Raw genomic sequence first — 100,844 nt, forward strand, 5'->3', positions numbered from 1 at the left:
AGTACTCGGCTACGAACCGAGCGGTCGGAGGTTCGAATCCTCCCGGATGCACCATATTCTCCGAGATAACAGCGATGCTGTTGTTTCAAGGTCTGCGAGTTAATCGCAAGCACCAGGGAGGATAACGTTGCTTCAGCAACGGCCCGCAGGGCGAGGCGTAAGCCGAGTAATCCTCCCGGATGCACCATCTCTTCTTCTCATTCCTTTCAATGTTTAGTTCTTAATCACTCTCGTAGTTATCACTTTGCAATCAGCGACAAAAACCACCATTTACGATAAAGTAATGCTTTGTTAATCGGTTAGCGAGAGCACGATGTACGCACAGTATGACGGTTTGATCTTCGATATGGATGGCACCATCCTTGACACCGAGCCAACGCACCGTAAAGCCTGGGATGACGTTCTTGGTCGTTACGGAATGCGCTTTGACCTTCAGGCGATGATTGCCCTCAACGGATCCCCAACCTGGCGTATTGCTCAAGCGGTGATTGAACTCAATCAGGCCGATCTCGATCCGCACCTGCTCGCACGCGAAAAAACCGACGCGGTCAAAGCGATGCTTTTAGACACCGTGCGTCCATTGCCTTTAATTGATGTCGTTAAAGAGTGGCATGGCCGCCGTCCTATGGCTGTCGGCACGGGCAGTGAAAGCGCCGTTGCGGAAGCATTGCTCAACCATCTGGGGCTGCGACACTATTTTTCTGCCGTCGTGGCCGCCGATCATGTTAAAAATCACAAACCCGCACCGGACACCTTCCTGCTTTGTGCAGAATTAATGGGGGTGCCCGCCGCGAAATGCGTGGTGTTTGAAGATGCCGATTTTGGCATTCAGGCCGCGCGCGACGCCGGAATGGATGCAGTGGACGTTCGCTTACTGTGAGTGACGCGCTGTCACTGTCCTCTTTATTCGCCAGCAGTTTTTTAAGCGCTACACTCTTACCGGGGAATTCGGAAGTCGTGCTGGTGGCGATGCTCTTGTCCGGCGTGAGTCAGCCGTGGTTGCTGGTGTTAATAGCAACAATGGGTAATAGCCTTGGAGGGCTGACTAACGTTATTCTTGGGCGTTTCTTTCCGCTTCGTGAGAAATCGCGCTGGCAGGAAAAGGCAGTGGGCTGGCTAAAACGCTATGGCGCTGCCACGCTGTTATTAAGTTGGATGCCTGTAATAGGTGATTTGCTGTGCCTGCTGGCGGGATGGATGCGCATCTCCTGGGGGCCGGTGCTCTTTTTTTTGTGCCTTGGAAAGGCGTTGCGCTATGTTCTTGTAGCATGGCTAACACTACAGGGTATGACGTGGTGGCACTAATTGGTGGAATATAAGCGCGACCTTCAATCGTCAACCATTACAATTATGCTGAGTAACATTACTTTGACAGGCGGGAGGTCAATTTGATCCCGGACGTATCACAGGCGCTGGCCTGGCTGGAAAACCACCCTGAGGCTCTGAAGGGTATTCAGCGCGGTCTTGAGCGCGAAACGCTGCGCGTTAACGCGGATGGTAGCTTAGCGACAACGGGCCACCCTCAGGCGTTAGGCTCGGCGCTGACACATAAATGGATCACAACTGATTTCGCTGAAGCGCTGCTGGAGTTTATTACTCCGGTAGACGGTGATGTTGATCATATGCTGGCACTTCTGCGCGATGTTCATCGCTACACCGCCCGTAATTTGGGCGATGAGCGTATGTGGCCGCTCAGTATGCCTTGCTACATTGAGCAGGGTCAGGAGATTGAGCTTGCGCAGTACGGCACCTCAAATATTGGTCGTCTGAAAACGCTTTATCGTGAAGGTCTGAAAAACCGCTATGGCGCGCTGATGCAGACGATTTCCGGCGTTCACTATAACTTCTCTCTGCCGATGGCCTTCTGGCAGGCGAAGTGCGGTGAAAGCGACAAAGAGGCGATTTCAGCGGGCTATTTAAAGCTGATCCGCAACTACTATCGTTTTGGCTGGGTCATTCCTTACCTGTTTGGCGCATCGCCCGCCATCTGCTCCTCGTTCCTGCAAGGGAAGCCGACCACGCTGCCGTTCGAGGAGACCGAGTGCGGGATGTACTATTTACCGTACGCGACCTCGCTGCGCCTGAGCGATCTTGGCTATACCAATAAGTCGCAAAGCAATCTCGGAATTACGTTTAACGATTTGCACGAGTATGTGGCAGGATTGAAGCGGGCGATCAAAACGCCGTCGGAAGAGTACGAGGCAATCGGCCTTGAAAAAGACGGCAAGCGTCTGCAAATCAACACCAACGTGTTGCAGATTGAGAATGAACTCTACGCGCCAATTCGTCCTAAGCGCGTGACGCGCAGCGGCGAAACCCCGTCGGATGCGTTGCAGCGCGGGGGCATCGAGTACATCGAAGTGCGCTCGCTGGATATCAACCCGTTCTCACCGATTGGCGTCGACGAGCAGCAGGTTCGCTTCCTGGATCTGTTTATGGTCTGGTGCGTGCTGGCGGATGCGCCGGAAATGAGTTCAGACGAGCTGCTCTGCACCCGCACCAACTGGAATCGCGTGATTCTGGAAGGGCGCAAGCCTGGCCTGACGCTGGGCATCGGTTGCGAAACGGCACAGTTCCCGCTGCCAAAAGTGGGTAAAGATCTGTTCCGTGACCTGAAGCGCGTGGCGCAAACGCTGGACAGCCTGTACGGCGGTGACGCGTATCAAAACGTCTGTGACCAGTTGGTTGAATGTTTTGATAACCCGGAACTGACGTTCTCTGCCCGTATTCTGCGTTCTATGATCGATCAGGGTATTGGCGGTACTGGTCGTTCGCTCTCGGCGCAGTATCGCGAGATGCTGATGCAGGAGCCGTTAGAGATTCTGAGCGAAGCTGATTTTATTGCTGAACGCGATGCATCGCTGGTGCGTCAGAAAGAGATTGAAGCGGCAGATACGGAGTCGTTTGACGCGTTTCTGGCGAAGAACGCCTGACAGAAAAGAAAAAGGCCACATCGCTGTGGCCAAAATATACATCTCTGAATTCAGGGATGATGATAACAAATGCGCGTCTTTCATATACTCAGACGCGCATTCTGTAGAAGAGTTCAGTTTATTTTAAAAAAAATCACTATCGGAGGTGACGTATGCCGTTATTAGATAGCTTTACTGTCGACCATACCCGTATGGAAGCACCTGCTGTACGCGTGGCGAAGACCATGCACACCCCGCACGGCGACACGATCACCGTATTCGACCTGCGTTTCTGCGTGCCCAATAAAGAAGTCATGCCGGAAAAAGGCATTCACACGCTGGAGCACCTGTTCGCTGGTTTTATGCGCGATCACCTGAACGGCAACGGCGTTGAGATTATCGATATCTCCCCGATGGGCTGCCGTACCGGTTTCTACATGAGCCTGATTGGCGTGCCTGACGAGCAGCGCGTTGCCAATGCCTGGAAAGCGGCCATGGAAGACGTGCTGAAGGTGAAAGAGCAGAACCAGATCCCTGAGCTGAACGTCTATCAGTGCGGTACGTACCAGATGCACTCTCTGGAAGAAGCACAGGAAATCGCGCGCCACATCATCGAACGTGACGTTCGCGTGAACAGTAACGAAGAGCTGGCCCTGCCAAAAGAAAAATTGCAGGAACTGCACATCTAGTGCGCTTTTCCCTCTCCTTCAGGGAGAGGGTTATTCAGCCCCATGACCACAACCTCAACTTTCTCCTTCACCCATCGCCCCCTTGTGCCGTTTGCCCATGACTATGCGCATGGCGACAGCGAGCCGTTGCATCAGCACGACTGCGCGCAGCTGCTGCACAGCCTGAGCGGGGTAGTGCGGGTGGATACGGCCTCTGGCTGCTGGGTTGTCCCGCCGGGCCGTGGGGTCTGGCTGCCCGCAGGCACGCCGCATTCGCTGCGCATCACGGGCAACGTGGCGGCGCGCACGCTGTTTATCGATCCCCTGGCGCGTGCAGATCTGCCTGCATCCTGTCAGATCGTTCAGATCTCGCCGCTGCTGCGCGAACTGATCCTCACGTCGCTGACGCTCCCAGAACCCTATCTGCCCGGCAGCCGCGATGAGCGGGTGTATGAGCTGATCCTCGACGAAATTCGCGTGATGCCGGTGCTGCCGTTTCATCTTCCAGAGCCGGAAAGCGAGCCGTTACGCCTTCTTTGCCTGCAAATCCGTAAGGCGGCCGGAGAGCGCTGGAGCAACACGCAGGCCGCGAGCATGACCGGCATGAGCGAGCGCACGCTGAACCGCCATTTTCAGCAGCAGACCGGTTTAAGCTATAGCGACTGGGTGAGAAGGGCGCGATTGCTGGAAGCGCTGCAAAGGCTGGCGCAGGGCCAGCCCGTACTGCGCGTGGCGCTGGATCTGGGCTACGGGAGCCACAGCGCGTTCACGGCGATGTTCCGCCGGGTGATGGGGATATCACCCAGCGAGTATTTCAAAAACGACTAACCGACCGCATTCAACAGCGCCTGAAGAGAGGCGCGCGCCACGTCGCTGTCGATGCCGACACCCCAGCGGCTGCTGCCGTCCTGGAACAGGCAGCGGATATAGGCCACCGAGCGGCTGTCGCTGCGCTCGCCCAGCGTATGCTCGTGATAATCCTTAATCACAAACGGCGTGGCGATCCAGCGGCCCAGGCCGTTGGCGGCGGCAGAGAGCAGGCCGTTGCCCTGACCCTCAAGCTGGCGGGTTCCGCCGTCGGTCGCCACCGTCGCGATAAGGCGTAACTGCCCGTCTTGCTGGCTGTCGCTGCTGTAGGATTGCAGGGCATAGCGCGGCGCAGGTATCAGGCCGTAGCGGCTGCGAAACAGCTGCCACAGCGCGTTTTGCGTCATCTCTTTGCCGTGGCTGTCCGTTTCCTGCTGGACGTGCTGGCTGAAATCCTGCTGCAACGCGCGCGGCAGCTTCAGGCCGTGATTCTGCTCGATAAGCCATGCGCTGCCGCTCTTACCCGACTGGCTGTTGACGCGGATCACCGCCTCATAGGTACAGCCGATATCCTGCGGATCGACGGGCAGATAGGGCATTTCCCAGCGCTCGTCCGGCCTGCGGGCATCGAAGCCTTTTTTGATTGCATCCTGATGCGAGCCGGAAAACGCGGTGTAGGCGAGCCTGCCCGCCCACGGGTGACGCGGGTGTACCGGAAGCTGGTTGCAGCTTTCCACGGTCTCCACCACGCGGTTCATGTCGCTGAAATCCAGATTGGGGCTGACGCCCTGGCTGTAAAGGTTCATCGCCAGCGTCACCAGGCAGACGTTACCCGTGCGCTCCCCGTTGCCAAACAGGCAACCTTCCACCCGGTCAGCGCCCGCCATCACCGCCAGCTCCGCGCTGGCCACGCCCGTCCCGCGATCGTTATGCGGATGGACGCTGATACAGACATCCTGGCGGCGGTTGAAGTGTCGGCAGAAATACTCAATCTGATCGGCATACACGTTCGGGGTGCTGACTTCGACGGTGGCCGGCAGGTTAATCACCATCGGGCGTTCTGCGCAGGGCTGCCAGATCTCCGCCACCGCTTCACAAATCTCCAGCGCAAAGTCCGGCTCGGTGAAGCAGAAGGTTTCCGGGGAGTATTCGTACTGCCAGCGGGTGTCGGGGTTTTCTTCGCAGAGCGTGCGGATAAGGCGCGTGGAGCGGGTGGCCAGCTCCACGATTTCCGCTTTCTCCATGCCAAACACCAGGCGGCGGAACAGCGGGGCGGTGGCGTTATAGAGGTGAACGGTGGCCTGTTTTGCCCCTTTCAGCGACGCAAAGGTGCGCAGGATCAGATCTTCCCGCGCCTGGGTTAACACCTGAATGGTGACGTCGTCCGGGATGCGCTCTTCTTCAATCAGCTGGCGGACGAAGTTGAAGTCCGTTTGCGAGGCTGACGGGAAGGCGACCTCAATCTCTTTGAATCCGCAGTCGAGCAGCAACTGCCAGAATTGCAGCTTGCGGGCGCCGTCCATCGGCTCGGCCAGCGCCTGGTTGCCGTCGCGCAGATCGGTGGAGAGCCAGCGTGGCGCATGGGTAATGCGTTGCTCCGGCCAGCGGCGGTCGGGCAGGGAGAGGGCGGGATAAGGTTGGTATTTGTCGGCGGGTGTGTTCAGCATGATGCGCTCCTGTTGTCTTTTCACTATCGTGACGGGATTTCAGGAGCGCTGCTTTACTGGAACGGACAATTGCTGTCGCGTTTTGGACACGGTGCGGGTTTTGCCGGGTGGCGGCTGCGCCTTACCCGGCCTACTGTGGGGCGCTAAAATTAATGCGCGCCACCACCGCCGCTGCCGGCACCAAACGGCGGTTTGGCAAACCACACCAGACCAAGCAGGACGAGGAAGATCCCCGCGGATATCCAGAAAATCTCGTTCGCCGAGATAATCAGACCCTGATTGGTGATCTGCTGGGCAATCCACCCCGACGCCTGCTGCTCGGTCATCCCCATTCCCTGTAGCTCGCTGTACATCTGCTGAGCGTTAGGATTGAACGGGTTCACCGCTTCGGTCAGCTGCGCGTGGTGCATCGACTCACGGTTAGTCCACAGAGTGGTGGTGATCGACGTGCCGATAGAGCCCGCCAGCGTTCGCGTAAAGTTCGACAGGCTCGATGCCGCCGCCATTCGCTCAGGCGGCAGGCCGGAGAGCGTGATGGTGGTCAGCGGCATAAAGAAGCAGGCCACGGCGAAGCCCTGAATAAACTGCGGCCACGCGGAGGCGCCAAAGTCCATTCCCGGCTCGAACGTATACGCACGCCAGTAGAAGCAGACGGCGTACATAATAAAGCTGAACGTCACCAGGCGACGCATGTCAAGCTTGTGGGCGAAGCGGCCGATAATCGGCGACAGCAGAACGGGGATCAGCCCGACCGGCGCAGAGGCAAGACCCGCCCAGGTTGCGGTATAGCCGTAGACCTCCTGCAATAGCTGCGGCAGCAGAACGATCGCGCCGAAGTAGAGCATATAGGCGAGGCTGATACACAGGCAGCCGATGGTAAAGTTTCGCGACTTGAACAGCGACAGATCCACTATCGGGTTATCGTCGGTCAGCTCCCAGACAATCAGGAAGCTCAGCGACACCACCGCGACAATCGTCAGGATGATAATCTCCCGGGAGTTGAACCAGTCCAGCTCTTTACCCTGATCGAGCATCACCTGCAAACTGCCGATGCCGATAACCAGCAGCGCCAGACCAATGGCGTCGATACGCCGCTGTTCCGTTCGCGTTTCCCGACCGCGCAGCGACTGAAGCGTCATCATTACCACGATGGCGCCAATCGGTACGTTGATAAAGAAGATCCAGCCCCAGTGGTAGTTATCGCTGATATACCCGCCGAGGATCGGCCCGCAAATCGGGGCGACGATCACCGTCATTGACCACAGCGCCAGCGCGATAGAACGCTTCGCGGGCGGGTAGTTGTTTAACAGTAAACTCTGCGACAGCGGGATCAGCGGCCCGGCCACAATCCCCTGAATGACGCGGAAGAAGATCAGCATCGTCAGGCTGGTGGACATGCCGCACGCCCAGGAGGCGATCACAAAGGCGATGGTTGACCACAGGAACAGCTTCACTTCACCGACGCGTTTGGCGAGCCAGCCGGTGATCGGGATCGAGATGGCGTTTGCCACCCCGAACGAGGTAATGACCCACGTCCCCTGGCTCAGCGACGAGCCCAGGTTCCCGGCGATAGTGGGGATAGCCACGTTCGCGATGGTGGAGTCCAGCACCTGCATGAATGTCGCCAGCGACAGCGCGATGGTCATAATGACCAGCTGCGCGCCCTCCAGCGGTTTTTGCGGCTTTTGCGGTTGCATAACGCTCACCTCGGATTAACCGGCGTTCGCTTTCACGATGTCATCGATCAGCTTATTGACCGGATCGAGGCTGATTTCACGGGCGTTACTTTCGTAGGCCGGCGTGTTACGCACCTGGCTTGCCAGGATCTGCCCGTCGCGGTTGGCGGTATCAACGGTCACCAGCGTGGACAAGCCGATACGCAGCGGATGGTCGGCCAGCTGTTTGGCATCAAGCTCGATACGCACGGGTAAACGCTGAACCACTTTGATCCAGTTCCCGGTGGCGTTCTGCGCAGGCAGCAGGGAGAACGCGCTACCTGTCCCCATATCCAGACCGACCACTTTACCGGTGTATTTGATGTCGTCGCCGTAGATGTCGCTGACCACGGTCGCGGTCTGGCCGATACGCATGTGCGCAAGCTGCGTCTCTTTGAAGTTAGCGTCCACCCACAGGTTGTTTGCCGGAACAACGGCCATCAGCGGGGTGGTGGTGCCAATTTGCGCGCCAGGCTGTACCGAGCGGCGGGAGACATAGCCGGTCATCGGGCTGACGATTTTCGTACGCTCCAGCGCAAGCCAGGCGTTACGCACTTCAGTCGCCGCCTGTTTAACCGCTGGCTGGTTTTCAAGGCTAGTGCCCAGCACCATCGCCTGGTTCGCGTTGTACTGCTGGATGGCAACATCAAGCTGCGCCTGTGCGCTGGCAACGGCGTCGCGGGCGTGTTGCAGCTCTTCACGGCCAATCAGGTTGGCGGTGCCGAGAGGAACGCGGCGATTGAGGTCGCTCTGCGCCTGCGCCAGTGCGGTTTTCTGCACGTCGATGCTGGCCTGAAGCTGTTTGCTGTTGATCATCAGCTGGCGCGTCTGACGGACGCTGGAGGCCAGCTGAGTCTGCGCTTTTTCAAACGCCTGCTGTGCGTCGGTCGGATCGAGCGTGACCAGCACGTCGCCTTTTTGCACAAAGTCGGTATTGTCAGCCCAGACTTTCGTCACGCTGCCCGACACCTGCGCCATAATTTGTACCTGGTTCCCTGCCACGTATGCATCGTCTGTCTCTTCGACGTGACGCAATACTAAAAACCAGTAGATGCCATATGCCACGGCAATAATGATAAAGAGCAAGGTCAGGATTAGAAGGGCGCCCTTGCGTTTGCCTTTCTTATTGACCGGTTGCTGCGGGGTAGTGTTCTCCGCATTTGCGCTCATTGTTATTCTCCACGATCTTCTTATTTTCACATCGGCTGAGCCGACCAGTTGTCAGAAAGGCCAGCAGTGTCACGTGCTGGCCTGTCAATTTCTTATGAATCTGGATTGTCGAGCGTGTCGTCGCGTTAGCGCAGCGCCTCAAGGACGGCGCCGTCTTCATCCATCTGATCCAGACGGGTAAGCAGCTTGCGGGTGATCTGCTCTAGCTGATCGCGCTCGGAGGTGCTGAGAGCGGACCAAAGCTTGTGAAGACAGTTGTGCTGAGGTGGAAGCACCTCGCGCAGGAATTCGTGACCTTTATCGGTCAGTTGCAGATGCAGACAACGACGGTCGTTGTCGCTTTCACGGCGCTCGATCCAGCCGCGCTTTTCCAGCTCATCAGCAATACGGGTTGCGTTAGTACGGGAAGAACCCAGCGCACAGCTCAGTTCAGACGGCTGAATGCTATGATTTTCCTGAGACTCCAGCGTGATCAACGCCATAAACAATGTCTCGTTAATCCCTTGCGCTTTCAGCATCTTGTTACGGTTATCCAGCAGTTTGCCTTGCATGTGCATGCACAGGCGAGTCAGCAGAATTTCCTGATACGGGAAGTCTTCGTGACGACTGGCGCGGAACTTAAGCATCTGTTCGATGGGCGTAAACGAACTATCCATTTGGGCATAACCTCATTAATTACAGCCGATATAGTAACGATGGTGACAAATAATGTAAATGAATTATTTGTGCGGTTATATCCGCAAGGCACATGTCACCATCATAGAGCGCCGGGTAAATCCGTGACCCGGTGAGCACAGAAAGGGAGGGGCATACGCCCTCAGGAGATGGGGGGTGAGGAACGTAATCAACCAACAGGGATGAATTTTTCATGCTGCTTTTTAATATGTTACCCACATTAAAATTTCTGGGATAAATGTTTACACTAACCTTAACAGACATAGGGGCGCCTTAACACCCTAAGAAGCCCCAGTGCCATGTAAAGCTTAAGAAATGGCTTCCTGGCGGTGATATCCGCGCCACCACACCAGCAGATTCAGTGCTGCAACAATTGCCCCGATGCTGCACACGCCTGCCCAGCCAGCGTGTTGCCATGCGGCCGCTGAAACCAGTGAACCGGCCGCGCCGCCGATGAAATAGCTGGTCATATAGCCTGCCGTCAGACGGTTACGCGCGTCCGGCTTAACCCGATAAATTACGGTCTGGTTGGTGATGTGCACGCCCTGCACGGTGAGGTCGAGCACCAGAATGCCGACAATCAGCGCCAGCACCGAGGCGTGTCCGAACCAGATAGCCACCCATGAGAGCAGCAGTAAAATCAGCCCGGTCGTGGTGGTGAGGTGGGATTTCCCGCTATCCGCCAGGCCGCCAGCAGGACGTGCCCCCAGCGCGCCCGCGGCGCCCGCCAGACCAAACAGGCCAATCACCCCTTCGGAATAGTTAAACGGCGGCGAGGCCAGCAGAAACGCCATCGACGTCCAGAGAATGCTGAAGTTCGCAAAGGTGAAACAGCCCAGCAGCGCGCGGGTTCGCAGCAGTTTATCCTGCGTGAACAGGCTAAACACCGAGCCGAGAAGCTGCGGGTAGTTGAGGTGGTTTTCCTGCTTCACCTTCGGCAGACCGCGCCACAGCGCCAGCGCCATGATCACCATCAGCACGCTGGCGACCCAGTAAACGGTGCGCCAGCCGCCGAGGCTTGCCAGCAGTCCGGCCACGGTTCGCGCCAGTAAAATCCCCAGCAGCAGGCCGCTCATGATGGTGCCCACCACCTTGCCGCGCTTGTCCGGCGAGGCGAGCGTTGCCGCCAGCGGTACCAGAATTTGCGCCACCACCGAGAACAGGCCCGTTAAGGCGGTGCCGAGGATCATCATGGCCAGCGACTGGCTGCTCGCGGTGATCAGCATCCCGCCCGCGGCCAGCAGGGTCATGGAGACAATCAGCATCCGGCGTTCAAACATATCCCCAAGCGGGACCAAAAACAGCAGGCCAGCGGCGTAGCCCAGCTGCGCGGCGGTCACGATAAACCCGGCGGAGCTGGCGGAAAGGTTAAAGGCGCGCGCGATGGTGTCGAGCAGAGGCTGCGCATAATAGTTGCTGGCGACGGCAAGGCCGGTTGCCACGGACATTAACAGGATCAGTGCCGGGCTAAGCCCGTGAGTTGGTTTGGTCATTGGTCAGGAATCATTAGTTGAGTGATTATTTTTCCGGAAACCAATAATAACCAATGATTGTGTACGGTGTGGGATTGTGGTGTGTGGGTTTGTGCGGTTTGGGTTGGGTGCGGTCTGATGCCCTCACCCTGGCCCTCTCCCACGGGGAGAGGGAACACTGATACCCTCCCCTAGGGGGGAGGGAAAAGAGGTTACTTCTGCGCGTCCAGCGCTTCTTTCACCCAGCCATCGAACTGCTGCTGGTGGGCTTTGATCCAGCCGTCAACGTGGCCTTTGATATCCGCTTCAGACGATTTGCCTTCGTGCATCATGGCGTTCTGGGCGTTGATGTCCGCCAGCGGCAGCTTCATTACCGAGAACAGCTTCGCCGCCGCCGGGTTTTTCTCAGCCCAGGCCTTGTTGGCGACGATATGCATGGTGTTCACCGGGAAACCGTAGTTCATGCCGTTCGGCAGTTTGGTGTCGATGTCCTTCTGCTCGCCCGGAAGTGAGGAGAACGGCACCTGCAACCACACCACGTCTTTACCCGGCTTCAGCACATCGCTTACCCAGTACGGTGTCCAGGTGTAATAGATGACCGGTTTGCCCTCTTTAAAGCGCGCAATGGTATCTGCCATCATCGCCGAGTAGTTGCCGTGGCTCACGTCGACGGTCTTCGCCAGATCGAAGGCTTTGTTCTGGTGGTTAATCACCGCTTCACAGCCCCAGCCCGGCGAGCAGCCCATCATGTCGGCTTTGCCGTCACCGTTGGTGTCGAACAGTTTGGCGATCTTCGGATCCTTCAGCTGCTCAATATTGGTGATGTGATACTGCTCGGCGGTTTTTTTGTCGATCAGATAACCCTGCGCCGCGCCGGTCACGAAGGTGCCCTGGCGGTAAAATTTCTTGTCGCCGCCCGCTGCGGCATACATATCGTCGTGCAGCGGCTGCCAGTTCACGGCGGTAAAGGTGGCATCGCCGGAGGCAATCGAGGTGTAGCCCACGTTGTAATCGACTTCACTCGGGGTATTCACCGTGTAGCCCAGTTTTTCCAGCGCGCGGCTGACGATCAGGGTCTGGAAAGTCTCTTCCGAAATGGTGCTCTGAACCGGTTGAACGGTAATGCCTTTGCCCGGCAGGTCGGCAGCAAACGTGCTGGTGGAGACAAGGGTGGCAAACGCTGTGGCAAAAAGTACCTTATGTCGCATCGTTGTTCCTTATTTTGATTTCGTGAAAGGGCGGGTGACTAACCCGACCGGGCCGGTGGTATACCAGCGACGGTTGCCGCGACTGCGTGAATCGCGACCGACAGCCTGCGTCAGGCGGTCAAGAATAATGGCGAGGATCACAATCCCGACGCCGCCCACGGTGGCAAGGCCCATATCCAGACGGCCAATGCCGCGCAGCACCATCTGACCGAGACCACCGACGGCAATCATCGAGGCGATAACCACCATCGACAGCGCCAGCATCAGGGTTTGGTTTACGCCCGCCATAATGGTTGGCATCGCCAGCGGGAGCTGCACTTTAAACAGCATCTGGCGCGGGCTGGCCCCAAAGGAGCGCGACGCCTCGATAAGATCGGCCGGCACCTGGTTGATACCCAGAATGGTCAGACGCACAATCGGCGGCAGGGCGAAGATAATGGTCACCACCACGCCAGGCACGTTACCGATACCAAACAGCATCACGATCGGCACCAGATAGACGAACGCCGGAGTGGTCTGCATCGCATCCAGCAGCGGACGGATGATTTTCGCCGCCCGTGGGCTGCGCGCCAGCCAGATCCCCAGCGGCAGGCCAATCACCACGCAGAAGAGCAGGGCGGTCAGCACCAGCGCCAGGGTGATCATCGCCTGCGACCAGGCGCCAATCGCGCCGATGGCAATCAGCGACACCAGCGTGGCAATCCCCATGCCCGCGCTGCCGAACTGCCAGGCGATCAGGGCAAATACCAGAATGGCAACCGGTGCAGGCATGCCCAGCAGCAATTGCTGGAAGCCGTTCAGGATGTAATCCACCGGAACGCGGATCCCCTGGAACACCGGACGGAAGTGCGTCACCACCCAGTCAATCCCCTCGGTGACCCAGCTGTCGAGCGGGATCAGGGTTTTGTGGAACGGATCCATGATGTTGAAATGTTCCGGCGCAGGCGCGGGTGCGCTGTTGAGCCAGTCCGCCGAGCCGCCCGTATCAGGTGCGGGTGTTGAACCCCACGCGTCGGCAGATTGCGCCGCGCTGTCTGCGGCTTCGGTGGTTCCCCACGGGTTAGATTGATCAGCCATTGTGTGCCCCCTCGCGATCTAAAGCCTTGAGCAGCATCCCTTTGGAGATGATGCCGACGTACTGTTGTTCTTCGCCGACGACCGGCACGGCGCATGGCGCCTGTCCTACGTGGGAGAGCAACTCGCTGAGCGGCGTTTCGGCGTCCACCGCAAGCGGGGACGCGATAAGCGCCGCATCGATACCCTGGTTTTCGCTCAGGGCGGTTTTCAGGGAGTCGATGGAGACAACGCCGACGAATTTATTGCCGCGTTCAATGAGATAACCGTATTCACGGTCTTCATCCTGCAACAGCTTGAGCGCAGAACGCGGGCCGAAACCGGGCGTTTTACGGATCAGGCCGTTCGGAGAACGACGGGCAATATCTTTGGCGCTGAATACCTGGCTGATATCCACGCCGCGGAAGAAGGTGCGCACGTAATCATTGGCCGGATTATTGAGAATTTCGTCCGGCGTGCCGACCTGTACCACTTCACCGTTTTGCATAATGGCAATCCGATCGCCAATACGCATCGCTTCATCAAGATCGTGGGAAATAAAGACGATAGTACGCTGATGTTTAGCCTGAAGTTTTACCAGCTCATCCTGCATCTCGGTACGAATTAATGGGTCGAGCGCCGAGAAGGCTTCATCCATTAATAAAATATCGGGATTGATTGCTAATGCGCGGGCTAATCCCACGCGTTGACGCATCCCGCCAGAAAGTTCATCGGGATAGCTGTGGGCGTAATTTTCAAGACCCACCTGACGCAGCGCATCCAGCGCTTTTTCCAGACGTTCTTGTGCCGGCATTCCGGCTAATTCCATACCAAACGCGGTATTATCTAATACCGTCATATGCGGCATTAACGCGAATGACTGAAACACCATCGCAATCTTTTTTCTGCGCACCTCGCGAAGCTCAGCGTCGGATATTTTGGCAATATCAACGCCGTCAATCAGCACCTGCCCGCGGGTGGGTTCAATCAGGCGATTGAGAAGGCGAACCATAGTGGATTTACCCGAACCGGATAATCCCATGATGACAAAAATCTCGCCTTCTTCAATGGCCAGACTGGCGTCTTTGACGCCAAGCGAAAGCCCGGTTTTTTCCAGAATTTGCTCTTTCGTAAGTCCTTTTTCAATATATTTGAATGCGCGCTGTGGATGCTCGCCAAATACTTTATAAAGATTTTTCACTTCTAATTTAATTGCCATGCAATAGAGAGTGTCCTGTTATTTGTTTATGTCGATATGATTACCATGGTAAATAGTTAACTGGCATTACCCTAACATACTCAGATTCTGAGACAACCCTCAATTCCCTTATGGCATGAATTTTGCCGAAGCTCAATGCGCTGAATTTCCCATGAGTAAAGGGCTGAGAGCGATCTGAATTAGTGTGAATTTTTTGCTACTGCATCGGGGAATTTCGCCTGAATGGAAATAATTCAGGCGAATATCAGAGGAAAGTAGAGTGTAGTTGCCCTGGAAATATTAGGGGGAAATAAAGGGGATTTATATTAAATTAATGAACGTTAATTTCCCCTCCTGAAACTGGCACGGGCGGCTCCCTCTCCTTTGGGAGAGGGGTGGGGTGAGGGGAAACAGACGGCGCCGAACGATCCCCTCTCCCCTCCGGGGAGAGGGTTAGGGTGAGGGGTAAAAATCCATTAAAAATCCCAGTCCTCATCCTCGGTTTCCACCGCTTTGCCCATCACATAAGACGAGCCGGACCCGGAGAAGAAGTCGTGGTTTTCATCGGCATTCGGCGAAAGCGCGGCCAGGATCGCCGGGTTGACCTCCGCCATCTCCGGCGGGAACAGCGCCTCGTAGCCGAGGTTCATCAGCGCTTTGTTGGCGTTGTAGCTGAGGAACGCTTTCACATCCTCTTCCCAGCCGCTTCCGGCGTACAACTCCTCGGTGTAACGCAGCTCGTTGTCGTACAAATCCATCAGCAGATCCAGCGCGAAGTTTTTTAGCTCCTCGCGTTTAGCCTCGCTGACTTTTTCCAGCCCTTTCTGGTACTTATAGCCAATATAGTAGCCGTGTACCGCTTCATCGCGGATGATCAGGCGGATTAAATCGGCGGTGTTGGTGAGCTTGCCGCGACTCGACCAGTACATCGGCAGCCAGAAGCCGGAATAGAAGAGGAATGATTCCAGAAACACGCTGGCGATTTTCTTTTTCAGCGGCTCGTCGGCCCGGTAATAGGACAGCACCAGATCCGCCTTGCGCTGGAGCGATTCGCTCTCTTCACTCCAGGCGTAGGCCGCGTCCACGTCTTTGGTCTGACACAGCGTCGAGAAAATCGAGCTGTAGGAGCGGGCGTGGACCGCTTCCATAAAGCTGATGTTCGACATCACCGCCTCTTCGTGCGGCGTCAGCGAATCCGCCATTAACGCCGGGGCGCCGACGGTATTCTGAATGGTGTCCAGCAGCGTCAGGCCGGTAAAGACGCGGATGGTCAGCTGCTGCTCCGCGTGGCTTAAGGTCTGCCAGGCGGGGATATCGTTCGACAGCGGCACTTTTTCCGGCAGCCAGAAGTTGCTGGTCAGGCGGTTCCACACCTCCAGGTCTTTATCGTCCTCGATTTTGTTCCAGTTAACGGCGCTCACGCGTGACAGTTTCATCCTTTCTCCTTACAGCGCGCAGGACACGCAGCCTTCGATTTCGGTGCCTTCCAGCGCAAGCTGGCGCAGGCGAATGTAGTACAGCGTTTTGATGCCTTTCTTCCAGGCGTAGATCTGCGCCTTGTTGATGTCGCGCGTGGTGGCGGTGTCCGGGAAGAACAGCGTCAGCGACAGCCCCTGATCCACATGCTTCGTCGCCTCGGCGTAGGTATCGATGATCTTCTCCGGGCCGATTTCGTAGGCATCCTGATACAGCGCCAGATTGTCGTTGGTCATAAACGGGGCAGGGTAGTAAACGCGCCCGGTTTTGCCCTCTTTGCGGATCTCGATTTTCGACACGATGGGATGAATGCTCGACGTGGCGTGGTTGATGTAGGAGATCGAACCGGTCGGCGGCACCGCCTGCAAATTCTGGTTGTAGATGCCGTGGCGCATCACGTCGTCGCGCAGCTGCCGCCACATCTCGCGGGTGGGCAGCGTAATACCGGCACGGTCAAACAGTTCACGCACGCGCGCCGTTTTCGGCTGCCAGTCGCCTTCCAGATACTGGCTGAAATACTCGCCGCTGGCGTAGCGCGACTGCTCAAAGCCCGCAAAACGCTGGCTGCGCTCCCGCGCCAGCATCATCGAGGTGTGCAGGGCGTGCCAGGTAATGGTGTAGAAATAGAGGTTGGTGAAGTCCAGCCCCTCCGGGCTGCCGTAGGCAATGCCCTCACGCGCCAGATAGCCGTGCAGGTTCATCTGCCCAAGCCCGATGGCGTGCGAGGCGGCGTTGCCCGCGGCGACGGACGGCACGCTGCGGATGTGGCTCATGTCCGACACCGCCGTCAGGCCGCGAATGGCGGTCTCCACCGTGCGCCCGAAGTCCGGTGAGTCCATGGTATGGGCGATGTTTAGCGAGCCGAGGTTGCAGGAGATATCCTTGCCGACGTCCGCGTAGTCCAGGTTTTCGTCATAGGTGGAGGCAGCGTTAACCTGCAAAATCTCCGAGCACAGGTTGCTCATGTTGATGCGCCCGGCAATCGGGTTCGCGCGGTTTACCGTGTCCTCGTACATGATGTACGGGTAGCCGGACTCAAACTGGATCTCGGCAAGCGTCTGGAAAAAGTCGCGGGCGCTAATGTATTTTTTGCGAATACGTTCGTCGGCCTCCAGCGCCTCGTAATGTTCGCTGATGGCGATATCGCCGAAGGCTTTGCCGTAGATCCGCTCCACGTCGTAGGGCGAGAAAAGCGCCATCTGCGCGTTCTCTTTGGCGAGCCTGAAGGTCACGTCAGGGATAACGACCCCCAGCGACAGGGTTTTGATGCGGATTTTTTCGTCGGCGTTTTCCCGTTTGGTATCGAGGAAACGCAGAATGTCCGGGTGATGGGCGTGCAGATAGACCGCTCCGGCCCCCTGACGCGCCCCCAGCTGGTTGGCATAGGAAAACGCATCTTCCAGCATCTTCATGACCGGGATCACGCCCGAAGACTGGTTCTCAATCCGCTTGATGGGCGCGCCCGCTTCACGCAGGTTCGAGAGCAAAAACGCTACGCCGCCGCCGCGCTTTGAGAGCTGCAACGCGGAGTTCACCGCCCGGCCAATCGACTCCATGTTGTCTTCGATACGCAGCAGAAAACAAGATACAAGCTCGCCGCGCTGGGCTTTACCGCAGTTGAGGAAGGTGGGCGTGGCGGGCTGGAAGCGACCGGAGAGGATCTCGTCGGTCAGCCGTTCAGCCAGCGCGTTGTCGCCCTGCGCGAGGGTCAGCGCCACCATCACCGTGCGATCTTCAAAGCTTTCCAGATAGCGTTTGCCGTCGAAGGTTTTCAGGGTGTAGCTGGTGTAAAACTTCCATGCGCCGAGGAAGGTCTTGAAACGAAAACCGCTGGCGTGGGCGCGCTCGAACAGCGTCACCACGAAGGGGCGATCGTAGCGGTTCAGCACCTGCGCTTCGTAATAGCCTTCGCTCACCAGATAATCCAGACGCGCGTCCTGGGTGGCAAAGGTCACGCTGTTAGGGCGAACGTGGGCGTTAAAAAAGGCGTCTACCGCCTCGCTGTCTTTATCAAACTGAATATGCCCGTCGCGATCGTACAAATTGAGCATCGCGTTTAACGCGTGGTAGTCGGGCGCGGCCTGCACTACCCGTTCTGCGGTTGTCGTTGCCAAAATTCGTTCACTCCTTTACGCACGTTCTCGACGTCCTGCTGTGTCCCCATCAGCTCAAAGCGATAGAGGTACGGCACGCCGCATTTTTGAGAAATAACATCCCCGGCGCGGCCAAAGGCGTCGCCGAAATTGCGATTGCCTGCGGCGATCACGCCGCGAATAAGCTGCCGGTTCTGCGGATCGTTCAGAAAGCGGATAACCTGGCGGGGCACCGCGCCCGCCGTTCCGCCGCCGCCATAGCTCGGCACCACCAGAATGTATGGTTCGTCTACCTGAATGCGCTCCCGCTCGTTAAGCGGAATGCGGATCGCAGGCAGCCCGACGCGCTCGATAAAGCGGAGCGTGTTTTCCGAGCTGCTGGAGAAGTAGACAAGGCCACTCATGCACTGGCGGCCAGCGCGGCAATGCGGTTGATCATGTCCGGACGAAAGCCAGACCAGCTCGTTTCCCCGGCGATAACCACCGGAAGCTGACGGAAGCCCTGCTCGCGCAGGGTATCGGCGGCGTCCGGGACGAGGTCGATGTTGACCATCTCAAACGCGACGCCGCGGCTCTCCATGGCGCGTTTGGTGGCGTGGCACTGAACACAATCGTTACGAGTGTAAATAATAATGCTCATGATTCGTATTTCCATTTAGAATGAGAAGACGGCGCGAAGTTACGCGTCAGGTTGTGTGTCTCTTGCTAAAGGGAATACTAGATGTAGTTGAGATTAGTTTCAACCATACAAGATATGGGAAATTCAGATTAATGTCGCCACGATGATGAACACACCGGGGCAGTGCAGGCCGTGCGGGCTTTTCAGGCTTTCGGCCAATAAAAACCCCGATGCCGGGGAGGCGATCGGGGTTCAGGCGACGAATGCAGGGATTACTTACGTAAGCTCAGCAGGGCGCCAACGAAAATGCCGACGGCCGCTACCGTTCCCAGCGTGCAGAGCGGTCTTTCACGCACGAAGGTCGTTGCGCAGCTTGCCATATCGCAGGCAGCCTGGGTGGTGCGCGAGCGGCCGTTCATTCTGGCACGGGTTTCACGCAGCAGAGACTGAGCCTTACGTTTGGCGGCATCCGCGTCGTCCTTTGCATCAGAGCCCCAGGATTTCAGCACTTCTTCCAGCGTATCGGCTAATTGGCTGACATCGTTACGGATATCCTGAGCGTCGTCATTAATATCGTTTCGGTTCGGTCTGTTAAACATACGATCCTCCATAATTTTGCGTTCCCGTTAAGTTTAGCCCAGGATTTTATTATCTGAAGCCAGTCACGTCTTATCAGGCGGTTTATGGAATATTCTGAAAGCACTGCTAATGCTGAATACTGTAAGGTTGCCGGGCAGGAAAAGATAACGAGGATTAAATATGTATTTACGACCCGATGAGGTGGCACGCGTTCTTGAGAAAGCGGGATTTACCATGGATGCTGTGACCACAAAAGCCTATGGATATCGCCGCGGCGAGAATTATGTTTACGTCAACCGTGAAGCGAGAATGGGGCGCACTGCTCTCATTATTCACCCGACGCTGAAAGACAGAAGCCAGTCATTTGCTGAGCCTGCCTCGGATATTAAAACCTGCGATCATTACCAGCAATTCCCCCTCTATTTAGGCGGTGAATCGCATCAACATTATGGTATTCCGCACGGTTTTAGCTCCCGCATGGCGCTTGAGCGTTTTCTGACTGGATTGTTTGGCGATCAGCAGTAAACGGGCGACTGGCAGTGCGCCAGTCGCGATACTTCAGGCTTTTGCCTGACTGTACTGGCTGACCTTAAACAGGCGGCGACAGTAGTCGAGGAAATAGCCGTACACCGCTCCCATCAGCATCGACACCACGATATTTGAACTTACCGCAGCGGCAATTTGATGCCAGTCCGCGCCGACGGTCAGCAGGATCGCCACATACACCGGAGACTGAAACGTGACGTACGCCAGCACGTCTGCCAGGTTTTTCATCCAGCCTGTCGGGCTCATACGGCGTGCGTAGCGCATCACCGCATCGCGGTACATTCCGTACGGCCATGCAATAAGGATGTTGACCGGGATCGCCACCAGACGAGAAGAAAGCGATTGCTCAAAGGACATTCCGGAGAGGAATATTTCGATCAGCATGTTCACCACGGAACAGTAGACAACCATCGCGAACGTATCCGCTACCGCGTGGCGCAGGCGAGACTGCGGTGAGAACATGTCTGGGCTCCTTGAGAAAATCATAAAAGTGGCGCATTACCCTCGGCGTTTAGTGCTTTAGGTTGTGATATTTAACGCGTATAGCGTATATCTCTGCTTTGAAACTCTCAATTAGCGATAAATTTTTATTTTTTGGCACTTTGTCCACAAAATTCTCTAAATTTGGCGAATTGTTAACCGCATCGCTATTTTCTCTCTCTCTCGTGATAAATCTATTCAAAATCAGTATGTTAACTAAGATTTCATTTATGTGAATAATGGCTCATGGCGCCATTTAGCACGGCATTCTTTCGGGTGGATAAAAAAACACCGTTTTGTGATGATTATTCTTAAATGTCGAAATTGGTAGTGAAAAGCTCTGTCGCGAAAATTTCATTTCCATTCTGTTTTAATGCATAAATATGCATTTATATTTCCGCGTCGAGATAACCTTTAAATCCCTGAATCTTTATCGCTGACAATATCCGTAAGAGAAATACATCACACGCATCCATGAAAACCGAACGGATATTAGAAATAGATATTTTAAAATGTTTACAATAATGCTTTTAAGTTTCCGTAGGTGGATATTGCGGGGGAAATGAATTACTCTACGGTTTGAATTTTCGTTTTTCACAAAAAGGTTTTCAATTATTATGTCTTTGTCGTTACAAAATCTTAATAATATCCGTACACTTCGCGCAATGGCTCGTGAATTCTCTCTTGATGTTCTGGAAGAAATGCTGGAAAAAGTCAAAATTGTTACTGAGGAAAAACGTAACGAAATGGCAGAATTCGAGCAGCAACGCGCAGAGCAGCAGGATAAAATTAACGCGCTGCTGGAGCTGATGAAAGCGGATGGTATTTCCCCGGCCGATCTGCTGGGTTCAGAAGCGGTAATCGCAGGCCAGCCGGCCAAAAAACGTAAAACGCGTGAAGCAAAATATCGCTTCACCGACGTTAACGGCGAAGTAAAAACCTGGACCGGCCAGGGCCGTACGCCGAAGCCAATTGCCAACGCGCTGGCTAACGGTAAATCTCTGGAAGATTTTCTGATCTAATCGGAGTGCCGGGCAAACCTTCGCCCGGCAATTCTTATTAACAGACGCCGAAATCGCCGTCCTCTTTATAAGCAGATAGCTCGGATGCGTTCAGCGTATATTTCTCGCCCTGCTCATTGCTGGCCTGTACTGCCACAATGCTGTCACCGTTCACTTCGATCACTTTCAGTTTTGGGCCGCCCTGACGCGGTTGCACATATTCACCGACAGAAAACATAGTACCTCCTCATTGATAGCTCTTCTCACCTTAGCCCACGTTCGGTTCAGGTGACAACGACTTTCCCGCCTTCTACCCCGCAGTAGGGATCGCTTAAGCCAGTGTAAAAAGGGTAAAGGCAGGTAAAAGCGCGGGAGCGCCGTGGCAAGCCGTCATAAACCCGCTACGCTTAAAGGTAGTCTTATTTGTTTTCAATTGGTTAGCCTGCATGGAGGATTTATGGGTTTTTGGCGTATTGTTTTCACTATTATTCTGCCGCCGCTGGGCGTGCTGCTCGGCAAGGGCTTTGGCTGGGCGTTCATCCTCAATATTATTCTGACGCTGCTGGGCTATATTCCCGGTCTTATCCACGCCTTTTGGGTGCAATCCAAAAACTAAGCCCGCCAGAGTAAATCACTGTAGATCCCGGTCAGCACGCCCTGTGGGGCAAACTGCTGTTTGATCCAGCGCGTGACCTGGCCGGTCGCCGCATGTTGTGTCGCCAGCAACATGCGGGAATCCTGCCGCGGATTATTGATCCGCCGCGTCACCAGCAAACCTTCTTCTACCGCCTCCCGCGCCATGTATTCCGGTAAAAAGCCTATCCCGTCGCCGAGGATCTGACACTGGCACTTGGTGTTAAAGTCCGGCACCCGTATCGCCTCCTGCCCGTGTAGCAGCCAGCCGACCTTCTTGTTGATGGTGTGCGCGGTGTCTTCCACCATGATGTTCGGGTACAGCCGCAGCTGGCTTTCGGCAATCGGCTCCGGGGCAAAGGCCAGCGGATGCGCCGGGGCAATTGCAAACACCCAGCGGATCGCGCCAATTTCGGTGTAATCAATGCCGCCGCCGTCGAGCAGCGTATCCGGCGCGCCGATGGCGATATTGGCCTGATTGTTAATAATCGAATCCCACACGCCGTTATACACCTCGGTGGTGACGGTGATCTGGCAGGTGGGAAACTGTTTTTTCAGCACCTGCAACAGCCGGGCGGTATGGCGCGGGGTATAGAGAAGCTGGTTGATGCAGATGCGCACCCGCGCCTCAATGCCCTGGGAAATCGTATCGATCCCGCGCTTGATGGCGTGAAAGTCGTTCAGCAGATCGGTAGCCTTACGGTAAAAGTAAAAGCCGGATTCGGTCAGCTCGATACTGCGGGTGTTACGCACAAACAGCACCACGTCCAGCCCGGTCTCCATGCGCTTGATGGTGTAGCTAATGGCCGACGTCGTCACGCCAAGCTCGGCGGCGGCTTTGCTGAAGCTGTTAAAACGCGCCGCCGTGGTGAAGGCCAGAAGGTTCTCTTCGGTAAAGATGGAATTCATATTACGGCTCCTGGTTATCATCAGTTTTGAACATATTTTAACAGCACCGTTACATCCCATTTGAAGCCGATCACAGTTCTGAATGTTTGCTGGAAGCCGCGCGGTGCAAGGCTTCGTCAGAGATAAGTATTTTGCAATTTAATCGGCTAAAACGCGCTGAAACATAAGAAAAAGGTTGCACGGACGCACGTTTTGGCTGAACTGTTGAATCTAACTCAACAATGAATTGACTGTCGATGAATCATTTTTAAGCGGATTCTTTTATGACCAGGCTGTTGCTATTCTCGGGTCATCAGAAATGAAAACATCGGGAGTATGAATATGTCAGGACATGAACTCGTTAGTGAATTTCTGCGGGCGGCAGAAGAAGGAAATATCGATGCGCTGAAAGCCTGCCTCGATAACGGCGTGGATATCAACGCCACCAACCGCCAGAAAAGAACCGCCGTTATTATTGCCAGCCTGAATAAACACTATCCCTGCGTTGAGTTTTTAATTTCCGCCGGCGCGGATATTGATAAGCAGGATCAGACCTGTTTTAACCCCTTCCTGATTAGCTGCCTGACCAACGATGTCACCCTGCTGCGTATTGTCCTCCCGGCGAACCCGGATTTGGACAGACTGACGCGCTTCGGCGGTGTGGGAATTACTCCCGCCAGTGAAAAAGGGCACGTGGAGATTGTGCGCGAGCTGCTGGCAAAAACCGATATTAACGTTAACCACACCAATTTTGTCGGCTGGACGCCGCTGCTGGAAGCCATCGTATTAAACGACGGCGGCGCAAAACAGCAGGAGATTGTGAAGCTGCTGCTGGAAAACGGCGCGAACCCGCATATGACCGATAAATACGGTAAAACCCCGCTCGAACTGGCGCGGGAAAAAGGTTTCCACGCCATTGCCGACCTGCTGCTGGCGGCTGGCGCGTAACGCTTAGGCCAGCCTGACCGGGCTGGTCGCGACTCAAACAAAAGTTTTTCCCGCCGTGCATTTTGCACGGTGGCGGCCCCCTTTTATCCGCAAACAGGTGAAAATAATGCCCACCAGAATCGTTATAAAAAAGAATACCTATTTTGATTCGGTCTCGTTGATGTCGGTTTCCACCAAAGCCAATAAACTGCCGGGCGTTGAGCAGGCCTTCGTGGCGATGGCGACCGAGATGAATAAAGGCGTCTTAAAAAACCTCGGGCTGTTAACGCCGGAATTAGCAGAAGCCAAAAACGGCGATCTGATGATCGTCATTAAAGGCGAGGCGGCGAACGACGACACCCTGGCGGCGATTGAGGCGCTGTTCACCCGCAAAGAGAGTTCAGGCTCCCACGAAGCGCGCTACGCCACGGTTGCCAGCGCCAAAACCCATCGCCCGGACGCTAATCTGGCGGTGATTTCCGTCAACGGCACCTTCGCCGCCCGCGAGGCGCGTCAGGCGCTGGAAAACGATCTCAACGTGATGCTGTTTTCCGATAACGTTTCCCTCGACGACGAGCTGGCGCTAAAACAGCTGGCGCATGAGAAGGGGCTTTTAATGATGGGGCCGGACTGCGGCACCGCCATGATTAACGGCGCGGGGCTGTGCTTCGCCAACGCGGTGCGCCGCGGGTCGATTGGCATCGTTGGCGCGTCCGGTACCGGCAGCCAGGAGCTGAGCGTGCGCATCCACGAGTTCGGCGGCGGCGTGTCGCAGCTGATTGGCACCGGCGGGCGCGATCTGAGCGAAAAAATCGGCGGCCTGATGATGCTCGACGCCATCGAGATGCTGGAGACCGACGACGCGACGCAGGTCATCGCGCTGATCTCCAAGCCGCCAGCGCCTGCGGTAGCCGAGAAGGTGCTGGCCCGCGCCCGCGCCTGTCGTAAACCCGTTGTCGTCTGCTTCCTCGGGCGCAACGAACCGCCTGCCGACGAGTCGGGGTTAGAGTTCGCGCGCGGCACCAAAGAGGCGGCGCTCAAGGCCGTGCTGCTCTCCGGCAACAAAAAAGAGTCCCTCGATCTGCACCCGCTCAACTGGCCGCTGGTTGAAGAGGTACGCGCCCGCCTGACGCCGCAGCAGAAGTACATTCGCGGCCTGTTCTGCGGCGGCACGCTGTGCGACGAAGCGATGTTCGCCGCGCTGGAAAAATTCGACGACGTCTACAGCAACATCCAGCCGGATCCGGCTAAGCGTCTTAAGGACATCGGCGTCAGCCAGGCCCACACCTTCCTCGATTTTGGCGATGACGATTTCACAAACGGCAAACCGCACCCGATGATCGACCCGACCAACCGCATCAGCCGTCTGCTCCAGGAGGCGTGCGACCCGGAAGTGGGGGTGATTGTGATGGACTTTGTGCTCGGCTTCGGCGCGCACGAGGATCCGGTGGGAGTGATGCTCGACGCCATCAACGAGGCGCAGGCGATTGCGAAAGCCGATAACCGCCCGCTGGAAATTCTCGGCTACGTGCTCGGCACCGATCAGGATCCGCAGTCGCTGGCGCAGCAGTGCCGGCTGTTGACCGACGCGGGCGTCATCTGGGCCAGCAGCAGCACCAACACCGGACTGCTGGCGCGTGAATTTGTCTGCAAAGGGGAGAGCGCATAATGACCACCTTATTTAACCAGCCGCTGAACGTGATTAACGTCGGCATCGCGATGTTCAGCGACGATCTCAAAAAGCAGCACGTCCCCGTCACCCAGCTCGACTGGACCCCGCCGGGGCAGGGCAATATGCAGGTCGTTGAGGCGCTTGACCAGCTGGCCGAAAAACCGCTGGCGGAGAAAATTGCCGCCGCTAACAAGGTTGCGCTTGAGCGCATTATTCAGTCCCATCCGGTGCTGGTGGGCTTTGACCAGGCCATTAACGTCGTGCCGGGCATGACCCGCACCACCATTCTGCACGCCGGTCCTCCCGTGGCCTGGGAAAACATGTGCGGGGCGATGAAGGGGGCGGTGACCGGGGCGCTGGTGTTTGAAGGGTTAGCGAAAGACCTGGACGACGCGGCGCGGCTGGCGGCCTCCGGCGACATCACCTTCTCACCGTGCCACGAGCACGACTGCGTGGGATCGATGGCGGGCGTAACTTCCGCGTCGATGTTTATGCATATCGTTGAGAACAAGACCTACGGCAACCGCGCGTTCACCAACCTCAGCGAGCAGATGGCGAAGATCCTGCGCATGGGCGCCAACGACCAGAGCGTGATCGACCGCCTGAACTGGATGCGCGACGTGCTCGGCCCGATGCTGCGCGACGCCATGAACATCATCGGCGAAATCGACCTGCGCCTGATGCTGGCTCAGGCGCTGCACATGGGCGACGAGTGCCATAACCGCAACAACGCGGGCACCACGCTGCTGATCCAGGCGCTGACGCCGGGGCTGATCCAGGCGGGCTATCCGGTTGAACAGCAGCGCGAGGTGTTTGAGTTTGTCGCCAGCAGCGACTACTTCTCCGGCCCGACCTGGATGGCGATGTGTAAAGCCGCGCTGGACGCCGCCCACGGCATCGAGTACAGCACCGTGGTGACGACGATGGCGCGTAACGGCTACGAGTTCGGCCTGCGCGTTTCCGGCCTGCCGGGGCAGTGGTTTACCGGCCCGGCGCAGCAGGTGATTGGCCCGATGTTCGCGGGATACAGGCCGGAAGATTCCGGGCTGGATATCGGCGACAGCGCGATCACAGAAACCTACGGCATCGGGGGCTTTGCGATGGCGACGGCCCCGGCGATTGTCGCGCTGGTGGGCGGGACGGTGGAGGAAGCGATCGACTTCTCCCGCCAGATGCGCGAAATCACCCTCGGCGAAAACCCGAACGTCACCATTCCGCTGCTCTCCTTTATGGGTATTCCGACCGCCATCGACATCGCCAGAGTCGCGGGCAGCGGCATTCTCCCGGTCATTAACACCGCTATCGCCCACAAAGACGCGGGCATCGGCATGATTGGGGCGGGCATCGTTCACCCGCCGTTTAGCTGTTTTGAAAAGGCGCTGTTGACCTTCCGCGATCGCTACTATTTATAAGAGATGCATCCATGAAAAACATGAAACTGGAGTGGAAAAGAGGTGACTGGGCGGCCTATTTCGGGCTAATGACCAACAACCTGACCAATTTGCTGACCATGATGGGGCTGCTCATTTTTGTCGTCGGCATCCCGAAGGAGATTGTTTATGGACGCATCGCCCCGGCCTTCGGGCTGGCGGTACTGGTGGCGAGCGTCTGCTATACGTGGTTTGGCCTGCAAATGGCGCGCGCCACCGGGCGCAATGACGTTACCGCGCTGCCGTCCGGGCCGAGCGCGCCGTCGATTTTCACCGTCACCTTCCTGGTGCTGATGCCGGTGTATCAGCAGACGGGCGATGCGGATTTTGCGATCCAGATTGGCCTGGTGTGGTGCTTCGTGGAGGCGATGATCCTCGCGGGCGGGTCGTTTTTAGGGGAAACCATCCGCAGGATGATCCCGCGCACCGTGCTGCTGTCGTGCCTCTCCGGGCTGGGCCTGCTGCTGCTGGCAATGAACCCGATGCTTCAGGCGTTTGAAGCGCCGACCGTGTCGTTCATCGTCCTGCTGCTGATCTTTATTAACTGGTTTGGCAAAAAGCCGATTTTCGCCCGCATTCCGACCGGCCTGCTGCTGCTGATCGCCGGTACAGCGCTGGCGTGGATCTCCGGCCTGCAAAGCCCGGAAGCGATCAAAGCCTCGATGTCGTCGTTCGGCTTTAACCCGCCGCAGGTCCACGTAGAGGGCTTCCTGCAAGGGCTGCCGCACGCGCTGCCGTATCTGGCGTCCGCCGTTCCGCTGGGGCTGGCGAACTACATCTTTGACCTGGAGAACATCGAAAGCGCCCACGCGGCGGGGGATGAATACCCGACCCGCAAGGTGATGCTGGCGAACGGTCTGGCCTCGATGCTCGGCTGCCTGATGGGCAACCCGTTCCCGGTGACGGTCTACGTCGGCCACGCGGGCTGGAAGGCGATGGGGGCGAGCATTGGCTACACGCTGGCCTCCGGCGTGACGATGTTTATCGTGCCGCTGTTCGGGCTGGGGGCCTTTATGCTCGCCATTATTCCGATGACCGCCATCGTGCCGATTCTGGTGTTTATCGGCGTGGTCACCGCCAACCAGGTGGTGCGGGAGACCCCCAAAGTGGAGGTGCCGGTGATCTTCATCTGCCTGTTCCCGTGGATCGCCAACTGGGCGCTGACCATGATGAACAGCGTGATGGGGGCGGCGGGGACCAGCGCGTCGAAAATCGGCACCGACGTGCTGCACAGCAAAGGCATTTACTACGAAGGGCTGGTGCATCTGGGCAGCGGCGCGCCGCTCGCCAGCATGCTGTGGGGCTGTATCGCCATCTTCGCCATCATTAACAAGCCGCTGCGCGGCGCCGTGGCGGCGGCCGGTGGCGCGCTGCTGGCGCTGTTCGGGGTGATCCACGCCCCGGTGGTGGGTTTTGCCGAAGGCAGTTCGCTGATGTTCGTGACCGCCTACCTGATGATGGGCGGGATGTTTGTGGTGAAGCACGTGCTGGATATCTCTGTTAATCCCCCTCTCCCCGTGGGAGAGGGCCGGGGTGAGGGCACCAGAACGCACCTTCTAAAGGAAACTAAATGAAAGAACTCATGGTCGTCGCCATAGGCGGCAACAGCATCATCAAAGACAACGCCAGCCAGTCGATTGAACATCAGGCGCAGGCGGTAAAAGCGGTGGCCGACTCGGTGCTCGACATGCTGGCCTCCGACTATGACATCGTGCTCACCCACGGCAACGGCCCGCAGGTGGGGCTGGATCTGCGCCGGGCCGAGATCGCACACGAGCGCGAGGGCCTGCCGCTGACCCCGCTGGCAAACTGCGTCGCCGACACCCAGGGCGGGATCGGCTATCTCATTCAGCAGGCGCTCAACAACCGTCTGGCGACGCGCGGGGAGCAAAAGGCGGTGACGGTGGTCACCCAGGTCGAAGTGGATAAAAACGATCCGGGCTTTACCCACCCGACCAAACCCATCGGCGCGTTCTTTAGCGAATCCCAGCGCGACGAGCTGCAACGCACCCACCCGGACTGGCATTTTGTGGAAGATTCGGGCCGGGGCTATCGTCGCGTGGTGGCCTCGCCCCAGCCGCTGCGGATTGTCGAAGCCGACGCCATCAAGGCGCTGACCCAAAGGGGCTTTGTGGTGATTGGCGCGGGCGGCGGCGGTATTCCGGTGGTGCGTAACGCGCAGGGGAATTATGAGAGCGTGGATGCGGTGATCGACAAAGATCTCTCCACCGCGCTGCTGGCGCGGGAGATCCGCGCCGACGTGCTGGTTATCACCACCGGCGTAGAGAAAGTGTGCGTGAACTTCGGCAAGCCGAACCAGCAGGCGCTGGACACCGTCAGCGTGGCGCAGATGACGCGCTACATGGAAGAGGGCCATTTCCCGACGGGCAGCATGCTGCCGAAAATCGTCGCCTCGCTGGAGTTTTTACACCACGGCGGCAAGCGCGTAGTCATCACCTCGCCGGACTGCCTGCCCGCCGCGCTGCGCGGGGAAACCGGAACCCACATTGTTCATGAAGGACGTTAAGATGAGTGAGAATAAAAGCCGCCGCGAGTTTATCAGCCAGAGCGGCAAGATGGTGACCGCCTGTGCGCTGTTTGGTGCGACCGGCTCCGTGGCGTATTCTGCACAGTCCGCAAAGCCAATCTGCGAAACGGGTAAACCGATGAACATCACCGCAAAACACTACTATCTCGATAACGTGCTGCTCGAAGCCGGGTTTCATTTTGACGGCGGCGTGGCGACAGGCACCCGCACCGAGCTGAAAACGCTGGAAATCAACGACGGCAAAATCGTCGCCCTGCGTGATAACAACAGCCACCCCGACGCCGCGCTGCCGCATTTCGACGCGGGCAATAAGCTGATGCTCCCGGCGATGCGCGACATGCATATTCATCTGGACAAAACCTTCTACGGCGGCCCGTGGCGCTCGCTTAACCGCCCGGCGGGCACCACCATTCAGGACATGATCCGCCTGGAGCAAAAGCTGCTGCCGGAACTTCAGCCGTATACCCAGGAGCGCGCGGAAAAGCTGATCGACCTGATCCAGTCGAAGGGCTCCACCGTCGCCCGCAGCCACTGCAATATCGAGCCGGTTTCCGGCCTGAAAAATCTGGAGAATTTGCAGGCGGTGCTGGCGCGCCGTAGCCCAGGCTTTGACTGTGAAATCGTGGCGTTTCCGCAGCACGGGCTGCTGCTGTCGAAATCCGAGAAGCTGATGCGCGAGGCGATGCAGGGCGGAGCGCACTACGTCGGCGGGCTGGATCCCACTAACGTGGACGGCGCGATGGAGAAATCCCTCGACCTGATGTTCCAGATTGCGCTGGATTACGATAAAGGCGTAGATATCCACCTGCATGAGACCAGCCCGGCGGGCGTCGCGGCGGTGAATTATATGGTCGAAACCGTCGAGAAAACGCCGGAGCTGAAGGGCAAGCTGACCATCAGCCACGCTTTTGCGCTGGCGACGCTCAACGAGCAGCAGGTGGATGAGATCGCCACCCGCATGGCGGCGCAGCAGGTGACGATTGCCTCCACCGTGCCGATTGGCACCCTGCATATGCCGCTCAAGCAGCTGCGGGATAAGGGCGTGTTTGTGATGACCGGCACCGACAGCGTGATTGACCACTGGTCGCCGTACGGCCTGGGGGACATGCTGGAGAAAGCCAACCTGTACGCCCAGCTCTATATCCGCCCGAACGAGCAGACCCTTTCGCGCGCATTAGGCATTGCCACCGGGGACGTGCTGCCCCTGAACGACAAGGGCGAACGCGTGTGGCCGAAAGCGCAGGACGACGCCAGCTTTGTGCTGGTGGACGCCTCCTGCTCCGCCGAAGCCGTGGCGCGGATCTCGCCGCGTACCGCGACCTTCCATAAGGGGAACCTCGTCTGGGGCGTTGTGGGCTAAAAAGCGAGCCGGGTGGCGGCTTCGCCTTACCCGGCCTACAAAAAACTCATATCGTAGGCCGGGTAAGCGCAGCGCCACCCGGCAATGCCGTATACTGGCAGCCACATTCTCAAAGAGGGATCTGACATGGCACAGAACATCTACGACAACCCGGCCTTTTTCGAAGGCTACGCCCAGCTTCCGCGCTCGGTGCAGGGGCTGGACGGCGCGCCGGAGTGGGCGGCGCTGAAAGACATGCTGCCGGACCTGTCCGGTAAATCGGTTATCGATCTGGGCTGCGGCTACGGCTGGTTTTGCCGCGTTGCGCGTGAGATGGGCGCATCGGACGTGACCGGCGTCGATATCTCCGAAAAGATGCTCGCCCGCGCGGCGGAGCTGACGAACGACACGAACATCCGCTACCAGCGTAGCGATCTGGAATCGCTCAATCTTGACGAGAACAGCCTCGACCTGGTCTACAGCTCGCTGGCGCTGCACTATCTGCCGGAGCTGGACACCCTGTTCGGGAAGGTGCAGCGCGCCCTGAAGCCCGGCGGCAGCCTGGTGTTTTCGATGGAGCACCCGATCTACACCTGCGCCTCGCGTCAGGGGTGGCTAACGGACGACAGCGGCGCGCGCTTCTGGGGCGTTAACCAGTATCAGCAGGAGGGGCAGCGCGTCAGCAACTGGCTGGCGGAGGGCGTCATCAAATACCACCGCACACTGGGCACCACGCTTAACGCGCTGATCGGCGCGGGATTAACGCTAGCCGAGGTCAATGAGTGGGGGCCAACGCAGGCGCAAATCGACGCCTGGCCTGCGCTGGCGGAAGAGGCTGAACGCCCGATGCTGGTGCTGATTGCCGCACGTAAGGCTCAGTAACCGACCTTATAGACCCGTCCGCTCTGCACCCCTTCCACGCTGCGGCGATAGGCCAGCGCCACCGCCGCGGCGGGGACGCTTTCAAACCCCGGGAAAAAACCGTCGTAGGCCTCGGCGGATTCCGTCAGCACCGTTGGGCTGATCAGGTTGATACGAATGCCGCGCGGCAGTTCGCAGGCGGCGGCGCGGACAAACCCTTCCAGCGCGGCGTTCACCGTGGTGGCGTTCACCCCCTGGGCAATCGGCTCTTGGGCCACAATGCCGCTGATAAGGGTGATTGAACCGCCGTCGTTCAGATAGTGCTGGCCGGTCAGCGCCAGACGCACCTGCCCGAGCAGTTTATCCTGCAAGCCCTGGTTGAAATCGCTGTCCTTCATGCTGGCGAGCGGGCCGAAGTGCAGGCCGCCGCTGGCAGACACGATGGCATCCACCTGACCGATTTTTTCAAACAGCGCCGCGACGCTCTCCTGCGAGGTGATATCCACCTGATAGTCGCCCTGCGTGCGTCCCACGCGAATAACCTCATGGCGACGACTCAGTTCTTCCGTTACCGCACGACCGACCGTACCGCTGGCACCAATAATGACGATTTTCATAGCCGACTCCTTCTGTTGTGAGCCTCCATTCTTTAATAAAGTAAAAGCCGGATAAACTGGGCTAAAGTTAGATGATTACTAACCAGAGGTTTGCAATATGGATAAGCTTCGCGGCATGGAAACGTTTATCGCGGTGGTCGAAAGCGGCAGCTTTACCCTGGCCGCCGCGCGGCTTGAAATGTCGGCGGTGATGGTCGGGAAGTACATCGCGCTGCTGGAATCGCAGCTGGGCACGCGCCTGCTGGAGCGCAACACCCGCCGTCAGAGCCTGACCGATGCCGGGCGGGTCTATTTTGATGAGGCAAAGCGGGTGCTGGAGCAGGTGGCGGTGGCGGAAAGCAGCGTTGAGCGGCTGCGCGCGGCGCCGGCGGGCACCCTGCGGGTGACGGCGCCGACCTCGTTTGGCGGCTGCGTTATCGCCCCGCTGACCGCCACCTTTTTGCAGCGTTTTCCCGAGGTGCGCGTAGAGCTCGATCCCACCAACCGCCGGGTGGATCTGGTGGATGAGGGGGTCGATCTGGCGATCCGCATTGGCGATATTCATAACGACGATCTGGTGGCGAAATACCTGTGCGCCTACCGGATGGTGATTTGCGCCGCGCCGGACTATTTAGCCCGTTACGGCACGCCGCAAACGCCTGCGGATCTGGTGGATCATCTGTGCCTGTCCCACACGGTATGGACGGCGCGCAACGAGTGGCGGCTGCCGGGGGCAGAAGGAGAGGTGCGCTGGAAGCGGGATGCGGTCTTGCGCTGTAACGACGGCTACGGGTTACGCATGGCGGCACGGGCCGGGGCGGGGCTGCTGCTGCAACCGGAGGTGCTGGTGGCAGAGGAGCTGGCAAGCGGCAGGCTGGTACAGGTGATGGGCGATTACACCCCCGAGCCGAGGCCGGTGAATCTGCTGTGGCGTCAGGATTTGAGGCCGCTGCCGAAGCTGACCCGGTTTGTTGAGCATGTTGTGCAGGGGGTAGGGGAGTGGGGGTTGTAACGCACGGTGGACCGGGCGTACAAAGGGTGCGGTCTGCATTGCCCGGTGGCGCTGCGCTTACCGGGCCTACAAAGGGTGCGGTCTGTATTGCCCGGTGGCGGCTACGCCTTACCGGGCGTACAAACGGTGCGGTCTGTATTGCCCGGTGACGCTGCGCTTACCGGGCCTACAAAGGGTGCGGTCTGTATTGTCCGGTGACGCTGCGCTTACCGGGCCTACAAACGGTGCGGTCTGTATTGCCCGGTGGCGGCTACGCCTTACCGGGCCTACAAAAGATGACCGTAGGCCGGGTAAGGCGTAGCCGCCACCCGGCAAAAAGGGCTAGAACCGATAGCCCACGCCCAGGTTCCAGCCGTTGATGGAACGGTTACCGTCCAGATCCGCGTTGGTCCCTTCGTAGCCCACGTTAACCGCCAGCTCTGGCGTTGGGTTAAACTGCACCCCCGCGCCGTACGCGAAAGAGGTCGATTTCTCGGAGATGCTGTCTTTCTGGGTATACCCGTCGCCCGCGTTCACCCATCTGGTGTCGCCGTCGGCTTTGGTGTGCGCCACGCCGCCCAGCGCGTACAGGGAAACGTACTCGTTAATGCGGTACGCCGGGCCAACCAGCAGGGAGTAATATTTCGCGTCGATGTGGTTTTTCACCGAGTCGGACGCTACGTAATAATGCTCATCGTCATCGCCGCTCATGTAGGTAAATGAGCCCATCGCGCTCCACGGGGAATCCCACTCGTAGCGATACTGCACGTTCACGCCGCGAATGTTTTTGAAGTCCTCCACCTTGCTCTGCGCATAGCCAACGGAAACCGTCGAGCTATCCGCCAGCGCCGCACCGCTTGCCAGGCTCGCTGCCATCAAAACCGCCAGAGATATTTTTTTCATCTTCCCTTCTTCCTTTTATTAATTTGGACACAGTCCGGTAGGTGCTTTAAGCGGGCCGCATTGATCGTAGCCGTAGACCTTATAGCCTTTGGCTTTCATGCAGCTCGATATCTTATCGTTTCGGGCCACGACCTCCTGAAGCGTCTGATCCCTGGTGGAGCTGCCGCCGTTCCAGCTACCATCATCCAGATTGGCTTTTCTGGGCACCCCGCAGCTGTAAAGGTCTTCTTTCCGCTGCGCCTCGTTGGTGCGCCCGGTGCTGTCCAGCTTCTGGAAGGTCTGGGCGTACTTCACGTACTGATAATCGGTCGAGTCCATATTGCCCACCACGCAGCCGGTGAGCAGGAGGGGCAACAGAACAAGCAGGCTTTTTTTCATGTTTCGCTCACTTACTGAGAGGTTGAGAAAATAAATTGCAGCAGTTCAGGCGACACCAGCTCGCTCATGGCGAACGGTGTGGCAATCGGAATGGCTGCGATGGTCCAGGTACTGGCCGCTGCGTTGGCGAGCGGGCCGCGATCGCGGGCGGTATTCCCCTCTTTATCATAAAAACCGGGCAGTTGGCCGCCCACCAAATCATGGGTACCGGCATAGCTTTCCACCAGATCGTCAAGGAAGGAGCCAGGCGTGTAGGTCAACGGCCCCATCATACCCACTCCGCCCTGGAAACCGCCCGTTGGGCCGTACAGCCCGTCAGATAACGTCCGGTCTTTAAGCAGCGCGTCGAAGGTCTTATGGTCGTCATCACCGATATACTGAACCCGGCCTTTGCTGTCGAGGATCAGGGCGTTGCCGTTATCTGCATCGTGGCGGCAGCGGATATTGCCGTCACCGCAGATGAAGTCCAGACCAACCCTGACGCCCCCAAGCTTAACGCCGTCGTAAAGCCCGTCGCTCGGCCCGGAAACGTTGCTGATTTCATTGCCGTTTATGTCGACAACCCCCGGGGAGATCAGGGAGTTTTTCAGCGTTTCTTCGCGCATCTTTGTCGCCGCCAGCGACAGCGTACCCTGGGTGATGGCTGCATCCGGCGATCCGGCTACCACACCGACCAGCGTTTGCAGGAATCGACGCTGGTACTGCATTTTGTAGATATCTTGCAGCGCGGCATCTTGCTTCGCTTTATCCCCGGCTTTGATGGCGTCCTGCAATTCCTGACGCGCCGCCGCCTGCTTACCGTCGAGATACGCGCCGATCTGGCGATTGGCGTTCTCTTTGAAATCGCGGGTCACGCTGACCTGTAGGTTCAGCTCTTTAAACACCTCGTCCTTGTCGAAGTTGTTAGCAATCGCCCCGGAGTTGGCGGCGGCGGTTTCGGTAGTGATATCGGTCTTCACCCCCTCGATGGCCTGCTGCTGCGCGTCCGGATTGTTAATCGTGATGTTATCGGTATTAATGCCGCTGCGGGTGGTGCCGCTGTCGTCACCGCTGTCGTGGCCGATACCGAAGGTCACGTTCTTGTTCGTTCCGGCGTCGGCGTTATGGCTTACCGAGCCGCCGATGCCGAAGCCGTTACCTTCAAACTCTGACGTGTTGTTCACGTCGCGCCAGCCCAGCGTGCCGGTGCTGAACTGGTTTTTGCCCGCCAGCTCCGCGCTTTCGCTGGAGGTGATAAGCCCGCCGACCAGATCGGTGTTGCCCTTCACGTTGATGTTGTAGCCGTCGCTGCCCGCAAAGACGCCGGACTGCTCCTGCACCGAGGCATAGTTAGCGTCCACCTTCGACTGGCCATAGTTGCCGGACGCGGCAAAACCGTAGCCGACGGTGACCTGGCCGCCCATGCTTTTCTGCTCGCCCTGCCAGGTCATGGTGTCCTGAAGCGACTCGATGTTCAGGTTGTCGGCGGTGATATCAATCCCTTTGCCGAGCAGCTGCCCGCCGCGCAGGGTGGTGTCGCCGCCGCTGATGATCCGGGTCTGCCCGTCCATATCCCCGACGTGGCTGTTGCGCCAGGAGACTTCATCCCCGTTGCCGTAGCCTTTGCCTTTATTGGCCCCGGCGGTTACGCCGAACGAGGCGCCGCCCTGACCGTAGCTCACCGCAACCCCGGCGTTCCAGCCGCTGGAGTTATCGGTGCTGCGATCGTGGCTCTCCTGCTGCGCCGCGAGAATGTTGATGTCGTTGTCCGCGAATAGCGTGGTGCCCTGTTTGCCGCTGACGTCCGAGCCGATGATATTGATATCGGACTGCTCGCCGCCGCCCGTGGCAACCACCACCGCCTGCTTCCCGGCGTTCACCTTGCTCGCCAGCGCCGTGGTGCTCTCGTTATTCTGGGTGTGCGTCTGCTTGCTTTCGCCGTAGGTCAGGGACACGCTCACGTTTTGCGCCGCCCCCTGCACGCCGTTTGCCATCGCCCCCTGGGCGGTATTCATCAGGGTGTTGGCGGCGCGCGCGCTGTCCCACGCGGCGTTAGCGGCAGCCAGCATGTTAATGCGGTCGTCGTTGCTCTGCCCGACCTTCTCGGTGGAGGCAATCACGCTTTGCAGCGCCTGCACTACCGGCACGTTCACCGCGAGGGTAAAGCCCTTCTGCTCAACGGTGCGTTTGTACTGGGAAGCGTAGGTATTTTGCGCCGCCTCGATGGTGACGTTTTTCCCCTGGATCGCCACGTTGCCGTTTGGCGACGATACGCTGCTGCCGGTCTGGCGGTAGTCGTTACCCGCTATCAGAACCGTGTCGCCCTGGAGGCTCCCGACCATCGACCCTTGCCCCGCCAGCGCCTGGCTGGCCCGGTCGGTGGTCTCTTTACGAGACCCCACGGTAAAGCCGATGCCGCCGGAGGACATCAGCCCCGATTTTTTCTCCTCTTTCAGATGGGTTTCGTTATTGCGCCCCCCCATGCTGGTGAGGGTTAAATCGTTGCCCGCGCGCAGCGCCACGTCGCCGCTGCCCACCACGCTGCTGCCCGCCACGGTGAGATCGTTTCCGGCGCGAACGTTCACCGAATCGGCGCTCAGCTCGCTGCCCTGAACCGTCTGAAGGTCAACGGTGTCGCGGGTTTTGGTGGTGGTTTTGGACATAAATCCGTTGCCGCCCACCACCTTATGGCGCTCGTCGAGCTGGCTGTCGTTGAGCACCCCTTCGATGTTGACGTTACGCTTCGCGGCGGCGGTCAGCGCGCCGTCGGAAGTCACCTGCGAGCCGCGCACGTTAATGTCGTTATCGGCGGCCAGCGCCACGCCGCCCGCGCCGCGCACGGTGCTGGCGTTGTGGTCGACATGGCTTTGCTTGAGGGTGTTGTCGGCGTCCCAGACGAGGCTATCGCCGCTGGCGGTGGTAACGGTATTCAGGTTCAGATCGCGCCCGGCCACCAGCTGCGCCTTGCCGTTTTCACCGCTGGCGATCACCTGGGCTCCGGTCAGGGTAATGTCGCGCCCGGACTGCAAGGCCAGCTTGCCGTCGTCGCCCTGCACGTAAATGCCGGACACGCTGTCGATGGTGGTGCGGGTGAAGCTGTTCTCACCGTTCACGCTCTGTGCGCTGGTGGTGGTCGTGGTGACGTTAATGTCACGCCCGGCGTTGGCCAGCACGCTGCTATCGCCGACAATCGCCGCGCCGATGTTGTTGATGTCGGTGCGGGCGTTCAGGTTCACGTCTGCCGCCTGAATAGTGCCGGACTGGTTGGTGATGTTGTCCGCGTCCAGCTGGAGCACCTTGCGCCCGGCGATGGTGCCGCTGTTGAACAGGTCGCCGTTAAGCTTCATCGACACGTTGTTCCCGGCGATCAGCGCCCCGGAGCCGTCGATATCCCCCTGTTTCACCTTCGCGTAGACCTGCGGCACCAGCACCGTCTGGGTCGAGCCGTCCTGCATCTTCACCTGAGTATTCACCAGCCAGACGATATCCCCGGTCAGCAGCGCCATCTGCTCCGGCGTGAGCGCCACGCCGAGCTTGAGGTTGTAGGCCTTGCCGAAGGTGATGCCTTTGTCCATCAGCGATTTAAACTGATCTTCATCGTTCGAGAAGCCGTCCAGATAGCGCTGTCCGGTAATGCCAATTACCTGTTCGCGCACCAGGCGCTGCTCGTAATAGCCGTCGCCGAGGCGCTTGAGGGTGTTGTCGCCGTCGTCGGTGAAGGCGTTTTGCATATAGTCGCTGCCGAGCCACTGGCGCTCGTTGGTAAAGCGCGGATCGGTCTCCACCAGATACGGCACGTCAGAGTTCGGGTTGACCTTAAACAGGCTGTTGTCCGGCAGGGTGGTGTTCGGGCCGATAATGCGGATCGCGCCGTCGGCGGGCGTCACCTCAAACTGCTGCCCGGCCGGCGGCGTCACCGGTTCGCCCGGCTGCACGGTCTGCTGCGGCGCGGCGTTAACGCCCGCCGCCTGACCAATTTCTACGCCCGTGCCCTGGAGCACCAGCGGCGTAATGCTGAGGTTGCTTCCCTCCACGCTGCCGCCGCTCACCAGCTGTCCCGGCTTCAGGGCGATGCTCTGAATAGCCGTCGGCGGAGTGTAGGCGGTCGTTTTGCGCCCCTGCTCATCGCTCCCTTTGTGGCGAATACGGTAGTAGTGGGTCACGGTGCCGTTATCGGTGGTGTAGCGCTCCCCGGTCACGTCGTCGTTCTGCACGCTGCCCATCTGGTCAATCAGCAGCGTACCGCCCGCGACCACCTGGCTCTTGTCGTTAAACAGCCTGTCGCCCGCGAGCGTCATGCTGCCGCCGGAGAGGATCTTCGCCGGATCGGTTTCTTTGATGCGGGTCTCTTCCACGGTGCGGTTGTAGTCGTACTGGTTGAAGTCGTCGTTACCGTGCCCGCTGCGCTCCGGGGTGTTGAGGTTGCGCAGGCCGTCGGCGGAGTTACCGTCCACCCACACGCCTTCATCGCCCGCCTTCCAGCGGTTGGTCGAGCCGGAGTGCTGGTACTCGGTCAGCTGCTCCTGGGACACCAGCGCCACCTCGGTGGAGAAGTGGTCGTTGATGTTGTTGATCTGCCCGGCGTTAATAGCCATATCCCCGGCAGACTCGATGGTCGAACTGTGGTTATTGATTGCCGCCGCGCGCCCGTTCACCGCACCGCTGTCGTCCAGCGCGCCGCCGATCTGCATCGTGCCTGCGCTGTAAACCAGCCCGTGGTCGCTGTTGTTCAGCGTCTGCACGCCCAGGTTCACCTGCTCGCGCCCGGCCAGGGTCGCCGCGGTGCCGTTTTCCGCCAGGTTGTTGAAGGTGATGGCGTTAACGCTCACCGCGTCGCCGTAAATCCGCCCGGTGCCGACGTTGTTCAGCGTGTTGGCGTTGATGCGGGTCGCCACGCCGTCGATCAGGCCGTAGTTCAGCACCGCGCCCGTGGCGTTCAGGGTGTTGCGCCCGGCGTTGATCTCCCCACTGGCGGCGTTGGTAATATTGGCGCTCTGCACGTTCAGCGCGCTGCCGGCCATCAGCCTGCCGCTGTTGGTCAGATCCCCGGCGGTGGTGAAATTGAGGTTGCCGTTGGCGATGGTGCTGCCGCTATTGTTCACGCCGTTAGCGCTTACCAGCGTCATGTCGCCCAGCGACAGCAGCTGCCCGCTGGCGTCGAGCGTATCGGCCTGCACGCTGAGGTTTTTACCCGCCTTGAGCGTCCCGCCGCCGTTAATGAGGCTCAGCCCGCTGCCGCTCACGTCCAGCGTGCCCGCCGAGGCGAGCGCGCCGCCGGTATTGTTCAGCACCCCGTTGTTATGCAGGTTCAGGGCGTTGTTCGCCAGAATGCTGCCGCTCTGGTTATCGAGGCTGCCCGCGTTCAGCGCCACGTTCTGCCCCTCCAGCCCCTGATTATCTCCGAGGGTGTTCTGGTTGACGAAATTCAGCGCGTTAACCGTCACGCTCTGGCCGCTGCGGATCAGGCCCGAGGCGTTGTCCACCAGCCCCTGCGCGGCGTCGATCAGCAGATCGCCCATCGTCTGGATCTGCCCGCCGCCGTTTTGCAGGCCGTCGGTATGCAGCGTGGCGCTGCCCTCGCCGATGACCCGTCCGCCGCTGCGGTTATCCATGCTGCTGGCGGCAATATCCGCCGCGCCCGTGGCGGCAAGCGTTCCCGCCTGGTTGTTCAGGCTGCCCGTCGACAGGTTTAGCGTCCCCAGGCTGTTGATGGTGCCAGAGGTGTTATCCACGGCGGCGCTGGTGGCGTTAACCCCGTTGCCCTGAAGCACCCCGGCGCTATTGGTGAGCTGCGTGGCGGCGTTAAGGGACAGCCCCTCGGCGGCGGCAAGCTGCCCGCCGCTGTTGTTAAGCGTGTCCCCGGTAAAGGCGAGGCTCGCCCCGGAGAAGGTGGTGCCGCCGCTGTTGTCCAGCGCGCCGCCGTTGAGCGTCATTGCCCCGACCGACTTCAGCGCGCCGCCGTGGTTGCTGAGCGTGTTAAAGCGCGCGTTCAGGGTCTGGTTCGCGCCAATCTGCCCGCCGGTGTTATCCACGTCGCCGCTGTCGAGGTTGAAGTCCGTGCTGCTGGCAAGGAAGCCGTTCTGGTTGTTCAGCGCGCCGCTTTCAAGGTTGAGCGCGCCCTGGGAGAGCAGGGACCCGGACTGGTTATCCAGCGTGCCGCCGTTCAATGCGACGGTGGCGCCGTTGGCAACGATAACCCCTTGCTGGTTATTCACCCCGGCGGCGCTGATGCGCTGGGTTTTGGCGGCTTCGATGCGCCCCCGAGCGTTGTTCACGGCCTGCTGGCTGTCGATCTCCCCGTCGCCCGCGGCGGCGGAGATAAGCCCCTGCTGGTTATCGAGCGAGGTGGTTTTGAGCTGGGTCTTACCGGCCACGGCCACAATCTGCCCGCTGCGGTTATCAAGCGCCCCGGTCTGCACCTGCACGCCGTTCGCCGCGCCAATCTGCCCCTGCTGGTTATCGATGCTGCCCGGCAGGTTGAGCGCCAGCGCCTCGCTGCCGCTCTGAATGAGTTTGCCTTTCTGGTTGCTGAGATCGCGGGCGGTAATTGCGACCTTCTCGCCGCTCAGCGTCCCGCCGTTGTTGTTAAGCATTTTCCCGCTGCTGACGGTCAGCTCGCTGGCGCTGACCGTGGCGCTGGCGGCATTCACGTTCTCTGCGCCGCCGTTGAGGGTTACGCGTTTCGCCTGGGTCTGGCTGCCGCTCACGTCCACGCCCTGACCGCTGGCGCTAAACGTACCGCCCGCCAGCGTCTGCCCGTGAGCGCTCAGCCTGCCGCTGGTGCTCAGCTCTAAATTCCCGGCGTCCGCCAGCTTGCCGTCGCTTTTCACCCCGGCGGCCAGCACGCTCTCTTTGCTGCTGGTGAGGCTCCCGGCGCGGGCGGTGACGTTGTTCGCGGCGGTCACCACGCCGCCGTTGGCGAACTCGCCCGCGGTCTGCACGTTAACGCTGTCGCTGGCGCGCACCGTGCCGCTGTTTTCGATGCGGCCGTCGGCGGTCAGGGTGACGTTCCCCGCCTGGGCGCCCATCGCCCCGGCGTTGCGTACGCCCACGCCGCGTTCGGTGCCGACCATGCGGATTTTCCCGGCGTACATCCCGCCGAGGCTGGAGACATCCACCGCCAGCTGCGGGCGGGTGGCGCTATCGTCGCTGCCTTTTTCAATCTTCTCGTGGGCGGCGTCGACCCGGTTACGCCCGGTTGTCACCTTCAGATCCTTCGCCCACAGCCCGGCGTTAACCTTCACCGAGCGGGCGATGATGTCGGTGTAATCCGCACCGGAGGTGTCCATCCCGGCCCCTTCAACCACCACCTCGCCGCGCTCGACGTTATAGCCGGTCAGCTGGCCGTCCTTCATCTGCGCCTGCCCGGTGGTGAGGGTGGCGCGGTTGGCGTTGATAAAGCCGCAGCCGCTACAGGTAATGCCCGCCGGGTTGGCGATCACCACCTGCGCTTTTTTACCCGCCACCTCAATCATGCCGTTGAGCCTGCTGGGATCGCGCGAGCTGACCTCGTTGAGGATAACTTTGGCTTCCCCTTTGGCGAGCCACGGGTTGCCCGCCACCATGCCGCCGATGTTGGTCTGCACGTTTTTGTGCGAGTTGTTGAGGATCGCCCCTTTTTTATCCACGTCGAAGCGGGTGTAGTCGTTGCGCGATACCCCGGCTTTGGACGGCGTCTGGATATTGACCTGCGGCGTGCCGTTGGCGCTTTTGATCACCGTCGGCTGCTGGTTTTTCGGCGCGCCCGCGTTGGCGACAATCTCCGCCTGCGCCGTCTGAACCGCGCCCATCGCCAGCCACAGGCTAAAGCTCAGGGCGCTTACCTTGCCGATAAGACGTCCATGCGTATGCCCAATGCCGGACGAGCGGGCCGATCCGGCGCGACCGGAGCGGGCGATATCCGCCACGACCATCAGCATGCCGCGCGCTTTGTTAAAGACAATCCGGTAGAGGTTCTTATTCATGGTGCGTTCCTTTCAGCGCCTGCGGCAGGTTGACCGTAAGCGGGTGGTTCAGTTGCCATTCTCGTGCGTGGTCGCGGCTGACGCGGCTGCCGTGGAACATCACCACGCGCTTGCCGCGCTCGGCGCCCCGGTGGTACAGGGCGCGCCAGCAGTGGTCGGGGAAGATATCGTTGCGGATAAGCCGGTTCATCGCCGGGGTGTGGCCAAAGGGGGCGATCCAGTCGCAGACCCACATCCGGTCGCCGCTGTCCCAGTCCCGTTCCTGCATCTCGATGGACGGGCGGGTGAGGAAGCGCGCTTCCGCCTCCTCGTTAAGCCAGGCCCAGCTCAGGAAAAAGACCGGACGTTCGTTTTCCACCACCAGCACGTACTGGCGGCGTTTGATAATCGGCAGCAGCAGCGTCGGCAGGGCGTGCAGCGGGGCGTCCCGGTGCATCGGCGAGTGCATCCACAGCCAGACGGTGGCCCCCAGCACTTCGGCCTCGTTCTCTTCGCCGCCGAGGATCAGCGGGGCTTTGATATCCAGATTTCCGACGCGCATCACCAGCTCCAGTTGAGGTTAAACCCGAGGGTCAGGTTGCTGGTGGTAAAGCCGTCCGGCTTTGAGAACGGCGTACCGGCAAACAGGTCGTAGCCGGTGTTAAAGGCGCTGCCGCGCAGGCCCACCACGCCGCCCGCCAGGTGCTTGCCGATCAGGTAATCCGAGCTATAGCCGCCCACTTCGCCGTAGTCGGCGCCCAGGTACAGCTCCTGGTTGGGCAGCGGCGTGCTCCAGGCCACGTCGTTACGCACGTACCAGCCGTGGCTGGCGTTAAGGGTGCGTTCCCCGTCAAAGCCGCGCACCGTCCAGCGGTTGCCGATGGCGAACTGATCCTGCGGCGTAAGCGGGGTGTTGCTAATCTGGCGCAGGTACTGCACGTTGTAGCGGAAATTCTGCGTGCCAACCTCAAACGGCAGGTCGAGCTGGGCGTTGAGCAGGGTGATTTTGCCAAGCGCGGTGGCATCCCCGGTGTACTCTTCCGGTGCGGGCTGTGCGCCAAACCAGCGGGTGCCGCGCTGATAGCTGATCCCGGCGTCGAGCGTCGCCTGGCCGATGTAGTGGCGATGCTCCAGCCCTACGCGCCAGCCCGCCGTCTGGCGGCGCTGAACGCCCACTTCGGTATCGTCGATGTAGTTGCGGGTTTCGCGCGCCAGCACGTCGTAGGTAAAGGTGGTTTTCTGCGTGCCGCTGCGGTGCAGCACGCGGCTCAGGGACACGTCGAGGTTTTTACTTTTGCCGCTGTAGCGGTAATCCCCGTTCAGCCCGGCGACGGTCTGGTGATAGTCGTAATCGCTGCCGGTGACGCCCAGCATCCAGTAGCCGAACGGCACCGAGTAGTGGGCGGTGTAGTTTTTACTGCCCTTACCGCTTTTGTCGTTCAGATCGTGGCTGGCGGAAACGTACAGCAGGTCGCTGAGGGAGAAGGGGTTATCCAGCGACAGCGTTACGCCGCCCTGATAGCGTCCGGTGGTTTCGGTGCCCGCATCGTCCAGCGACAGGCCGACGCGCCACATCTTGCTCTGCTTGCGGGTGATCACCACGTCGCTCTCGCCGGGCTTTTCGCCGGGCAGGATCTCCATGCTGGCCTCCACCGTCGGCAGGCGCTGCAAGTTCTCCAGCCCCTGTTCGATGTCGCGCAGGTCGAGCAAATTGCCCTCGTGCGCCGGGAAGGCGCTGTAAAGCTGAATATAGTCGTCGCTCTCTTCGGTGAGCTTAACGTGGCGAATATAGCCCGGCACGATCGCCAGCTTCAGGGTGCCGCTTTTCAGATCCTGCGACGGGGCCAGCACGCGGGTGGTGATCCAGCCGTGGTCGACCAGGCGGTTCTGCATGGTGCTCATCAGCAGGTTAATGCCTTTTCCGCCGAGGCAGCGCCCCTGCGCCTGATCCGCCATGCGCTGAAGCGGTAGCCAGTGGGGCAACGCCTCCTGTCCGCTCAGCTCCACGCGGTTAATCGGGAAGCAGGGCGTTTCGCTCGGAAACGGGATTTTGCCAAAGCTCGATGATGGCTCGGAAAGACGCACGTCCGGCACTGGCGGCGTAAGCTGCTGCTCAAGCGCCCGCTGTCGCTGCTGCTGAATAATAAATTGATTATCCGGCTCTGCCGCCTGGGCAGAGAGGGTTAAAAACAGGCCAGAGGCTGTCGATATTATTATCGCTTTTGGGTGTCGGGCTATCATCGGGTGTTCCGTGCTGTGTCAGCAAAATGGGCGCAATGTGAATTTATGTAAGATTGTTTAAATAAAGGCGGGGGATGAAAAGGGTAAATAATCCTAAAGCTCAGACGATTCTGAGTTTCTTCATCCTTAAATCTGGTAGGGCAGAGAGGGGTGCGGAATAAATAGAGGAATCGGGCAGTTTATACAGAATAATTAACCACTGCCCTTAAGCTAAATTAAAAAGATTATTTCTGAATACGATCGATACGCACCACCGGCGGTTTCGATTTTTTATCCAGGCTACCGTTAATGCTAATCATGTTATCGGGCTCAACTTTTCGGCCATCAAATACCGCTTTCGGAATAATGACGTCAATTTCGCCGGTTTTATCGCGGAAGCGATATTTATCGCCGGAACCGTCAATCAAATTACCGCGCAGGGAAATGGTCGCGCCGTCGTGCATGGTCTTAGCGTGTTCTACGGTCATGATCCGCGCGTCGTCCGTCCCGCGATAGCCGTCGTCCAGCGCGTGCGGCGGCGGCGGGGCGTCGCCTTTCTGTAGTCCACCATTATCATCGGCCCAGGCGGCCGGGGCGAGCAGGCAACACATCATGGGCACATAGCGTAATTTCATATTGGCCTCCGGTAAGTGACTGGCTTGACTTATTAAGCCTGGTTGCTATTGCTTAATCTGGAAACGAGATGAGTCCGAAAAGATTTTATCCTTTGAAATCATCTCGCTATTGCCAGATAAGCGAAGCGGATGGGGTGATCGATGACCGGATTCGAAGGGAAAGAAGAAAAATTACCCGGCGTAAACGAGAGCCGACGGGCGCTTAATTTTGAATCGGCCTGCCAGTGGGTTGGGCTGGTGCTGCTGCTGGCGATTATTATCGCCGCCGTACTGGGGATATTTTCCAACGGCTATTTTAGCTCGGCAAACGTGGATAATTCCGCGCAAACGCTGCGGGTTAATTATGAACGTTTTGGTCGCTTGCAGACTGAATATAAAATTGAATTAACAGCGAAAAACGTTACCTCAGAGCAGATTATATTCCGCCTCGGCGGGGATTTTAATACCGCGTTTCAGCAGGGCAGTATTACCCCGCAGCCTGACCATATGTTTAGTCGGGATAACGCGCTGTATCTGGTTTACGACAACGTGAAAGCGCAAGAGGCATTTCCGGTCTGGATCTACATCACCCCCGTGCAGCCCGGAAAAAGGGTCAACACCTTCGGGGTAAATAACGAACCTGCCCTGAGCGTCTGGCAGTTTATTTATCCTTAAGGAGAAAACGATGGAGATGGTATTCCGCGCGCTGGCCATTTACCTGATATTGCTGGTGGTGTTCAAAATCGCCGGACGTCGGGCGCTGCTGCAAATGACCAGCTTCGATCTTATCCTGCTGCTGATCATCAGCGAGGCCACCCAGCAGGCGCTGCTGGGCAATGATTTCTCCGTGACCGGGGCGATGATCACCATCGTCACGCTGGTGGTGGTGGATATTCTGTTTGGCCTGATGAAGAAATACCTGTCGGGGGCTGAAAATCTGCTCGACGGCTCGCCGGTCATTCTGGTGGAAAACGGGGTGCCCGACATCGACAAGCTCAAAAAGGTAGATGTCTCCTGCGACGATATTCTGGTGGCCGCGCGTCAAAATCAGGGCATTACGGAATTCAGCAAAATCAGATACGCCATCCTTGAGCGCAACGGCCACATTTCGATTATTCCCGTTGAAAGTTAAAAGGTGAGGTAATGAGTCAATCAACGTACAACGTGGCAAAAACAACCAATGAGCTGACCAAGCAGGTCGCCAGCGTGCTGACGGATTTAGGGCTGCGGCTCACCACGGCGGAGTCCTGCACCGGGGGAAACCTGGCGTCAGCGCTGTGCGCCGAAGAGGGGACGGCGGCCTTCTACGATATCGGCCTGATTACCTTTAGCGACGAGGCCAAGCAAAAGCTGCTCGGCGTGCAGCCCGAAACCCTTGAGAAATACACCGCCGTGAGCGAACAGACGGTGAAAGAGATGTCGGCGGGCGCGCTGGATCGCGCCGGGGCGGATATCAGCATTGCTATTAGCGGCTATGCCGGGCCGGACGGCGGCGATGACGGCACGCCCGCGGGCACCGTCTGGTTTGCGTGGAACTTTCGCGGCAAGGTGGATACTCAGCGAGAGCTGTTTTCCGGCGAATGCCAGGACGTGATTGAAAAAGCGGTGCGCTATGCCCTGGCAGAGCTGGTTTCAAAACTGTCGGTGTGGAAGAAGCGCATCAAATAGCCGGGCTGGGATCCTCAGTGGTAGCCTTCGGTATCGGACACCTTGCCCCGGAACACGTAGTAACTCCAGGCGGTGTAGACCAGGATCACCGGAATGATCAGCAGGGTGCCGACCAGCATAAACAGCTGGCTTGCAGGGGGCGCGGCGGCCTGCCACAGCGTGATGTTGGGGGGAATAATGTGCGGCCACAGGCTGATCCCGAGCCCGCTAAAGCCGAGGAAAATCAGCCCCAGCGTCAGTAAAAACGGGCGCGCGTGGCTCTCGCTGTTGTGCGTCAGCCGCCAGATCCACAGGCTAAAGACCAGCACCAGAAGGGGAACCGGCACGAACCAGAAGAAGTTCGGCAGGGTGAACCAGCGCTCGGCGACGTACTGCCAGCCGAGCGGCGTCCAGATGCTTACCACCGCAATCACCGCCATCAGCGCCAGCAGCACGCTGCGCGTCAGGGCGCGCATCCGGTTTTGCAGCGCCCCTTCGCTTTTCATGATAAGCCAGGTGGTGGCGAGCAGGGTGTAGGCCACCACCAGCCCCAGCCCGCAGAACAGGTTAAAGGGCGTCAGCCAGTCCAGCGCCGAGCCTGCAAAGCGTCGTCCCTCAACCTGAAAGCCGTTGATCATCGCCCCCACCACAATCCCCTGGCTGAAGGTCGCCAGCAGAGAGCCGCCCGCGAACGAGTAGTCCCAGAACGCGCGGTGGGACGGGGTCGCCTTGAAGCGAAACTCAAAGGCCACGCCGCGGAAGATCAGCCCGATCAGCATGGCGGTGAGCGGAATGGTGAGCGCATCGATAATCACCGCATAGGCCAGCGGGAAGGCACCAAACAGCCCCGCGCCGCCGAGCACCAGCCAGGTTTCGTTGCCGTCCCACACCGGGGCGACGCTGTTCACCATCACGTCCCGCTCGTGGGGATCGTGAACGAAGTTAAACAGCATCCCGATGCCCAGATCGAAGCCGTCCATGATGATGTACATCAGGGTGGCGAATACGATGATAGCAAACCAGATAACCGCGATATCGACGCCCATCAGTGTCTCTCCTGTTCCGGAACGGACTCCGCCGCCGACAGCGGACGGGCGGGGGTGCCTGAGGTATTAGAGGTGAGGGTGCCCGTCGGCTGTGGCCCTTTTTTGATAAGCCTCACAAGATAGACATACCCCACGCCAAACACCGAGCAGTAGACCACGATAAAGGCCAGCAGGCTGATGCTCATCTGTAGCGTGCTGTGCAGGGAGACCGCGTCCACGGTGCGCAGGTAGCCATACACCACCCACGGTTGACGGCCCACTTCGGTGGTTACCCAGCCCGCCAGCAGCGCCAGCAGTCCGGCCGGTCCCATGCAGAGGGCAAACCAGTGGAACGCCCGGGAGTGATACAGGCGGCGGCGATAGCGCAGCCACACGCTCAGCGCGCCGAGGGCGATCATCAGCAGCCCCATGCCGACCATCACGCGAAACGACCAGAAGACGATAAGGGAGTTCGGGCGATCCTCTTTCGGGAAGTCCTTCAGCGCGGGAACCTGTTTATCCAGGCTGTGCGTCAGGATCAGGCTGCCCAGCGCGGGGATCTCAAGCCCGTAGCGGGTGCGCTCTGCCTCCATATCCGGCACGCCGAACAGCAGCAGCGGGGTGGCTTCGCCGGGAGGATTTTCCCAGTGGCCTTCGATGGCGGCGATTTTCGCGGGCTGATGCTCAAGGGTGTTAAGCCCGTGCATATCGCCGACGACCGCCTGTATCGGCGCCACCAGCAGCGCCATCCACATCGCCATCGAGAACATTTTGCGCACCGCCGGGGTATCGTTACCGCGCAGCAGATGCCACGCGCCGGACGCGCCAACGAACAGCGCGCTGCTGAGAAACGCGGCGATCGACATATGGATAAGACGGTAGGGGAAGGAGGGGTTAAAAATCACCGCCAGCCAGTCCTGGGGAATCACCTGGCCGTTCTCAATGCTGAACCCCTGCGGGGTGTGCATCCAGCTGTTGGAGGCGAGGATCCAGAAGGTGGACATCAGGGTGCCGAGCGCCACCATGCAGGTGGCAAAAAAGTGCAGGCCGGGGCCCACCTTGTTCCAGCCAAACAGCATTACGCCAAGAAAACCGGCTTCAAGGAAGAAGGCGGTGAGGACTTCATAGGTAAGGAGCGGGCCGGTAATGCTCCCGGCAAACTGGGAAAACCCGCTCCAGTTGGTCCCGAACTGGTAGGCCATCACCAGCCCGGAGACCACGCCCATGCCGAAGTTCACGGCGAAGATTTTCAGCCAGAAGTGGTACAGCGAGCGCCAGACGTCGTTCTTAGTCCGAAGCCACATCCCTTCCAGCACCACCAGATAGCTCGCAAGCCCGATGGTGATTGCCGGAAACAGAATATGGAAGGAAACGGTAAACGCGAACTGTATTCTTGCCAGGTGAAACGCGTCGAGTTCCGGCATGGCCTATCCTCATGCGAGCGCTATTTTTTAGCTTCCACACCCGGTGCATCCGAGCGAACCAGGAACTCCTCGGTAGTTTGTGGAAGATGCTGGAACAGCCAGTCGGCCATCTCCTGCTCTTCGGCGAGAATACTTTCCAGCGCCGGAATGGAGGCGGTATCGCCCGCTTTTTTCGCGGCGGCGATGAGCGAAGTATAGCAGGCCGATTCGAACTGCTCGAAAACGTAGCCGCTGATAGCGCCCTTCACAATTTCATCGGAGGGGAACATGCCGCCAACCGACTGCCCGAAGGCCGCCATTTTGCTCATCGAATCTTTCAAAACCGAACGTGAAATATCATTGCGATCCAGGATCTCTTCCAGCAGTGTGATTTGACGTTTTGTCTCAGAGAGGTGTTGCTCGATTCTGGTGCGCAACTCGGGGTAGTTATCGATACGTTCGGACATGGATTCGAGCATCGACTCGGCCTGCTTTTCCATGGCGTGGGCGTCGCGTAGCCAGTCGTGGTAATGTTCAATCGCATTCATGATGTCACTCCTTTTCTTAAGCCTGGGCGTGCTGGTTAATATTGCCGACCGCGAGATCGGTCAGCTTGAGATCCGTTTCTTTCTCTTCTTCCAGCGTTTCGGCCAGGAGTTTCACCGCTTTTTTATAGCCCAGCTGCTCGGCGAGGGTCGCCAGCGTGCCGTAGCTTGCAATTTCGTAGTGCTCGACCTTCTGCGCGGCGGCGATCAGCGCGGCGTCACGCACCTCGTTTTTCTCAGTGCTTTCGATAACCTCGTTGGCCTCTTCAATCAGCCCTTCCATCGCCACGCACTTCATGCGCTTGAGCTTGATGCCGGACTCCTGCTCAACAATCTGGTCGATACGTTCGATCTGGCCCTGAGTCTCTTCGAGGTGGGCGCGGAAGGCGTCGCTAAGCTGTTCGTTTGACGCGGATCGGGCGAGTTTTGCGAGTGCGCGGGTGAGCTGCTTCTCTGCGCTGTAGGTATCGGACAGGAGGTGAATAAACACGTCTTCAAGACTTTTCATATTCATGGGCAGATAACCTTTATCAGGAAAAAATACTGCGAGTCCTGGGACCCGCAGCTTTCGACATTAATTTCGTGAGAAATTACGCGTGTTCATCAGGAGTTATCAGACTTCCGGCCTCCGCCGTGGCTGTTTTGACCCCCTTTCTTACCTGCTTCAGATGCACGTTGCGGATCGTTTTTAAAGTTCCCACCGCTGTGCTGACCGCCTTTACGTCCGGCGTCTGATGCTTTATCACGGTCTTCAGCGAAATTACCGGAACCACCACGATGCTCTGCCATATATAAACCCTCGTATTGTGTTTATTTCGGTAGAATACGCATTGTCCAGCGCGTATTCGTTGTCGTTCAGAACTAAGGCTAGCGGATAATCAGAATAATGAACGAAGCGGCAAATATATTTCCAGCCGCTTATTTCGCGGAATATCGAGGGTTATTGGGCTTCGTTTAAAGGCAATATATCTAAGCGATATTAGTAAGCTGCATAGCATAATTACCCCTGCGTAGTGCAGAAGAAGAAAGGGGGGTAAGCGAAGCGGTGGTATTTACGTTACTTTACGTTTTTAGCGAAGCGGGGGTTATCAAAATGGCGGACATATGATACTAAGGAGGAGATCATAAAAAAAATGAAGGGTCCAACAGCATGTCATCCCAAAAACTCGCCGCTAGCGTGCAGAGCCTGCAATCCTCAGCCATCCGCGAACTCCTCAAACACAGTAAAATGGCGGGGGTCATCTCCCTCGGCGGAGGCATTCCTAATCCCGACCTGTTCGATCGCGAAGGCCTTAAAATCGCCTCAGAAGCGGTATTATCGCAGCAGTTTGGCGAAGCCTTCCAGTACGGTCTGACCGAAGGCGTTCCGGCGCTGCGTGAAGCAATTAAAACGATTTCCGCCGAGCGCGGCATTCACTGTGCGGCAGACGACGTGGTTATTACGTCCGGTTCGCAACAGTCCCTCGACGTGCTCGCCCGCGCGTTAATTAACCCAGGCGATATTGTGGTCGTCGAACGTCCAACCTATTTAGCGGCGTTGCAGGTATTTGGCCTGGCGCAGGCGCAATTTGAATCCGTTGGCACCGACGGCGACGGCATGATTGTCGATGAACTTGAGTCGCTGGTAAAAAATAAAACCATTAAAGCGGTTTATATTGTGCCGACATTTGGTAATCCCGGCGGCGTGACCCTTTCTGAAGCGCGTCGTAAACAGCTGGTGGAATTATCTAAACGCTATGACTTCGTTATTATTGAAGACGATCCGTACAGCGAAATTAATTATACCGACGAGGTGTTTCGCCCGCTGATTGCGCACGCTAAAGATATCGGCAACGAAGAGAATGTGGTTTATACCTCTACCTTCTCCAAAATACTGGCGCCGGGCACGCGCGTGGGCTGGGTGATTGTCCCCGAGTGGCTGAAGCGCGCGGTGGTGAACCTCAAGCAGACCACCGATTTGCACACCAGCACCCTGTCGCAGCTGATGACGCTTGAATACCTCAACACAGGCCGTCTGAAAGGGCAGATTGCGGCGATCCGCGAAGCCTATCGCCAGAAATATCAGACCTTCTCCGGAGAGCTGGAGGCGCAGCTCGGTGACGTTATGACCTTCCATAAGCCGAAAGGCGGCATGTTCCTGTGGGCGAAAATGAATAACGGCATCGACACCACCCGCTGGCTGGAAAAGACCTTAAGCAACGGCGTGGTGTTCGTGCCGGGCGAGTTCTTCTATTGCAGCGCGCCGGACCGCACCACGCTGCGCATGTCGTTTGTTACGCCAACGGATGAACAGCTGGTCGAAGCGGTTCGACGTTTGAAAGTGTCGCTGTAGGGGTTGGGGAGAATGTAGGCCGGGTAAGGCGCAGCCGCCACCCGGCATTTTTTAATGCTGCCTCACGCCTGTACTTTTCGGGCAGCCATGACTTCTGCCACGGTTTTAACCCGGGTTAATTCTTCCTGCGTTCGGGTATCGGTTTTTGCTTCCCAGATATCGAGGTTTTGTTGCAGGTTCAGCCAGAACTCAACGCTGGTGTCGAATGCCTTGGCGAGCCTGATAGCCATGTCGGCAGTCAGCTTGCGGTTGTTGTTAACCAGCGCGCTGATAGTGTTGCGATGCACGTTTAGCATGTCAGCCAGATCGCTGATTTTCAGATTAAGTGGCTCGAGGTATTCATACTGCAATACGTCACCTGGCGTGGTGGGTTTGCGCAGCGCTTGTCGAAGTGTCATGAGATGCCTCATTTGTGTAGGGTATATTTATGGGCGGTAAGATAGAGATCTTCGGCTTTACCTTCGTTCCATATGAACACCAGTCGATATTGTCTGTTCACGCGAATCGAGGAGAAGTTTGATAGCGGCGGATTTAAAACTTCGTACCTGTTGCCCGGTGGCGATTGCAGATCTTTATAGGAGGTGGCCGCATGGATAATGTCCAGTTTTCTCGCGAGTACAGATTCCAGGTTGACGGGGATAACGTTGGCTGACTTTCCATAAAGAAAGAAATCCTCAAGCCATTGATCTCGGAAATGATGAATCATTATGGGTAGACGCTCCGTTCCGTGAAGCTCAAATAATAATATTGCACACTTGCACTGTGTGCAAGTGCATTTATTAACAAGTTTAGTAGTTTTACGCGATTCGGGATTGCGTGGAAGCGTTTTATAAAAGAGAAACGAGATCCTGAGAGGCGGCTTCAGGAAATATGCAAAGGGTAGTGTATTCAGCTGCGGTCTGATGCCCTCACCCCAGCCCTCTCCCACGGGGAGAGGGGGAAAATCGGCTCTCACATCAACACCCGGCGATTCTGCTGAGGCCTGATGCCCTCACCCCGGCCCTCTCCCACGGGGAGAGGGGGAAAACCCGTTCCCACATCAAATCCCGGCGATTCTGCTGCGGTCTGGTGCCTACACCCAAACCTCGAACCAGCCCCCGTCAACGCTCCCTCAGCGCCTCCTTCGCCCGGTTAAACGGCTTAATCATATAATCCAGCACCGTTTTCTCTCCGGTCTTGATATCCACCGTGGCAATCATCCCCGGCACAATCGAGAAGTGTCGTCCGGCCTTATTCACCAGATAATCCTGCCCAGTGCGGATAAACACCCGGTAATAGAATACCTCCGGCTTGGCTTCGTCCTGGATGGTGTCCGGGGAGATCGTTTCCACCACCCCGTGCAGCCCGCCGTAAATGGCGTAATCGTAGGCGGTGATCTTCACCAGCGCCTTTTGCCCCGGATGGATAAAGGCGATATCGCGCGGCGACAGGCGGGTTTCAATCAGCAGATGATCGTCCACCGGGACAATCTCCATCAGCTCGCCGTTGGGCGGGATAACGCCGCCGATGGTGGTCACTTTGATGTTTTTCACAATCCCGCGCACCGGGGAGCGCACCGTCAGGCGCGTCACGGAGTCTTCGCGTCCCTTCAGGATCGCCGAGAGCATATCCACTTCGGCGTTGGCCTTTGAGAGCGCCTCGCGCGCCTGCACGTAATACTGCGAACGCACGTCGGTGAGCTTCAGCTCCAGATCGCTTTTCTGGCGCTGGAGGCGCAGCACCTCGACGTGGCTGGCGGCACCGCTTTTTGCCAGACGCTCGGTGATGGCCAGCTCTTTGTTCGCGAGGCTCAGGGCGGAGTTCAGCTCGCGCTGGGTATCGTCGAGCTGCGCGCGGCGGCTTTTATAGAGGTGCGTTTCGGTGGCGAGCAGATCCGGCCACGCCTTTAGGGATTCCGGGAAGATCAGCGGCTTGTCGTTCACCTCGGCGGTTAAGCGCACGCTGGAGGCAAGCGACGCGCGGTAGCGGGCGGCGCTTTCCCCGACGTTGGATTCAGAACGGGTCGGGTCGAGGCGGGCGAGGATCTGTCCCGCCTGCACCTGATCGCCCTCGTGGACGCTCAGCTCGGTCAGGATCCCGCCGTCGAGGGACTGCAAAACCTGCTCGCGGGAGCTGGGGATCACTTTGCCCGTCCCGGTAGAGACTTCATCCAGAATGCCGAACCAGGCCCACACACCGGTGACGATAAACAGCAGCAGGGTCCAGATAACAATGCGCCGCGCGCCGGAGTAGCCGGTTTCCGAATCCAGCGCGTTATCCAGATCCTCCATCGTGGTGGCATCATGCTGACTGGTTTTCATTTTTCCACTCCCGTCCGTTCGCCTGCTGTTGCATACGGCTGTTGCTGAGGGCCTGCGCTTTCGGCGCATCCATCACCAGCATCCCCTCTTTGAGCACCACCACGCGCTCCACCAGTTCAAGAACCGGCACGCGGTGGGTGGCGACCACCAGCGTGCGGTTGCCCAGCCACTGGCCCAGACGCTGAATAAACTCGCGCTCGGTGTGTTCATCCAGCGAGGCGGTCGGCTCATCAAGCAGCACGATGTTCGGATCGCGCAGCAGCATTCGCGCCAGCAGAATCGACTGGCGCTGGCCGCCCGACAGCCCCACGCCGTTTTCCATAATCGGGTAGTCCAGCCCCTTCGGCAGCTTTTGCACAAAGCTCGCGGCACCGCACATCTCCAGCACTTCAAAGATCGCCTCGTCGGTGGCGCGCGGCAGGCCGAGAGTCACGTTTTCGCGCAGCGTGCCGTGGAACAGGCGGGCGTTCTGGGTCATAAAGCCGACGTTGCGCCGCAGATCGGCCACGTCCAGATGCGGCAGGCTCAGGTTGTCGAGCCGCAGCTCGCCGCTCGCCAGATCCATTCCCCCGGCCAGCGCCTGCAACAGCGTCGATTTCCCCGCGCCGTTACGCCCTAAGATGGCAATACTCTCGCCCGGCTTGATCTCCAGACGGTTGATGCGCAGCGCCATGCGCGGATCTTCCGGGTGATAGCGAAACTGCGCCTGATCGAACAGGTAGTGGCCGTGCAGCACGTCCTGGCGGATCGGCGTCTCTTCCCGCTGGTTCTCGGTGGGCAGCTGCATGATGCTGTCCAGCCCCTCTTTGGCGGCCTTCACCTGCTGCCAGCGCGCCAGCACGCCGCACAGGGTCGCCATCGGGGCGATCATCCGCGAGGCCAGCATCGACGCCGCCACCACCGAACCGGTGGTCAGGGTGCCTTCGATCACCATCGGCGCGCCGACCACGATCACCCCGGCGTACACCAGGCTCTGAATGGTCATGCCCCAGTTGATCAGCCCCTGGCTCAGCTCGCGGGTGCGCAGGCCGGATTCCGCGGTGATCTGGATATAGCTGTTCCACTGTTGCAGGAAGCGGTTTTCCGCCTGCATCAGCTTGATATCCTCCAGCCCCTGCACGCTCTCCACCAGCACCGCGTTGCGCAGGGTCGATTCGTGGGCGGACTGTTTCGCCAGCGTCGCCAGCTTTTTTTGCAACAGCAGGCCGGGCAGCACCATCAGCACGGCGGCGACCGGGGCTATCCACGCGAGCGGCGGGGCGATGATCGCCAGCACCACCACGAACAGCAGGAAGAAGGGCAGATCGACAATGGTGGAAATCGTGGAGGAGGTGACCATCTCGCGGATCTGCTCCAGCTCGCGCAGCTGGGAGATAAAGCTCCCGGTGGAGCGCGGCACGGCGCTGTTGCGCAGCCGCAGGGCGTGACCAAATACCCGGTCTGACACCCGCAGATCGGCGCGTTTACCGAGCAGATCCATGATGTGCCCGCGCGCGATGCGCAGCACAAAGCCGAACAGGGTGGCGATCAGTACGCCGATCGTCAGCACGTACAGGGTCGGGTAAGACTGGGCGGGGATCACCCGGTCATACACCTGCATCGAAAAGACCACGCCGGACAGCGACAGCACGTTTATAAACAGCGCCGCCAGCATCACCCAGGTGTAGGGGCGCAGGTCGCGCATCACCAGGCGGTAGAGCCAGTCCGGGCGATATTTCGAGATATAGGCATCCACGCGGCTGTCTTTAAGCGCCGCCAGCGGACGCAGGGCGACAACGTGGTGGATGGCGGGCAGCAGGGCTGTCAGGGAGAGGCGGTTACTCTCCGGCGTGCTGCCGATAAAGCAAATCTCCAGCGTGTCCTCGCCGTCAAAGTGTTCGATGACGCCAATCTTGCCCTCGTTCAGCTCCACCACCACCGGCAGACGCCAGCTGTTGATGGTCTCTTCGCCGCTGCGCAGAAACTGAAGCGACAGCCCCGCCTCGCGGGCGAGCTGGGTCAGCGCGGTCACCATCGGCTTGCCGCGCAGCCAGGGCGCGCCCGCCATCAGCGAGCCGGGTGAACAGGCCACGCGGTAGTGGTCGGCGACATAGCCAAACGCCTGCGCCCACTGCTCCAGCTTGCCGTCCGGGATCGGTTCATTGTTCGGGATATCGGTATCCTTCATGGCTGGATCTCCACGGACTGGATCGTGCGGTTATCCAGGCTGAATGCGTGGCGCATACGGCCCGTGTTGTACAGGCAGTTAAGCTGGAGCTGATGCAGCTGCCCGATCGTTTGCTGCTGGGTGAAGCGCGCCTGATACACCTCCTGTTCGGCGTTAAGCACGTCCAGCAGCGGGCGCGAACCGAGATCAAGATACTGCTGCTGATAGAGTTCACGGGTGCGGGCGCTCAGGGATTCCTGGCGGGACTGAATTTGCAGCGTGCTGAGCAGGCTCATCACCTGGCTGCGGGATTCGAGCAGCTTTTGCCGCACGTCCACGCGGGTGCGCTGAATGGTGGACTGCGCCGCTTCCACCGCGTGTCCGGCCGCGTTTCGCCGCGCGGTTAAGCCGCCGCCCTGGTAAAGCGGCATCTCGACCCTCACCCACGCGGAGTACTGGGTGCGATCCAGCGAGCCGTGCCCCGCATAGTTGTCGTTAAGATAGTGGCGCACCTCCGGCTCCAGCGAGATGGTTGGCGTCATCTGGGCGTTGGCGTAGTCCAGATTCGCCTGCGCCGCGTTCGCCTGCGCCCAGGCGGCGAGTACCGCAGGCACCAGACGATCGTCCGGCTCGGCGATATCGCAGCTGCGCTTCATGCTGTCCGGGAAGTCGTTGCTGATGGCCCCGAGCGAACTCCAGCCGAGGTTGCTCATCAGCGTGGCGCGGGAGCTGTCGAGGTTAGCCTGATACTGCATCAACTGGGCGCGTGCGCCTTCGATACGGGCGTCGGTTTGCACCACGTCCGAGAGCGACGTCGCCCCTTCGTCGTTACGCTGTTTGGTTAATTTGCCGATGGCGCTCAGGGCGTCGAGCTGCTCCCGGGCGGTCTCCACCATCTGCTGCCAGGTCTGTACCTGCACCATCGCCGTGGCGGTATCGTGGGCGATGGTATCAATGCTCACCAGCACGTTGGCCTGCTGCTGGGCGACGCCCGCGTTTTCGGCGCGCACCTGGCTGGCGACCTTGCCGAAGTCGTAGAGCATTTGCGAGAGGGATAACACCAGAGAGGGGGTAAAGCCGGAGTCGCCGCCGTCATGGGTGTAGCCGTTATCCATTCCGGCATTGACCTGCGGATAGTATTTGGATTTGGCAACGTCGACCTGCGATGACTGTTCATAAAGTTTGCCGACCGCTTCGCTGATGGTCGGATGCCAGGACACGGCGCGCACCACGGCGTCGTCCATCATCAGCACGCCGGGTGGGGTTTTACTGGCCGGAAGCGCCACGCGGCCTTCCAGAGAGGGCAATTCCTGTTCAGCACTCAGCTGTTCGGTATTGATGACTACCGCATGAGCGTTGAATACGGGCACAGCAACCAGGCAGCACGACAGCCACCCCCAATGCATTCTTTTTCTCATGTCATGTCCCTAATAAAAACGTACCGCTTTTTTGTTTATGCCCGGGCGGCGAGCGCCCGGGTCATTTTTTTGCGTACTGTCAGGTAATGATGTTGTGGTGCTGGTTTACCAGTTCGTCGAAGGTGGTCTGAACGTTGTCCAGGGTCACCAGGTTGGTATTGGCGTAGGCCGTTCCCGTGCCGTCGCGGTCGATAGAGATCACCGTGTTGTTCCCGCTCGCGGTGACGTGCAGATAGTTACCGAGCGTCGAGGTCTGGCCGTTCCAGCCCACCAGCAGATCGCCGATATCAATCTTGTCGCCCTGCGAAATGGAGAAGTTGGTCCAGTGATCCCCCGTGCCGTTGCCCCCCGTGCCGTTGCCCGCGGCGGTGTTAAGCACGTTGTAAATCAGCGTGTCGCCATAGGCGCTACCGGTGACGATATCGTTATGGTTAGTGCTGGTGATTTGCGGTGCCAGGTTGATGGTCAGCGAGGCGGTATCCGTCTGGCCGTTGGCGCCGGTCAGGGTATAGTTGAAGACCTCCTTACTGGTCATGGAAGCCAGCGACACCCCGTTGTTCAGCGTGTAGGTATAGCTGCCGTCCACGCCAATCGAGAGCGTGCCGTAATGGCCCACAATCGACGCGCTGGCGTTGCTGGTGGTGTAAGGATCGAGCGTGGTGACGTGCCCGTCGTATCCGGTCACGCTCAGACGAGTATTCACCGATGCCAGCTGATCCAGCGCCCCCTGGGAGTCCGTACCGTCGTAGATATTCCCCGTCACCTGATGACCGGCGGTAGTTTCAAAGTTATTGAGGAACACCGAGGTGCCGGTGACGTAAGGGGTGATGGTGATCCCGCCTACGCTGACCGGGCCCGCCGTACCGGTAAAGTTCAGGGTATAGGTGCCCGCTTCCAGGTCCAGTCCGCTCAGGTTGATGGTGGTGGAGCCACCGGTAAACGAGCTGGAGGCAATCGGCGTGGCGGAACCCTGCATGGTGATGGACCAGGTCACGCCCAGCCCGCCCAGCGGCAGCAGCGAGGAGATATCAAAGTGCAGCACCACGTTGTGTAGCGCGGTATTCGGATCCACCACGAAGGTGCCGCTGCCGGAGGCGCGGGTAGTGCTCAGCAGCGCCGTCGTCCAGCTGGCGCTGCCGACGGTGGTATCGCTCCAGGCCGCAATGTGTTGGGTGGCATCGACGGCCACTTCCTTGCTGACGTCGTTAATGGCATCCAGCGCGTGCGGCGTTGGGGTGATGTTGAGCGAGGCGCTGTCCTTATGCCCGGTGGAGTCGGTAATGGTGTAGACAAAAGTATCCGGGGTGCTGATCTTGTCGGCTCCGGTGCCCGCTTTCAGGGTGTAGTTGTAGTTACCCTGAGAGTCGATGGTCAGCGTGCCGTACAGCCCCTGAACGGTGGTGATCCCGGTGGCGTTCACCTGCACGCCGTTCACTTCCGTCACCGTCGCCGTAATACCGGTCGGCAGAATGTCGTCTGCCATCACGTTACCGCTGGTGGCGCCGTCGGTGCTGGATACGGTGTAAACGTGATCCTCAAGCACGTTCAGGGTATACCCGGTGAGCGCGGTGATCCCCGAGGCGGTATTCAGCAGGAACAGGTACTGGCCCGCCGGGAGGTCGACCGTCAGCTTGCTGGAGGTCCCGCCCAGCAGCGGCGCGGTCAGCCAACTCTTCTCGTATCGGTACTGCTGATAGGTCTGGGTTGCGGCGTTGAACTTGTAGACGTACAGGTCAAACACCGAGCCGATAGCCACGCCGCCGACGTTCGCCTGCAAGGTCATGGTGCGGGTGGTGCCCTGATCGACGTTGTAGATAATCGGGTTGCTGAGGTTGCTCAGCACGTCGAGGCTCAGCACGTTACCCAGCCCGACGCCGACCACCGTGAACCCGCCCTGGGACGAGGTGCCGTTGTCGATGGCGTGAACGCTGGTATCGAAGACGAAGCTCGCCGCATCATCCACCGCCGTGGCGTGGGCAACAGGCGTTCCGGCGCTGGTACCCAGCGAAATCACCAGCTGGGCGCTGGCCGTCGCGCCGTTGTGGGCGATGGTGTAGGTGAAGTTCTCCGTGCGGCCGTTGGCGCTCGCGCTGGTGGTGGTCAGCGTGTAGGTATAGCTGCCGTTGGCGTTAATCGTTAAATCACCGTACAGGCCGTGAACCACGGTGGTGCCGGTGGCGTTGATGTTGGTGACCTGTCCCTGGGCGTTCGTCACCTGGGTGACCAGCGTGCCGGACGGGGCGTTATCGCTGCCGGACACCGCGTCGTTATCGGTGATCACGTTACCCGCAACGTTGAGGTTGCTGCCGACGATAGTGCCCGCGCTGGTCTGGGTGACGTCCACGTCAAGGCTGCTGTAAGCGCCGGTCGCCAGCAGGCTGGTGTTGTAGGTCAACACCCGGTACTGCCCCTCGGCCAGCCCGGTCAGGTTCAGCGACACGCCGTTCGCGCCGAGAGTAAGCAGGTTCAGCGCGTTGTTTGCGCCGGAGTCCACCACCGTCGTCCAGACGTTGTTGGTCGCATCCCAGTGCTGTACCACAATCTGCATGGTGTTAAGCAGGCTCAGCACCGCGCCGGTTCCGTAGGCGTTGATGTTGATGTTCGCCGACGCGCCAGGGTCAACGTTGAAGGTGACCTGGGCGCTGTTATCCCCCAGCAGCGAGAGGACATTGCCTACCGCACCCACCAGCAGCAGGCCGTAATCGCTGTACTGCGCGTCGGTGACGGCCGCCGTGGTGGTGAAGTTCAGCTCGTCCAGGTTGTTGGCGGCGGACAGCGGCAGGTTAGGGGCGATGACCTGCCCCGCCAGCGAGGTGTTCCCTGCGGCGTCGGTTGCGCTCAGGGTCAGCGTCCCCCCTTCGGTCTGCTTGTTGGCAAAGTTCAGGGTGAACGCGCCGCTGGCGTTGGCGGTGGTGGTGTAGGTGGTACCGTCCGGCAGGCGAATGGTTACGGTGCTGCCCGCTTCGGCCTGCCCGGTGAGCACGCTGCCGTCGGCGTTAAAGGTCCCGGTCGGCACGCCCGGCGCGGTGGTGTCGACGACCACGGCGATGCTGCCGGAGACCGGCCCGGTGCCCGTACCGTTGGTGGCGGTCGCGGTGAAGGCGTGTGACCCTTCGCTCAGCGCGGGTGCGGTAAAGGTCCAGTTGCCGTTAACGTCCGCCACCACCGTCCCCATCGCCACCCCGTTGTTAAACAGGGTGACCGTGGCGCCCGCCTGGGCAGTCCCGGTCAGCGTCGGGGTCGTGTCGTCGGTGCTCTGTCCGTTGCTGAGCGTCCCTTTAATCGTGCCGACGTCATCGGTCACGGTGTTGATGACCGGCGCGCCAGGCAGGGCGGTAATCGGTGCGATCACCGACGAGGTTAAGCCGGCGTTGCCCGCCTTATCGGTGGCGAAGGCCAGCAGCGTTTCGCCGTTGGTCTGCGCCGGGCTGATGGTGGCGGTAAAGTTGCCGTTACCGTCCGCCGTGGCGGTGCCGAGTACCGTACCGCCGCTGGTGGTGATGGTCACGGTGCTGCCCGCTTCCGCCGTACCCGTTACGCGGGTGCCCACGTTAAGTACCGCCAGTCCGCCAGGAACGGCGGGTGCAAGGGTGTCCACCACAATTGAGGTGACTGGCGAGGCGGCGCTGGTATTGCCTGCGGCGTCGGTAGCGGTCACGGTGAAGTCATGCTGGCCGTTGCCGAGCACGGTGGTTGTCTGCGGCAGGGTCCAGTTGCCGTTGGCATCCGCCGTCACCTGGCCGACCAGCGTTCCGCCGTCGTAAATTCTCACCACGCTGTTGGCTTCCGCCGTGCCGTTCAGGGTTGGCTGGGTGTCGTTGGTCGGGTTCGAACCGATAATCGGTCCGGTGATGGTGCCGATATCATCAACAATAGAGGTGATGACCGGGACCGTTGGCGCGGTTGCATCCACCACCAGCGTAAAGGTGTTGGAGTCGCCGCTGACGTTACCCGCCGGATCGCTGGCGGTGGCTCTCAGGGTGTGCGAACCGTCGGCCAGCGGCGTGGTTGGGGTAAAGCTCCAGCTGCCGTTGGTGGCGACCACGCTGCCGAGCAGGGTGGAGCCGTCGTAAATCCGCACCACCGAGCCGGCTACCGCCGTACCGCTGAGGGTTGGCCTGTTGTCATCCGTCAGCTGGCCGTTGGTCAGGTTACCCGTGGTCGTCCCCACGTCGTCCGCGACGGTTAAAATGACCGGCGGCGCTGGCGGGGTGGTGTCTATGGTAATCAGGAATGGCGCGGACGGATCGCTGGCGTTACCCGCCGCGTCTACCGCCACCGCCGTCAGGCTGTGGGTGGTTTCGCTAAGGTTAGCGGTGAGCTGCAACGACCAGTTCCCGCTGCCGTCGGCGGTGGCGGTACCCAGAAGCTGCGTTCCTTCGTAGATATTAATGGTCGCGCCAGGCTCGCTGGTGCCTTTCAGCAGCGGCTGGGCGTCGTCGGTGATCTGCCCGGTACCGAGCGCCCCCTGGATCGCGCCAAAATCATCCACCGCCTGGGTAATGGCCGGGGCCGCTGGCGGCGTCAGGTCAACCACCACCACGAACGGCGTGGAGGCCGTGCCCACGTTGCCCGCGGCATCGGTGGCGGTAAAGGTCAGGCTGTGGCTGCCTTCGGTGAATCCTGTCGGAGCCCAGGTCCAGTTTCCGGTGCCGTCGGCCGTGACCTGGGTAACGAACGTGCCGTTGTCGTAGATGGATATCTGAGCACCGTTTTCGGTCGTGCCGGTAAAGGTCGGCGTGCTGTCGTTGGTGGACTGCCCGTTGCCGAGCGTGGTCACCGCGCCCACGTCATCCGTCACGGTCACTACCACCGGCGCTGCCGGTGCGCTGGTGTCCACGGTGAGGCTCACCGTTACCGTGTCGTTGCTGGTGTTGCCCGCGCTGTCGGTCGCGGAGATCACCAGGCTGTGCGGGCCATCGTTCAGCGCGGCGGTTGGGGTGAACGTCCAGGTGCCGCCTGCGGTGACGACCGCCGTGCCGATTTCATTGCCACCCTCTTTGATGTGAATAGTCGAACCGGCTTCCCCGGTGCCGCTCAGGGTCGGGCGGCTGTCATCGGTAATCCCGCCAGGGCCGACCTGTCCGGTAATCGCGCCGACGTCATCCAGCACGCCCGTAACGGACGGCGTGGCGGGCGGCGTGGCGTCTACGGTAATCGCAAACGCAGGGGAGGTGGCGGAGACGTTACCCGCGTCGTCGTTGGCGTAGACGCGCAGATTATGCACGCCGTCGTCCAGCGCAACGGTTGGGGTAAAGCTCCACTGGCCGCCGCTCACAATCGCCGTGCCAATCTGCACGCCGTTATCCAGAATGTGGATCACGTTGCCGTCGGTGCCCGTGCCGCTCAGGGTCGGCAGGTTATCGTTGGTCAGTTGGCCGTTGGTGAGAGTGCCCGTGCTGCCGCCCGGCACGTCGTCCAGAATCGCGTCCAGCGTCGGCTGCGCGGGCGGCGTGGTGGCAATGGTAATGCCGTAGCCGTCCGATACCACGCTCTGGTTGCCCAGCGCGTCGGTTGCGACCACCGTGAAGTTGTGCGGGCCATCGGCCAGCGGTTTCGACGGGGTGAAGGTCCAGCTGCCGCTGACGTCGGCCTGTGCGGTGCCCAGCACCGTGCCGTTATCGCTGACCGTCACCGTGCTGCCCGCTTCGGCCTTACCGTTCAGGGTTGGGGTGGTGTCGTTAGTAGAGGCGTTCTTGTCGATGCCGCCCACGTACAGCGGAACGTCGTCGGTAAGGGTATCAATGGTCGGTTTGTCCGGCGCCGTGGTGTCAATATTCACCACAAACGGTAGGGACGGCAGGCTGATATTGCCCAGATGATTAACGGTAATGGTGTAGGCGTGCGTCCCGTCCAGCTGCGTGCCGGGGGTAAAGCTCCATGCCCCGCCCGCCACCGCCGTCGCGGTACCGATCGCCAGCCCGTTGTCGTAAACGGTGATGATATCGCCCGCGCCAGCCGTACCGCTCAGGGTTGGGGTGCTGTCGTTGGTGGACTGCCCGTTGGTCAGCGGCCCCACGTACGGCGGCACGTTGTCCGTCACTGCGCTAATCACCGGAACGCCCAACGAGAGCAGGTCGATGGTGACGGTTGCCGCAGACGAGATATCGCTGGTGGCGCCGTCGACCGTTGCCGTGGCGGTAAAGGTATGTGCGCCAGGCAGCAGCGGTGCGGTGAGCTGATAGCTCCAGCTGGTCTCGGTTGCCCCCAGTGTGATAGTGGTCAGCAGCGCGCCGTCCTGGTAGATCGACACGGTGCTGCCCGCCGCCGCCGTCCCGTTCAGCGTTGGCAATTCATCGTCTGAAATCCCGCCCTTCACGTCGCCCACCAGGTTGCCGACGTCATCGATGATGGTGTCGATGGTCGGCGGCTGCACGGTACCCGTGACCTGATAGCTGGTCGGATCGCTGGCGTTACCCGCTACGTCGGTCGCGGTGACGGTCAGGTTATTGCCCGACGCCTGCGTGCCGTTCAGCGGGATGCTGAAGTGGTTGTTGCTGTCCGCCGTGCCGGTGCCAATCAGGTTGTTATTGGCATCGCGAATTTCGACCGTTGAACCCGCTTCCGCCGTCCCGGACAGGGTAGTGCCCTGCACGTTGATGGTGATATCCGACGGCTGCGCGGGGGCTAAGGTATCGACCGTGACGGTGATAGGTGTTCCCGCCACGCTGACGTTACCCGCTTCGTCCTGGGCGGTGGTGGTGAAGGTGTGATCGCCCTGGCCGAGCGCAGGCGGCTGGAAGCTCCAGTTACCGTTCACGTCTACCGTGGCGGTGCCCAGCGGCGTGTTGGTGCCGTTGTAGTTGTCGTAAACGGTGATCACATCGCCCGCGCTGCCCGTGCCGCTCAGCACCGGACGCGGATCGTTGGTGGTGCCGTTATTGCCGATAACGCCGGTATTGGCATCAACGTTATCGGTGACGATCGGTGCTGTGGTCACGGCTGGCGGATCGGTATCGATAATGATGGTCGCCCCGTTGGATGGTGGGCTTTCGTTGCCCGCGCCGTCTTTGTCGGTGGCGGTCAGGGTGATGTTGTAGGTGCCGTTAGGCAGCGGCTCGTCAGGCGTCCACGTCCATTTGCCGTCTTCGCCCACCTGCGCCGTGCCGAGCACGGTGGTGCCGTTGTAGATGGTGATGATATCGCCCGTAGCCCCGGTGCCGCTCAGGGTTGGGGTGGTATCACGGGTCGGTTGACCCGGCTCCAGCGTGACGTCCACGCCGTCCGGGTTAACGGTCACGGTTGGCGTGGTCGGCGCGTCCGGTGCCGTGGTGTCAATCACTACCTCGAACGCGTCGGAGGCGGTGGTGTTCCCGGCAGGGTTAGTGGCGACGGCGGTGATCTGGTGCGAGCCTTCACCAAGCGGCAGCGGCGGGGTAAAGGTCCAGTTTCCGGCGCCGTCTACCGTCGCATTGCCCAGCAGCTTGTCGCCGTCGTACACGGCAACGGTGCTGCCCGCTTCGGTTGTGCCTGAGAATTCAGGCTGGGTGTCATCGGTCGGTTGCCCGCTGGCAACGGGCCCGGTCACGCTGCCCACGTTGTCGGTTACGTCGCCAATGGTCGGCTTGTCAGGGGCTTCCGTTGAGAGGTTCAGCACGAAGTCGGTTGAGGTGGTGCTCTGGTTCCCGGCGGCGTCTACCGCCACGAAGCTCAGGTTGTGCGTGCCCGTAGTAAACGCGCTGGCGTCAGCGGGGGTCCATGTCCACGACCCGTTCGGGGCGACCAGCGCAGTGCCAATCACGGCGCCGTTTTCCACCACGTTAATGGTCGCACCCGGCTCCCCGGTCCCGTTGAAGGTTGGGGTGGTGTCGTTGGTTAACTGCCCGCTGGTAATGTTCCCGGTGCTGGCGCTGGCATCGTCAATGACCTGGCTAATCGCCGGAGCGTTCGGGGCAACAGTATCAACGGTGACGGACCAGCTGGCGGACCAGCCGCTCTCCTGTCCTTTAGCATCGACGGCTTTGGCGGTGATCACGTTTCCGCCCTCAACCAGATGCACGTCCGCCGGGAAGCTCCAGGTGCCGTCGGCCAGAACGGTGGTCGAACCAATTTTGTTGCCGTTGGTGTAGAGATCGAGCGTCGTGCCCGCCTCGCCGGTGCCGTAGATGGTCGGATGGTTGTCGTTGGTCACGCCGCCGTTCGCCACGCTGCCGGTATAGGCGTCCACGTTATCGGTCACGCCGAGGATTTCAGGCGTCTGGGCCGGGGTGATATCCGGTGCGACGATACTCGCCGGGCCGCCGGTATTGCCCGCCGGATCGGTTGCCGCTGCGGTTAAGGTCTCACCGTTGGCCTGCGGAGGATTGAGCGTCACCGTGAAGTTGCCCTGATCGTCCACCTTCGCGCTGCCCACATCGCTGGTGCCGTTGTTAACGGTCACGGTACTGCCGGGCTCGGCTTTACCGGTCAGTTGGGTGCCATCGTCTGAAATCGCCAGCTCGGTCGGGGCATTTGGCGGCGTGGAGTCCGGTGCGGTGGCGGTCGCGGGCTGGCTGGTATTGTTCGCCCCGTCGGTCGCGGTAACGGTCAGCACCTCGCCGTTTTTCTGCGGCGGAGAAATGGTGATATCAAAATTACCGTCGCTGTCGGCCTTGCCGCTGCCGATCGGCTGACCGTCTTCCCCGTTCACCACGACGGTGCTGCCTGCTTCGGCCTTGCCCGTGACGTGGTCGCCATCCTGATTCACCTCAACGCCGCTCGGGATCTGCGGCGCGGTGGTATCCGGTGCCGTCAGGCTGGATGGGGTGCTGTTATTTCCCGCTTCGTCGGTCGCGGTGACCGTAATTTTTTCGCCGTTGGTCAGGGCAGGGGTGAGCGTCAGGGTGAAATGCCCGGTACCGTCGGCGGTGGCGGTGCCAATCACCGTTCCGGCGCTGTTTTTAATGGTGACGGTGCTGCCCGCCTCGGCGGTCCCGGTTATCTGATCCCCGGTACCGTTTATCTGTGCATCCGGCGTGGCAGGCGGCGTTGTGTCGATAATAAAGTTCAGCGACTGGGACATGCCGCTGGTGTTCCCCGCCGGGTCGGTGGCGGTGAGGGTCAGAGAGTGTGCCCCTTCCGACAGCGCCGTGCCTGGGGTAAAGCTCCAGTTGCCGCTGGCATCAACCGTCGTTTCGCCAATTTTCACCCCTTTGTCATACAGGGTGATGGTATCGCCCGGTTCGCCTTTGCCGCTCAACACCGGCCTGCTGGCGTGGGTATACTGACCGCCCAGAATCGGTACGGCGGTCGACGTGGTGTTATCGCTTGCGCTCAGCACGCCCGGCGTGGCCGGAGGCGTGGTATCGATGACCAGCGTGAATGACGGCGAGGCGGGGCCGGTATTGCCTGCGGCATCGGTGGCGGTGGTGGTTATGCTGTGCGAGCCTTCGCTCAGATCCGAGGATGGCGTAAAGCTCCATTTCCCGTCGCTGCCCGCCACCGCGGTTCCAATGGCCTTGCCGTTGTCATAAATCGTGATTGTTGCCCCCGCTTCCGCGGTGCCGCTAAAGGTCGGACGGGTATCGTCGGTGCTCTGTCCACCGGTCAGCGCCCCCTGAATGGAGCCAACGTTATCCTGTGCGCCGGTGATGGCAGGTGCAGCAGGTGCGGTGTTGTCAGTGTTGCCGCCGCCGGTATTTCCCCCACCGGTGTTTCCACCGCCCGTGTTGCCGCCGCCGGTATTGCCCCCGCCGGTATTTCCACCGCCCGTGTTGCCGCCGCCGGTATTGCCCCCACCGGTATTACCCCCACCGGTGTTACCGCCGCCGTTATTTTCACCGCCGTTGTTATTATCGTTGTCACTGCCGCCGCCCCCGCCGCCACCGCTACCCCCGGCGGCGATCGCAATGCCCCCGGCTGCGGCCAGACCACCCAGCACCCACGGCCACAGTGCGCCACCTTCGGCTGAATCCGCACCCGCTGCGGCAACCAGCGCATCCGTAGAGGCGATGGATTCATAGGTCGCTGCGCCAGCGGGATCTTCAACCCACCACAGCGCGCCGTTACCCTCTTCAAGCACAAGCTGGCTCAGCCCCTGCGCATCCGCCACGTAGAAGTTCTTGATAGTGATGGTTTCCCCGGAGTTCAGGGTGACCACCAGATCGTTATTGCTGCGGGCATAGTGCGCAATATCAGAGCGTTCAACGTGAAGCTCAACGATGGAGGAGTGTTCCAGGGTTATCTGACTGGCCTCGGTAGTCGTTTCTACGCCAGTCAGTTTTGAAATAATAGATATTTTGCTCATAGGGTTACGGCTCCCGGCAGCGATGGTATTTGTTATGCCACTCTCTTTTTAATTTCTTCAGGGCGCACGAGGCCCGCCAGCGATAAGAGTGGCTATGCAGGTGGAAAACTTAATTTTGGACAAAGTGTTTATTCGGTATAGTTATTCTCGCTAAACCCTTTTTTTAACAGTGATATTATTTAGACACGTCTAAAAAGGATATAGCTATAAACGGCAGAATGCGCAAATGCGGTATTGGCAATTATTTGTAGGGGATAAATGTTAATTTTCCGGTGTGACATCATGGCGAGTGAAGCGGCGCAGGCCTTGTGTGGTAAGGGCTACGGGTGCGGCAGGGGGTAAAGGTTTTTTGATTTTGTGATGGATGCGTAATTAATTACTGTACTTATTTAATTGGCGCTTAATAACAATTTAAGCTGGGTTATATAACTTAGGGAATATGATATATTATGTTTGAGTTCTGTTTTTAAATAATTTCGGTGCGCGACAAATATAGTGTGCTAATGCTTAATCATTCAACCTTTTCTTGCCTGAAACGAGTAATAAAATATATCTTTCATTAAGATGGTTCTACACCGGGTTGATATTCAATGTAAAAAAAGACCCGGCGCACGGGCACCGGGTCTTCTTACTGAGCATTACTCAGTGACTTTCTTTTCGAGGCTGGAAGCGCCTTCTTTGGTCTTGTTCCAGCCTTTCTCAGCACCTTCTTTGGTAGCATCCCACCCTTTCTCGGTGCCTTCTTTGGTTTTGTGCCAGGCTTTCTGAGAATCTTCGCTTACCTTGCTGGAGAAATTCTCGCTCTTACCTTCGGCGGCGTGTTCGTTTTTGAGCTTCAGCTCTTCGCCTTTGTTCTGCTCTTCATGCAGCTTTTGCTTCGCATCGTTAGCGTTCGCATTGGCGGCAGCTACGGTCTCGTCGGTTGCATGTGTGGTCGCGGCAAAAACGGGAGCAGCCAGCAGAACGGCAGATAACGCAATAATTGTTTTTTTCATCTTTTATCCTCTATTCGCTTTCTTGTTCAGAGCGGGATTCACTATGGCACGGGAATAGCGGTGAAGGCTTTAGGAAAAAACTGTAAAGCATCAACGGCATCCCGCGACGCTATTTTCGGCCAGGAACTAGCCGAAGGATAAATACCCAATTTCCACCAGTGCGGCCAGGGTTAAAAGAATAAACAGAATAACGATTATCGGCCTGTGCATGATTGATAACCATCCCTTGAGATTTCTTCATCCGCAACGAACTCTTCATATCCCAGAAGCCACTCCTCTTCAAGCCAGTCCGTCAGGCGGTTGGAAAAGGAAATAATATCGCCCGTTACGGCGTCTTTAATGCAGTATTTTCCCAGCACATGCTGTGCACGCTTATCGCGTATTTTGTGAACCTTTTGCCCCTTTTTCAGAAACACTTTGTTGAGGCGCTTCATGGCTGCCGACGTCGACAGCGGGGCGGTTTTTAGCGCCTCAGGCGGGCGCGACACGGCTGCAACTTCATTATTGACAAACGATTGCGTCCACAACCCGAGACTCTGAATCCTGATATCCATATCGCTAAACCGTTCCGTGCTTATGTGGGTGAGAATTTTCTTAGTTCAATTCATTTTCCACGGAAGAGGGGTGAGAACCTTGATATAAATCAATGATGGATTTTGGTGCAGAATTATTTATTAATTATGCAAAGTGGTAGTTACGTAAAGGGAGCAGTTATTGACGGGTAATCACTATTTCTCACCGGTTAAAATGAATAGCTGTCTGCCATTTGTGGCCTGCAACTATTCATCAATGATAAACCTTATTTAATAAATGCGTTATCCGTATATCTGCGTTAAGGGAGAGTCGCGATAATGGTTTCGATCGCCGAATAGGCACCTGGCTTTGGATTTTTTCCGGTAATAGCGACCGGCACATAGGTTAACGGAACTTTCACATTCCCGTTGTCCAGTGACACGGATATCTGGCCGCCTTTCGCAGAAACGGTTTGATGGTTAGCGTCCAGCACGCGCACGCCGACATCCGGGTTGGTTGTGACAATGTCGTCCCCGGCGGCTTTGTTCGTCGTGACGTGCAGATCTATTGTCGCTGAGTCACTGCCTCCCAGACAGCGGATAGTCAGCGGTTGGGAGATGCCCGTGCCGATCTTGCCCCCGACCCCAGCCTTACCGTATTCCCCGGATAAGGTGTCAGGCATAAATACCACCGAGCCTGATTCGAGCTGGCAGGAGGCGGGAATAGTAATTTTTCCGGAGACAAAAACTTTTGTCAGAGGGTCGCCACTAATTCTCTGATGATAATATTCCTCGGTAGTTAAAAAAACATAGCCGGCAATTTTATTGTATATGGTGATGTTTCTGGCCTGAGTGGAATCTGATATTACTAAACGGACGCCGACATATTTCCACGGGAGAAATGCTGACGGTACCTTTCCGCTCGCCGGAAAGGTCCCCTCTGTCGTCACGTTGAAACCATTATAAAAGATGGAACCATTGCTGATATTAATACCTCCCATTATTCCTGGACCGAAAACGGTGCCAGAACCGCCTTCGACAAACAGGTCATCGGTGGTGTCTAACCACAGTTCTTGTGTCGAGCGGGGGCAGGAATAAGTTTCATCAGGACTCCCGCTCCAGAATGGCACGATGGGCTCCTGAGAGGCTTTGGTACCGTTGCTGTTAGCGGGAAAGGTAAAATTCTGGGTAGTGCTTACGCTGGCAAGCGCAGAGGTTAGCCAGCAGGTCGCCCTTGCGTTGTTGGCGTCTGCCCATAGCAGTACGGTAGAAAATAAAAACAAAGGGTATTTTGCTGAACGCATTTAAAGTGATACCTATACGATTTAGAGCCCGATAATATGAATCTGATGTGCAGTGAACAGAGAAAAATGAAACGGTAATTTCTTGCCCCGGGTAGCAATTCCTTTTTTAACACTATCCGCCCAATAATTATTGCAATAATGAACGTTTATTGTGAATAAATACCGCAGTCCAACTTAGGATGGCACTATTTAACATCTTAAGCCAAGTGCGGATTTTATTTTTTTTGCGCAACGTTAATCATTATTGCGCAAAATACGTATTTTAAATTTATCTATTAATTAATAGAGCGATTGAAAACTCTGAGAACGCGTTAATTAGGGTTCAGCAAGACCTGCGTGGTCGCGTTAATGATTACCCGAAGCAACGTCCTGCACCAGCCAGTCGTGGAACACCTTCACTTCATGGCGAATGGCGTGGTGCTGCGGCGTGACCAGATAGTAGGACCAGCTCAGCGGCCAGCGATGGTCGGGATGCAGCTGCACCAGCTGGTCGGTTTCAATAAGCTGCTTTACCAGCGCGCGGCGCACAATGGCCACGCCCCGTCCGCTCAGGGCCGCCAGAATGACGGCGGAGGTAGAGTTAATGTGCAGACCGCTTTCCAGAGCGGCTGGCGCACCCAACGTTCTGAACACATCCTCCCACGAGGGAAAATGTGCGCCGGGATGCGGCGTGTCGTCGTGGATCAGCTTTTGCGTGGCAAGCCATTCGCCGCAGCTTATCTTTTCCGCTGGCACCAGACGCGGGCTGCACACCAGCACCGCTTCTTCATCCATCAGCCAGGTTTTATTCACCCCGGGCCAGTCCCCCTGACCGCAGCGAAGGCCGATATCCGCCTCGCCGTGCGACACGTCCATTAGCTTTTCGGTGACGTTGAGCCGCAGATCGATGGTTTCATGCGTTTCAGAGAAGCGGTTTAGCCGCTCCATCAGCCAGTTCATCATCAGCACCTGTGAGGCGGTAACCACCACCACGGACCGCGCCCGACGCCCGCGCAGTTTGTTCAGCCCGGATTCGAGCTTGTCCAGCCCCAGCGTGATGTCCTGTAACGCGTCCTGCGCCTCGTCGACCAGCGTCAGGCGCTCTTTTCCTGAACGGGTGCGATGAAGCAGCGGATGTCCGACCCACTCTTCCAGCGAGCGAACCAGCTGACCCACGGCGGCAGGCGTTACGCCCAGCTCCCGCGCCGCGCCGGTAAAACTGCCGTGGCGGGCGGTGGCTTCAAAGGCGTGCAGCCATTTCAGACGGTTAAGCGATCGCATGGTTTTATCCTGACAAGGTATTTCCGTCAGTATACGCGAGCGGGATAGATTTTCTTTCTCGCTACGCAATTTCTTCTCAGTCGTCAGACCGGACGCAGGGTGGCACTCTGGCGCCACAGGATGAGGAGCAGCGCTTCGCATCAACGACAACGAACTGAACTGAGAGGTTTGCGATGAACGCATCTTTTGCCGGTAAAAAACTGTTAGTGGTGGGTGGTACAAGCGGTATGGGCTTCGAAACGGCGAAGCGTGTCCTCCAGGACGGCGGCAGCGTGGTGCTGGTGGGCAACCGTCAGGATAAAGCCGAGCAGGCGCAACGGGCGCTGGCAGCAGACGGGCAGGTTTCCATCATCGTCGCCGACCTGATGAAAGAAGAGGGGATGCAGCGCGTGGTGGATACCATTAACGCGGAACATAAGGACATCAGCCTGCTGGTCAACGCCGCGGGCGTGTTCTTCCCGAAACCGTTCACCGAGCATGACCTGGCGGATTACGACATCTATATGAACCTCAATCGCGCAACGTTCTTCATCACCCGTGATGTGGTGCGCAACATGATAGCGGCCGGGATCAAAGGCTCTATCGTCAATATCGGCTCCATGTGGGCGCAGCAGGCCATCGGCGCGACGCCGTCTTCAGCCTACTCGATGGCAAAAGCGGGTCTGCACGCGCTGACCAAAAACCTGGCGATTGAGCTCGGGGGTAACGGTATTCGCGTGAACGCCGTTTCTGCGGCGGTGGTTCACACGCCGATTTATGAAGGCTTTATCCCGAAAGATGACGTGAAGGATGTGATGACCAGCTTCGACAGTTTCCACCCCATTGGCCGCGTGGGGACAGCTAGCGATATCGCCGAAACCGTTGCCTTCCTGCTCTCCGACAAGACAAGCTGGGTGACAGGCGCTATCTGGGATATCGACGGCGGCGTGATGGCGGGGCGTAACGCCTGATTTCTGAGAATCGCAGGCACAAAAAAGCCCGCAGGGCTTGCGCCGTGCGGGCTCTCAGGACTTCATCAGACGACTCTGGTGATCGCTGATGGAGAATTTTGGTGGAGCTGGCGGGAGTTGAACCCGCGTCCGAAATTTCTACATCCTCGGTACTACATGCTTAGTTTGTCTTTACATTCGCACGCCAGCTGCGGACAGACACGCCACTAACGAACTAGCCTGATTAGTTTTAGCACTTCAACCCCAGGCAGGGCATCCGCGCGATCTCTTTTGGGTTTGACCTCTCTTGATCCCCGTCTTAAGAGCGGAAGCTAGGGAGAGAGGGCTCAGAGCAGGTTATTAAGCTGCTAAAGCGTAGTTTTCGTCGTTTGCGACTATTTTTTTGCGGCTTTTTACGAGGCAAACCGCCCCTCGGCATGCACCTTGGGTTTCGCAAATCCCGTCGAATCCAGAATCAGCCCCAATAGTGTTAAGCGAGTATACCAGATTTTGCTTCCTGGATACCAGCCCGGAACGCTAACTTATTGAATCGTTCAATAAGTATTCTAAAACTAACGGCCTGCGTGCTTCATGATGCGCGCTTTATCGACTTGCCATTCACGATCTTTCGCGTCGTTACGTTTGTCGTGCTGCTTTTTACCTTTCGCGACGCCGATTTTTACTTTGCACCAGGCATTCTTCCAGTATAACGACAGCGCCAGTACGGTATAGCCTTCGCGGTTGATGCGTCCGAAGAGCGAATCCAGCTCACGTTTGTTCAGTAGCAGCTTACGGGTACGGGTCGGGTCGCACACGTAGTGCGAAGAGGCCACCGTCAGCGGCGTAAAGTTTGCGCCAAATAAAAAGGCTTCGCCGTCTTTAAAGATAACGTAGCTATCGCCAATGTTAGCCTTGCCCGCGCGCAGTGATTTTACTTCCCAGCCCTGCAACGCAAGACCTGCTTCGAATTCTTCTTCGATGAAATACTCATGGCGAGCACGCTTGTTGAGCGCGATGGTCGCCGAGCCAGGTTTATGTGCTTTTTTCTTCGTCATAAGTGTCGTAAAGCCGTAGGTAATCTGATGTCAAAAAGTCACCTCATTGCATCCTGTGAGGTCTAACGCGCTATATTAGCACGAGATGAGGCTTAGCGTTTTTTTAACAGGTGATAAATGTTATTATTTGTCTGTTGTGTGACCATGGAAAATGCTATGCCTCAGATTAGTCGTACTGCGCTCGTGCCTTACAGCGCGGAACAAATGTATCAGTTAGTGAACGACGTTCAGTCCTACCCGCAGTTTATTCCGGGATGCACCGGTAGCCGGGTGCTGGAATCAGGCCCGTCGCAGATGACTGCCGCTGTGGATGTCTCCAAAGCCGGGATCAGCAAGACGTTCACCACCCGCAATACGCTGACCGATAATCAGAGTATTTTGATGCATCTGGTCGATGGTCCGTTTAAAAAGCTGATGGGAGGCTGGAAATTCACGCCGCTGAGCGCGGATGCCTGTCGCATTGAATTCCATCTCGATTTTGAATTTACCAACAAGCTGATCGAACTGGCGTTTGGCCGCATCTTCAAAGAGCTGGCCTCGAACATGGTTCAGGCATTCACGAACCGCGCCAAAGAGGTCTACAGTGCCGCATAAGATTGCTGTGGAAGTGGTGTATGCGCTGCCGGAAAAACAGTATCTGCAACGCGTAATGCTCGACGAGGGCGCCACCGTCGAAGCGGCTATTCATGCGTCTGGTATTCTGGAACTGCGCAGTGATATCGATCTGACGAAAAACAAAGTGGGTATTTACAGCCGTCCGGTGAAACTGGCTGACGTGGTGAAAGAGGGCGACAGGGTCGAGATTTATCGTCCGCTGATTGCCGATCCGAAAGAGCTGCGTCGTCAGCGCGCGGAGAAATCGGGTAAGTAGCGCTTTCTTTCCCCGGAGGCGCTGCGCTTACCGGGGCTACGATTCTGCGCAAGGGTTCAGACACAAAAAAGGTGCTCAATGAGCACCTTTTTGCATTTCTGACGCTGGGTTACTTGGTCAGAGCAGGTTTATTGTCGATGTTGGTTAACACGCCGCTGCTGTTGAAGGTCAGCGTCAGAGTTTGCTGGGTCACATCTTCGTGGCCTGGCTGCTGACGGAATACATAGAACCAGGTGTTTGTGCCGAACGGATCGGACATCATCGGGGTTCCCAGTGCATAAGCGACCTGCTGTTGTGTCATCCCCACACGGATTTTGGACACATCGTTAGGGGTAAGGTAGTTCCCCTGGTTGATGTCAGGACGGTAAACCACTTTCTCCAGAGTGGAACAGCCTGCGGTCAACATCAGAAGAACCGCTGCGGCAGCGGTCAGCATTTTACAACGCATAGTGATTTGATTCCTTTTCGGGCCCGAGCAGAACGCGGCTCATATGTAATATGCCGATGATAATAGACCTTGCCCCACTTTGAAACCGGTCTGGCGGCGTTTTTATTGTTCTGTATGACCCTGAGATCCCGAAAAAGTTTACGCAGCCAGCAGTTCTTTCGCGTTCGCGAGCGTGTTGCGTGTGACTTCGCTACCGCCCAGAAGGCGCGCCAGCTCCTGCAAACGCGAGCGCTTGTCTAACGGCTTCATGTGCGTTTCGGTCATTTCACCATCCGTTTCTTTACTGACGATAAAGTGGTGGTGTCCACAGCCCGCCACCTGCGGCAGGTGAGTCACGCACATGACCTGGGTTGATTCGCCCAGCTGACGCAGCAGTTTACCCACCACGGCAGCGGTCGGGCCGCTGATGCCCACGTCCACTTCATCGAAAATAAGCGCCGGGGTTTCCATTTTACGCGCCGTAATGACCTGGATAGACAGCGCAATACGGGACAACTCACCGCCTGAGGCGACTTTAGAAATCGGCTGCAACGGCTGGCCCGGGTTTGTCGTCACGCGGAATTCAATACGATCCGCGCCTTCAGCCGTCAGATGATGTTCTTCAAAGCGCACATCAATCGTGAACACGCCGTGTGGCATCGCCAGCGAGTGCATACTGTCGGTGATATGCTGGCTCAACTCTTCGGCATAGTGCTGACGAACGTCATGCAGCTGTTTTGCGGTCGCCAGCGCCTGCTGGTGATGCAGATTGACCGCCAAAGACAGGGTTTCAAGCGAGTCGGCCTGATCGTCGAGCTGCTGTTGTTCATCCAGCAGAGACTGATAGAAGGCGGGCAGCTCTTCCGGCGTGACGTGGTGCTTGCGCGCAAGTGAAATCTGCCGGGAGATGCGCTGCTCAAGTTCGAACAGACGATTTGGATCGAGATCGAGGCGTTCGCAGTAGTGGCGCAGTTCATCACCCGCTTCAGAGATCTGAATCGCCGCCTCTTCCAGCATATCCAGCACGCCCGAAAGCTTGCCGTCCATTCCCGTCAGCTCGGTGACCAGCTGACGCACGTTATACAGCTGGCTTTGCAGATTGACGTCTTCACCATCGGCGATCATATTCAGAGCGGTCTGGCTGGTGGAGAGCAACTGACCGCTGTTTGCCAGTCGTTTGTACTCTTCGTCGATTTGCTCGAACTCACCCGCCTGCGGATTAAATTCGTTCAGCTCTTTCAGCTGGTATTCCAGCAGCTCGGCTCGCGCGGCGCGCTCCTGGCTCTGCTGCTGATGCTGTGCCAGTTCGCGGCAGCTCTGGTGCCACTGACGGTAGTGTTCAGCCATCAGCTGAGTAAGCGCGTACTCACCTGCGTAGCCGTCCAACAGGGCTTTCTGCTGCTCGGGTTTAATCAGCTGCTGGTGAGCGTGTTGACCGTGGATCTGAATAAGCAGCTGGCCCAGCTCACGCAGCTGGGAGAGAGGCACGGCGGTACCGTTGATAAAGCCACGGGAGCGGCCATCGCTGCTGATGACGCGGCGAAGTAAACACTCACGTCCGTCTTCCAGCTGGTTAGCTTCAAGCCAGCGCAGGGCCGCAGGGGTGTCTTTCAGGGAAAAGCGGGCGCAGAGATCGGCGCGGTTTGCGCCTGCGCGCACCATATCGCCTTCGGCCCGGCCGCCAAGACACAAGCCGAGCGCATCAATTGCAATGGATTTACCTGCGCCGGTTTCACCGGTGATTGCCGTCATACCACTGCTGAAGTCGATTTCGAGTTCACGAACAATGGCGAAATTGCTGATGGTCAGTTGTGCCAGCATAATTGTTTTCCTGTATGAAAAACCATGACTGTGTTTTCATACAGTATAAACTGGTTTTTTATACAGTAAAGTACTGGATGCTAAATCAGAACAATTTTTTTGACCAGCCGAGCTTTGAGCTTAATGTATTGAAATAGCTGTAGTCTTTTGGATGTATCAGGTTCAGATGATAATCGCAGCGGCGAATCAGCACGTCCTCACCCTCCTGAATAGGCAGCGCAATCTGGCTGTCGCAGCTAATCTCAAGGTCATTACGACGGTGTGAGAAACGCAGGCGGATGGTGCTGCTGCTGTTAATGACCAGCGGACGGGCAGAGAGGGTGTGCGGGAACATCGGTACCAGGGTGATGGCGTCCAGCGACGGCGTAAGGATAGGGCCGCCCGCCGAGAGGGAATAGGCGGTGGAACCCGTCGGGGTAGAGATAATCAGGCCGTCGGAGCGCTGAGAGAAAGCAAATACTTCGTCGATATAGACTTCAAATTCAATCATGTGCGCCACTTTACCCGGGTGGAGAACCACCTCGTTAATGGCGGTGCTGATGCGCTTCTGGCAGTCTTTCTGGCACACCTGCGCTTCAAGCAGGAAGCGTTTCTCGCTGATATAGTGGCCTTCCAGCACGTCGGCGAGCTGCTGCTGGGCGTTATCGGGGTCGAGATCGGTCAAAAAACCGAGGTTGCCACGGTTAATGCCGATAACCTTAATATCGTAACGTGCCAGCGTGCGGGCCGCGCCTAGCATATTACCGTCGCCGCCGACGACCACGGCGAGATCCGCCTGCTGGCCAATTTCTGCCAGCGTGCCGGTCTTCACGCTTTTGAGCTTTAGCTCCTGGGCAATTTGCTGTTCGACCATCACTTCATAGCCTTTGGCGCACAGCCAGCGATACAACATTTCATGTGTCGTCAACGCGGTAGGGTGACGCGGATGTCCGACGATCCCGATACACTTGAAATGATTATTCATTTTCTGGTGGTCCTTGTGCCTAATGAATGATGACAATCTGTCTTGTTCCCTTGAATCCCGGAAACTGATCCCCATAATAAGCGAAGTTAGCGAGATGAATGCAGAAAAACGCGGAGAAATTCATGAGTAGTAAAGAACAGAAAACGCCTGAGGGGCAAGCCCCGGAAGAAATTATCACGGAACAGCACGATGAAGTTGAGACCGTAGAGTCTGAAGCATCTGCTGAGCAGGTGGACCCGCGCGATGAGAAAATTGCGAATCTGGAAGCCCAGCTTTCAGAAGCACAGAATCGTGAACGCGAGGGCGTGCTGCGCATCAAAGCGGAAATGGAAAACCTGCGTCGTCGTACCGAGCTGGACATTGAGAAGGCGCATAAATTTGCGCTGGAGAAGTTCGTTAACGAATTGCTGCCGGTGATTGATAGCCTGGATCGCGCGCTGGAAGTGGCTGATAAAGCTAACCCGGACAACGCGGCGATGATCGAAGGTATTGAGCTGACGCTGAAGTCCATGCTGGACGTGGTGCGTAAGTTTGGCGTGGAAGTGATTGCCGATACCAACGTGCCGCTGGATCCCAACGTTCACCAGGCGATTGCGATGGTGGAATCTGACGACGTTGAAGCCGGTAAAGTGCTTGGCGTGATGCAGAAAGGCTACACCCTGAACGGTCGTACCATTCGTGCTGCGATGGTCACCGTGGCAAAAGCGAAAGCGTAATTGTCATCCGTAGCGCCGGGTGGCGGTTCCGCCTGACCCGGCGCTACGTTTTATTCGGCGATACTTTCCCGAATTGGCGTCACCGGCAGGACTTTCACCTGCTTGATCATATTGTCCTGCACGTCCAGGATATCAATATCGTATTGCTCAATACGCACTCGGGTGCCCGCCGCCGGGATCTCTTCCAGCGCTTCCAGAATCATCCCGTTAATCGTACGCGCTTCGTCTTCCGGCAGATGCCAGTTAAAGGCTTTGTTGAGTTCGCGGATGTTGGCGCTACCGTCAATCAGCACCGAACCGTCGTTCTGCGGCGTGACCTCTTCCGCAAGGGAAGGGGACATTGAGGTAGTAAAGTCGCCAACAATCTCTTCCAGAATATCTTCAACCGTCACCAGCCCCTGAATATCGCCGTACTCGTCCACCACCAGGCCGACTTTCTTTTTATTGCGCTGGAATTTCACCAGCTGCGTGCTGAGCGGCGTCCCTTCCGGAACATAGTAAATCTCGTCGGCGGCGCGCAGCAGCATCTCTTTAGTGAACTCTTGTTTCTCGGTCATCAGACGATAGGCTTCGCGCACGCGCAGCATGCTGATGGTATCGTCCAGCGAATCGCGATAGAGCACAATGCGCCCGTGCGGGGAGTGGGTCAGCTGGCGGACGATGGCTTTCCAGTCGTCGTTGATATCGATACCGACGATTTCATTGCGCGGCACCATGATGTCGTCAACGCTGACTTTTTCCAGATCCAGCACCGACAGCAGCATGTCCTGATTCCGACGGGAGATCTGCGAGCGGGATTCATTCACCAGGGTACGCAGCTCGTCTTTGCTCAGCGCGCTGCTGATGGTGACGTCGGCTTTGATACCCACCATGCGCATCAGCAGGCGCGTGACCATATTCAGCAGCCAGACCAGCGGCATCATCAGGATCAACAGCGGAGCCAGCAGGAAGCTGCTCGGATAGGCGACCTTTTCGGGATAGAGTGCCGCGATGGTTTTCGGCAGCACTTCGGCAAAGACCAGCACCACGAAGGTCAATACGCCGGTCGCAATCGCCACACCGGCGTTGCCGTACAGGCGCATCCCGACGATGGTCCCCAGCGCGGAGGCGAGAATGTTGACCAGGTTGTTACCAATCAGCACCAGGCTAATCAGGCGGTCCGGCTTACGCAGCAGCTTTTCTACACGACGTGCGGCGCGGTTACCCTGTTTAGCGCGATGACGTAACCGATAGCGGTTCAGCGTCATCATGCCGGTTTCCGAGCCAGAGAAATAGGCGGAGATGACCACCATGACGATCAGCGTAACGATCAGCGTGGTGGTAGAGATGTGTTCCAGGGGGAACTCCTTTATAACTTAGCCAGCAAATTGCTGTATGAAACGGCTGCCAAAATAGGCAAGCGTGAGAATGCCTGCACCCGCCACGTTGAACCAGACCACGCGGCGACCGCGCCAGCCTTCATGATAATGGCCCCATAACAGGACAATATAGACAAACCACGCAACGATGGAGAGAACCGCTTTGTCGATATTCTCCACGCTGAACAGGTTATGCATATAAAACAGACCCGTGCAGAGCGTCAGCGTCAACAACACAACGCCGACCTGGGTGATATGGAACATCTTACGCTCAATCACCATCAACGGCGGCATTTCATTGCTGAAGGCCAGCTTTTTGTTCTTCAGCTGGTAGTCAATCCAGGCCAGCTGCATGGCGTAGAGGGCCGCGATGATTAGCGTAGCGTAGGAGAACAGCGACAGGCCGATATGCACCAGCATACCCGGCGTGGTTTCCAGATGCGTGATGAACTCATTGGGCATAAAGGTCGCTAACGCCAGATTGATCAAGGCAAACGCATAGACGATGGGCAGCAGCAGCCAGCCGCGATTTTTAGACGCTACGATGGTCATCACCGTACAGATCATCAGGCTGACCAGCGAGCCGACGTTCAGCACGCTCAGGTTTTGCACGCTGCCGTCGCCCGGGATAATGCGTGATTCCAGCGCAAAGGCGTGGCTAACCAGCGCGATCACCGCCGAGAGAATTGCCATGCGCCGCCAGCCGCTGTTTTTTTGCAGCAGGCCAGGGATGATCAGCGCAAGACTGACAGAGTAGGCAACAAGGGCGATCAGGGCGAAAACAGGCATATAGGCGTTGACAGTCGTCTTAATAAGAAAGAGAAGCAGTATAACGTTACGTGACGCCTGCTCCAACCGTTGCATAACAACAAAGGCGCCTTCATGTTATACTCCGGCAAAATTCTGTGTATGTGTCGCTCATGGCGGCCCAACGTTTCTACTCAGGCGAGAGACAATGTTTGATAATTTAACCGATCGTTTGTCGCGCACGCTGCGCAACATCAGCGGCCGCGGACGCCTTACTGAAGAGAACATCAAGGAAACGCTGCGCGAAGTGCGCATGGCGCTGCTTGAAGCAGACGTCGCGTTGCCTGTGGTGCGTGATTTCATCAACCGTGTGAAAGAAAAAGCGGTTGGTCATGAAGTTAACAAGAGCCTGACCCCGGGTCAGGAGTTCGTCAAAATCGTCCGTAACGAACTGGTTTCGGCGATGGGCGAAGAGAACCAGGTGCTTAATCTGGCGGCTCAGCCTCCGGCTGTTGTGCTGATGGCGGGCTTGCAGGGTGCCGGTAAAACCACAAGCGTGGGTAAGCTCGGTAAATTCCTGCGCGAGAAGCACAAGAAAAAAGTGCTGGTGGTGTCTGCTGACGTTTATCGCCCTGCGGCGATCAAACAGCTTGAAACCCTGGCAGAGCAGGTCGGCGTAGATTTCTTCCCGTCTGACGTTGCCCAAAAGCCTGTCGACATCGTTAACGCGGCGCTGAAAGAAGCGAAGCTCAAATTCTACGACGTGCTGCTGGTGGATACCGCCGGTCGTCTGCACGTTGACGAAGCGATGATGGACGAAATCAAACAGGTTCACGCCTCTATCAACCCGGTAGAGACCCTGTTTGTTGTCGATGCCATGACCGGCCAGGATGCGGCGAATACCGCGAAAGCCTTTAACGAAGCGCTGCCGTTGACCGGTGTGGTACTGACCAAAGTGGACGGTGACGCCCGCGGCGGTGCGGCGCTGTCTATTCGTCATATCACCGGCAAGCCGATCAAATTCCTCGGCGTTGGCGAGAAGACTGAAGCGCTTGAGCCGTTCCACCCGGATCGTATTGCCTCCCGTATTCTCGGCATGGGCGACGTGCTGTCGCTGATCGAAGATATCGAAAGCAAGGTCGACCGCGCGCAGGCTGAGAAGCTGGCGAGCAAGCTGAAAAAAGGCGACGGCTTCGATCTGACCGACTTCCTTGAGCAGCTGCGTCAGATGAAAAACATGGGCGGCATGGCGAGTCTGATGGGCAAACTGCCGGGCATGGGCCAGATCCCTGACAACGTTAAATCTCAGATGGATGACAAAGTGCTGGTGCGTATGGAAGCGATCATCAACTCGATGACGCTGAAAGAACGTGCGAAGCCAGAAATCATCAAGGGCTCGCGTAAACGCCGTATCGCGGCGGGTTGCGGGATGCAGGTCCAGGACGTTAACCGTCTTCTGAAACAGTTCGACGACATGCAGCGCATGATGAAGAAAATGAAGAAAGGCGGCATGGCGAAAATGATGCGCGGGATGAAAGGCATGATGCCGCCAGGATTCCCAGGCCGCTAATCGGCCTGGCTTGTTTGCCATTTTGACGCCGGGGAGTGCTCGACAAAACACTATGTGTTTTGAACGCCCTTTAGGGCGGCCCGAAGGGCGAGCGGAGCGAGTAAATGCTCACGTACTACGTGTACGCTCCGCTTTCTGCGCGCTCGCCGACGCCAAACTGGCAGCACCGCCGACGGCCTTTTAACGCTGACTAATCAACTGTTGATTGCATTTTCCCCAGAAATCAGTAAAATTTTCGGGCTTTTAATATGACACCGGGCTCCTTCCCTCGATGGGGCCCGGTGTTTTATTCACACAAGAGGATGTTATGGTAACTATTCGTTTAGCACGTCACGGCGCGAAAAAGCGTCCGTTCTACCAGGTTGTTGTAACCGACAGCCGTAATGCACGCAACGGTCGCTTCATCGAGCGCGTTGGTTTCTTCAACCCACTGGCCGCTGGCGCAGAAGAAGAAACTCGTCTGGATCTGGATCGTATCGCTCACTGGGTTGGCCAGGGCGCTACTCTGTCCGATCGCGTTGCGACGCTGATCAAAGCCGCTAACAAAGCAGCTTAATCTGTCACGGTGGTCATGATGAGCAATAAAGCACCTGTTGAACCGATCGTATTGGGAAAAATGGGTTCTTGCTACGGTATCCGTGGTTGGCTCAGAGTGTTTTCCTCCACCGAAGACGCCGAAAGCATCTTCGATTACCAGCCCTGGTTTATCCAGAAAGGCGGTAAGTGGGAAGAGGTCGAGCTGGAAAGCTGGCGTCACCACAATCAGGATATCGTCATTAAGCTGAAAGGCGTTGACGATCGCGATGCTGCGAATCTGCTGACTAATTGCGAAATTGTCGTTGATTCATCGCAATTGCCGAAACTGGACGACGGCTACTACTGGAAAGACCTTATCGGTTGCCAGGTAGTGACCACCGAAGGTTATGGTCTGGGTAAAGTCATCGATATGATGGAAACCGGATCCAATGACGTTCTCGTCATTAAGGCAAACCTGAAAGATGCGTTTGGCATCAAGGAGCGGTTGGTTCCGTTCCTCGATGGGCAGGTTATCAAGAAAGTCGATCTCGCTACTCAGACTATTGAAGTAGATTGGGATCCTGGTTTTTAAATTCTCCTGAAAACGGTAAAAGACGGCGCTATGTGGATTGGCATAATTAGCCTGTTTCCTGAAATGTTCCGCGCGATTACCGATTATGGGGTAACTGGCCGGGCAGTAAAAAATGGCCTGCTGAGTATCGAGAGCTGGAGTCCACGCGACTTCACTCATGACCGGCACCGTACCGTGGACGATCGTCCTTACGGCGGCGGACCGGGGATGTTAATGATGGTACAACCCTTGCGGGATGCCATTTCAGCAGCAAGAGCCGCGGCAGGTGAAGGCGCAAAGGTGATCTATCTGTCACCTCAGGGACGCAAGCTTGATCAAGCGGGCGTGAGCGAACTGGCAACGAATCAAAAGCTGATTCTGGTCTGTGGTCGCTACGAAGGGATAGATGAGCGCGTAATACAAACCGAGATTGACGAAGAATGGTCTATCGGCGATTACGTTCTCAGCGGTGGTGAGTTACCAGCGATGACGCTGATTGACTCGGTTTCCCGGTTTATTCCGGGGGTACTGGGGCATGAAGCTTCAGCAACGGAAGATTCCTTTGCTGATGGATTGCTGGACTGCCCACACTATACTCGTCCTGAAGTGTTAGAAGGGATGGATGTCCCGGCAGTTTTACTGTCTGGAAACCATGCCGAGATACGTCGCTGGCGTCTGAAGCAGTCGCTGGGCCGAACCTGGCTTAGAAGACCTGAACTTCTGGAAAACCTGGCTCTGACTGAAGAGCAAGTAAAGTTGCTGACCGAGTTCAAAACTGAACACGCGCAGCAGCAGGAACATGATGGGATGGCCTGAGGCCCCCAAATATCAGTTTACCCAGGATAAGAGATTAAATTATGAGCAACATTATTAAGCAACTTGAACAAGAGCAGATGAAGCAGGACGTACCTTCCTTCCGTCCAGGTGACACCGTGGAAGTGAAAGTATGGGTTGTTGAAGGTTCCAAAAAACGTCTGCAGGCATTCGAGGGCGTGGTTATCGCTATTCGTAACCGCGGTCTGCACTCTGCATTCACTGTTCGTAAAATTTCCAACGGCGAAGGCGTTGAGCGTGTCTTCCAGACTCACTCTCCGGTAGTTGACAGCATTGCTGTTAAACGTCGTGGTGCTGTACGTAAAGCTAAACTGTACTACCTGCGTGAGCGTACTGGTAAGTCTGCTCGTATCAAAGAGCGTCTTAACTAAGATTCGCTTAAGCGACATCCTGTCAGAAGGGCTGGCCGAAAGGCTGGCCCTTTTTTTATCTAAAAGCACACGCCTTACATTAACCGTTTTGACATAAATCATTTACAATGCCTGCTCTTTAGCGGAGGGGCAGTGGATAACCGACGGCATCAGCATAACCGGACACGCGCAGCGGCACTGACCGCGCTGTTTGCGATCCTGCTGATCGTGGTAGCGCCGCTGATCTCCGTGTCGCTGCAAAAAGATCCCATGAGCGCTATGCCCGGAATGCACCACGACATGAGTATGATGTCGATGGGCGATGGTCAGGGCGACGTGCAACACTCCCTGCCTGTCGATCACGCTGAAGCGTGCGGCTACTGCGTGCTGCTGGCGCATGTGCCGGGCGTGATGCTCGCGCTTATCGTGCTGCTCAGCGCGATAGTGCAAAGGCTTCGGATTAAGCCACCGCCACAGGCGGTGAGCCACTGGCATTTTTTCCCCTGGCTGTATCCCGATACGCGCGCGCCGCCGCGCTGGTCTGCTTTTTCCCTTTAAAAACAAAATTACTCACTTTTTGCCTTAAAAAGGAAAAGTATGACTACCTGCACCTCACGCGCGGCATGGGTTAACCTGCTGCGTCGGCTTCATTTCTATATCGGGCTGTTTGTTGGCCCGTTCATCTTCTTTGCTGCGCTAACCGGCACGCTGTACGTCGCGACGCCGCAGCTGGAAAACAATCTCTATCGACAGGCTCTGCATGGGAGCACAGCCGGTGAAGCGCAGCCGCTGGCGGAACAGATTGCCGTGGCGGAAAAAGCCACGGGCAACGCGCTACGTTTACATGCCGTGCGTCCGGGGCTGAGCGACGGCGAAACAACGCGCGTGATGTTCGCCGATCCTGCGCTGGGGCCTTCCGAAAACCGCGCTATCTTTGTCGATCCCGTCACGCTCGACGTGCGCGGCGATATGACGGTCTACGGCACCAGCGGAATATTGCCGCTGCGCCAGAAAATTGATTATCTGCACACCTCCCTGATGCTGGGGAACATCGGGCGACTCTACAGCGAGCTGGCCGCGTCATGGATGTGGCTGGCCGCGCTCGGCGGCATTGCGCTGTGGTTTTATACCCGTCCGAAGCGTCGCATCAACAACCGCTTCCAGAAGCGCCGCCGCGTTCACGTAACGCTGGGATGGCTTCTGCTGGGCGGGATGCTGCTGTTTTCCGCCACCGGGCTGACCTGGTCACAGTGGGCGGGCGGCAACGTCGATAAGCTGCGCGCAGAAATGAACTGGCTCACACCGCAGGTCAATACGCAGCTCTCCGGCGCCCCTGCGACGATGGATGAGCACGCTGAGCATCACGCCCATCATGGTGGGATGGCGATGCCATATATGGCTCTGGATTTGACGCAGTTTGACGATGTGCTTCACGCTGCCCGCCGCGCCGGGATCGAGGCGAATAAACTGGAGATCCGCCCGGCGAAAGCAATGGATCGGGCCTGGACGGTCACGGAAATCGATCGCAGCTGGCCGACTCAGGTCGATGCGGTCTCGGTCGATCCACACTCGATGCAAATCCTCGACAGAACCCGGTTTGAGGATTTCCCGCTTATGGCCAAACTGACCCGCTGGGGTGTGGATTTCCATATGGGCATTTTGTTTGGTCTGGTTAACCAGCTGCTGCTTATCGCGTTCGGCGCCGCGCTATGCGTGCTGATTGTCTGGGGATACCGCATGTGGTGGATGCGTCGTCCGGCAACATCGCGAACGGATCCGGTGCAAACGCTAAGTCAGAGCTGGCTGGCGCTCTCAGGGTGGGGAAGGGCGTTGACGCTGACGATCGCCGTGCTGCTGGGACTGGCGATGCCGGTGATGGGCGGCAGTTTGCTGCTGTTCATTGTGGTTGACTGGCTGCGCTGGCGAGCGGCAGTGAATGTGTCGCTCGCTGAATCATCCGCTAAATAACCCTAAGGCGTGCTGATGACTACCGCGACGCGGCGGTTCTCAGCACGTCCTTTCGCCGTGCTGTTGCTGGCGACCGGATATTTTTTGCCCAGCCCCTGAGTGGTGAGGTTGCTGCGCGGAATATTCGCCCCCTTAGCCCAGGTGTCAGCGACAACGTTCGCGCGTTTTAAAGAGAGCGCTTCGTTATAGCCATCTTCACCGTAGTTATCCGTATGGCCGTCCATGCGGGCGTGAGTTAAACCGGTCGCCGCCAGACGCGTCGCCATCGTCTGGATCGCTTTTTCGCTCTCCGGGCGAAGCTGCGCTTCGTTTTTTCCGAACAGAATGGTGTCGGAAAGCCCCAGCGACCAGTCACCGTTTAGCTCGTTAAAACCATAGGATTGCATGGCAGCGATCTGCTCTGCGGTAAATTTTCCCTGCGGCGGCGCCTGGCAGCCTGCCAGAACCATGGAGGCGAGGACGAACGGCGCGAGGTATCGCTTTAACATATCGTATTCCTTTCTAGGATATTGTTTTTGGACGCTGGTTTTTCACCAGGTACATATTGCGATCGGCCTGCTCCAGTAATGCTTCCACAGAAGTATTTTCCCACGCCAGAGCAAAGCCAATGCTGAGTGACATCGATACGGTGTGCCCGTTGTGCAGATCGAACGGACGGATAAAGCGCTGCGAAAGCGCAGCACAGATGTGTTGAACATCCTGCTCAGCGTGGACGCCATACAGGATCATCGCAAATTCATCGCCACCAAGTCGGTACGACTGATGGCGCTTTTCGCCAAATTCCACCATCCTGCTCGCCACCTCGATAAGCACGCAGTCACCCGCCGCGTGTCCCCAGGTGTCGTTCACCCATTTGAAGTTATCGCCATCAAGGAACAGCAGGGCAGAGTTCGTTTTTGCCGATGAATCGTTCATCAGCGCCGCAATGCTGTTACGAAACGCCGCGCGGTTCGCCAGCCCGGTCAAGGGATCGTGCATGGCGGTACGCAGCAGCTGCGCATTTTTGGCCTGAAGCTTGAGCTGCCACTCTTCCATCTCGTCCAGCAGGCTGTTGAAGTCTTCACCGAAGCGGTGAAACTCCTCGATCCTGCCTTCTTTTACTCGCCGCGAGAAGTTGCGGTTCGAGCGCACGTCATGCACCACATCGGTAATATTTTGCATCGCCGTTACCATGCCCTGATGCAGGGAGCGGGTGATGGTCAGGGCAACCACAGAGGCCAGCAGAATGCAGCCGGTCAGTACGGCAAACGACATCCAGATAAAATGGCTGATAAGGCTGTCGCGCGCCGTCAGGCGAATTTCGCCGATTTTGGTGCCGTTATGCATAATCGGCTGTGAAACCGGATTGGGAAATAGCCAGCGGCTGACCAGCGTGCTCAGGGTGTCGTTATTGTCGTCAGGGTTCCACGCCCAGTAAGCGAAGCGTGCATCGCGGCTGTTAAGCACTTCAGCCACGGCGAATTGCCCCTGTTTGCCCAGGGTAGCGAGAGTTTCACCGGCGGCCAGCGGATCGTTGAAGACCAGAGAGGCTTCAAGGCTGTGGCTCATGGTGGCGCCCGTTAATTCGAGATTTTTCTGCGCATATTGTTTTAACGTCACCACCGAAGCAAAGCACAGTAATAGCCAGATAAAGGTCATTGTTATTATGACGCTTATCATGCTGATTCGTCTTAACGTTCTTTTAAACGTTGGGCGTGGCGTTGAGGTGAAATCCTTATTCATGCTTTTTATTCCGTGCCAGCATTAATACATCGGGATTAACTCTCACTCCGCTACGAGAGAGGGCATCCAGATTGACGGAAAATCTGACCTGAGGGTCGTTTATTATCAGACAAAAAGCGCTACCAATAACACATTCCGGGTTTTGCTCAGAGATTAATAACAGCGCTTTGCCCTGATATTGACGTATTAATTCAAGCTGTTCCGCAGGGGATTCATTACCAAAATAAACAGCGTCACAGGTTGCTGATAGCGCTTCCTGATGGTTATGGACGATTACCGGTTTATAGGGTAACAAAGGCTGCTCATCTTCACGACTGAGCGCTTGCGTGAAGCGGGACGTGGCGAAAATGCAGAGCGTGGGCGGGTGTGAAAGCGTGGGCCAGCGGGTATAGCTGACAATACCCGACACCATTGAACGCACCGATTTATCGGTTTCCGTTAGCGTTCCGGCCGCCACTGCACCCGCAGAAAGGAACAGCATTAACACCAGAGTCAGTCGATACATAGAGATCAAGAATGAATTTCTCACCAGAATCTGCCATGCCGCTCTGGAAATAGTTGTCCTTAAGAGTTGCGGGCAGAATACCATTGTTTATCTGAGCCGTCATTATGTCAGGAATGTAACTGAGGTGACCTAAGTTAAATCTTACAGTGATATTTATTTACGCGGGTAAAAATGCCATCAATTAAGTCGGCTGGCCTTCATGCTTTCATCCATCCCTTGCTGCCAGGCAGTATGGAGTTTGGCTGCGTTTTCTGCCGTATCACAACTCGCGGGAAATGATTTCCCCGCTAAGCCCCACGCGTGAATAAAGCCTTCTTCACACACTCGTTTCTGACCGTCGGCGTAGCCACGCAGATATTCCCCGCGATCGACACGCGCATCGTTAAAATTATCGGCCAGAGCCTGGTTATCTTTAACGGGCAGACCGTTCATGGCGTCCTCTTTTCCGGCATCAAACCAGCTGGGGCTTGTCCAGTCAGGCTGGAAAGTATAAGGGTTAATTTGGCAACCTGATAACAGCAACATCAGCAGTGCAGGAACGGTGAGGCGCATAGATATTCTCCTTTTTTAATCAGCATAGCCTGGCGGTAGAAAAGGAGTGTGTAACTTTATCTTTACGATGTTATGGGCTTAATTTTGCAATTAATTGGTTGCTGTAAATTAATATTTACGTATTTTGGATTGAAATCTTTACTTGTTGTGGTATCGTTGTTCCACCTCTGAGAGGAAACCATCTATCGCAAACGAGCTTTACAGGATCGCAATCATGCAAAAAGACGCGCTGAACAACGTACATATCACTGACGAACAGGTTTTAATCACTCCGGATCAACTGAAAGCGGAATTCCCGCTGAGCGTGGCGCAAGAGGCGCAAATTGAGCACTCTCGCCAGACCATATCGAACATCATCGCCGGTCGCGATCCGCGTCTGCTGGTGGTTTGTGGCCCATGCTCAATCCACGATCCTGAAACCGCCATTGAATATGCCCGTCGATTTAAAGCATTAGCGGAGGAGGTCAGCGATAGCCTCTACCTCGTAATGCGCGTCTATTTTGAGAAGCCACGTACCACCGTTGGCTGGAAAGGGTTGATTAACGATCCGCACATGGATGGCTCGTTTGATGTGGAAGCGGGGCTGAAAATTGCGCGTAACCTGCTGGTGGAGCTGGTCAGCATGGGGCTGCCGCTGGCAACCGAAGCGCTGGATCCAAACAGCCCGCAATACCTGGGCGATCTGTTCAGCTGGTCAGCCATTGGTGCGCGTACCACAGAATCCCAGACCCACCGCGAAATGGCATCGGGCCTGTCAATGCCGGTTGGCTTTAAAAACGGTACCGATGGCAGCCTGGCGACGGCGATCAACGCCATGCGCGCCGCCGCTATGCCGCACCGCTTTGTGGGGATCAACCAGGCGGGTCAGGTTTGCCTGCTGCAAACCCAGGGTAACCCGGACGGCCATGTGATCCTGCGCGGGGGCAAAGCACCAAACTACAGCCCGGCAGACGTCGCGCAGTGTGAAAAAGAGATGGAACAGGCGGGACTGCGCCCGGCGCTGATGGTAGATTGCAGCCATGGTAACTCCAATAAAGATTACCGTCGTCAGCCTGCGGTTGCGGAATCCGTGGTCGCGCAGATCAAAGATGGCAACCGTTCGATTATCGGTCTGATGATTGAGAGCAACATTCACGAAGGCAATCAGTCATCAGAACAACCGCGCAGCGCAATGAAGCACGGCGTGTCCGTGACGGATGCCTGCATCAGCTGGGAAACCACCGATGCCCTGCTGCGCGAGATCCACAAAGATTTAATCGGCCAGCTGGCGACGCGTCTGGTTTAAGAGGTTAGTTATGGTTGCTGAATTGACCGCGTTACGCGATCAAATTGATGAAGTAGATAAAGCGTTACTGGATTTGCTGGCGCGCCGTATGGCGCTGGTCGCCGAAGTGGGTGAGGTTAAAAGCAAATACGGCCTGCCGATTTACGTGCCGGAGCGCGAGGCCTCAATGCTCGCGTCCCGCCGCAAAGAGGCGCAGGCGCTGGGTGTCTCCCCTGATTTGATTGAAGATGTGCTGCGCCGCGTGATGCGTGAGTCCTATTCCAGTGAAAATGACAAAGGGTTCAAAACCCTTTGTCCTTCGCTGCGCCCGGTGGTGATTGTGGGCGGGGCAGGGCAGATGGGGCGTCTGTTTGAAAAGATGCTGACGCTTTCAGGCTACCAGGTGCGCATTCTGGAAAAAGAGGACTGGGCGAGCGCGCCAGAACTGATAAAAGATGCGGGCATGGTGATTGTCAGCGTGCCCATCCACGTCACGGAACAGATTATCGGCAAGCTCCCGCCGCTGCCGGAGGACTGTATTCTGGTCGATCTGGCCTCGGTGAAAAACGGTCCGTTGCAGGCGATGCTTGCGGCGCATACCGGTCCGGTGCTGGGTCTGCATCCGATGTTTGGCCCTGACAGCGGTAGCCTTGCCAAGCAGGTGGTCGTTTACTGTGATGGCCGTCAGCCGGAAGCCTATCAGTGGTTCCTGGAACAGATTCAGGTATGGGGCGCACGTTTGCACCGTATCAGCGCGGTCGAGCACGATCAGAACATGGCGTTTATCCAGGCGCTGCGCCACTTTGCCACCTTCGCCTATGGCCTGCATCTGGCAGAAGAAAACGTACAGCTTGAGCAGCTGCTGGCGCTCTCGTCGCCAATTTATCGTCTTGAGCTGGCAATGGTAGGGCGCTTGTTTGCACAGGATCCGCAGCTGTACGCGGACATCATTATGTCTTCAGAGAACAATCTGGCGCTCATCAAACGCTACTACCAGCGGTTTGGCGAAGCGATTACCCTGCTGGAGCATGGCGATAAGCAGGCCTTTATCGACAGCTTCCGTAAAGTAGAGCACTGGTTTGGCGATTACGCGCAGCGCTTCCAGAGCGAAAGCCGAACGCTACTGCGCCAGGCAAATGACAGTCGCCAGTAATGCGATGATGTATATACTAAAAGCCAGCGTTGCTGGCTTTTTTCATTATTGGGGAGCAGACATGGCTGAACCGCAGCTGTTGTTGAATTACACCGGGCACCTGCCCGAATGCCCGACCTGGAGTGCCGAAGAGAATGCCCTTTACTGGGCGGATATTCTGGAAGGCGAGATCCATCGCTACCACCTGCCAACGGCGGAGCACAGCGTTCTGTCGTTTCACGAAGAGGTCGGGTGCTTTGCCCTGCGCGAGCGCGGCGGCTTTATCGTTGCGATGCGTAACGCCATCTGGCTCACCGATAAGCACGGCCTGCTTCAGCGTAAGGTGTGCGATAACCCGTCGAATCCGCAGCTTGCGCGATTTAACGACGGCGGAACTGACCATTCTGGCCGCTTCTGGGCCGGCACGTTCTGGGGGCCGGGCGACTATAACGGCGCCATGCTGATGCGTATCGATAACGATCTGACGCCAGAAGTGATCCAGTGCGACATCCAGGGACATAACGGACTGGCGTTTAGCCCGGATCGACAGTGGATGTTCACCTCCGACACGCCCAACGGGGTTATCTATCGCACCCCGCTTGATGAACAGGGCGAGCCGGGTCAGCGAGAAGTCTTTCGTCGGTTTGAAGAGGGAGAAGGAGTACCCGATGGCGCAGCGGTGGACTTAGAAGGCTGTTACTGGAGCGCGCTGTTTGACGGATGGCGCATCGCGCGATTTTCACCGCAGGGCGAGCAGCTGGAAGAGTATCGGCTGCCGGTACGCTGCCCGACGATGGTCTGTTTTGGCGGCGAAGAGATGAAAACGCTCTTTATCACCACGACGCGGGAAAATATGGACGCGGAGGAGGTGGCGAAATATCCGCTCTCCGGTGCCATCTTCACCCTGCCGGTGAGCGTGGCAGGGATGAAGAAAAGCCGTTTTATCGAACGTTAAGCCGGATCGACCGGCACCACGTTTTCGCTGGGATAGCAGCCAAGAACTTTCATCGAGCGGGTGATCTCGCTCAGTTCTCGTAAGGCTTTCTGCATGGATGCAGACTCGAGGTTGGCCTGAATATCCAGGTAGAACATCTCTTCCCACGGATTGCCGTGAATAGGGCGCGATTCCAGCTTGGTCATGATCAGGTTGTGATTACGCAGCACCAGAAGTGCCTCTACCAGCGCACCCGCCTGCTGGCCGGTTGCCATCAGCAACGTCGTTTTCGCCGGAACTTGTTCGGACACGTTAATCGCCTTGCGCGCCAGAACAACGAAACGCGTGATATTTTGCGTCTGGTTCGCCAGGTTGCGCTCAAGCACCTGCAAGCCGTACAGCGCACCGCCCGCTTCACTGCCGAGCGCTGCAATGGCTGGAGAGTTCGCCTGCGCTACCTTTTCCATCGCCGCCGAGGTGCTCTCGGTGTACTCAATTTTCCAGTTCGGGTAGCGGTTCAGGAACTGGCTGCACTGCTGGAACGGCTGAGGATGGCTATAGACCGTTTCGATGGTGCTCAGATCCGTTGAACCGGAGACCAGCACGCAGTGATCGATAGGCACCGTCATCTCGCCAACCAGCGACAGGCTGGTGTGTTGTAGCAAGTCGTACACGTCGTTAATGGCGCCGGAGCTGGTGTTCTCAATCGGCACAACGGCGTAATCCGCCTGCCCGGTTTCAACCTGGTTGAAAATGTCGGCAAACTTCGCGCAGCCGCTTTCGATAAATTCTTCGAAATGACGCGCGGCGTACTGGCGCGCGGCGAGGTGCGAGTAGGAGCCTTTAGGTCCCAGAAACGCGACGCGGGCAGAGTGCGGGTTGGTTTTGTTCAGATGCTGTTGCAGCAGCGCCTGCTGAGTCAGAACGGAATCTTCAATGATGAGCTGGAACAGGCGGGTAATGTAATGGGCATCCAGGTGATACGCTTTGCCGAGGTGAATAAGGCGTTCCAGCAGGTCGCGTTCGCGGTCGATATCGCGAACGGGGCGGTGGGATTCCAGCTTCGCTTTGCCCACTTCCACCGCCAGCGTACGGCGTTCCGCCAGCAGTGCCAGCAGCTTCTCATCCAGGGCGCTAATTTTTACGCGCAGATCCAGTAACGGGTTTTCCGGTGTCATAGTGTTGCCTGTCTCAATTTATCGTTATCAATAAAAAAGGCCCCCCGGTGTGGGAGGCCTTGTTGTTCGTCTTCGCATTCTTTATCACACGACGAAACGCCTCCCGTTCAGGGGAAGGTAAAAAAGAATGCGAAGAAAAACGGCGTTTGTTTCATGGGGTCATCCTGTGGTTGATACCGTTAAAGTACCCGTACTGTTTTCACCCTGTCAATAAAAAACGCGCCCGGAGGCGCGTTGGCGGTACACTCAATGTAAAGGATTACTCTTCTTCAACTTCTTCCGCGAAGCTGGCGTCTTTCACCGAGGTTGCGGCGCGACGTGCTTCACCTTTGTGTTGCACTTTATTGAGCTGCCGTTCCAGCTTGTTGATCAAATCGTTGATAGCGGTGTACATATCCTCATGCTTAGCGCTGGCGACCAGATGGCCGTTCGGAGTATTGATAGTTGCATCAGCGGTAAAGCCCTGTGGCTCCTTGGACAGAATGATATGTGGGTTAATCAAATGAGTTTGCCATTTATCCAGTTTGGCTAGACGGTCTTCGACGTGCTGGCGAATTGCCGGAGTAATTTCCATTTGTTTACTGGTAATGTTCATTGTCATAAATTTTACCTCTTGTCTTTCCGTCTTGGTGATTCCAGCATACCCGACCTAATGTCAAAATGTGTGATTTAGATCACGTTATTTTGTCGGTTTTTGTCAGGGAATCTTTTTTGTGAGGCAGGGCAGGAAGAGGCGACTTTCATCTTGTCGAACGCGGTATTTAAGGTCATAGTTGAATGGTTGTGCTGACGCTAAACCGCTTCAGCGCGTGACCAATACGCATAAAAAAACGGCAGCCCTGAGGCTGCCGTTTTGCTTTGAACATGAGATCAGGTGTTGCTGCTGTTGGCGGCAATAATTTTCGCCACTTTTTCAGCCTGCGCATCCATCTGCATCTTACGATAGGAGTTTTCCATCAGCTTCAGACCGTCGCGGGTCGCCTGCGTGTCCGGGTAATCGCGCAGCATACCCTCTACGCGGTTAACCACGGCAACCCATGCGCCACGGCGGGTATAGTATTCAGCAACAGAGTATTCGTATTTAGCCAGACGATCTTTCAGGAATACCAGACGCTTGGTGGCATCGGTAATGTACTGGCTGTTCGGATAGCCGCGAACCAGCTTCGAGAAGTCGTTGAAAGCGTCACGTGCATGTTGAGGATCGCGATCGGAACGATCGACGCCAAAGAAGCCCTGCAATGCGCTATCATCCAGAGCCATGTTGGTCAGGCCGCGCATATACATGACATAATCAATGTTAGGATGAGTCGGGTTAAGACGCATGAAGCGATCGATAGTCGCCTGAGCCAGCGGCAGATCGGCATTTTTATAGTAAGCGTAGATAAGATCTAACTGGACTTGCTGCGAATAAGGGCCAAATGGATAGCGGTTATCCAGCGCTTCCAGTTGCGTTATTGCCTGTTTCCAGTTACCGTCCTGCAACTTTTGTTGTGCAGTCGCGTATATTTCATTCGGCGGATTGTCAGGGACCTGTTCATTTGAACCGGAGCAGCCCACCAAAGCCAGGCTCAACGTGGCCGCTGCCACCAGATATTTCATGCGCGTCATGACGTTTTGACTTTCCTCAAATGTTTGTCCGGGAGAATCTCTGTTCCTGCTCCCGATTAAGACCAGCTACAATAGCACACTATATTAAACGGCAAAGCCGTAAAACCCAACGTTAAACGAAGAAGCAGTTTATGGCACAACGAGTAGAACTCACCGCAACAGTCTCCGAAAATCAGCTCGGTCAACGCTTAGATCAAGCTTTGGCCGAATTGTTCCCTGATTATTCGCGTTCACGTATAAAAGAATGGATCCTTGACCAGCGCGTGCTGGTCAATGGCAAAGTCTGGGACAAACCGAAAGAGAAAGTGTTTGGCGGAGAAGCCGTCGCCATCAATGCTGAAATCGAAGAAGAAATGCGTTTCGAACCGCAGGATATCCCGCTGGACATCGTCTACGAAGATGACGACATTTTGGTGATCAACAAGCCGCGTGGCCTGGTTGTTCACCCGGGTGCGGGCAATCCAGATGGCACCGTGCTCAATGCATTACTTCATTATTACCCGCCGATTGCTGACGTACCGCGCGCCGGTATCGTTCACCGTCTGGATAAAGACACCACCGGCCTGATGGTCGTGGCGAAAACCGTTCCGGCCCAGACGCGTCTGGTGGAATCGTTGCAGCTGCGCGAAATTACCCGTGAATATGAAGCGGTCGCCATCGGCCACATGACCTCTGGCGGTACGGTAGAAGAGCCTATTAGCCGCCACCCAACCAAGCGCACGCATATGTCCGTGCATCCGATGGGTAAGCCGGCGGTCACGCACTACCGCATCATGGAGCATTTCCGCATCCATACGCGTCTGCGTCTGCGCCTTGAAACGGGTCGTACTCACCAGATCCGCGTTCACATGGCCCATATCACGCATCCGCTGGTGGGCGATCCGGTTTACGGTGGCCGTCCGCGTCCGCCGAAAGGCGCATCAGACGAGTTCATCAGCGTACTGCGTAAGTTCGATCGTCAGGCGCTGCACGCTACCATGCTGCGTTTGTATCATCCAATCACCGGCATTCAAATGGAATGGCACGCGCCTATCCCACAGGACATGGTTGAGCTTATTGACGCGATGCGCGCTGATTTCGAAGAACATAAGGATCATGTGGACTGGTTATGACCAAACTGATTGTCCCGGAGTGGCCACTTCCCGAAGGCGTGGCAGCCTGTAGTTCAACCCGTATCGGCGGAATCAGCCAGGGCGCGTGGGAGTCGTTAAATCTCGGCGCGCACTGTGGCGATGTTCCTGAGCACGTTGAAGAAAACCGCAAGCGCATGTTTGCGGCCGGAAACCTGCCGTCGAAACCGGTCTGGCTGGAACAGGTGCACGGTAAAGATGTCCTGAAGCTGACGGGTGAACCCTATGCCTCTAAACGTGCCGATGCTTCTTATAGCAATACTCCCGGGACAGTTTGCGCCGTTATGACCGCCGACTGCCTGCCCGTTCTCTTCTGTAATCAGGCCGGAACCGAAGTCGCCGCCGCCCATGCGGGATGGCGAGGCCTCTGTGAAGGCGTGCTTGAAGAAACGGTGGCCTGCTTTGCGGATAGCCCTGCCAACATCATTGCCTGGCTTGGGCCGGCCATTGGCCCACAGGCTTTCGAAGTCGGGCCAGAGGTGCGTGACGCGTTTATCGCCAAAGATCCGCAGGCTATCAGCGCGTTTGAACCTACGGGCGAAAAATATCTCGCTGATATCTATCGGCTTGCCCGTCAGCGTCTTAATAACGTGGGCGTGACGCAGATCTTCGGCGGCGATCGCTGTACTTTCACCGAAAAGGGTGATTTTTTCTCCTATCGCCGCGACAAGGTTACCGGTCGTATGGCAAGTTTCATTTGGCTGATATAACCTAAAGAATCAAGACGATCCGGCACGTGCCGTTTTCTTTTCACATAATTCAGGTCATTAACCTTGAATAATTGAGGGATGACCTCATTTAATCTCCAGTAGCAAATTTGACCTGTTATGGGAGGAGTTATGCGTCTGGATCGTCTTACTAATAAATTCCAGCTTGCTCTCGCCGATGCCCAGTCTCTCGCACTGGGGCACGACAACCAATTTATCGAACCTCTTCATGTAATGAGCGCCTTGCTGAATCAGGAAGGGGGATCGGTACGTCCTTTATTAACGTCCGCTGGCATTAATGCCGGTCAGTTACGCACGGCCATCGATCAGGCACTGAGCCGTTTACCGCAAGTCGAAGGGACGGGTGGTGATGTTCAGCCATCTCAGGATCTTGTCCGCGTACTGAACCTTTGCGACAAGCTGGCGCAAAAACGTGGCGACAACTTTATCTCGTCAGAACTCTTTGTTCTGGCCGTGCTTGAATCACGCGGTACTCTGACCGACCTGCTTAAAACTGCCGGAGCAACAACCGCCAACGTGACTCAGGCGATTGAACAAATGCGCGGAGGTGAAAGCGTGAACGATCAGGGAGCCGAAGACCAACGTCAGGCTTTGAAAAAATTTACGGTCGATCTGACCGAACGAGCCGAGCAGGGCAAACTCGATCCTGTTATCGGCCGTGATGAAGAAATTCGCCGTACCATTCAGGTGCTGCAACGTCGTACCAAAAACAACCCGGTACTGATTGGTGAGCCAGGTGTCGGTAAAACCGCCATCGTTGAAGGGCTGGCGCAACGTATCGTGAACGGTGAAGTTCCGGAAGGCCTGAAAGGCCGCCGCGTACTGGCGCTGGATATGGGCGCGCTGGTGGCCGGGGCGAAATATCGTGGTGAGTTCGAAGAGCGTCTGAAAGGCGTGCTTAACGATCTCGCGAAACAGGAAGGCAACGTCATCCTGTTTATCGACGAACTGCATACTATGGTCGGGGCGGGTAAAGCCGACGGCGCGATGGATGCCGGGAACATGCTGAAGCCTGCGCTGGCGCGCGGTGAGCTTCACTGTGTGGGGGCAACCACGCTTGACGAGTACCGTCAGTACATTGAAAAAGATGCTGCGCTGGAACGCCGTTTCCAGAAAGTATTCGTTGCTGAGCCAACGGTAGAAGATACCATCGCGATTTTACGTGGCCTGAAAGAGCGCTATGAACTGCACCACCACGTGCAGATCACCGACCCGGCCATTGTTGCTGCTGCAACGCTTTCGCATCGCTACATTGCCGATCGACAGCTGCCTGATAAAGCCATCGACCTTATTGATGAAGCGGCATCAAGCATTCGTATGCAGATTGACTCTAAGCCGGAAGAACTCGACAGGCTCGACCGTCGAATCATCCAGCTCAAGCTTGAACAGCAGGCGCTGCTGAAAGAGTCAGATGAAGCGAGTAAAAAACGCCTGGATATGCTCAATGAGGAACTTGACGATAAAGAGCGTCAGTACTCTGAGTTAGAAGAAGAGTGGAAAGCGGAGAAAGCGTCGCTTTCTGGCACCCAGACCATTAAGGCCGAGCTGGAGCAGGCGAAAATCGCCATCGAGCAGGCGCGCCGTGTGGGCGACCTGGGGCGGATGTCTGAACTCCAATACGGTAAAATTCCAGAACTGGAAAAACAGCTGGAAGCCGCAACGCAGGCTGAAGGTAAAACCATGCGCCTCCTGCGTAATAAAGTCACCGATGCGGAAATTGCCGAGGTGCTGGCGCGCTGGACCGGGATCCCTGTTGCCCGAATGATGGAAGGCGAGCGTGAGAAACTGCTGCGTATGGAGCAGGATTTGCACAATCGTGTTATTGGCCAGAACGAGGCGGTAGAGGCCGTATCTAATGCGATTCGCCGTAGCCGCGCGGGGCTGTCCGATCCTAATCGTCCAATTGGTTCGTTCCTGTTCCTGGGGCCGACCGGTGTCGGTAAAACCGAGCTGTGTAAAGCGCTGGCAAACTTTATGTTCGACAGCGACGACGCAATGGTGCGTATCGACATGTCTGAGTTTATGGAAAAACACTCCGTTTCTCGTCTGGTGGGTGCGCCTCCTGGCTATGTCGGTTATGAGGAAGGGGGCTATTTGACGGAAGCGGTTCGTCGCCGTCCTTACTCCGTCATTCTGCTGGATGAGGTCGAGAAAGCGCATCCGGACGTGTTCAACATCTTATTGCAGGTTCTGGATGACGGACGATTGACTGACGGACAGGGCAGAACGGTCGATTTCCGTAATACCGTGGTTATCATGACCTCTAACCTGGGTTCCGATTTGATTCAGGAACGTTTTGGTGAGCTGGATTACGGACATATGAAGGATCTGGTGCTTGGCGTAGTCAGCCAGAACTTCCGTCCTGAGTTCATTAACCGTATTGATGAAGTTGTTGTCTTCCACCCTCTGGGTGAAAAACACATTGCTTCTATTGCGCAGATCCAGTTGCAGCGTCTTTATAAACGTCTGGAAGAGCGTGGGTATGAAATCCACATCTCTGATGAAGCGCTGAAGCTGCTTAGCGAAAATGGTTACGATCCTGTGTATGGTGCGCGTCCATTGAAACGCGCTATCCAGCAGCAGATTGAAAACCCACTGGCTCAGCAAATCCTTTCCGGGGAGCTTGTCCCTGGTAAAGTTATCCGGCTGGAAGTGAAGGACGACAGAATTGTGGCAGTGCAGTGAGTCACAAAAAACAAAAAACGGGCCGCTTGCGGCTCGTTTTTGTTTGAATACCAGGCGAAAATGAGCGTCTGGCGCATGATTTGCCTGGAAAGTGAGCAGTCAGCAAATAATTTTCACTTTACCCTTGCAGGTTCGGAATAACTCCCTATAATGCGCCTCCACTGACACGGAACAACGGCAAACAAGCCGCCGGGTCAGCAGAGAAAAGCGAAATTAAACGCTTGACTCTGTAGCGGGAAAGCGTAATATGCACACCCCGCGCCGCAGCGAAAAACGAAGCGGCACTGCTCTTTAACAATTTATCAGACAATCTGTGTGGGCACTCAAAGTGACATG

The 100,844-nt window shown here is 57.5% G+C and carries 90 protein-coding genes, 1 other RNA gene and 1 other annotated feature; of the genes, 37 read left to right on the forward strand and 54 right to left on the reverse strand.

What is annotated here, in order from left to right:
- Positions 1-313: 313 nt before the first annotated feature.
- The 5 genes from yqaB to ACSVHP_RS16180 all read left to right on the forward strand — a co-directional run bounded on the left by yqaB (position 314) and on the right by ACSVHP_RS16180 (position 4,408).
- Entirely contained in the window at positions 314-880 is a 567-nt protein-coding gene (gene yqaB / locus ACSVHP_RS16160) for a fructose-1-phosphate/6-phosphogluconate phosphatase (RefSeq protein WP_234676345.1), read from the forward strand.
- Positions 877-1,305 carry a YqaA family protein gene (locus ACSVHP_RS16165; protein WP_234676343.1) on the forward strand — a complete coding sequence of 143 codons (429 nt, stop codon included), beginning with the start codon at positions 877-879 and terminating at the stop codon, positions 1,303-1,305. Before yqaB ends, ACSVHP_RS16165 begins: the two co-directional genes overlap by 4 nt.
- A gap of 83 nt (positions 1,306-1,388) precedes the next feature.
- Complete coding sequence (gshA, locus tag ACSVHP_RS16170; protein ID WP_234676340.1) at positions 1,389-2,933, forward strand: glutamate--cysteine ligase; 1,545 nt, start codon at positions 1,389-1,391, stop codon at positions 2,931-2,933.
- A 152-nt stretch (positions 2,934-3,085) separates the two neighbouring features.
- Positions 3,086-3,601, forward strand: a complete 516-nt coding sequence (luxS, locus tag ACSVHP_RS16175) for an S-ribosylhomocysteine lyase (RefSeq protein WP_234676339.1) — start codon at positions 3,086-3,088, stop codon at positions 3,599-3,601.
- Positions 3,602-3,643: 42 nt separating this feature from the next.
- Entirely contained in the window at positions 3,644-4,408 is a 765-nt protein-coding gene (locus ACSVHP_RS16180) for an AraC family transcriptional regulator (protein WP_447552427.1), read from the forward strand.
- Here the strand turns inward: ACSVHP_RS16180 and leuA are convergent.
- The 13 genes from leuA to ACSVHP_RS16245 form a co-directional block, all read right to left on the reverse strand.
- Complete coding sequence (gene leuA, locus ACSVHP_RS16185; RefSeq protein WP_447552428.1) at positions 4,405-6,054, reverse strand: 2-isopropylmalate synthase; 1,650 nt, start codon at positions 6,052-6,054, stop codon at positions 4,405-4,407. The two genes, ACSVHP_RS16180 and leuA, sit on opposite strands and share 4 nt — an antisense overlap.
- A 149-nt stretch (positions 6,055-6,203) precedes the next feature.
- Positions 6,204-7,751, reverse strand: a complete 1,548-nt coding sequence (emrB, locus tag ACSVHP_RS16190; RefSeq protein WP_234676581.1) for a multidrug efflux MFS transporter permease subunit EmrB — start codon at positions 7,749-7,751, stop codon at positions 6,204-6,206.
- 15 nt (positions 7,752-7,766) lie between these two features.
- Positions 7,767-8,939, reverse strand: a complete 1,173-nt coding sequence (gene emrA, locus ACSVHP_RS16195; protein WP_234676583.1) for a multidrug efflux MFS transporter periplasmic adaptor subunit EmrA — start codon at positions 8,937-8,939, stop codon at positions 7,767-7,769.
- A gap of 125 nt (positions 8,940-9,064) precedes the next feature.
- Positions 9,065-9,595 carry a transcriptional repressor MprA gene (gene mprA / locus ACSVHP_RS16200; protein ID WP_234676584.1) on the reverse strand — a complete coding sequence of 177 codons (531 nt, stop codon included), beginning with the start codon at positions 9,593-9,595 and terminating at the stop codon, positions 9,065-9,067.
- 327 nt (positions 9,596-9,922) lie between these two features.
- Positions 9,923-11,107 carry an MFS transporter gene (locus tag ACSVHP_RS16205; RefSeq protein WP_447552429.1) on the reverse strand — a complete coding sequence of 395 codons (1,185 nt, stop codon included), beginning with the start codon at positions 11,105-11,107 and terminating at the stop codon, positions 9,923-9,925.
- Positions 11,108-11,298: 191 nt separating this feature from the next.
- Positions 11,299-12,294 (reverse strand): glycine betaine/L-proline ABC transporter substrate-binding protein ProX, encoded by a 996-nt coding sequence (gene proX, locus ACSVHP_RS16210; protein WP_447552430.1) that lies wholly within the window; start codon positions 12,292-12,294, stop codon positions 11,299-11,301.
- 9 nt (positions 12,295-12,303) lie between these two features.
- Positions 12,304-13,371 (reverse strand): glycine betaine/L-proline ABC transporter permease ProW, encoded by a 1,068-nt coding sequence (proW, locus tag ACSVHP_RS16215; protein WP_447552431.1) that lies wholly within the window; start codon positions 13,369-13,371, stop codon positions 12,304-12,306.
- Positions 13,364-14,566, reverse strand: a complete 1,203-nt coding sequence (gene proV / locus ACSVHP_RS16220; RefSeq protein WP_447552432.1) for a glycine betaine/L-proline ABC transporter ATP-binding protein ProV — start codon at positions 14,564-14,566, stop codon at positions 13,364-13,366. The genes proW and proV overlap by 8 nt, the downstream gene beginning before the upstream one ends.
- A 455-nt stretch (positions 14,567-15,021) precedes the next feature.
- On the reverse strand, positions 15,022-15,981 hold the full coding sequence (nrdF, locus tag ACSVHP_RS16225; RefSeq protein ID WP_234675691.1) for a class 1b ribonucleoside-diphosphate reductase subunit beta: 960 nt from the start codon (positions 15,979-15,981) through the stop codon (positions 15,022-15,024).
- A gap of 9 nt (positions 15,982-15,990) precedes the next feature.
- Positions 15,991-18,135, reverse strand: coding sequence for a class 1b ribonucleoside-diphosphate reductase subunit alpha (gene nrdE, locus ACSVHP_RS16230; protein WP_447552433.1), 2,145 nt, complete (start codon positions 18,133-18,135; stop codon positions 15,991-15,993).
- Positions 18,108-18,518: a class Ib ribonucleoside-diphosphate reductase assembly flavoprotein NrdI gene (nrdI, locus tag ACSVHP_RS16235; RefSeq protein WP_234675689.1), complete on the reverse strand. Its 411-nt coding sequence runs from the start codon at positions 18,516-18,518 to the stop codon at positions 18,108-18,110. Before nrdI ends, nrdE begins: the two co-directional genes overlap by 28 nt.
- The gene (gene nrdH, locus ACSVHP_RS16240; RefSeq protein WP_417315051.1) at positions 18,515-18,754 is read right to left on the reverse strand and encodes a glutaredoxin-like protein NrdH; all 240 of its coding nucleotides are present in this window, start codon (positions 18,752-18,754) and stop codon (positions 18,515-18,517) included. The genes nrdI and nrdH overlap by 4 nt, the downstream gene beginning before the upstream one ends.
- A 251-nt stretch (positions 18,755-19,005) precedes the next feature.
- The gene (locus tag ACSVHP_RS16245; RefSeq protein WP_234675687.1) at positions 19,006-19,332 is read right to left on the reverse strand and encodes a DUF883 family protein; all 327 of its coding nucleotides are present in this window, start codon (positions 19,330-19,332) and stop codon (positions 19,006-19,008) included.
- A 160-nt stretch (positions 19,333-19,492) separates the two neighbouring features.
- On the opposite strand from ACSVHP_RS16245, the gene ACSVHP_RS16250 reads away from it, so the two are divergent.
- On the forward strand, positions 19,493-19,837 hold the full coding sequence (locus ACSVHP_RS16250) for a DUF2002 family protein (protein ID WP_234675686.1): 345 nt from the start codon (positions 19,493-19,495) through the stop codon (positions 19,835-19,837).
- Positions 19,838-19,870: 33 nt separating this feature from the next.
- Here ACSVHP_RS16250 and alaE read toward each other — a convergent pair whose 3' ends face one another.
- The gene (gene alaE, locus ACSVHP_RS16255) at positions 19,871-20,320 is read right to left on the reverse strand and encodes an L-alanine exporter AlaE (RefSeq protein WP_234675685.1); all 450 of its coding nucleotides are present in this window, start codon (positions 20,318-20,320) and stop codon (positions 19,871-19,873) included.
- A 635-nt stretch (positions 20,321-20,955) separates the two neighbouring features.
- Between alaE and stpA the strand changes: the two genes are divergently transcribed.
- On the forward strand, positions 20,956-21,360 hold the full coding sequence (stpA, locus tag ACSVHP_RS16260) for a DNA-binding protein StpA (RefSeq protein WP_234675684.1): 405 nt from the start codon (positions 20,956-20,958) through the stop codon (positions 21,358-21,360).
- 37 nt (positions 21,361-21,397) lie between these two features.
- On the opposite strand, the gene ACSVHP_RS16265 is transcribed toward stpA, so the two are convergent.
- Positions 21,398-21,577, reverse strand: coding sequence for a hypothetical protein (locus ACSVHP_RS16265; protein WP_234675683.1), 180 nt, complete (start codon positions 21,575-21,577; stop codon positions 21,398-21,400).
- Positions 21,578-21,796: 219 nt separating this feature from the next.
- Here ACSVHP_RS16265 and ACSVHP_RS16270 point away from each other — a divergent pair, with 219 nt between their 5' ends.
- Entirely contained in the window at positions 21,797-21,955 is a 159-nt protein-coding gene (locus tag ACSVHP_RS16270) for a YqaE/Pmp3 family membrane protein (protein ID WP_234675682.1), read from the forward strand.
- Here the strand turns inward: ACSVHP_RS16270 and ACSVHP_RS16275 are convergent.
- A complete protein-coding gene (locus ACSVHP_RS16275; protein WP_234675681.1) occupies positions 21,952-22,881 on the reverse strand; it encodes a LysR substrate-binding domain-containing protein in 930 nt (309 codons plus the stop codon). The two genes, ACSVHP_RS16270 and ACSVHP_RS16275, sit on opposite strands and share 4 nt — an antisense overlap.
- Positions 22,882-23,202: 321 nt before the next feature.
- On the opposite strand from ACSVHP_RS16275, the gene ACSVHP_RS16280 reads away from it, so the two are divergent.
- The 7 genes from ACSVHP_RS16280 (at position 23,203) to ACSVHP_RS16310 (ending at position 31,658) form a co-directional block, all read left to right on the forward strand.
- Positions 23,203-23,808 (forward strand): ankyrin repeat domain-containing protein, encoded by a 606-nt coding sequence (locus ACSVHP_RS16280; protein ID WP_447552434.1) that lies wholly within the window; start codon positions 23,203-23,205, stop codon positions 23,806-23,808.
- 106 nt (positions 23,809-23,914) lie between these two features.
- Positions 23,915-25,456 carry an acyl-CoA synthetase FdrA gene (gene fdrA, locus ACSVHP_RS16285; RefSeq protein WP_447552435.1) on the forward strand — a complete coding sequence of 514 codons (1,542 nt, stop codon included), beginning with the start codon at positions 23,915-23,917 and terminating at the stop codon, positions 25,454-25,456.
- The gene (locus ACSVHP_RS16290; RefSeq protein WP_447552436.1) at positions 25,456-26,871 is read left to right on the forward strand and encodes an oxamate carbamoyltransferase subunit AllG family protein; all 1,416 of its coding nucleotides are present in this window, start codon (positions 25,456-25,458) and stop codon (positions 26,869-26,871) included. The genes fdrA and ACSVHP_RS16290 overlap by 1 nt, the downstream gene beginning before the upstream one ends.
- Before the next feature lie 11 nt (positions 26,872-26,882).
- Positions 26,883-28,463 (forward strand): xanthine permease, encoded by a 1,581-nt coding sequence (locus ACSVHP_RS16295; RefSeq protein WP_447552437.1) that lies wholly within the window; start codon positions 26,883-26,885, stop codon positions 28,461-28,463.
- Positions 28,460-29,416: a carbamate kinase family protein gene (locus ACSVHP_RS16300; protein WP_447552438.1), complete on the forward strand. Its 957-nt coding sequence runs from the start codon at positions 28,460-28,462 to the stop codon at positions 29,414-29,416. Before ACSVHP_RS16295 ends, ACSVHP_RS16300 begins: the two co-directional genes overlap by 4 nt.
- 1 nt (position 29,417) lies before the next feature.
- Complete coding sequence (locus ACSVHP_RS16305) at positions 29,418-30,797, forward strand: amidohydrolase family protein (protein WP_447552439.1); 1,380 nt, start codon at positions 29,418-29,420, stop codon at positions 30,795-30,797.
- Positions 30,798-30,923: 126 nt separating this feature from the next.
- Positions 30,924-31,658, forward strand: a complete 735-nt coding sequence (locus tag ACSVHP_RS16310) for a class I SAM-dependent methyltransferase (RefSeq protein ID WP_447552440.1) — start codon at positions 30,924-30,926, stop codon at positions 31,656-31,658.
- Here ACSVHP_RS16310 and ACSVHP_RS16315 read toward each other — a convergent pair.
- Complete coding sequence (locus tag ACSVHP_RS16315) at positions 31,652-32,254, reverse strand: short chain dehydrogenase (RefSeq protein ID WP_447552441.1); 603 nt, start codon at positions 32,252-32,254, stop codon at positions 31,652-31,654. The genes ACSVHP_RS16310 and ACSVHP_RS16315 overlap by 7 nt on opposite strands.
- A 97-nt stretch (positions 32,255-32,351) precedes the next feature.
- Here ACSVHP_RS16315 and ACSVHP_RS16320 point away from each other — a divergent pair, with 97 nt between their 5' ends.
- A complete protein-coding gene (locus ACSVHP_RS16320) occupies positions 32,352-33,245 on the forward strand; it encodes a LysR family transcriptional regulator (protein WP_447552442.1) in 894 nt (297 codons plus the stop codon).
- Between the two features lie 321 nt (positions 33,246-33,566).
- On the opposite strand, the gene ACSVHP_RS16325 is transcribed toward ACSVHP_RS16320, so the two are convergent.
- From ACSVHP_RS16325 to ACSVHP_RS16350, 6 genes are all read right to left on the reverse strand, one after another.
- Positions 33,567-34,127, reverse strand: a complete 561-nt coding sequence (locus tag ACSVHP_RS16325) for an Ail/Lom family outer membrane beta-barrel protein (protein ID WP_234675671.1) — start codon at positions 34,125-34,127, stop codon at positions 33,567-33,569.
- 18 nt (positions 34,128-34,145) lie between these two features.
- Positions 34,146-34,505: a hypothetical protein gene (locus tag ACSVHP_RS16330; protein WP_417316481.1), complete on the reverse strand. Its 360-nt coding sequence runs from the start codon at positions 34,503-34,505 to the stop codon at positions 34,146-34,148.
- Between the two features lie 11 nt (positions 34,506-34,516).
- Positions 34,517-42,448 (reverse strand): two-partner secretion domain-containing protein, encoded by a 7,932-nt coding sequence (locus tag ACSVHP_RS16335; protein ID WP_447552443.1) that lies wholly within the window; start codon positions 42,446-42,448, stop codon positions 34,517-34,519.
- The gene (locus ACSVHP_RS16340) at positions 42,441-42,989 is read right to left on the reverse strand and encodes a toxin-activating lysine-acyltransferase (RefSeq protein ID WP_447552444.1); all 549 of its coding nucleotides are present in this window, start codon (positions 42,987-42,989) and stop codon (positions 42,441-42,443) included. The genes ACSVHP_RS16335 and ACSVHP_RS16340 overlap by 8 nt, the downstream gene beginning before the upstream one ends.
- On the reverse strand, positions 42,989-44,668 hold the full coding sequence (locus ACSVHP_RS16345; RefSeq protein ID WP_417316484.1) for a ShlB/FhaC/HecB family hemolysin secretion/activation protein: 1,680 nt from the start codon (positions 44,666-44,668) through the stop codon (positions 42,989-42,991). Before ACSVHP_RS16345 ends, ACSVHP_RS16340 begins: the two co-directional genes overlap by 1 nt.
- Positions 44,669-44,892: 224 nt before the next feature.
- Entirely contained in the window at positions 44,893-45,282 is a 390-nt protein-coding gene (locus tag ACSVHP_RS16350; protein ID WP_234675666.1) for a YdeI family stress tolerance OB fold protein, read from the reverse strand.
- A 141-nt stretch (positions 45,283-45,423) separates the two neighbouring features.
- Here ACSVHP_RS16350 and ACSVHP_RS16355 point away from each other — a divergent pair, with 141 nt between their 5' ends.
- The 3 genes from ACSVHP_RS16355 to ACSVHP_RS16365 are packed head-to-tail and all read left to right on the forward strand — an operon-like array spanning position 45,424 to position 46,929.
- Positions 45,424-45,936, forward strand: a complete 513-nt coding sequence (locus ACSVHP_RS16355) for a hypothetical protein (RefSeq protein WP_447552445.1) — start codon at positions 45,424-45,426, stop codon at positions 45,934-45,936.
- A 10-nt stretch (positions 45,937-45,946) separates the two neighbouring features.
- Positions 45,947-46,393: a DUF421 domain-containing protein gene (locus tag ACSVHP_RS16360; RefSeq protein WP_234675693.1), complete on the forward strand. Its 447-nt coding sequence runs from the start codon at positions 45,947-45,949 to the stop codon at positions 46,391-46,393.
- Positions 46,394-46,404: 11 nt separating this feature from the next.
- Entirely contained in the window at positions 46,405-46,929 is a 525-nt protein-coding gene (locus ACSVHP_RS16365; protein WP_447552446.1) for a 2-oxo-tetronate isomerase, read from the forward strand.
- 14 nt (positions 46,930-46,943) lie between these two features.
- On the opposite strand, the gene cydB is transcribed toward ACSVHP_RS16365, so the two are convergent.
- From cydB to ACSVHP_RS16390, 5 genes are all read right to left on the reverse strand, one after another.
- Entirely contained in the window at positions 46,944-47,954 is a 1,011-nt protein-coding gene (cydB, locus tag ACSVHP_RS16370) for a cytochrome d ubiquinol oxidase subunit II (protein WP_234675663.1), read from the reverse strand.
- Complete coding sequence (locus ACSVHP_RS16375; protein ID WP_234675662.1) at positions 47,954-49,357, reverse strand: cytochrome ubiquinol oxidase subunit I; 1,404 nt, start codon at positions 49,355-49,357, stop codon at positions 47,954-47,956. The genes cydB and ACSVHP_RS16375 overlap by 1 nt, the downstream gene beginning before the upstream one ends.
- A gap of 20 nt (positions 49,358-49,377) precedes the next feature.
- Positions 49,378-49,884, reverse strand: a complete 507-nt coding sequence (locus ACSVHP_RS16380) for a ferritin-like domain-containing protein (RefSeq protein ID WP_447552447.1) — start codon at positions 49,882-49,884, stop codon at positions 49,378-49,380.
- A gap of 16 nt (positions 49,885-49,900) precedes the next feature.
- Positions 49,901-50,395: a YciE/YciF ferroxidase family protein gene (locus ACSVHP_RS16385; protein ID WP_234675660.1), complete on the reverse strand. Its 495-nt coding sequence runs from the start codon at positions 50,393-50,395 to the stop codon at positions 49,901-49,903.
- 89 nt (positions 50,396-50,484) lie between these two features.
- A complete protein-coding gene (locus ACSVHP_RS16390) occupies positions 50,485-50,670 on the reverse strand; it encodes a con-10 family general stress protein (protein ID WP_148244545.1) in 186 nt (61 codons plus the stop codon).
- Between the two features lie 361 nt (positions 50,671-51,031).
- Here ACSVHP_RS16390 and ACSVHP_RS16395 point away from each other — a divergent pair, with 361 nt between their 5' ends.
- Positions 51,032-52,213, forward strand: a complete 1,182-nt coding sequence (locus ACSVHP_RS16395; RefSeq protein ID WP_447552448.1) for an aminotransferase-like domain-containing protein — start codon at positions 51,032-51,034, stop codon at positions 52,211-52,213.
- A gap of 62 nt (positions 52,214-52,275) precedes the next feature.
- Here the strand turns inward: ACSVHP_RS16395 and ACSVHP_RS16400 are convergent, their stop codons facing one another.
- The 10 genes from ACSVHP_RS16400 to ACSVHP_RS16445 form a co-directional block, all read right to left on the reverse strand.
- Positions 52,276-52,611 carry a HigA family addiction module antitoxin gene (locus tag ACSVHP_RS16400; protein WP_234675656.1) on the reverse strand — a complete coding sequence of 112 codons (336 nt, stop codon included), beginning with the start codon at positions 52,609-52,611 and terminating at the stop codon, positions 52,276-52,278.
- 8 nt (positions 52,612-52,619) lie between these two features.
- A complete protein-coding gene (locus tag ACSVHP_RS16405; protein WP_447552449.1) occupies positions 52,620-52,919 on the reverse strand; it encodes a type II toxin-antitoxin system RelE/ParE family toxin in 300 nt (99 codons plus the stop codon).
- Between the two features lie 394 nt (positions 52,920-53,313).
- Positions 53,314-54,483: an HlyD family type I secretion periplasmic adaptor subunit gene (locus ACSVHP_RS16410; protein WP_234675692.1), complete on the reverse strand. Its 1,170-nt coding sequence runs from the start codon at positions 54,481-54,483 to the stop codon at positions 53,314-53,316.
- A gap of 10 nt (positions 54,484-54,493) precedes the next feature.
- A complete protein-coding gene (locus ACSVHP_RS16415) occupies positions 54,494-56,680 on the reverse strand; it encodes a type I secretion system permease/ATPase (RefSeq protein WP_447552451.1) in 2,187 nt (728 codons plus the stop codon).
- The gene (locus tag ACSVHP_RS16420; RefSeq protein ID WP_420536328.1) at positions 56,677-58,065 is read right to left on the reverse strand and encodes a TolC family outer membrane protein; all 1,389 of its coding nucleotides are present in this window, start codon (positions 58,063-58,065) and stop codon (positions 56,677-56,679) included. Before ACSVHP_RS16420 ends, ACSVHP_RS16415 begins: the two co-directional genes overlap by 4 nt.
- A 91-nt stretch (positions 58,066-58,156) precedes the next feature.
- Positions 58,157-68,302 (reverse strand): BapA/Bap/LapF family large adhesin, encoded by a 10,146-nt coding sequence (locus tag ACSVHP_RS16425; RefSeq protein WP_447552452.1) that lies wholly within the window; start codon positions 68,300-68,302, stop codon positions 58,157-58,159.
- 638 nt (positions 68,303-68,940) lie between these two features.
- On the reverse strand, positions 68,941-69,297 hold the full coding sequence (locus ACSVHP_RS16430) for a hypothetical protein (protein WP_234675652.1): 357 nt from the start codon (positions 69,295-69,297) through the stop codon (positions 68,941-68,943).
- A gap of 194 nt (positions 69,298-69,491) precedes the next feature.
- The gene (locus tag ACSVHP_RS16435; protein WP_447552453.1) at positions 69,492-69,851 is read right to left on the reverse strand and encodes a hypothetical protein; all 360 of its coding nucleotides are present in this window, start codon (positions 69,849-69,851) and stop codon (positions 69,492-69,494) included.
- 278 nt (positions 69,852-70,129) lie between these two features.
- A complete protein-coding gene (locus tag ACSVHP_RS16440) occupies positions 70,130-71,113 on the reverse strand; it encodes a fimbrial protein (RefSeq protein WP_447552454.1) in 984 nt (327 codons plus the stop codon).
- Positions 71,114-71,458: 345 nt separating this feature from the next.
- Positions 71,459-72,373 (reverse strand): LysR substrate-binding domain-containing protein, encoded by a 915-nt coding sequence (locus ACSVHP_RS16445; RefSeq protein ID WP_447552456.1) that lies wholly within the window; start codon positions 72,371-72,373, stop codon positions 71,459-71,461.
- Positions 72,374-72,546: 173 nt separating this feature from the next.
- Between ACSVHP_RS16445 and ACSVHP_RS16450 the strand changes: the two genes are divergently transcribed.
- Positions 72,547-73,323 carry an SDR family NAD(P)-dependent oxidoreductase gene (locus ACSVHP_RS16450; protein ID WP_447552457.1) on the forward strand — a complete coding sequence of 259 codons (777 nt, stop codon included), beginning with the start codon at positions 72,547-72,549 and terminating at the stop codon, positions 73,321-73,323.
- Between the two features lie 99 nt (positions 73,324-73,422).
- On the opposite strand, the gene ssrA is transcribed toward ACSVHP_RS16450, so the two are convergent.
- Together ssrA and smpB are read right to left on the reverse strand one after the other, a co-directional pair.
- Positions 73,423-73,785: a transfer-messenger RNA gene (ssrA, locus tag ACSVHP_RS16455) on the reverse strand.
- An 89-nt stretch (positions 73,786-73,874) separates the two neighbouring features.
- A complete protein-coding gene (smpB, locus tag ACSVHP_RS16460; protein ID WP_014071418.1) occupies positions 73,875-74,357 on the reverse strand; it encodes an SsrA-binding protein SmpB in 483 nt (160 codons plus the stop codon).
- 156 nt (positions 74,358-74,513) lie between these two features.
- On the opposite strand from smpB, the gene ACSVHP_RS16465 reads away from it, so the two are divergent.
- Positions 74,514-74,951 carry a type II toxin-antitoxin system RatA family toxin gene (locus ACSVHP_RS16465; protein ID WP_234675647.1) on the forward strand — a complete coding sequence of 146 codons (438 nt, stop codon included), beginning with the start codon at positions 74,514-74,516 and terminating at the stop codon, positions 74,949-74,951.
- Positions 74,941-75,228: an RnfH family protein gene (locus tag ACSVHP_RS16470; protein WP_234675646.1), complete on the forward strand. Its 288-nt coding sequence runs from the start codon at positions 74,941-74,943 to the stop codon at positions 75,226-75,228. The genes ACSVHP_RS16465 and ACSVHP_RS16470 overlap by 11 nt, the downstream gene beginning before the upstream one ends.
- Before the next feature lie 109 nt (positions 75,229-75,337).
- Here the strand turns inward: ACSVHP_RS16470 and bamE are convergent, their stop codons facing one another.
- From bamE to nadK, 3 genes are all read right to left on the reverse strand, one after another.
- Positions 75,338-75,676 (reverse strand): outer membrane protein assembly factor BamE, encoded by a 339-nt coding sequence (bamE, locus tag ACSVHP_RS16475; protein ID WP_112013059.1) that lies wholly within the window; start codon positions 75,674-75,676, stop codon positions 75,338-75,340.
- Between the two features lie 138 nt (positions 75,677-75,814).
- On the reverse strand, positions 75,815-77,476 hold the full coding sequence (recN, locus tag ACSVHP_RS16480) for a DNA repair protein RecN (protein ID WP_447552459.1): 1,662 nt from the start codon (positions 77,474-77,476) through the stop codon (positions 75,815-75,817).
- Between the two features lie 85 nt (positions 77,477-77,561).
- Entirely contained in the window at positions 77,562-78,440 is an 879-nt protein-coding gene (gene nadK / locus ACSVHP_RS16485) for an NAD(+) kinase (RefSeq protein ID WP_234676564.1), read from the reverse strand.
- Between the two features lie 122 nt (positions 78,441-78,562).
- Here nadK and grpE point away from each other — a divergent pair, with 122 nt between their 5' ends.
- Positions 78,563-79,156 carry a nucleotide exchange factor GrpE gene (gene grpE / locus ACSVHP_RS16490; protein ID WP_447552460.1) on the forward strand — a complete coding sequence of 198 codons (594 nt, stop codon included), beginning with the start codon at positions 78,563-78,565 and terminating at the stop codon, positions 79,154-79,156.
- Positions 79,157-79,206: 50 nt separating this feature from the next.
- Here grpE and ACSVHP_RS16495 read toward each other — a convergent pair whose 3' ends face one another.
- Both ACSVHP_RS16495 and ACSVHP_RS16500 read right to left on the reverse strand, forming a co-directional pair.
- The gene (locus tag ACSVHP_RS16495; RefSeq protein ID WP_234676573.1) at positions 79,207-80,493 is read right to left on the reverse strand and encodes an HlyC/CorC family transporter; all 1,287 of its coding nucleotides are present in this window, start codon (positions 80,491-80,493) and stop codon (positions 79,207-79,209) included.
- Positions 80,494-80,511: 18 nt separating this feature from the next.
- Positions 80,512-81,303: a cytochrome C assembly family protein gene (locus ACSVHP_RS16500; protein WP_447552461.1), complete on the reverse strand. Its 792-nt coding sequence runs from the start codon at positions 81,301-81,303 to the stop codon at positions 80,512-80,514.
- Positions 81,304-81,469: 166 nt separating this feature from the next.
- Between ACSVHP_RS16500 and ffh the strand changes: the two genes are divergently transcribed.
- The 7 genes from ffh to ACSVHP_RS16535 all read left to right on the forward strand — a co-directional run bounded on the left by ffh (position 81,470) and on the right by ACSVHP_RS16535 (position 87,070).
- Positions 81,470-82,831, forward strand: coding sequence for a signal recognition particle protein (gene ffh / locus ACSVHP_RS16505; RefSeq protein ID WP_003863132.1), 1,362 nt, complete (start codon positions 81,470-81,472; stop codon positions 82,829-82,831).
- Positions 82,832-83,138: 307 nt separating this feature from the next.
- Positions 83,139-83,387: a 30S ribosomal protein S16 gene (gene rpsP / locus ACSVHP_RS16510; protein ID WP_234675915.1), complete on the forward strand. Its 249-nt coding sequence runs from the start codon at positions 83,139-83,141 to the stop codon at positions 83,385-83,387.
- A 15-nt stretch (positions 83,388-83,402) separates the two neighbouring features.
- Complete coding sequence (gene rimM / locus ACSVHP_RS16515) at positions 83,403-83,939, forward strand: ribosome maturation factor RimM (protein WP_234675917.1); 537 nt, start codon at positions 83,403-83,405, stop codon at positions 83,937-83,939.
- Positions 83,940-83,969: 30 nt separating this feature from the next.
- Complete coding sequence (gene trmD, locus ACSVHP_RS16520; protein ID WP_447552463.1) at positions 83,970-84,734, forward strand: tRNA (guanosine(37)-N1)-methyltransferase TrmD; 765 nt, start codon at positions 83,970-83,972, stop codon at positions 84,732-84,734.
- Positions 84,735-84,775: 41 nt separating this feature from the next.
- Positions 84,776-85,123: a 50S ribosomal protein L19 gene (gene rplS, locus ACSVHP_RS16525; RefSeq protein WP_002914145.1), complete on the forward strand. Its 348-nt coding sequence runs from the start codon at positions 84,776-84,778 to the stop codon at positions 85,121-85,123.
- Positions 85,124-85,255: 132 nt separating this feature from the next.
- The gene (locus tag ACSVHP_RS16530; RefSeq protein ID WP_447552467.1) at positions 85,256-85,660 is read left to right on the forward strand and encodes a DUF2946 domain-containing protein; all 405 of its coding nucleotides are present in this window, start codon (positions 85,256-85,258) and stop codon (positions 85,658-85,660) included.
- Between the two features lie 39 nt (positions 85,661-85,699).
- Positions 85,700-87,070 carry a PepSY-associated TM helix domain-containing protein gene (locus tag ACSVHP_RS16535; protein ID WP_447552468.1) on the forward strand — a complete coding sequence of 457 codons (1,371 nt, stop codon included), beginning with the start codon at positions 85,700-85,702 and terminating at the stop codon, positions 87,068-87,070.
- Between the two features lie 2 nt (positions 87,071-87,072).
- On the opposite strand, the gene ACSVHP_RS16540 is transcribed toward ACSVHP_RS16535, so the two are convergent.
- From ACSVHP_RS16540 to ACSVHP_RS16555, 4 genes are all read right to left on the reverse strand, one after another.
- A complete protein-coding gene (locus ACSVHP_RS16540) occupies positions 87,073-87,558 on the reverse strand; it encodes an OmpA family protein (RefSeq protein WP_447552469.1) in 486 nt (161 codons plus the stop codon).
- A 13-nt stretch (positions 87,559-87,571) separates the two neighbouring features.
- Complete coding sequence (gene dgcN, locus ACSVHP_RS16545; protein WP_447552470.1) at positions 87,572-88,792, reverse strand: diguanylate cyclase DgcN; 1,221 nt, start codon at positions 88,790-88,792, stop codon at positions 87,572-87,574.
- Positions 88,785-89,297, reverse strand: a complete 513-nt coding sequence (locus ACSVHP_RS16550; protein WP_447552471.1) for a YfiR family protein — start codon at positions 89,295-89,297, stop codon at positions 88,785-88,787. The genes dgcN and ACSVHP_RS16550 overlap by 8 nt, the downstream gene beginning before the upstream one ends.
- 177 nt (positions 89,298-89,474) lie before the next feature.
- Entirely contained in the window at positions 89,475-89,849 is a 375-nt protein-coding gene (locus tag ACSVHP_RS16555; protein WP_417316552.1) for a DUF2799 domain-containing protein, read from the reverse strand.
- A gap of 214 nt (positions 89,850-90,063) precedes the next feature.
- Between ACSVHP_RS16555 and aroF the strand changes: the two genes are divergently transcribed.
- From aroF to ACSVHP_RS16570, 3 genes are all read left to right on the forward strand, one after another.
- Entirely contained in the window at positions 90,064-91,134 is a 1,071-nt protein-coding gene (gene aroF, locus ACSVHP_RS16560) for a 3-deoxy-7-phosphoheptulonate synthase AroF (protein WP_234675931.1), read from the forward strand.
- A gap of 10 nt (positions 91,135-91,144) precedes the next feature.
- The gene (gene tyrA / locus ACSVHP_RS16565; RefSeq protein WP_447552472.1) at positions 91,145-92,266 is read left to right on the forward strand and encodes a bifunctional chorismate mutase/prephenate dehydrogenase; all 1,122 of its coding nucleotides are present in this window, start codon (positions 91,145-91,147) and stop codon (positions 92,264-92,266) included.
- Positions 92,267-92,327: 61 nt separating this feature from the next.
- Entirely contained in the window at positions 92,328-93,200 is an 873-nt protein-coding gene (locus tag ACSVHP_RS16570; RefSeq protein WP_447552473.1) for an SMP-30/gluconolactonase/LRE family protein, read from the forward strand.
- Here the strand turns inward: ACSVHP_RS16570 and pheA are convergent.
- The 4 genes from pheA to bamD form a co-directional block, all read right to left on the reverse strand.
- Positions 93,197-94,357: a bifunctional chorismate mutase/prephenate dehydratase gene (pheA, locus tag ACSVHP_RS16575; protein ID WP_447552474.1), complete on the reverse strand. Its 1,161-nt coding sequence runs from the start codon at positions 94,355-94,357 to the stop codon at positions 93,197-93,199. The two genes, ACSVHP_RS16570 and pheA, sit on opposite strands and share 4 nt — an antisense overlap.
- Positions 94,358-94,387: 30 nt before the next feature.
- Positions 94,388-94,513: a sequence feature (Phe leader region), on the reverse strand.
- Positions 94,465-94,512, reverse strand: a complete 48-nt coding sequence (gene pheL, locus ACSVHP_RS16580; RefSeq protein WP_100229775.1) for a pheA operon leader peptide PheL — start codon at positions 94,510-94,512, stop codon at positions 94,465-94,467. (Overlaps the previous feature by 48 nt.)
- A gap of 103 nt (positions 94,514-94,616) precedes the next feature.
- Positions 94,617-94,958 carry a ribosome-associated translation inhibitor RaiA gene (gene raiA, locus ACSVHP_RS16585; protein ID WP_234675968.1) on the reverse strand — a complete coding sequence of 114 codons (342 nt, stop codon included), beginning with the start codon at positions 94,956-94,958 and terminating at the stop codon, positions 94,617-94,619.
- 269 nt (positions 94,959-95,227) lie between these two features.
- On the reverse strand, positions 95,228-95,965 hold the full coding sequence (gene bamD / locus ACSVHP_RS16590; RefSeq protein ID WP_447552475.1) for an outer membrane protein assembly factor BamD: 738 nt from the start codon (positions 95,963-95,965) through the stop codon (positions 95,228-95,230).
- Between the two features lie 131 nt (positions 95,966-96,096).
- On the opposite strand from bamD, the gene rluD reads away from it, so the two are divergent.
- From rluD to clpB, 3 genes are all read left to right on the forward strand, one after another.
- Positions 96,097-97,077, forward strand: a complete 981-nt coding sequence (gene rluD / locus ACSVHP_RS16595) for a 23S rRNA pseudouridine(1911/1915/1917) synthase RluD (protein ID WP_234675973.1) — start codon at positions 96,097-96,099, stop codon at positions 97,075-97,077.
- Positions 97,074-97,805: a purine nucleoside phosphorylase YfiH gene (gene yfiH / locus ACSVHP_RS16600; protein ID WP_447552476.1), complete on the forward strand. Its 732-nt coding sequence runs from the start codon at positions 97,074-97,076 to the stop codon at positions 97,803-97,805. The genes rluD and yfiH overlap by 4 nt, the downstream gene beginning before the upstream one ends.
- Positions 97,806-97,934: 129 nt before the next feature.
- Positions 97,935-100,508, forward strand: a complete 2,574-nt coding sequence (clpB, locus tag ACSVHP_RS16605; protein WP_447552477.1) for an ATP-dependent chaperone ClpB — start codon at positions 97,935-97,937, stop codon at positions 100,506-100,508.
- A gap of 145 nt (positions 100,509-100,653) precedes the next feature.
- On the opposite strand, the gene ACSVHP_RS16610 is transcribed toward clpB, so the two are convergent.
- The coding region (locus tag ACSVHP_RS16610) for a hypothetical protein (RefSeq protein WP_447552478.1) at positions 100,654-100,844 on the reverse strand (191 nt) is incomplete at its 5' end.

The sequence above is a fragment of the Enterobacter sp. 186315 genome (assembly GCF_053290175.1).

What these genes read in the sequence shown, in the direction of transcription:
- aroF (WP_234675931.1), top strand. Translation starts at nt 90,064, where the DNA reads ATGCAAAAAGACGCGCTGAACAACGTACATATCACTGACGAACAGGTT.
- ACSVHP_RS16205 (WP_447552429.1), bottom strand. Translation starts at nt 11,107, where the DNA reads ATGACCAAACCAACTCACGGGCTTAGCCCGGCACTGATCCTGTTAATG.
- ACSVHP_RS16350 (WP_234675666.1), bottom strand. Translation starts at nt 45,282, where the DNA reads ATGAAATTACGCTATGTGCCCATGATGTGTTGCCTGCTCGCCCCGGCC.
- luxS (WP_234676339.1), top strand. Translation starts at nt 3,086, where the DNA reads ATGCCGTTATTAGATAGCTTTACTGTCGACCATACCCGTATGGAAGCA.
- fdrA (WP_447552435.1), top strand. Translation starts at nt 23,915, where the DNA reads ATGCCCACCAGAATCGTTATAAAAAAGAATACCTATTTTGATTCGGTC.
- mprA (WP_234676584.1), bottom strand. Translation starts at nt 9,595, where the DNA reads ATGGATAGTTCGTTTACGCCCATCGAACAGATGCTTAAGTTCCGCGCC.
- ACSVHP_RS16440 (WP_447552454.1), bottom strand. Translation starts at nt 71,113, where the DNA reads ATGCGTTCAGCAAAATACCCTTTGTTTTTATTTTCTACCGTACTGCTA.
- ACSVHP_RS16450 (WP_447552457.1), top strand. Translation starts at nt 72,547, where the DNA reads ATGAACGCATCTTTTGCCGGTAAAAAACTGTTAGTGGTGGGTGGTACA.
- clpB (WP_447552477.1), top strand. Translation starts at nt 97,935, where the DNA reads ATGCGTCTGGATCGTCTTACTAATAAATTCCAGCTTGCTCTCGCCGAT.
- bamE (WP_112013059.1), bottom strand. Translation starts at nt 75,676, where the DNA reads ATGCGTTGTAAAATGCTGACCGCTGCCGCAGCGGTTCTTCTGATGTTG.
- ACSVHP_RS16180 (WP_447552427.1), top strand. Translation starts at nt 3,644, where the DNA reads ATGACCACAACCTCAACTTTCTCCTTCACCCATCGCCCCCTTGTGCCG.
- emrB (WP_234676581.1), bottom strand. Translation starts at nt 7,751, where the DNA reads ATGCAACCGCAAAAGCCGCAAAAACCGCTGGAGGGCGCGCAGCTGGTC.
- ACSVHP_RS16375 (WP_234675662.1), bottom strand. Translation starts at nt 49,357, where the DNA reads ATGCCGGAACTCGACGCGTTTCACCTGGCAAGAATACAGTTCGCGTTT.
- yqaB (WP_234676345.1), top strand. Translation starts at nt 314, where the DNA reads ATGTACGCACAGTATGACGGTTTGATCTTCGATATGGATGGCACCATC.
- emrA (WP_234676583.1), bottom strand. Translation starts at nt 8,939, where the DNA reads ATGAGCGCAAATGCGGAGAACACTACCCCGCAGCAACCGGTCAATAAG.
- ACSVHP_RS16385 (WP_234675660.1), bottom strand. Translation starts at nt 50,395, where the DNA reads ATGAATATGAAAAGTCTTGAAGACGTGTTTATTCACCTCCTGTCCGAT.
- ACSVHP_RS16405 (WP_447552449.1), bottom strand. Translation starts at nt 52,919, where the DNA reads ATGATTCATCATTTCCGAGATCAATGGCTTGAGGATTTCTTTCTTTAT.
- nrdI (WP_234675689.1), bottom strand. Translation starts at nt 18,518, where the DNA reads ATGAGTGGCCTTGTCTACTTCTCCAGCAGCTCGGAAAACACGCTCCGC.
- ACSVHP_RS16330 (WP_417316481.1), bottom strand. Translation starts at nt 34,505, where the DNA reads ATGAAAAAAAGCCTGCTTGTTCTGTTGCCCCTCCTGCTCACCGGCTGC.
- ACSVHP_RS16540 (WP_447552469.1), bottom strand. Translation starts at nt 87,558, where the DNA reads ATGTTAAAGCGATACCTCGCGCCGTTCGTCCTCGCCTCCATGGTTCTG.
- proV (WP_447552432.1), bottom strand. Translation starts at nt 14,566, where the DNA reads ATGGCAATTAAATTAGAAGTGAAAAATCTTTATAAAGTATTTGGCGAG.
- stpA (WP_234675684.1), top strand. Translation starts at nt 20,956, where the DNA reads ATGTCTTTGTCGTTACAAAATCTTAATAATATCCGTACACTTCGCGCA.
- ACSVHP_RS16425 (WP_447552452.1), bottom strand. Translation starts at nt 68,302, where the DNA reads ATGAGCAAAATATCTATTATTTCAAAACTGACTGGCGTAGAAACGACT.
- raiA (WP_234675968.1), bottom strand. Translation starts at nt 94,958, where the DNA reads ATGACAATGAACATTACCAGTAAACAAATGGAAATTACTCCGGCAATT.
- ACSVHP_RS16325 (WP_234675671.1), bottom strand. Translation starts at nt 34,127, where the DNA reads ATGAAAAAAATATCTCTGGCGGTTTTGATGGCAGCGAGCCTGGCAAGC.
- bamD (WP_447552475.1), bottom strand. Translation starts at nt 95,965, where the DNA reads ATGACGCGCATGAAATATCTGGTGGCAGCGGCCACGTTGAGCCTGGCT.
- ACSVHP_RS16360 (WP_234675693.1), top strand. Translation starts at nt 45,947, where the DNA reads ATGGAGATGGTATTCCGCGCGCTGGCCATTTACCTGATATTGCTGGTG.
- ACSVHP_RS16415 (WP_447552451.1), bottom strand. Translation starts at nt 56,680, where the DNA reads ATGAAGGATACCGATATCCCGAACAATGAACCGATCCCGGACGGCAAG.
- ACSVHP_RS16290 (WP_447552436.1), top strand. Translation starts at nt 25,456, where the DNA reads ATGACCACCTTATTTAACCAGCCGCTGAACGTGATTAACGTCGGCATC.
- ACSVHP_RS16335 (WP_447552443.1), bottom strand. Translation starts at nt 42,448, where the DNA reads ATGAATAAGAACCTCTACCGGATTGTCTTTAACAAAGCGCGCGGCATG.
- tyrA (WP_447552472.1), top strand. Translation starts at nt 91,145, where the DNA reads ATGGTTGCTGAATTGACCGCGTTACGCGATCAAATTGATGAAGTAGAT.
- grpE (WP_447552460.1), top strand. Translation starts at nt 78,563, where the DNA reads ATGAGTAGTAAAGAACAGAAAACGCCTGAGGGGCAAGCCCCGGAAGAA.
- ACSVHP_RS16270 (WP_234675682.1), top strand. Translation starts at nt 21,797, where the DNA reads ATGGGTTTTTGGCGTATTGTTTTCACTATTATTCTGCCGCCGCTGGGC.
- ACSVHP_RS16395 (WP_447552448.1), top strand. Translation starts at nt 51,032, where the DNA reads ATGTCATCCCAAAAACTCGCCGCTAGCGTGCAGAGCCTGCAATCCTCA.
- ACSVHP_RS16465 (WP_234675647.1), top strand. Translation starts at nt 74,514, where the DNA reads ATGCCTCAGATTAGTCGTACTGCGCTCGTGCCTTACAGCGCGGAACAA.
- ACSVHP_RS16280 (WP_447552434.1), top strand. Translation starts at nt 23,203, where the DNA reads ATGTCAGGACATGAACTCGTTAGTGAATTTCTGCGGGCGGCAGAAGAA.
- ACSVHP_RS16400 (WP_234675656.1), bottom strand. Translation starts at nt 52,611, where the DNA reads ATGACACTTCGACAAGCGCTGCGCAAACCCACCACGCCAGGTGACGTA.
- pheA (WP_447552474.1), bottom strand. Translation starts at nt 94,357, where the DNA reads ATGACACCGGAAAACCCGTTACTGGATCTGCGCGTAAAAATTAGCGCC.
- ACSVHP_RS16355 (WP_447552445.1), top strand. Translation starts at nt 45,424, where the DNA reads ATGACCGGATTCGAAGGGAAAGAAGAAAAATTACCCGGCGTAAACGAG.
- ACSVHP_RS16550 (WP_447552471.1), bottom strand. Translation starts at nt 89,297, where the DNA reads ATGTATCGACTGACTCTGGTGTTAATGCTGTTCCTTTCTGCGGGTGCA.
- ACSVHP_RS16275 (WP_234675681.1), bottom strand. Translation starts at nt 22,881, where the DNA reads ATGAATTCCATCTTTACCGAAGAGAACCTTCTGGCCTTCACCACGGCG.
- ACSVHP_RS16570 (WP_447552473.1), top strand. Translation starts at nt 92,328, where the DNA reads ATGGCTGAACCGCAGCTGTTGTTGAATTACACCGGGCACCTGCCCGAA.
- smpB (WP_014071418.1), bottom strand. Translation starts at nt 74,357, where the DNA reads ATGACGAAGAAAAAAGCACATAAACCTGGCTCGGCGACCATCGCGCTC.
- ACSVHP_RS16320 (WP_447552442.1), top strand. Translation starts at nt 32,352, where the DNA reads ATGGATAAGCTTCGCGGCATGGAAACGTTTATCGCGGTGGTCGAAAGC.
- ACSVHP_RS16300 (WP_447552438.1), top strand. Translation starts at nt 28,460, where the DNA reads ATGAAAGAACTCATGGTCGTCGCCATAGGCGGCAACAGCATCATCAAA.
- leuA (WP_447552428.1), bottom strand. Translation starts at nt 6,054, where the DNA reads ATGCTGAACACACCCGCCGACAAATACCAACCTTATCCCGCCCTCTCC.
- ACSVHP_RS16445 (WP_447552456.1), bottom strand. Translation starts at nt 72,373, where the DNA reads ATGCGATCGCTTAACCGTCTGAAATGGCTGCACGCCTTTGAAGCCACC.
- ACSVHP_RS16410 (WP_234675692.1), bottom strand. Translation starts at nt 54,483, where the DNA reads ATGGAGGATCTGGATAACGCGCTGGATTCGGAAACCGGCTACTCCGGC.
- alaE (WP_234675685.1), bottom strand. Translation starts at nt 20,320, where the DNA reads ATGTTCTCACCGCAGTCTCGCCTGCGCCACGCGGTAGCGGATACGTTC.
- ACSVHP_RS16390 (WP_148244545.1), bottom strand. Translation starts at nt 50,670, where the DNA reads ATGGCAGAGCATCGTGGTGGTTCCGGTAATTTCGCTGAAGACCGTGAT.
- ACSVHP_RS16345 (WP_417316484.1), bottom strand. Translation starts at nt 44,668, where the DNA reads ATGATAGCCCGACACCCAAAAGCGATAATAATATCGACAGCCTCTGGC.
- rimM (WP_234675917.1), top strand. Translation starts at nt 83,403, where the DNA reads ATGATGAGCAATAAAGCACCTGTTGAACCGATCGTATTGGGAAAAATG.
- ACSVHP_RS16365 (WP_447552446.1), top strand. Translation starts at nt 46,405, where the DNA reads ATGAGTCAATCAACGTACAACGTGGCAAAAACAACCAATGAGCTGACC.
- recN (WP_447552459.1), bottom strand. Translation starts at nt 77,476, where the DNA reads ATGCTGGCACAACTGACCATCAGCAATTTCGCCATTGTTCGTGAACTC.
- dgcN (WP_447552470.1), bottom strand. Translation starts at nt 88,792, where the DNA reads ATGAATAAGGATTTCACCTCAACGCCACGCCCAACGTTTAAAAGAACG.
- ACSVHP_RS16315 (WP_447552441.1), bottom strand. Translation starts at nt 32,254, where the DNA reads ATGAAAATCGTCATTATTGGTGCCAGCGGTACGGTCGGTCGTGCGGTA.
- rplS (WP_002914145.1), top strand. Translation starts at nt 84,776, where the DNA reads ATGAGCAACATTATTAAGCAACTTGAACAAGAGCAGATGAAGCAGGAC.
- ACSVHP_RS16305 (WP_447552439.1), top strand. Translation starts at nt 29,418, where the DNA reads ATGAGTGAGAATAAAAGCCGCCGCGAGTTTATCAGCCAGAGCGGCAAG.
- ACSVHP_RS16535 (WP_447552468.1), top strand. Translation starts at nt 85,700, where the DNA reads ATGACTACCTGCACCTCACGCGCGGCATGGGTTAACCTGCTGCGTCGG.
- proW (WP_447552431.1), bottom strand. Translation starts at nt 13,371, where the DNA reads ATGGCTGATCAATCTAACCCGTGGGGAACCACCGAAGCCGCAGACAGC.
- rpsP (WP_234675915.1), top strand. Translation starts at nt 83,139, where the DNA reads ATGGTAACTATTCGTTTAGCACGTCACGGCGCGAAAAAGCGTCCGTTC.
- trmD (WP_447552463.1), top strand. Translation starts at nt 83,970, where the DNA reads ATGTGGATTGGCATAATTAGCCTGTTTCCTGAAATGTTCCGCGCGATT.
- ACSVHP_RS16250 (WP_234675686.1), top strand. Translation starts at nt 19,493, where the DNA reads ATGTATTTACGACCCGATGAGGTGGCACGCGTTCTTGAGAAAGCGGGA.
- ACSVHP_RS16500 (WP_447552461.1), bottom strand. Translation starts at nt 81,303, where the DNA reads ATGCCTGTTTTCGCCCTGATCGCCCTTGTTGCCTACTCTGTCAGTCTT.
- proX (WP_447552430.1), bottom strand. Translation starts at nt 12,294, where the DNA reads ATGCGACATAAGGTACTTTTTGCCACAGCGTTTGCCACCCTTGTCTCC.
- ACSVHP_RS16555 (WP_417316552.1), bottom strand. Translation starts at nt 89,849, where the DNA reads ATGCGCCTCACCGTTCCTGCACTGCTGATGTTGCTGTTATCAGGTTGC.
- yfiH (WP_447552476.1), top strand. Translation starts at nt 97,074, where the DNA reads ATGACCAAACTGATTGTCCCGGAGTGGCCACTTCCCGAAGGCGTGGCA.
- ffh (WP_003863132.1), top strand. Translation starts at nt 81,470, where the DNA reads ATGTTTGATAATTTAACCGATCGTTTGTCGCGCACGCTGCGCAACATC.
- ACSVHP_RS16295 (WP_447552437.1), top strand. Translation starts at nt 26,883, where the DNA reads ATGAAAAACATGAAACTGGAGTGGAAAAGAGGTGACTGGGCGGCCTAT.
- nrdH (WP_417315051.1), bottom strand. Translation starts at nt 18,754, where the DNA reads ATGAGCATTATTATTTACACTCGTAACGATTGTGTTCAGTGCCACGCC.
- ACSVHP_RS16245 (WP_234675687.1), bottom strand. Translation starts at nt 19,332, where the DNA reads ATGTTTAACAGACCGAACCGAAACGATATTAATGACGACGCTCAGGAT.
- ACSVHP_RS16420 (WP_420536328.1), bottom strand. Translation starts at nt 58,065, where the DNA reads ATGCATTGGGGGTGGCTGTCGTGCTGCCTGGTTGCTGTGCCCGTATTC.
- ACSVHP_RS16310 (WP_447552440.1), top strand. Translation starts at nt 30,924, where the DNA reads ATGGCACAGAACATCTACGACAACCCGGCCTTTTTCGAAGGCTACGCC.
- ACSVHP_RS16340 (WP_447552444.1), bottom strand. Translation starts at nt 42,989, where the DNA reads ATGCGCGTCGGAAATCTGGATATCAAAGCCCCGCTGATCCTCGGCGGC.
- cydB (WP_234675663.1), bottom strand. Translation starts at nt 47,954, where the DNA reads ATGGGCGTCGATATCGCGGTTATCTGGTTTGCTATCATCGTATTCGCC.
- rluD (WP_234675973.1), top strand. Translation starts at nt 96,097, where the DNA reads ATGGCACAACGAGTAGAACTCACCGCAACAGTCTCCGAAAATCAGCTC.
- ACSVHP_RS16435 (WP_447552453.1), bottom strand. Translation starts at nt 69,851, where the DNA reads ATGGATATCAGGATTCAGAGTCTCGGGTTGTGGACGCAATCGTTTGTC.
- nadK (WP_234676564.1), bottom strand. Translation starts at nt 78,440, where the DNA reads ATGAATAATCATTTCAAGTGTATCGGGATCGTCGGACATCCGCGTCAC.
- ACSVHP_RS16265 (WP_234675683.1), bottom strand. Translation starts at nt 21,577, where the DNA reads ATGTTTTCTGTCGGTGAATATGTGCAACCGCGTCAGGGCGGCCCAAAA.
- ACSVHP_RS16380 (WP_447552447.1), bottom strand. Translation starts at nt 49,884, where the DNA reads ATGAATGCGATTGAACATTACCACGACTGGCTACGCGACGCCCACGCC.
- nrdF (WP_234675691.1), bottom strand. Translation starts at nt 15,981, where the DNA reads ATGAAACTGTCACGCGTGAGCGCCGTTAACTGGAACAAAATCGAGGAC.
- ACSVHP_RS16430 (WP_234675652.1), bottom strand. Translation starts at nt 69,297, where the DNA reads ATGAAAAAAACAATTATTGCGTTATCTGCCGTTCTGCTGGCTGCTCCC.